The organism is Ruegeria sp. O6, from assembly GCF_056535045.1.
Window position 1 is genome coordinate 1 of record NZ_JBQERM010000016.1, and the last position, 86,719, is coordinate 86,719.

At 55.5% G+C, this 86,719-nt stretch carries 72 protein-coding genes, 1 tRNA gene and 1 pseudogene; 35 read left to right on the forward strand and 39 right to left on the reverse strand.

Annotated elements, in window-relative coordinates:
* The 5 genes and pseudogenes from ACR0DY_RS16950 to ACR0DY_RS16970 all read right to left on the reverse strand — a co-directional run.
* Positions 1-641 (reverse strand): annotated as a pseudogene (locus ACR0DY_RS16950) (helix-turn-helix domain-containing protein); the annotation flags it as partial.
* 328 nt (positions 642-969) lie between these two features.
* Positions 970-1,350 (reverse strand): hypothetical protein, encoded by a 381-nt coding sequence (locus ACR0DY_RS16955; protein WP_480546995.1) that lies wholly within the window; start codon positions 1,348-1,350, stop codon positions 970-972.
* Positions 1,351-1,464: 114 nt separating this feature from the next.
* A complete protein-coding gene (locus ACR0DY_RS16960) occupies positions 1,465-2,643 on the reverse strand; it encodes a carbohydrate porin (RefSeq protein WP_170337128.1) in 1,179 nt (392 codons plus the stop codon).
* The gene (locus ACR0DY_RS16965; protein WP_480488537.1) at positions 2,640-3,404 is read right to left on the reverse strand and encodes a DUF3299 domain-containing protein; all 765 of its coding nucleotides are present in this window, start codon (positions 3,402-3,404) and stop codon (positions 2,640-2,642) included. Before ACR0DY_RS16965 ends, ACR0DY_RS16960 begins: the two co-directional genes overlap by 4 nt.
* A 26-nt stretch (positions 3,405-3,430) precedes the next feature.
* Entirely contained in the window at positions 3,431-4,849 is a 1,419-nt protein-coding gene (locus ACR0DY_RS16970) for an amidohydrolase family protein (protein WP_480488539.1), read from the reverse strand.
* A gap of 112 nt (positions 4,850-4,961) precedes the next feature.
* Here ACR0DY_RS16970 and ACR0DY_RS16975 point away from each other — a divergent pair, with 112 nt between their 5' ends.
* Positions 4,962-5,969 carry an AraC family transcriptional regulator gene (locus ACR0DY_RS16975; RefSeq protein WP_480539667.1) on the forward strand — a complete coding sequence of 336 codons (1,008 nt, stop codon included), beginning with the start codon at positions 4,962-4,964 and terminating at the stop codon, positions 5,967-5,969.
* Between the two features lie 1,589 nt (positions 5,970-7,558).
* On the opposite strand, the gene ACR0DY_RS16980 is transcribed toward ACR0DY_RS16975, so the two are convergent.
* A tRNA-Leu gene (locus ACR0DY_RS16980) sits at positions 7,559-7,643 on the reverse strand.
* A gap of 834 nt (positions 7,644-8,477) precedes the next feature.
* Between ACR0DY_RS16980 and ACR0DY_RS16985 the strand changes: the two genes are divergently transcribed.
* The 13 genes from ACR0DY_RS16985 to ACR0DY_RS17045 all read left to right on the forward strand — a co-directional run bounded on the left by ACR0DY_RS16985 (position 8,478) and on the right by ACR0DY_RS17045 (position 25,578).
* Complete coding sequence (locus tag ACR0DY_RS16985; protein ID WP_209507691.1) at positions 8,478-8,900, forward strand: hypothetical protein; 423 nt, start codon at positions 8,478-8,480, stop codon at positions 8,898-8,900.
* Between the two features lie 2 nt (positions 8,901-8,902).
* Entirely contained in the window at positions 8,903-10,915 is a 2,013-nt protein-coding gene (locus tag ACR0DY_RS16990; protein WP_480487410.1) for a dynamin family protein, read from the forward strand.
* Between the two features lie 8 nt (positions 10,916-10,923).
* On the forward strand, positions 10,924-12,666 hold the full coding sequence (locus tag ACR0DY_RS16995) for a dynamin family protein (RefSeq protein ID WP_480898779.1): 1,743 nt from the start codon (positions 10,924-10,926) through the stop codon (positions 12,664-12,666).
* Positions 12,667-12,712: 46 nt separating this feature from the next.
* Positions 12,713-13,114, forward strand: coding sequence for a hypothetical protein (locus ACR0DY_RS17000; RefSeq protein ID WP_480898782.1), 402 nt, complete (start codon positions 12,713-12,715; stop codon positions 13,112-13,114).
* Positions 13,115-13,137: 23 nt separating this feature from the next.
* Positions 13,138-14,004: a hypothetical protein gene (locus ACR0DY_RS17005; protein ID WP_480898785.1), complete on the forward strand. Its 867-nt coding sequence runs from the start codon at positions 13,138-13,140 to the stop codon at positions 14,002-14,004.
* Positions 14,005-14,073: 69 nt separating this feature from the next.
* Positions 14,074-16,116, forward strand: coding sequence for a dynamin family protein (locus tag ACR0DY_RS17010; RefSeq protein WP_480483674.1), 2,043 nt, complete (start codon positions 14,074-14,076; stop codon positions 16,114-16,116).
* Entirely contained in the window at positions 16,113-17,399 is a 1,287-nt protein-coding gene (locus tag ACR0DY_RS17015; protein WP_480483673.1) for a dynamin family protein, read from the forward strand. Before ACR0DY_RS17010 ends, ACR0DY_RS17015 begins: the two co-directional genes overlap by 4 nt.
* 340 nt (positions 17,400-17,739) lie before the next feature.
* The gene (locus ACR0DY_RS17020) at positions 17,740-19,911 is read left to right on the forward strand and encodes a serine/threonine-protein kinase (RefSeq protein WP_480546993.1); all 2,172 of its coding nucleotides are present in this window, start codon (positions 17,740-17,742) and stop codon (positions 19,909-19,911) included.
* Between the two features lie 201 nt (positions 19,912-20,112).
* Positions 20,113-21,132, forward strand: coding sequence for an FHA domain-containing protein (locus ACR0DY_RS17025; protein ID WP_480483671.1), 1,020 nt, complete (start codon positions 20,113-20,115; stop codon positions 21,130-21,132).
* Positions 21,133-21,135: 3 nt separating this feature from the next.
* Positions 21,136-21,918: a PP2C family protein-serine/threonine phosphatase gene (locus tag ACR0DY_RS17030; protein ID WP_267366226.1), complete on the forward strand. Its 783-nt coding sequence runs from the start codon at positions 21,136-21,138 to the stop codon at positions 21,916-21,918.
* A 21-nt stretch (positions 21,919-21,939) separates the two neighbouring features.
* Positions 21,940-23,202, forward strand: coding sequence for a type 2 periplasmic-binding domain-containing protein (locus tag ACR0DY_RS17035; protein ID WP_480546991.1), 1,263 nt, complete (start codon positions 21,940-21,942; stop codon positions 23,200-23,202).
* 43 nt (positions 23,203-23,245) lie between these two features.
* Entirely contained in the window at positions 23,246-24,352 is a 1,107-nt protein-coding gene (locus ACR0DY_RS17040; RefSeq protein WP_267366224.1) for a transporter substrate-binding domain-containing protein, read from the forward strand.
* Between the two features lie 191 nt (positions 24,353-24,543).
* Positions 24,544-25,578 (forward strand): glycosyltransferase family 2 protein, encoded by a 1,035-nt coding sequence (locus ACR0DY_RS17045; RefSeq protein WP_480487404.1) that lies wholly within the window; start codon positions 24,544-24,546, stop codon positions 25,576-25,578.
* 390 nt (positions 25,579-25,968) lie between these two features.
* Here ACR0DY_RS17045 and ACR0DY_RS17050 read toward each other — a convergent pair whose 3' ends face one another.
* The 3 genes from ACR0DY_RS17050 to ACR0DY_RS17060 all read right to left on the reverse strand — a co-directional run bounded on the left by ACR0DY_RS17050 (position 25,969) and on the right by ACR0DY_RS17060 (position 30,287).
* Entirely contained in the window at positions 25,969-28,182 is a 2,214-nt protein-coding gene (locus ACR0DY_RS17050) for an NADP-dependent isocitrate dehydrogenase (protein ID WP_480546989.1), read from the reverse strand.
* A gap of 243 nt (positions 28,183-28,425) precedes the next feature.
* Entirely contained in the window at positions 28,426-29,484 is a 1,059-nt protein-coding gene (locus ACR0DY_RS17055; RefSeq protein WP_480546987.1) for an ABC transporter ATP-binding protein, read from the reverse strand.
* Positions 29,481-30,287 (reverse strand): IclR family transcriptional regulator, encoded by an 807-nt coding sequence (locus ACR0DY_RS17060; protein ID WP_480519836.1) that lies wholly within the window; start codon positions 30,285-30,287, stop codon positions 29,481-29,483. Before ACR0DY_RS17060 ends, ACR0DY_RS17055 begins: the two co-directional genes overlap by 4 nt.
* Before the next feature lie 140 nt (positions 30,288-30,427).
* Between ACR0DY_RS17060 and ACR0DY_RS17065 the strand changes: the two genes are divergently transcribed.
* The 10 genes from ACR0DY_RS17065 (at position 30,428) to ACR0DY_RS17110 (ending at position 41,692) form a co-directional block, all read left to right on the forward strand.
* The gene (locus tag ACR0DY_RS17065; RefSeq protein ID WP_480519834.1) at positions 30,428-31,687 is read left to right on the forward strand and encodes an ABC transporter substrate-binding protein; all 1,260 of its coding nucleotides are present in this window, start codon (positions 30,428-30,430) and stop codon (positions 31,685-31,687) included.
* Between the two features lie 91 nt (positions 31,688-31,778).
* On the forward strand, positions 31,779-32,705 hold the full coding sequence (locus ACR0DY_RS17070) for a carbohydrate ABC transporter permease (protein ID WP_480546985.1): 927 nt from the start codon (positions 31,779-31,781) through the stop codon (positions 32,703-32,705).
* Position 32,706: 1 nt separating this feature from the next.
* On the forward strand, positions 32,707-33,555 hold the full coding sequence (locus tag ACR0DY_RS17075) for a carbohydrate ABC transporter permease (RefSeq protein ID WP_480483663.1): 849 nt from the start codon (positions 32,707-32,709) through the stop codon (positions 33,553-33,555).
* The gene (gene melA / locus ACR0DY_RS17080) at positions 33,552-34,892 is read left to right on the forward strand and encodes an alpha-galactosidase (RefSeq protein ID WP_480483662.1); all 1,341 of its coding nucleotides are present in this window, start codon (positions 33,552-33,554) and stop codon (positions 34,890-34,892) included. The genes ACR0DY_RS17075 and melA overlap by 4 nt, the downstream gene beginning before the upstream one ends.
* Before the next feature lie 59 nt (positions 34,893-34,951).
* Complete coding sequence (locus ACR0DY_RS17085) at positions 34,952-36,658, forward strand: IlvD/Edd family dehydratase (protein ID WP_480483661.1); 1,707 nt, start codon at positions 34,952-34,954, stop codon at positions 36,656-36,658.
* Positions 36,658-37,422 carry an SDR family NAD(P)-dependent oxidoreductase gene (locus ACR0DY_RS17090; protein ID WP_480483660.1) on the forward strand — a complete coding sequence of 255 codons (765 nt, stop codon included), beginning with the start codon at positions 36,658-36,660 and terminating at the stop codon, positions 37,420-37,422. The genes ACR0DY_RS17085 and ACR0DY_RS17090 overlap by 1 nt, the downstream gene beginning before the upstream one ends.
* Before the next feature lie 4 nt (positions 37,423-37,426).
* Positions 37,427-38,320: a 2-dehydro-3-deoxygalactonokinase gene (locus ACR0DY_RS17095; RefSeq protein WP_480483659.1), complete on the forward strand. Its 894-nt coding sequence runs from the start codon at positions 37,427-37,429 to the stop codon at positions 38,318-38,320.
* Complete coding sequence (locus tag ACR0DY_RS17100) at positions 38,317-38,922, forward strand: 2-dehydro-3-deoxy-6-phosphogalactonate aldolase (RefSeq protein WP_480487396.1); 606 nt, start codon at positions 38,317-38,319, stop codon at positions 38,920-38,922. The genes ACR0DY_RS17095 and ACR0DY_RS17100 overlap by 4 nt, the downstream gene beginning before the upstream one ends.
* A complete protein-coding gene (locus ACR0DY_RS17105) occupies positions 38,919-39,779 on the forward strand; it encodes an SMP-30/gluconolactonase/LRE family protein (protein ID WP_480483657.1) in 861 nt (286 codons plus the stop codon). The genes ACR0DY_RS17100 and ACR0DY_RS17105 overlap by 4 nt, the downstream gene beginning before the upstream one ends.
* Positions 39,776-41,692, forward strand: a complete 1,917-nt coding sequence (locus ACR0DY_RS17110) for a beta-galactosidase (protein ID WP_480483656.1) — start codon at positions 39,776-39,778, stop codon at positions 41,690-41,692. Before ACR0DY_RS17105 ends, ACR0DY_RS17110 begins: the two co-directional genes overlap by 4 nt.
* A gap of 42 nt (positions 41,693-41,734) precedes the next feature.
* On the opposite strand, the gene ACR0DY_RS17115 is transcribed toward ACR0DY_RS17110, so the two are convergent.
* The 9 genes from ACR0DY_RS17115 to ACR0DY_RS17155 form a co-directional block, all read right to left on the reverse strand.
* Positions 41,735-43,003 (reverse strand): ABC transporter permease, encoded by a 1,269-nt coding sequence (locus ACR0DY_RS17115; RefSeq protein WP_480898790.1) that lies wholly within the window; start codon positions 43,001-43,003, stop codon positions 41,735-41,737.
* On the reverse strand, positions 43,000-43,920 hold the full coding sequence (locus ACR0DY_RS17120; protein ID WP_209597330.1) for an ABC transporter permease: 921 nt from the start codon (positions 43,918-43,920) through the stop codon (positions 43,000-43,002). Before ACR0DY_RS17120 ends, ACR0DY_RS17115 begins: the two co-directional genes overlap by 4 nt.
* Positions 43,921-43,932: 12 nt before the next feature.
* Positions 43,933-45,045: an ABC transporter ATP-binding protein gene (locus ACR0DY_RS17125; protein WP_480487392.1), complete on the reverse strand. Its 1,113-nt coding sequence runs from the start codon at positions 45,043-45,045 to the stop codon at positions 43,933-43,935.
* A 116-nt stretch (positions 45,046-45,161) separates the two neighbouring features.
* A complete protein-coding gene (locus tag ACR0DY_RS17130; RefSeq protein ID WP_209507630.1) occupies positions 45,162-46,286 on the reverse strand; it encodes an extracellular solute-binding protein in 1,125 nt (374 codons plus the stop codon).
* A gap of 124 nt (positions 46,287-46,410) precedes the next feature.
* Positions 46,411-48,396: a beta-galactosidase gene (locus tag ACR0DY_RS17135; protein WP_480483653.1), complete on the reverse strand. Its 1,986-nt coding sequence runs from the start codon at positions 48,394-48,396 to the stop codon at positions 46,411-46,413.
* Entirely contained in the window at positions 48,393-50,039 is a 1,647-nt protein-coding gene (locus ACR0DY_RS17140) for an amino acid ABC transporter permease (RefSeq protein ID WP_480483652.1), read from the reverse strand. The genes ACR0DY_RS17135 and ACR0DY_RS17140 overlap by 4 nt, the downstream gene beginning before the upstream one ends.
* Before the next feature lie 66 nt (positions 50,040-50,105).
* Positions 50,106-50,855, reverse strand: coding sequence for a basic amino acid ABC transporter substrate-binding protein (locus ACR0DY_RS17145; protein WP_480483651.1), 750 nt, complete (start codon positions 50,853-50,855; stop codon positions 50,106-50,108).
* A gap of 22 nt (positions 50,856-50,877) precedes the next feature.
* Complete coding sequence (locus tag ACR0DY_RS17150) at positions 50,878-51,924, reverse strand: LacI family transcriptional regulator (protein WP_480483650.1); 1,047 nt, start codon at positions 51,922-51,924, stop codon at positions 50,878-50,880.
* Positions 51,924-52,673, reverse strand: a complete 750-nt coding sequence (locus tag ACR0DY_RS17155) for a sugar phosphate isomerase/epimerase family protein (RefSeq protein WP_480483649.1) — start codon at positions 52,671-52,673, stop codon at positions 51,924-51,926. The genes ACR0DY_RS17150 and ACR0DY_RS17155 overlap by 1 nt, the downstream gene beginning before the upstream one ends.
* A 219-nt stretch (positions 52,674-52,892) precedes the next feature.
* On the opposite strand from ACR0DY_RS17155, the gene ACR0DY_RS17160 reads away from it, so the two are divergent.
* Genes ACR0DY_RS17160 through ACR0DY_RS17170 form a run of 3 tightly spaced genes read left to right on the forward strand, consistent with a single transcriptional unit; the run spans position 52,893 to position 55,128 of the window.
* Positions 52,893-53,081, forward strand: a complete 189-nt coding sequence (locus tag ACR0DY_RS17160; protein WP_480492735.1) for a family 1 glycosylhydrolase — start codon at positions 52,893-52,895, stop codon at positions 53,079-53,081.
* Entirely contained in the window at positions 53,065-54,162 is a 1,098-nt protein-coding gene (locus ACR0DY_RS17165) for a glucokinase (RefSeq protein WP_480483647.1), read from the forward strand. Before ACR0DY_RS17160 ends, ACR0DY_RS17165 begins: the two co-directional genes overlap by 17 nt.
* Before the next feature lie 39 nt (positions 54,163-54,201).
* Positions 54,202-55,128 (forward strand): carbohydrate kinase family protein, encoded by a 927-nt coding sequence (locus ACR0DY_RS17170; RefSeq protein ID WP_480546978.1) that lies wholly within the window; start codon positions 54,202-54,204, stop codon positions 55,126-55,128.
* Between the two features lie 124 nt (positions 55,129-55,252).
* Here the strand turns inward: ACR0DY_RS17170 and ACR0DY_RS17175 are convergent, their stop codons facing one another.
* From ACR0DY_RS17175 to hutI, 13 genes are all read right to left on the reverse strand, one after another.
* Entirely contained in the window at positions 55,253-56,008 is a 756-nt protein-coding gene (locus ACR0DY_RS17175; protein ID WP_480487374.1) for a methyltransferase domain-containing protein, read from the reverse strand.
* Positions 56,005-56,625: a pimeloyl-ACP methyl esterase BioG family protein gene (locus tag ACR0DY_RS17180; RefSeq protein ID WP_480546974.1), complete on the reverse strand. Its 621-nt coding sequence runs from the start codon at positions 56,623-56,625 to the stop codon at positions 56,005-56,007. The genes ACR0DY_RS17175 and ACR0DY_RS17180 overlap by 4 nt, the downstream gene beginning before the upstream one ends.
* Positions 56,622-57,908 carry an adenosylmethionine--8-amino-7-oxononanoate transaminase gene (gene bioA, locus ACR0DY_RS17185; protein ID WP_480546971.1) on the reverse strand — a complete coding sequence of 429 codons (1,287 nt, stop codon included), beginning with the start codon at positions 57,906-57,908 and terminating at the stop codon, positions 56,622-56,624. The genes ACR0DY_RS17180 and bioA overlap by 4 nt, the downstream gene beginning before the upstream one ends.
* A complete protein-coding gene (gene bioD, locus ACR0DY_RS17190; RefSeq protein WP_480546969.1) occupies positions 57,905-58,525 on the reverse strand; it encodes a dethiobiotin synthase in 621 nt (206 codons plus the stop codon). The genes bioA and bioD overlap by 4 nt, the downstream gene beginning before the upstream one ends.
* Positions 58,522-59,655, reverse strand: coding sequence for an 8-amino-7-oxononanoate synthase (locus ACR0DY_RS17195; RefSeq protein WP_480539100.1), 1,134 nt, complete (start codon positions 59,653-59,655; stop codon positions 58,522-58,524). The genes bioD and ACR0DY_RS17195 overlap by 4 nt, the downstream gene beginning before the upstream one ends.
* On the reverse strand, positions 59,652-60,632 hold the full coding sequence (gene bioB / locus ACR0DY_RS17200; RefSeq protein ID WP_480546967.1) for a biotin synthase BioB: 981 nt from the start codon (positions 60,630-60,632) through the stop codon (positions 59,652-59,654). The genes ACR0DY_RS17195 and bioB overlap by 4 nt, the downstream gene beginning before the upstream one ends.
* A gap of 114 nt (positions 60,633-60,746) precedes the next feature.
* Positions 60,747-61,595, reverse strand: coding sequence for a carboxylating nicotinate-nucleotide diphosphorylase (gene nadC, locus ACR0DY_RS17205; protein WP_480546965.1), 849 nt, complete (start codon positions 61,593-61,595; stop codon positions 60,747-60,749).
* Positions 61,592-63,160, reverse strand: a complete 1,569-nt coding sequence (locus ACR0DY_RS17210; protein ID WP_480546963.1) for an L-aspartate oxidase — start codon at positions 63,158-63,160, stop codon at positions 61,592-61,594. Before ACR0DY_RS17210 ends, nadC begins: the two co-directional genes overlap by 4 nt.
* A gap of 6 nt (positions 63,161-63,166) precedes the next feature.
* Complete coding sequence (gene nadA, locus ACR0DY_RS17215) at positions 63,167-64,216, reverse strand: quinolinate synthase NadA (RefSeq protein WP_480483638.1); 1,050 nt, start codon at positions 64,214-64,216, stop codon at positions 63,167-63,169.
* Between the two features lie 142 nt (positions 64,217-64,358).
* Positions 64,359-66,041 (reverse strand): urocanate hydratase, encoded by a 1,683-nt coding sequence (gene hutU, locus ACR0DY_RS17220; RefSeq protein WP_480546961.1) that lies wholly within the window; start codon positions 66,039-66,041, stop codon positions 64,359-64,361.
* On the reverse strand, positions 66,038-66,832 hold the full coding sequence (gene hutG / locus ACR0DY_RS17225; RefSeq protein WP_480898798.1) for an N-formylglutamate deformylase: 795 nt from the start codon (positions 66,830-66,832) through the stop codon (positions 66,038-66,040). Before hutG ends, hutU begins: the two co-directional genes overlap by 4 nt.
* Positions 66,829-68,367, reverse strand: a complete 1,539-nt coding sequence (gene hutH, locus ACR0DY_RS17230; protein WP_480483635.1) for a histidine ammonia-lyase — start codon at positions 68,365-68,367, stop codon at positions 66,829-66,831. The genes hutG and hutH overlap by 4 nt, the downstream gene beginning before the upstream one ends.
* Positions 68,364-69,572, reverse strand: a complete 1,209-nt coding sequence (gene hutI, locus ACR0DY_RS17235) for an imidazolonepropionase (RefSeq protein ID WP_480483634.1) — start codon at positions 69,570-69,572, stop codon at positions 68,364-68,366. The genes hutH and hutI overlap by 4 nt, the downstream gene beginning before the upstream one ends.
* A gap of 82 nt (positions 69,573-69,654) precedes the next feature.
* On the opposite strand from hutI, the gene ACR0DY_RS17240 reads away from it, so the two are divergent.
* Positions 69,655-71,019: a formimidoylglutamate deiminase gene (locus ACR0DY_RS17240; RefSeq protein ID WP_480483633.1), complete on the forward strand. Its 1,365-nt coding sequence runs from the start codon at positions 69,655-69,657 to the stop codon at positions 71,017-71,019.
* Here the strand turns inward: ACR0DY_RS17240 and ACR0DY_RS17245 are convergent.
* Positions 71,016-71,561 carry a HutD/Ves family protein gene (locus tag ACR0DY_RS17245; protein WP_480483632.1) on the reverse strand — a complete coding sequence of 182 codons (546 nt, stop codon included), beginning with the start codon at positions 71,559-71,561 and terminating at the stop codon, positions 71,016-71,018. The genes ACR0DY_RS17240 and ACR0DY_RS17245 overlap by 4 nt on opposite strands.
* A 66-nt stretch (positions 71,562-71,627) precedes the next feature.
* Between ACR0DY_RS17245 and ACR0DY_RS17250 the strand changes: the two genes are divergently transcribed.
* On the forward strand, positions 71,628-72,329 hold the full coding sequence (locus ACR0DY_RS17250; protein ID WP_480483631.1) for a GntR family transcriptional regulator: 702 nt from the start codon (positions 71,628-71,630) through the stop codon (positions 72,327-72,329).
* 72 nt (positions 72,330-72,401) lie between these two features.
* On the opposite strand, the gene ACR0DY_RS17255 is transcribed toward ACR0DY_RS17250, so the two are convergent.
* From ACR0DY_RS17255 to ACR0DY_RS17270, 4 genes are read right to left on the reverse strand one after another with little or no spacing between them, the layout of a single operon-like run.
* The gene (locus ACR0DY_RS17255; RefSeq protein WP_480483630.1) at positions 72,402-72,728 is read right to left on the reverse strand and encodes a cytochrome o ubiquinol oxidase subunit IV; all 327 of its coding nucleotides are present in this window, start codon (positions 72,726-72,728) and stop codon (positions 72,402-72,404) included.
* The gene (locus ACR0DY_RS17260) at positions 72,721-73,353 is read right to left on the reverse strand and encodes a cytochrome c oxidase subunit 3 (protein ID WP_480483629.1); all 633 of its coding nucleotides are present in this window, start codon (positions 73,351-73,353) and stop codon (positions 72,721-72,723) included. Before ACR0DY_RS17260 ends, ACR0DY_RS17255 begins: the two co-directional genes overlap by 8 nt.
* A complete protein-coding gene (locus ACR0DY_RS17265; protein ID WP_480483628.1) occupies positions 73,350-75,440 on the reverse strand; it encodes a cbb3-type cytochrome c oxidase subunit I in 2,091 nt (696 codons plus the stop codon). Before ACR0DY_RS17265 ends, ACR0DY_RS17260 begins: the two co-directional genes overlap by 4 nt.
* Positions 75,437-76,396, reverse strand: a complete 960-nt coding sequence (locus ACR0DY_RS17270; RefSeq protein ID WP_480483627.1) for a cytochrome ubiquinol oxidase subunit II — start codon at positions 76,394-76,396, stop codon at positions 75,437-75,439. Before ACR0DY_RS17270 ends, ACR0DY_RS17265 begins: the two co-directional genes overlap by 4 nt.
* A 186-nt stretch (positions 76,397-76,582) precedes the next feature.
* On the opposite strand from ACR0DY_RS17270, the gene ACR0DY_RS17275 reads away from it, so the two are divergent.
* The 5 genes from ACR0DY_RS17275 (at position 76,583) to ACR0DY_RS17295 (ending at position 83,790) form a co-directional block, all read left to right on the forward strand.
* Positions 76,583-77,818 (forward strand): lytic murein transglycosylase, encoded by a 1,236-nt coding sequence (locus tag ACR0DY_RS17275; RefSeq protein WP_480483626.1) that lies wholly within the window; start codon positions 76,583-76,585, stop codon positions 77,816-77,818.
* A gap of 642 nt (positions 77,819-78,460) precedes the next feature.
* Positions 78,461-79,354 carry a UTP--glucose-1-phosphate uridylyltransferase gene (locus ACR0DY_RS17280; protein ID WP_480483625.1) on the forward strand — a complete coding sequence of 298 codons (894 nt, stop codon included), beginning with the start codon at positions 78,461-78,463 and terminating at the stop codon, positions 79,352-79,354.
* Between the two features lie 71 nt (positions 79,355-79,425).
* Complete coding sequence (locus ACR0DY_RS17285; RefSeq protein WP_480483624.1) at positions 79,426-80,865, forward strand: mannose-1-phosphate guanylyltransferase/mannose-6-phosphate isomerase; 1,440 nt, start codon at positions 79,426-79,428, stop codon at positions 80,863-80,865.
* Positions 80,866-81,039: 174 nt separating this feature from the next.
* A complete protein-coding gene (locus ACR0DY_RS17290; protein WP_480483623.1) occupies positions 81,040-82,104 on the forward strand; it encodes a DUF2793 domain-containing protein in 1,065 nt (354 codons plus the stop codon).
* 381 nt (positions 82,105-82,485) lie between these two features.
* Positions 82,486-83,790: a UDP-glucose dehydrogenase family protein gene (locus tag ACR0DY_RS17295; RefSeq protein WP_480483622.1), complete on the forward strand. Its 1,305-nt coding sequence runs from the start codon at positions 82,486-82,488 to the stop codon at positions 83,788-83,790.
* A gap of 42 nt (positions 83,791-83,832) precedes the next feature.
* Here ACR0DY_RS17295 and ACR0DY_RS17300 read toward each other — a convergent pair whose 3' ends face one another.
* The 3 genes from ACR0DY_RS17300 to ACR0DY_RS17310 form a co-directional block, all read right to left on the reverse strand.
* The gene (locus ACR0DY_RS17300; protein ID WP_480483621.1) at positions 83,833-84,891 is read right to left on the reverse strand and encodes a helix-turn-helix domain-containing protein; all 1,059 of its coding nucleotides are present in this window, start codon (positions 84,889-84,891) and stop codon (positions 83,833-83,835) included.
* A 64-nt stretch (positions 84,892-84,955) separates the two neighbouring features.
* Positions 84,956-85,693 carry an anti-sigma factor gene (locus ACR0DY_RS17305; protein WP_480546951.1) on the reverse strand — a complete coding sequence of 246 codons (738 nt, stop codon included), beginning with the start codon at positions 85,691-85,693 and terminating at the stop codon, positions 84,956-84,958.
* Complete coding sequence (locus ACR0DY_RS17310; protein ID WP_245220757.1) at positions 85,690-86,214, reverse strand: RNA polymerase sigma factor; 525 nt, start codon at positions 86,212-86,214, stop codon at positions 85,690-85,692. The genes ACR0DY_RS17305 and ACR0DY_RS17310 overlap by 4 nt, the downstream gene beginning before the upstream one ends.
* A gap of 323 nt (positions 86,215-86,537) precedes the next feature.
* Here ACR0DY_RS17310 and ACR0DY_RS17315 point away from each other — a divergent pair.
* The coding region (locus tag ACR0DY_RS17315; RefSeq protein WP_480898800.1) for a hypothetical protein at positions 86,538-86,719 on the forward strand (182 nt) is incomplete at its 3' end.

The window sequence follows — 86,719 nt, forward strand, 5'->3', positions numbered from 1 at the left end:
CACCGCAAGCTCGCGGGGCGATAACTCGGGTTCTTCCAGAGCCAGTTCCACGATCTGCTTGCGCACCTTGTCGGGGATGCGGTTCCAAACCCTACCTGGCCGGGAATGGCGATCCTCAAGCCCGGCCTCGCCGAAAGACAGATACCTGTCGTACCAGCGGTAGAAGGTCGTTCTGGGAATGCCGAGCTTTTCCAGTGTGCGTTTGATCGGCAGGTGCGAACCGTCAACCAGCCGGATGATCTCAAGCTTTTCGGATGCGGGATATCTCATTCGTCGTCTCCCCCATCCTCGAACATGCTTTTTTTGAGCAGCCGGTTCTCAAGGGTCAGGTCGGCGACTACCTCTTTCAGCGCCGACGATTCCGCTCTCAAATCCTTCACCTCAGAGCTGGTAGCCTGGCGTGCGGTATCGCCAGCCAACCGCTTCTTACCGGCCTCAAGGAACTCTTTCGACCAGCTGTAATACAGGCTCGTAGCTATTCCTTCACGGCGACACAGCTCCGCTATGCTGTCTTCACCACGAAGCCCATCCAACACAATACGGATCTTCTCCTCTGCCGAATGCTGGCGCCGTGTCTTCCTGCGGATGTCTTTGACAACTCTCTCTGCTGACGCTTTCTGTTTCCCGGATTTCATTCTCATCTCCACTCTCTGATGGTTACGATGAGCCTGAAATCCTCCGCTACGCAATCAACCTAGTCTGTTCCATGGGTGCTGATGGCGGACAGCGACTGGGCTATACATAGCCCTCAAAGCGTATTGTTTGCGGGACTTCAGTTGCACCGTTTTCCTGAGCGAGTAGGGCGCGTGCTGACGAAAAGGTAGCAAGCGCAAAAAGAACAAGAAGGGCCTTTATCATCGTAGCGCCTCGGATTCGGGTTTTGAACTTGGGCCGGGGTTCACAAATGATCGCCCCGGCCAGCGTCAGGGCAAACGAGGTAGTTCTTGCCCTGAAACATCGTACTTTCGCCTAATTTAGAAGATCACCGACGATGCCGACGGCATCGACCACGGTAGACAGGTCATTCGTAACTTCGAGGACTTCGTCATCGACCAGAATGTAGCGGTTTCCTTTGCCCGGCTCCCCAAGCTTCCATTTGGAAAGGTCCCCAATATCCTCGAACTCCAGGTCAGATGGGAGCTTGGCACCGCGCGTGTAGCGCTTGATCTGTCCAGGTGGTACAGCTTTTGGGCCTTTGCCGGGTTTGTCTTCTATCTGAATGCTGACATCACCGTTCTTGCCCCCCTTGTTCGGCTTTTTACCCTTGTTGTCTTTGGCATAGGCATCGCTGCCTCCAAGGATGAAAAACACAACTGCTAAGGCTGCAAGAATTCCGTATGCAATCTTCATAGATTGTTCCTTTGCTTCCCAACTTCATTCGACCGGCGTTGAAAATTCCGGCACGCGCTTGATCTCTTTTAGTTGCCCTTTGGCACACCCCTTAGTGACTGCCTTCACCCCGCATTAGAAAACGATCCGGGTTCTTAGACCGAACAGGGTAATCCGGTCCTGATCGGGATTTAGAAGCGGGTCGGAAATGAATTGTACCGATGGCGTGATCTGCAATCCGGGTGAGATTGAAAAGCGGTAGAAAGCTTCAAGCGTGAACTGATCGCCATCTATGCCTCTTGCTTCGGCCCAGTTTAGGCCCAGACCGGCCAAATCGGTGTTGCGACCATAGTAACCGAGACCGGCAGAAATCGACCGTTCATAAAGCGCTGCGGTTCCCTTCGAGGCCCCTGCACGGAAGAACGGCATCCATTTATTGTCAACAAACCATGCGGCGGAAAACGCTGCGCCGTAATCTTCTGCTCGACTGCCATCGTCAGCCGCATCCGCATGCCAGAGGGTCAGATGGATATTGTCGAAGTAGATGCGATCAAAGCCGGACGTGTACCCAAGTTCGAGCGACTTGAAGAGATTGCCGTCGCTAAACACATCAAAGTTTGGATCGGACGGGTCGGCGTTTGCGTCTGATACGCTGGCAACGGCGTAGAGGTTCTCGCTCAGCTTTACCCCACCGGCAATACCAAGGCCTTGGTTGGGCGTGTTGATTGTCGGGTTGGTATTGAAAGACAGGTTTTGAAAACCACTGTAGGGGCTTACCAACCCGTAGATATCCACAAAGTCCGTTACATCAATCTGGCCGACTTGCAGCGCCCACGACCCATTCTCAGCCCTTTGGGTCCAGAACAAATTGGTCAGAAGCAAACCGTTGTCATTGAAGGCTGTTCCCGTGATTGAAAGGGCTCCGCCATCCAGCCCGAGAAATTGCGGAGCAACGTCAGTATAACTGTGCCTGTCTTCGATCTTGAATGTCAGAGACCCCCGTTCAGTTGCCTGCCAACTGCCGTAGAACCGCGCAATTCCGCTGGCTGCTTCGCCGGTTCCCAGATCAGCATCCGTGGTTTGGCCCAATGCCAGGTAGTCAATGTTGAACCGAAAACCACCCTCAGCCAGTCGGTCTTTCCACTGAAACCAACCCGGTGCGATGTTGCGTGGAAAATCGGAACGATATTGCGGATCGGTGAGCCCGTCTCCGGGCGCAAGATCGGCTTCGACTGAAGATGGCCCGGATAGTCCCTGAGCCGACGCTGCGCCAGCAAATGCAATGCTCAATGCGGCAACCAGAAGTCTTATCATTTTGACGCCTGTGCCCCACCGGTCTTGCGATTTCCTGCCGCGCGGATGCGATCAGCAGCACGCTGCTTCCATTCCAACCTGTCTGCCTCGGTTTCCAGAGTTTCGACACGTTCTGTCTCTAGCTGGAAAGTCGCATTCATAGGCATGAGACCATCCACAACCATCATATTCTGAACAGAAGGATCGATAGTCAGCATGCCCGTCAGCCGAACGGGTTCATGGAAATAGCGGGGCGCCCAGTCCCCGTTCAACCGCACACGGATCATCTGGTTGGGCGGAGGTGGAGGCATATGACTGCACATCCCTCGTTCGGGCACCAAATACGCGACAGGCCTCCCGTCCGGATCATTCGGAGCAGGAATGGCAAAGCCCGTCAGTGTGATTGTTTGACCGTCGAATTCCGGATTTCCGTTTGTGCCAGCCTTTCTTCGCCGTTCCGTCACGACCTCTCGCTGATCGAGTAGCCAGTCGACATCAATTCCATCAGCTGCCAAAGCATCCTCAGTCTCGGTCAGAAGCATTTGCCACTTTTGCCGCTCGTCTTCACTACCACCATCCTGCTGCAACCTGCCGCGTATACGCACAACGAAAAGAACATCGTCGAACTGTTCGGGGCTGAGATCACGATAGGGGTCATCAAAGACCTGCGCAGACGGATCTGGCAGGTCTGCCCAGTCCAACGCGGTTCCAGGCGTCGCCGCAGCATCATAACCGCACAAAACCAACCCTGCGAATACTGCGGAGCAAAACCAATTTCGCATGAATGCTCTCCGGCTGCTTTATCTGGTCAATCCAGTGTGTTTTTGTAGATCACACCGTCCTTCATGATCAGGCGGATTGTTTCTGGGCTTTCAGGCCTCGGGTCGGCCCCAAACCATTGATCACCCGTACCAACCACCGAGAAATCTTCGAGCGGATTGCCGTCGATCAGCAGGATATCCGCATAGGCGCCTTCCTCGATCACACCGAGCTTGCCAGATGTGTAAGGGTTCGAGAAATCGCCTGACAATGCTACGACCTCACCGCCGATTGACGTAAGTGTCACCATCGACTGGTACGGTCCGAAGAACTCGTTATTGAGATGTTTTTCATAAGCAATCTGGATGTTGCATGCTTCCACTGATCCCACGCAATCGGTCTGAAAGCCGCGTTTTACCGGGCATTCCTTCATATTCGGAATGTAGTTCGCGAAAGTCGCGGACGCCGATATCGCTTTCGCGAGGCTCTTGGGCTCGTTCTTGACCGATGGGATATCCAACAAACCCGGATCAAAAGCCGTGAGGTTAGTCGTTATGTAAGCCCCTTTCTCGTTCATAATCTCGGCAATCTCGCAATCGAAGGAGAAGCCGTGTTCAATGGACATTACACCGGCCTCAAGGGCGTTCATGATTGCTTCCTTGCGGTAAGAATGCGCCATGACATAGGTGCCGTATTCGTTGGCAACCTGAACGGCAGCTTCGATTTCTTCCTTGGAGCCGGCGAGCAACTGCCATGGGTCAAACGCCGAGATCACCCCACCCGACTGCATGAATTTCAGCTGTGTCGCCCCCATGCGCATGTTATTACGACCATACAGGTAGACATCATCGACACCGCTGACTTGTTGCGCCATGTTCAGATTACCGAAGTTGGTCTGTCCGCCCGGCGGCGAGGTGAAGGATGCGAAGTCAGCGTGGCCGCCGCGTGTCCCGAGGAACGCGCCTGACGCATAGTGACGTGGACCGACGATCTGTCCGGCGTCGATGGCCCTCCGCAGACCGCCGTTGGCGCCGCCAGCATCTCTTACAGTCGTAAATCCTTGCATCAGGTACATCTCGGCCATCCTGGTTCCATGGATGCCAAAATCCTCCCAGGTCGAGTTCGTTTCCATGGAAGCGATAGACGGTCCCATGAGCATGAGGTGTGCGTGAAGCTCGATGAAGCCCGGTGTGAGTGTCCTACCGCCGCCATCGATCACCTCCGCATTGGGGGCATCGATCGCATCAGTTGAGACGACCTTGATAAGGTTGCCCTCAACCAGAACACTGGCATTCTCAATGCGTTGCTCATTCACACCGTCGAAGATATGCACGTTGGTAAACAGCGTTTGTGGTTCTTCTTGATCCTGAGCCTGCGCGGTCGTCGAAAAAGAAAAAACTGCCGCGACAATTGCCGTCGAGCAAAGAGACATTCGTAAGCCGGACATAAGTACCCCCTTCATATTCATGTTTTGCCAACTATAGTCTGGAATTCACCGACGCGGTTGCCCCTTTTTAATTAGGATGTACGAATATGATGATTAAAATGGCCACTTCTTAAAACTAATCCAAACAAGGGTTATGAGCTTGCCTTTCAACTCCGCCTCCCGAGAGCATAGCGAGGGCTTTGTTCGCCTCTCTTTAGCTGCTCCGTTTCTGCAATATCTCACCGAACGTAAGATCAATCCGCAACCAGCATTGGATCAGGTCGGCTTGAAAGCCGAACTGTTGACTAACCCATCCGTGTTCGTTCACTCCGAGCTGGTTTACGGCTTGGTAAATGCTTTCTCAGAAGTGTCAGGGGATCGATACCTTGGACTAAATGTAGGGGAGTCGTTTGACCTGCAAGGATGGCCTCCGTTCGCTCAAGCCTTGCAATCGACAACGAGTCTGTTCGAGTTTTTTACCCGCTTTGTTGGGCTCGTACCTCAGGAGTCCAATTCTGTGCGGCACAGCCTTATCATTGAAGCGGACAAAGCGACTTATCGTATCGATAGACAACAGGAACCAACTGTCCCACCCGTTCAGGTAACAGGTTTTGGTGCTGCAATCTATGTACGCCTGTTGCAGACCGTCGTCGGCGAATCCTGGGACCCTTCGCGCGTGCGGTGGGAAAGCAGATACATCAATGGTTTGCCTCTCAACTACAAAGGGATCGAGGTTGGCCTTGGAACCGATCCCGGAATGCAAATCAGTTTTCCTGTGGAATGGTTGTTTTTGCATCATGTCTCTGAGGGCTCTGCCAAACCCATAGCCTCGCCTCGCCAAGATCAAGAGGTATCCGTGGTGGCAGCTTTGCGCTCTGTCTTGCGCGGCAAACTGGATGAATCCGATTTGGGGCCGGAGATGGTGGCCGGGTTTCTGGGAATACAGCGGGAACGGTTCCTGAAAGCGCTTCAAAAACAAGGCACAACGTTACCGCGCGAAATCAAACGGCTGCGTATCGATGTCGCCAAGGAGCACCTCAAAGAAGACCAGATGACAATTGCGGAGATTGGTCTGATGCTAGGCTATTCTGACAAGTCCCATTTCACTCGCTTTTTCCGAAGTCAAACCGGAATGACACCGACCAAGTTCCGAAGCAAGTAAATGTGGTCGAGCCAAATGAACGCTTCGAAGATTAGGTCCTCGTGGGATCAGTTCGGAGAAGTTGTAGTGCCACGTTGAACAGGTTAGTCGACGACATGAATGGTTGGTTGCCACCGCCGATACAACCTCTGCAACTGGCCGTTTCGTTGTGTATTTCGGAGTTAGCAAAGCTTGGTTGCGAAGGTCCGCTTCGGGGCTGACTGCGGTCCTTTGGATTAAAAATGCGGAAGGCCGCAAAGTCCCGCGTCTTGTTTGCCGGTTCCAGCCGCGGCGAAAGTGCGTTTCGGAATCCGCTCAAATTTGTGCCGCTCAATGACCGCTCTCACGGCGCCTGCTGCTTCACAGAGAAAATCCCTCCGCGCCCGCGAGTGCTTTCTGCGTCAGCAAAAGCAGCATCGGCAAAAGGCGGGTTTGTCCGCATTGTGTGAATTCAGCCAGCCGATGAATTTGCGCTTGCAGCGAACGGCAGGTTCGGCGGGCCGCGTCACAGCACCAGTTGCCGACGGTTAATGGCCGGTTAGGGCCATTGGAACTTCCGGATGAATACAAGGTTGGAAAAAACGCACCGGTTTCAGTAGCAATCAGTGATCGTTAAAACCGAAAGGATTTGAGTTTTTGTAATGAAATCAATGTGCGGTTTCTACGAACGCGAAGCGAACGTACTTCCATCAAGACATAGACAAAGAACAAGAAAAAGAAATTGATAAAGAGCACTCCATCCGCTTGTGTTACGCAAATCACGGTCGCTGTGTTTGCTGCACGAAGGACGCTTAATCAGAAAGCGGCAACCAGATTGTTTTGCCGGTCCTTCTGTCTCGACCAGCTTCGCGTTCCTTTTGTCCGTCACGGATCCGGGTGCGGGGATTTTCAATCGGGTCTAGGCTGTTCAGATAGGGTGTCAGGCAATAGAAATCTTGCGGATGCTTACGCGATGGTTTCCAGGTGATCATCGCCCACATCCGCTTTAACATTTTAGCACCTGAACGTTTGTATTAGCTGGGTTTTTCACCTGAATAGCATTGCATGGATTGGGTTGTAGCGACCAGCGATTTCTCTGGGAATTGGGTATTCACCGAAAAACCTCATCTCCTTATTGTGACCTTTAGCTGTAATGTGCCAGCTGCCTACTTTTTTGCTGCAGCCAACGCTCCTTATGCCCGCAACCCGACCCCTTTGTTGTGCAACTCGATCACTGTAGCGACACAAGTGATTAATCGGTGTGGGAGAAATTGTAGCGGTTAAAGTAAAGCTCTGATTTTGGATGCTCAATATAGCACCACCTACATTTTTTCAGAATGCTTAGGTTTCGGACGAAAGTGAGAATTAAAGGAAAGTCCTTTAGCTTGAGGTATCGAACCCCGTGAATCAGATTACTTTTCAGTCAGTTAAGGCCTGCCAATTCTGAGGTGGAAGTGTCGCAAGGCTTCGAGAAAACCAATTTCGTATACCACAGTTGGCACTCGCGCCGATTTTTCGGATAGCAAACAAGGAAGTTGAGAATGGTATTTTCAAAAGGTGGGCCAAGGGGTGGGCTGTAAATAGAATCAAAAACACAACGCATTGATAATTAGATGAATTTTTTGGGGATATGGTGCGGGTGGAGGGACTTGAACCCCCACGCCTTGCGGCGCCAGAACCTAAATCTGGTGCGTCTACCAATTTCGCCACACCCGCAACTCAGCGCCGCAGCGCTGGATTGAAGCGGTCAATAACAAAGCTTGCTTCCGAGCGCGAGGGGTAAAATACATGTATCGCCAAGTTTGTAGATCCTCTGATGAGATATGGGGCAACCACGCTATCTTATGAAGATGTATAGCCCCAAGAGGCTTGTCAGTGGAAAGTTGATGGGAACATCAGTGGCCGTGAAACCCGATATCCTGCGGGACAATGTCCACGCTATTTTGGAAGAGCTCTTCATTCGTGCCGAAGTTAAAATTTGACCCAGCTAGCCTGCGAAATATCGCTCTTACGTTGACCAAAGTCCTAGAAAAAGCCGACAGCTTGTTGTCAGATCACCACTGGCGAACATGGAAATCCTACTTCATTGCCCTTGCGCGTTCATAGTTGAATCCATGGGAGGAGGCGCGGGATTACTCGCCACGACACCCCAGAAAACGCATCTGCGACCCTTTCCAACTCAGAGAGCAACTTCAGGTTTCTGAAACAACAAGAATAACTTATCCGACTAAAGTGCCCTTCAGGGCCACACAGATTATTGAATAACCCGCACCGTCAGGTTCAGGCAATTGTGTTCCGCCGGTCTCCGCTCGGTTTCATACAGTAGGTGCGGAATGGCTCTTGCGTCATAGGCATTCCCGCGCAGGTTGAGGCATTCTCAAGAGAACTCCACCACAAAGCTGCCACATTTCAAACGCCAAAAAATCTTATTCACGTCAAAATAAGACCGCCTTGAAGGGTCTTGTTGTTTAGCAGGAGTTAATGAGTCTTTTTTGCCACTTTGGCGCCGGTACGAGTTTCCTGCTCAACTCCAGTACAAGGTTTACTGCTGTGACCGATCTGAATCCCTCCGCTACTGCCGAGCAAGAGGCTGTCTTCTTTGCTCGCGAAAGCTTTCTTGGCGAACTCAAGATCCTGAACCGGGACCACCCGAACACGGGCTTTGGGATATCGCTCCGAACCCATTCCGGAGACCACTACCTGCTGGCCAATGCGCGTATGCCATTGCCCGCGGTCAAATCCGAGGGTTTCCCGACCGGACGCCGCGTTGCGTGCCTTGAAAACGGCGATCGCTTCAGCTCGATCGAAGTGCTGGCTGACGCCAAGGCTTACGAAACCATCAGCCCGCGCGCCGAGGCTGACATTCTGGGCAACGCTTTGGACCTGATCGCACGTATCGACACGCTGACAGGAATTCCAACGGGCCGTCCTTCGCATGAACCCCGCATCGCAGCTACGGGAACCGGAGGTTAAGCATGGCGCGCAATGATCACCTGTTGTCTGTAGGCAACGAAGCTCTGGCGCCAATGACTTCGGCAATGTCATCACTGACGGCGCAGATTGATCAATTGACTGAGGTGGCTGATGCGCGCTCCTCGGCACGTCTGGCAACACTCAAGACCCGGATGGAAAACTTCACCGCCAGCATCACTATGGTCGGTCAGGTAAAAGCGGGCAAATCATCGATTGTAAACATTCTTGCGGGGCGCCCATCTTTGCTTCCGTCGGATGTGAACCCGTGGACGTCGGTCGTCACAACCCTGAATATCAACACGCGTCCACCGGGCGATACCAAGGCCAAGTTCACCTTCTTTGAGCAGGAAGAATGGGACAATCTGATGGTCGGGGGCGGCCGGTTGGGCGAACTGGCCAACCGAGCCGGTGCAGATGACGAGATGGAGGACATTCGCCGTCAGATCGGCGAGATGAAAGCAAAGTCGGAAGAGCGTCTTGGAAAGCACTTCGATCTGATACTTGGCCAAAGCCACCAATACGATCACTTCGATGAAGAACTGATCCAAAGATATGTCTGCCTGGGCGATGAGGACGACCCGGATATCAATCCAAAAACAGGCCGGTTCGCAGATGTGACCAAGTCGGCCGAGTTGTACATGGATATCCCTCAGTACCCGATTGCGCTGAAGCTTTGTGATACGCCGGGTGTCAACGATACCTTCATGGTGCGTGAACAGATTACCCTGCGCAGCCTGCGCGGGTCCGAAGTCTGTGTTGTGGTGCTTGCCGCAAGCCAAGCCCTGACCACCATGGACATGGCCTTGATGCGGATCATCGCCCAATTTGAGAACCGCCAGATTGTCCTGTTTGTGAACCGGATTGACGAGTTGTCAGACCCGGTCAATCAAGTCCCCGAAATCCGCGACCGGATTCTGGATACTCTGAAACAGAACAACATCGACGCAAAGACAAGTGTCGTGTTCGGCAGTGCCTTGTGGGCCGAGGCAGCGCTGACCGGGAACCCCGAAATTCTGAACGAGGAATCCCGCGAAGCACTCAATACATTTTACCTCGCTGCCGGGTTCGGTGATCAGGCCCCCTCGCTGGATAAAATCTGGGCATTGTCCGGTTTGCCTGACCTGCTGCTGGCGATAAACGAGCGTATTGCAGAAGGTGCCGGAACAAGGCTGATGGATCGGGTTCGCCATCGTGCCCGCAACATCGCCAGCCAGATTCGTGCCACCGCCGTGGCAAAGACTCTGTCAGAGGGTGAAGGCGTTGCGCGTGATCTTGACGGTGTTTCTCCGGAAGATGCAATTGCGAAAGTTTCTGCGGAATATGAAAAGAAAGCAGCCGAACTGACCAATGCATTACGCGACAAAGTATTGGAGCGCCTGAACTCAGCCGAGGCGAATTTTGTGAAGCGCGCCACGGATTCTCTGATCGCGCACCTTGAGAAGAATGGCGAGCAAGGCACGTGGCAATACGACCCTGCTGGATTGAGGACTTTGCAAAAAGCCGCTTATTTCAGTTTTGCCCGCGCAATGCGTAAGGATGCTGGCGCGCTCTACTCAACTGCGGCTGCGGATGTCGAAGCGCTGTATCACAAAATTCTTGGCAACCACCTGGGCGAATTCAGCATCGAAGCACCTATCGTGCCGCGCGTTCCACCACCATTGGGGATCGGCCGGACGATCGCTCTGGACTTGCAAAGTACCTGGTGGCGGCGCTGGTGGCAAAAGCGCAAAGGTTTTGAAGCATACGCTGCCGATTACACACGCCTGATCGCGTCCGAGGCGAATTCGATCACCAAGGATATCGAGGAAAACCAGATTGCGGCCGTGTTGGAAAACGTCCGCGCTATTCTGGCGGATTTCATGCGGGAACAGAAGGAAACGTTGCTGAGCATCTCATCATCAGCAGACAAAAACTCCAGCCAGACCTCGGCAGCGATGGCGGGCCTGCAACCTCAGAAATCGCGAGACGAGATTCTGGGTGACATCCTGAAAGACCTAAGCAACGAAGCGGCATAAGTAGAAAAATGGCAAAAGATTCACAAACACGCTTTGTTTCACCGAAAGCATGGGAACGTATCGAGCAGTGGTCCCGCCGCAAACCGGTTTTCGCTTTGATGGGTGAATTCAGCGCTGGCAAATCCACACTGATGAACTTTTTACTGCGAACGCAAACCTTGCCAACGCAGGTTACTGCAACCCAGTTACCACCGGTCTGGTTTAGCTGGGGCAGTGAAAAACCATATATCAAGCGGCATGACGGAAGCGTCGAACCAATCGAGCTGGATCAGCTTGAGACTGTTGGCGTCAATGACGCGCAGTTCATTCGTATCTTCCTTGAAGCCGATATTCTGGAAGCCGTCGATCTGATCGACACCCCCGGCATCTCGGACCCCAAAATTTCGACAGATGTCTGGCAGCGCGCAGTCGGGCAGGCAAACGGCGTCATTTGGTGCACCCATGCGACACAAGCCTGGCGCGAAACCGAACGTGCAACGTGGGTTTCGCTGCCGGACCGCTTGCAACACAACTCGCTGCTGTTGGTGACGCGGGCGGATGCACTAAACCTTAAAGACCGTCAAAAGGTTCTGCGACGTGTCAATCGCGAAGCCGGACATCTGTTCAACCGGTCCATTTTGTTTTCCGCCCGGGATGCGATCAATGCCCGCGACAAGACTGGCGACGCCGAAATGTGGTCGCGCAGCGGTGGCGGCAAGATGATCGACAGTTTTCTGGAAATCACAGAACAGATCATGGACAATCGCGCCGATCAGCTGGCGCGGTACCAGATCGACAAAAGCCAGTCCGGCGCATTCAAGGTTCAACCACTGCGCCCCGCCCGCAAACCAGACGACCGAGAGGCACTGGCGGACGGCATCGAAGCTACTCCTTTGCGGCTGGTCAATCCGCTGGAAAACGAACAGCAACCAGAAGCCGACGATCATAATGTCGTAACAAGCTTCCCCATCCGGCCAGCCCGTGTAGAGCGACGCGTTGACGAAGGCGAACGGGTTCGGATCAACCCGGAAGACGCTGAACGGCTGCGGGCAGAAATGGTATCAGACACCGAGCAGATGCCTGAGGAAACCGATACCAGCGACGAGTTGCGTGCCTTCTTCAAGGACACCTCGAGCGATCCTCTTGAGTTGAAGAATGTCGCCGGTCTGGAAGAAGACGTGGACGAGTTCGACCTGTCCGGTGAATTCGGTGCTGCCGATAATGCTGACGACCTGCTGGGTGACGCTCCAGATGCTGAAACGGGCGACAAGTCCGTTGATGACGTGCTGACCTCGTTGAACACGACTCTGCGTGAAGCCGCGGCCGAAGCGGACGAAGTCGAAGTTTTCACGCCGGAAGTTGAATCGCGTGATGATCGGGGTATCGAAGTCTCGGTATCCTCCATTGCGGCTCTGATGGCGGCTCAGCCCGAGAACAACGCCGAGGATTACGAACCTGAGCCTGAGACAAACGGCTTGATAGAAGTCGTAGCCTCAGTCGAGGAAGACGCCCGCGATATCCGCCACGATGCGCACATCGATCTTCCAGAATCCGCAGCCGGGTCGCCGCTTAGCGCGTCGGATATGTGGCGGGAAATTACAATCAAGGAGGACCTGCCAAAGGACGCAGTCGGGCTTCAGAATGTATTCAAAGCCTTTCTTGCCGAATTTGACCAGATCGCAGTTGAATATAGTGCGAAACAGTCCAGACACGCCCCGCAAGCCATTCCAAAAACGAAAGAAAACAGCAATGCAGAATGGCATGTTTTATAAGGATGCCTTAATCAAGGCGCTGAAAAGAAGGACGATAAAGAGTTAAATGTCCATTCAGGATGCATTGAACACCGCGATTGAAACGATACCCGACTGCATTGCAGCCGGGTATATCGACATGGAGACCGGCATGCTTTTGGGCAGCAGTGTCTCTGATTCTGATTGCGCTGAATCGCTGGAGACTTTGGCAATAGCAGTGGCCAATCTGTTTCAGGGGCGGGGTGTCGCTGCATTTGAAGCGCTCTTGCACGAGGCCGGAAACACTGATGAGGAAAACGCCGGGTTTGGGGAAATCGCGGTGTTTTCAAAAGACCGGTTGAACATCTTTTTGCGGACCAAGGAATATCCTGATCATGTGGTCTGCTATATCTGCCGGAACAGCACGAATGTAGGGCTGGCGCTCACGAAATCGCATCTCAGTCTCAAGCCGGTTGCGGCCGCAGTCTGAACGGGACCAGAGGGGGTCACGGTATGATGGACACAGACATTCTCGACATGCTCGAAGATATCGGGCGGTCTTCGGTTGCCCGCCTGTCTCCGACGGTTATTGTCCCCGGTGAAACTGCTACAGCCCGTCGGGCGGCTGTGTTGCGTTTCATTCGCGGAACGATATTGCCCAGACGACTCGAGCTGACCGCGGCCAACGGAAGCTGCCTGAAAATCGAAGTAAACAGCTCCCGGATCACGGATGTGTTTCAGGTGCCGTCCGGGCAGATCCCCGATTTCGAAACGGAATCACGTACCGCGCTGGTCGACAAACTGGCCCAACTGATTTCTGACATTTCAGCCGCCCCTGCCCCACTGGAACTGATGTCTGGAAAGCCCGCCTCGACGCTGGAGGCTGATGATGTTGGTATTACGCTGAGTGAGATCGAGAACGCCTGCGCCGGAATTGAGCTTTCCTCTGAGCCCATTGTGTCTGTCGTTCCGGACGTTGAAAAACCTTCAGACAACAGCCCTGCCCCGGCAGCAGGGTCGGGCAATTCGTTGGCGCAACAGTTTTTTGACGGGGCTGCACGCTTTGCCACAGGTCGTGTTCTTGTGGACAGTATGGAAAACACTGCACTGGTTTGCGAAGGAACCTGTAAACCTTCCGAGGGAATGCACGCCAATCAAGAGATTTTGACACGTTTTGTTTCAGATCTTGCTGGTTGGAACAACGACACCCGGGACGAATTCGAAGGCCCACATCTGATCGTCATGCGGCCATCGGGTGGTAAGGGTGCGGGCATGGCTGTTCTGGGCGACAACGAACAGATTGCTGTGGCCATTCATGATGCCCGCAAACTTGGTGCGGTAATCAATCTTTGGAAATCTTTGGAGGAGGCTGAGGAATGACCGCCCCCAAAGCATTCAAATTTTCGACTAATTCAATGCGTTGTTTTTTTGTAGTCAGGGTAAAGAGTAATGAGTGAAACACATCGCCGCGAGCTTATTCGCATCGCAGAAGACATGAACGGGACAAGCAATGACGAAACACGTCAGTTCATATCGCGCATCATTGGTGATCTGGGAAAACTGAAACCGTCAGTTGCCTTTGTCGGGCAGATCAAGGCAGGAAAGTCGCGCTTGATCAACGGCTTCACCGGTCAGGCAGAATACCTGCCGTCGGACGTGAACCCGTGGACAACCGTGATCACCGACATGCATTTCGGGCACCCGAACGGTCGAACCGAAGGGGCCGAGTTCCATTTCTTCGACAACTATCAGTGGCAATCACTGATCGCCGAAGGCGAAGAGTTGCGCAACATGTTCCCGGATGACGAGGACAGCTACAAGCGCGAGATGATCGAAGAGCAGGTCGAAGCCATGAAGACCCGGGCGCGTCGGCGACTGGGGGACAGTTATGAACAGCTGTTGGGTCAACATCACGATCTGGATCAACTGACATCCGATGATCTGGCGCGTTACGTGTGCGCCGGGGACGACCCCGCGGAAGACGGGACAGTTGACCCCGGCAGTGATCGGGGACTTTACAGCGACATCACGCGCAAGGCCGAGGTCTATTTCGACATCGGGCATTTCCCGTTCCCTCTGACCGTCACTGATACGCCCGGAGTAAATGACCCCCTGCTGATCCGTGAGGAGATTTCGCGTCAGTATCTCAAAGAATCCGATTTCTTTGTGGTGGTTCTGTCAGCGCATCAGGCGTTGTCGCGTGCGGACCTGAAACTGTTCAGGCTGATGCAGGCATTGGAACTTGGACAGATCGTTGTCTTCATCAACCGAGTCGATGAATTGGGCGGCGGGGCCGATGATGCGGCAAAGGTGCGTCTGGATGTTGTAGACGGGCTCGAAAAAGCGTTAGGCACGTCGAATATCGATGTACTGATGGGAAGCGCACAATGGGCGCATTATGCACTGACCGGCGATGAAACCGGTGTGAACCACGATCATATTCTGGCTTGGTTGCGGGCGCACCCGGAACAGATGCAACAGTACCTGAACGGCGTGGCCGAGATCAAACAAGGCCCGGGACCCATCAGCCGCGAGGCTGTACTACGGTTTGCCGCGATGATCGCGTCGGGCTTGCCCGACTTGCGCCGCCATGTCACTCAGGCGTTGGCGGACGGGCCGATAAACGAACAGCTGAGGATGGCGTGGCAGCATCTCGACAGCTTCGCGCGTGGCGATTTGGAGCGGTCACAGGTACATCTTCGTGCGCTGCAAGACGAAGGCAGCGCGGGGGCGCACAGCCCGGATGACAGCGACAAGACGCTTGGTGATCTGCGCAAATTGATTGCGGACAAATCGCAAGACATCGTCAAGGACATGGACGATGTTCTGTCAAACCTGCGTGGGGTCATGGATGACACAGTCTCTGAATCCGTCTTTGTTGTGGTGCGCGGACCTGAAGGACAATCCCCATTGCTTGCCAAAGGCGGCGCGACCGAATTGAATTTCACTCCTTTGCGCGAACAAATGCGCGAGTTGGTGCAGGGCGCGTCGCAAGTGGTGCGGCAACGCATGTTGAGCGAACTTTACGCGATCGACATGCAATGCAACGCCGCTTTGCGGGCACTGCCAGGGTGGCAGGAACCAGTCGACAATCGCATGAACACAAGTGCAGTGCGTTGGTTCCGTCCGGACACCACCGCCTTGACCCGTGGCATTACCGTTGAGCTGCGTGTAAACTGGTTGTCGCGTCTGATATCGCGCAACAGCGTTGTGGCGCGGGCCGAGCGCATGATCGTGCAGGAATTCGAACTGATTGGCGATGACCTGATCGACACAACGCGTGAAAATCTTCTGGAACGGTTGAAAACTGTTCTGGATCATTACTTGGCCCTGTTGGCAGGCCATCTTGAGCACCGTTCCGGAGCGGGTGAGTTGAATGCTCAGGCGGAAGCACAAGCTGCGTTCGAACGGGCGCGCCGTATTGCTGACGAGTTGGATAGTGTCTTTGGAACAAGCAACGTGGACGAACGACAAGCAGAGGCTGCGGAATGATTGAGTTTCCCGGAACCGAACAGGAAGTGCGCCAGCTGGAGCGTTTTCTGACATCGACAGAAAAACTGTCGTCGGACCCGAAATTGGAAGATATGCGCGCACGGGCTCTGGCCCACGCCGAACGCCTCTCCAACGCGGTCAACATCGGTTTCGCCGGAGAGTTCGGGGCGGGCAAGTCAAGCCTTGCAAACATGCTGGCAGGGGCGGATATTCTTCCAACCGGTCCGCAGCACCTGAAGCTGCCACTTGTCATCGTTGCCTACGCGGATACGCCAGAGACGACAGTCGGCTGGTGGAACAAGGAGCCAAAGACATATTCTGGTATAGCACTGGAAAAGGCCGCTGCGGATGAGCCTGACTTTATTTCGGTTGGATTGAACACACCTGCTCTCAAAGAGATATCACTGTTCGATCTTCCCGGCTCTGGCGCATTGGATGATACATACAAACAGACACTGGACCTGCTGAAATTCGTCGACTGTGCCATCTGGTGTACCAACGGCACAAGCGCATGGCGTGAAACAGAACGGCATTTGTGGGCGCAGGTGCCGCCCGAGCTAAGAGCCAACAGCCTGCTGGCAGTTACACATGCTGATTTGCCCCCGGTGCAGGCCGCTCTGGATCGGGTACTGGCTCGATTGAACAAAGAAAAAGAAGGACTGTTTCGCGCTGTGGTCCCAATTGGCACGCCCGTCGCGGTGCGCGCCATGGCACAAGAGCCGGAACCAGATTTTGATCTTTGGGAAAACTGTGGCGGCCAGGAACTCGCGGAAAAGGTCCTTGATGCGGCGTCTGACCGGCGGCGCAGTGACCTTGACGCTGCCCGGAAGGATCTGAAGCACGAGTTTCTGCCATTCCTGGAAACATTGAATGGGCCAGAGCCGGAACCTTCCGTCAACGATGCTGCGTCAATGCAGTCAACGCTGGGGTCTGCCCTTCCGCCACTGAACAACCCAATTCTTGAAGACTGGTTGGCTGCCATTGCCAGCATTTATGAAGATCTGCGTGACACCGCCGCCATTGAACCCGCAGCGTTTTTGCAAAGCTGCCAGGAAATCGTCGAAGATTTCGCGGAACGGCTGGACCAAGGTGGCGAGATCGATCCGGATGCTGACTGGATTCCGGCCGAGTTCGAAAAAGCGACTGACTTGTTGTTGTTGCTTCAGTTTGAAAGCGGAGATGCGCCTTTGAAAGACGCAATCAGCATACTTGTACAGCTTGGTGACAACCTTGCCTGGGCTGGCAGTACCGTTGCCGCAGCACAATCCAAAACCGGTACCTAGCACATTCCATCAGGATTGAAGCGCTGTTCAGCGATTCGAAGGGCCGAAGAATCGGGACTTTATTGTTTCGAATTCGTAGACCAAGAGACCGATTTGGGGTCGTCAGTTTTCATTTATTCCACCCCGTTAATCAATATATTGTGCTATTGCTTCGAACTAACGCCATATATGCCATAATCAAAAAAACGATCCTTAGTGAAGCCATCAGGCGGCCCCATTAAAGTCAAATTTGAAACGTCTAACCGTTCTCAAGTGTCCTGCGGTTGTTTTTGGTTGTGAGTTCGTGGGCTGCCGGCCCTGTTTAATTAAGCCGCAAAATGAGTAGAACGGGCGGATTAAAATGAGCCACAACCAGGCTGTCGGTGCAACGCACGACGAACCAAAAATTGAAGGACTGCAACCGGGCGCAAAGCTGTTGCGCGGGCAGTATGAGATCCTCCGATATCTCAGCAACGGCGGATTTGGGATCACCTATTTAGCACGCGACAGCCTGGAGCGTGATGTCGTGATCAAGGAATGTTTCCCCGGTGCGTTGTGCCGTCGCAACGGGGACTTGGTTGAGCCGAACGACCCGTCCTACAAGGATGATTTGCGCGCCATTATCGACCTGTTTATTCAGGAAGCCCGCAATCATGCGCGTCTGGTGCATCCGAACATCGTCGACGTTCATCAGGTGTTCGAAGACAACGACACAGCTTATATCGCTATGGATCTGATCCGTGGTTGCGACCTGCTGGACTATGTTGAGAATCCGGAAAACGACGGTGGTCCTGACTTTATCGTGCAAGTCACGGAAAAGATGCTGTCCGCGGTGTCGTTCATCCACCAAAGCGGGATGCTGCACCGTGACATTTCACCCGATAACATCCTGATTGACGAAAACGGAAACCCGGTCCTGATCGACTTCGGTGCCGCGCGTGAGCAAGCCGCAAACAAGTCGGCCGCATTGTTGACCCTGCGCGTTATAAAAGACGGATATTCGCCGCACGAGTTTTACGTCCGTGGTGCCGAACAAGGGCCCAGCAGTGACCTCTATGTCTTGGCCGCGACTCTGTATCACGCAATCAGTGGCGAACGCCCGGTAGACGGCCAGAGCCGCCTGAATGCCTTCAACAACGGGCAGGACGACCCTTATACCCCATTGGCAGGCCGCTTTGACGGATACCCCGATGGATTCCTCGAAGCAATCGACAAGGCAATGGAAGTACACGCAACGGACCGGTTGCAGACAGCCCTGGATTGGCTGCGCATGTTCCGCGGCCCTGGCGTGATGTTTGATACCTTCGCCTATCGCCCGGTTTCCGTGATTGTCGGCATGGATCGCAAGGACAAGGAAGAAGAAAAGGCGCGGATCAAGGCCGAAAGTGAAAATGCCGAAGCGGTTGTGACGGCTCTGCTCGCCGGGAACTCGGACATTGTTCGCGAAACCGAAAAAAAGAATGAACCCGAGATGGCAAAGATTTCTGCAAAAGCGGAAACACCGGTCGCAGTTGATACCGTGGTTCAGAGCGGATCCGGTGGCAGCGGCAAGATGATCGCTGGTGCAGCAGTGCTTGTGGCAGCGTTGGCTGCAGGCGGTTTCTTCGTGATGTCCGGCGACAAAGGTGAAGAACAAGCTGAGGTTACGACGACGCTGCCTGAAGCAACCACACAAACTGCCGAAGCAGACCCGCCCGCGGTGGAAGAACCCGTGGCCGAAACACCTGAACCCGACGTCACGGTCGCTTCAGAGCAACAACCTGAACCAGAAGAGCCTGTCGAGCAGGCGCAAGTTGAACCTGCGGAACCAACCGCTACAGAAACAGCGTCCGAAGCTACCGAGACTGCCGGTGCCCAGGAACAACCTGCAGAACAAGAGGTTGCGGCCGTTGTGGACGAACCCAAAACCGATGCCGCTTCCGGCACTCCGGTCGAACAACAGGTATCTTTCCACCATTGGGATGTTGAAATCCCCTTCCAGACGTCCCGCCGCCGCACCGCAACAGGTGCAACAATTGCGGTAACCGGTGTGGACGCCAAACAGGACATGAGCGTTATCGGCGAATGGGTGGAACCCGGAGTTGTGATCTTTACTCTGAACGGCAACCCGGTTCGTCAGGACATCTCTTTCGCGGCGCAAGTCCTGGACAAGCTAAGCGTCGACCCAGACGGCTTTACACGGGTTGCAGCCCGCTACCGGCCGCTTGGAAAGACCCGCGCGCAGAATGGCCTGCTGGCACTGCCTGTTCTGCGCTCGGTCGGATTGGAGAACGGTTACTCGTTCACAGTCAGCAGCTCGGGAGGTGAAGGGTGGCAAACAAAAGTAAGCTCGGTTCCAGCCGAGGCGACAGGCAGCTTGCAAAAAGGCGATGTTCTGTTGAGCGAAAGCCAGACCAACATGACATTGAATACGTCCGAAAGCCTTGATGGCATGCTGGCTGCGCTGGTTTCCGACAGTCAGCCAGAGGCAAGGCTGACCGTATTGCGCAACGGTGCTGAGGTAGCTGCGACCATGCAGTTAGCGCAGGAGTGATCTGACCGGTTCAATTTTGATCTGCCAGTGTGTGTTTACTGAGGGTGGCTTTAAGTTTGCCGCCCGGCGGGAACCGGCCCGCCGCAGAGAGTACCAGTTTCCATGTTTTCAATTGAGTGTCTCTGCGTTGTTCCACGCAGGGTTAGGTAGCAGCCCCATGGCACAAAAGGTCCGTGCCAACAATTCGAAGGTGTCGACACCATGTTCAAATACAAAAGCCCTCTGAGCCGGCTTCTCGAAGGTGCCGGCAAATCCAAAGAAGATGATGTTGCTGAAAACGCTCATGCAGCTGACAGCGCGGCACCTGAAACCGAAAAGCAGGAGCCTATCGCAGACTTCAACGCGCTGCGTGCCGCACTGGCCGGTGGAAACATGACGTCTGAATCCTATGAGGAAACAGACGAGCTTATCCCTGAAGAGAAAATGCCGGAATTCGACGAAGTTGCGGCGGAGAACACGGAAGAGCCGGTTGAAGTGTCCATCTTCGTTGAAGATGCAACTGACGAGGACGACCAAGATACCAAGAACTTGATGGCCGACCCCGACGATGACGAGGATATCTCGGACGATCAAATCATCACTTTGCATGTAGCAGACGAGCTTGCCGAAACACCGGATGAAGTTGCGCCGCCTCTGGATGTAGCTGAAATGAGCGCGCCGGAAACGGTGGAAGCTGAGGTTGCAGCCCCGTCCGTGCAAGAACCGGCAGTGGTGGAAGAGGGTGCCGTACAGGCTCAACCCACGCCTGCCGCCCCAGCCGAGGACCGTCGCTCGCGGGTCAAAACAACGTTCCTTGGGTTTGAGCGTGCGGACACGCATGTTCAGGAATTGATCGAAACATCAGAACCTGTCTCAAAAACCGAAGCCGCTCAGGAAACATTCCCGGTTGGCTGGCTGGTGGTGACGGCAGGTCCCGGACGGGGCGCAAGCATCACCCTGACCGAAGGCCTGATGCAAATCGGCCGAAACGATGATCAAGCGATCCAACTGGATTTCGGCGACACGGGCATTTCACGTTCGAACCACGCTGTTATTGCTTATGACCCGGAAGATCGGAAATGCTATCTGGGGCATGGCGGTAAGGCCAACCTTGTTCGCCTGAATGGTAAACCCGTTCTGAGCACAATCGCACTCTCCAGCGGTGATCTGATCCGCATCAGTGAAACATCAATCCGATTTATGGCCTTCTGCGATGAAGGTTTTGATTGGCGGGATTCCTGATAGATGCTGGCTACTCCGGCATATGATGTTGCGCTGATCCTGAACCAGGGTCAGCGGGAAACGCAGGAAGACGCGATTGCTGCGCGCATGTTCGACGCATCGGACGCGGGCTATATCGCGATTGCTGACGGTATGGGTGGCCACGAGGCGGGCGAAGTGGCTTCGGAAATGGTGATTGCCGCTTGGCGGAACGCGCTGGATACCGAGCTAGAAGCCGATACCTTGAATGAAGGCGCCGCAATTGACGCGCTGCCATTGGCAGCCATGCAAGCCAATGCAGCGATATCCGACCATAACGAGGCACAGGGCCAGGGTTTCAACATGGGCTCCACCTTGTTGGGTGTCCTCTTTCTGGGTCAGCGTGTGTTCAGGATTTCGATCGGAGACAGCCCCCTTTACCTGTTCCGCGAAGGCAAGTTGACACAGGTGAACGAAGACCACTCGATGGCCCCCGTGATCGACGCAAAACTGGCCGCTGGTGAGCTTTCGGAAGCTGAAGCACGGGGATTGGACAGGAACCAACTGACGTCGGTGATCATGGGGGGTGCTATTCCAAAAGTGGATTGCCCTGAAGACCCGCTGATCGTGTCTCCGGCTGATATTCTGATCCTTGGCAGCGACGGGCTTCAGTATCTTAGCGACGCTGAGATTCAGGATGTTCTGCGCCTGCATCAGCAGGAGCTAGCACAGGAAATCGCCGAAGCCTTGCAACTGGCAGTGCAGGCCAAGGGCGACCCCGATCAGGACAATCTGTCGATCGCAGTCGCAAAACTTACGAGAAAATAACCAGGCAAAGCAACAGGACCCATGAGAAAACACCTATTCATATCAAGCCTTGCCCTTGCCGCCGCCACAGGCGCGGCGTCAGCGCAAGAGGCATGTTCAAGCTACGAGATTCAGCGTGGCGATAGTCTGCGGGAATTGGCAATCCGAGTTTACGCGACCGAAGATTATCGGCCAATCTACGATGCGAACAGGGATGTTATCGGCACAAATCCCAATATCATTCGTGTCGGCGATGTTTTGAAATTGCCTTGCCTGGAAGATGTCGGGCGCGCGCCCGAGTTGCCCGACACCGAAGCAGGACGCCTCGCGGCTGAAATGGCCTCAGAACTGGTAAAAGCGGCAGAAGAACGCGCGGAGAAAGCCGTGGCCGAAGCGGAAGCCCGTGTCGCGGCGGCAGAGGCTGAGGCAAAGAAGGCAAGTGAAGATGCAGTCGTCGCTGCACGGGCCGCTGCCAAAGAAGAGATTGAGGCAGCCCGCTCGGAAGCCGCCGCACTGATCAGAAATGCTAACGCTGAAACGCGCCCGGAAATTCGTGATCGTCAGTTGCTGTTGATTACCGGTGGGAACTACGCTCCGTTTACGGACGAAGCATTGCCCAACCGGGGGCTTTACACGCATCTGGTTGAGACAGCGATGCTGCGTGCCGCGCCGGAACAAGCGTATAAAATTCAGTTCGTGAACGATTGGTCGTCGCACCTGGATCTCTTGATGCCAACACTTGCATTTGACGGCACCTTCCCCTGGTCACGCCCAAATTGCGAAGATGCAGCAGCGTTGTCGGAAAGTGACCGCAATCGTTGTGAGACCTACGATTTCTCAAACCCGTTCTATGAAGTCGTGGATACATTCTTTGCGCGCGATGGATCGGGGTACGAGCAGACGCTGACCTATGCCGACTTTGCCGGGACAACAATTTGCCGCCCGGAAGGCTGGTCGCTTTCACATATGGACGCGGTAAGTCTTTACGAACCCGTCATCAAGCTGATGCGGCCAACATCGCCTGATGATTGCTTTCATGCTGTGATGGACGGAACTGCCGATATCGTGGCAATCGAAGCGCATCTGGCAGAGGAAGCCATCGCACGGCTTGGCTATAAACACCGGATTATCGAAAACCCCAACCTGGCGGCGATCAAGTCGCTTAATGTCATGACCCATAAAGATAATCCTGATGGGGAAGCGATCTTAGAGACGCTGAATCAGGGTCTGGCAATCATGCAGCAGTCAGGCGAATGGCGCGATATCGTGTCGACCGCCCTGCGTCACCAAATGGAAAATGGATAAGGCCCCGTCTGGCCTGACAAACAAAAGTCTGGAGGAAGTGGAAATGTTTAACGAGAAAATTAAGAAACTGGCGCTGTCGGCAACTGCCATCACAGCTCTGAGTGCGGGAGCCGCCGCTGCACAGGAAGCGTGCACGAACTACACCGTGCAAGATGGTGACACATTGGCAACCATCGCCATCGCCGCCTATGGCACCTCGAACTACCAGCCGATCTTCAACGCGAACAGGAACGCGATCACAAACCCGGGGGCTCTTAATCCTGGGCTGGTGCTGGCCCTGCCCTGTGAAGACGGTAGCTTGCCGAACGGCCAAAGCGCGCAGGAAATCATCGCTGCTGAAGAACAGCGCGCCGCCAGCGTAAAGCGGTCGAATGTCTATGCGCCGCCGATCAAAATGGTGGCTGGTAACGGTTGGGAACCGTTCACAACCGAAACACTGAATGGCGGGGGCATCATGACTCGTCTGGCAACGACCAGCCTTCAGCGGGCAGGAAACAGCCGTGAGTATTCAGTCAGCTTTGTCGACGACTGGAGTTCGCATCTGGATACACTGTTGCCGCTTGGTGCCTTTGATATTTCAATTGCATGGACCGTTCCTGATTGTACCAACCGTACATACGAATGGTCCCCTGAAACCGAAGCTCGCTGCACTCAATTCGTAGCTTCGGTCCCGGTTTATGATATCGTCGGCGGCTTCTTCACACTGCCGGAAAGCGAATACGCAAGCGCGACCAGTTTCAAGGACCTGGAAGGCTCGACCATTTGCCGTATGGCAGGCTGGAGTATGGTTGTTCTGGAAGAACAGGGACTGAACCGCGAGAACACGACTGTGGTTCAGCCCAGCTCGGCCCGTGATTGTCTTGACGCTGTATTGACCGGAACCGCAGATGTTGCGGCATTCGAAGTTGATCTGTTCGCATCGACAATGAAAGACATGGGTTTGACTTCGGCTGACATCGTTGAGAACCCCTATGTGTCCACACTGTCGTCGATGAGCTTCCTTGCGCACCGCACCAACCCGTTCGCGCGCGAATACATCGCTATGATGAACAAGGGTCTGATCGAAATGCGTCAATCCGGTGAATGGTACGCGATCATCTCGGATACGCTGCGTGAGCAAAACGCAAAGTTGAACGCAGCTTCGAACTGATCCCTCGGTTCAGCTGAAACTTTGGGGCCGGTTCTTGAACCGGCCCCCTTTTGCTGAATTATCGGCGCGATTCAATCGGATGCCAAAATTCGGCCATTTATCTGCTTCAGAAATACCTCATACGCGCAGCATCTTGGGAACAAAGTGCAATCATCCCTCAAGTGACACGTCCGAGCGAGCAAGAGTGACATATGATACAGTGTGCCTTGAATATCCAAAGTGGATCTCTGACACGGGCGTCGTGGCCGGGTTTGGAAATTGCTGTTATCTTGCCCTGTTACAATGAAGCCGTTGCCATTGGTGAAACAGTCAAGCAGTTCCGCGCCGCCCTGCCGGAGGCGGTAATTTACGTATTCGACAACAATTCCACGGACGGCTCGGCGAGAGTGGCGCAAGAAGCTGGCGCGCTGGTCTACTCTGAAACATATCAGGGCAAAGGTAACGTTGTCCGCAGGATGTTTGCTGACGTGGATGCGGATGTCTACGTCATGGCAGACGGGGATGCGACCTACGACAGTATGGCAGCACCTGAAATGATCAATCTGCTGGTCTCGCAAAACCTTGATATGGTCAATGGCGCACGGGTGAACGACGACATTCAAGCCTATCGACGGGGTCATAAGTTTGGAAACGCCTTGTTCAGCGGGCTGGTGAAATTCTTCTTTAACAGCAAAATCAACGACCTGCTGTCCGGTTATCGTGTTTTCAGCAGACGCTTTGTCAAAAGCTTTCCGGCGGTTTCCAACGGGTTCGAGATTGAAACTGAACTTACAGTGCACGCGATGCAGATGCGCATGCCGATTGGAGAAGTTGAGACAAAATACGTCTCACGGCTTCCGGATTCGAACTCAAAACTGGCCACCTATTCAGATGGGTGGCGAATTCTCAAGATGATTGGCCTTTTGATCAAAGACGAAAAGCCAATCGCGTTCTTCCTGTCTTTGGCATTGTTGATATTCTTACCTTCGCTGTCCGTATTCGTATCGGTTTTCCGCGAGTTTTTGGAAACTGGCTTGGTTGACCGAATTCCGTCCTTGGTTGTCGCGGTATCCGGTTTTGTCGGAACCATGCTGTCAATCGTGTGCGCGCTGATCCTGGAATCTCTGGCACTTGCCCGGCGTGAGGCGCGTCGCCTGTCTTATCTGCGACACAAAGGTGTTGCAGCGTACGGAACGAAAAGAACACAGACGCCGATTGCCAACCCAGAACCCCGGCGCGTTGGCTAAGACCCAATCTCCAGTATAATTGTGAGCACTCGATATAGTGTTCGTGTTCAACCATGGTTGAACTGCTTGGCTGCCCAGCAAATTCTGAGAACCAAAATGAAATGACCAGCACCCCAAATGCTGGTCATTCTCTGAGTGAGTGATAAGGCCCTGAGGCATCACCAGTGAAATTCTGTGTTATCCAAGGTTTAAAACAGTCAGAGCTGCCGTGCTATTAGGGGAATCCCGTAAGTACAAACAAATTCATTATAAAGCATTGTAAATGAATAATACTTTTCTCGACCCACTTTCCGTGACAGTGTCGACGATACAAAAAAGGGACCGCACAACTGTGCCGGTCCCTTTCCGTGTTTTGAACAGGCAAAGGATCACCTGTTTTGCCGTTAGCGATTAGCCGATGATTGCGTTCAACGTTGTGCTGGGCCGCATAACCGCTGCCGTTTTGGCCGGATCGGTGTGATAGTAACCGCCCAAATCCGCAGCTTGACATTGCGCTGCGGCCAACTCCGACAGGATTTGCCCTTCGTTGACGGCCAGATCCTTGGCCAGCGATGCAAACTCGGCAGCCAGTTCCGTATCTTCGGACTGGGCGGCCAAAGCCTCAGCCCAGTAGCGTGCAAACCAATAGTGGCTGTCGCGATTGTCCGGCTGACCAACTTTGCGGCTGGGTGAGCGGTTGTTGTCCAGAATACCCTGCGTCGCTGCTTCGGCCGCCGCACCCAGAATGCCCGCTTTCTCGTTGCCTTTGCTGTCAGCAAGGAAGTTCAGCGATTCACCCAACGCACAGAACTCACCCATCGAGTCCCAGCGCAGGTGATTTTCTTCGACCAACTGCTGCACATGTTTGGGCGCCGAACCACCGGCTCCAGTTTCGAACAAACCGCCACCGTTCATCAATTTGACGATGGAGAGCATTTTGGCCGAGGTACCCAGTTCCAGGATTGGAAACAGGTCAGTCAAATAATCCCGCAGCACGTTGCCGGTGATGGCAATCGAGTCATTACCTGCTGTGATCGTCTCCAACGACTGACGGGTCGCTTCGCGCGGGGCCATGATCAGGAACTTGTCGGCCACCCCAGCGGCCTCAAGCGCCGGTTTGACATATTTGATAAGCTCTGCGTCATGGGCCCGGTTTGCGTCCAACCAGAAAATCGCCTCGGAACCCGTCAGACGCTGACGGTCCATGGCCAACTGAATCCAGTTCTCGATTGGCGCCTTTTTGACGGTGCAGGCGCGCCAAATATCGCCGGCCTCAACACCGTGGCTGTGCAACGTTTCACCATTGGCCAGAACGATGCGGATTGTACCATCCGCCGGTGCCTCGAAAGTTGTCGGGTGCGAACCGTATTCCTCGGCTTTCTGAGCCATCAGGCCCACGTTCGCCACGGCTCCGGCAGTGGACGGGTTCAACGCGCCATTGGCTTTGAAGAACTTAATGGCCTCATCATAGACGGTCGCGTAGCAGCGATCAGGGATCACACAGTTGGTGTCACCTTTGGCACCCGTCTCATCCCAGCCCTTACCCCCGGCGCGGATCACTGCAGGCATTGAGGCATCAATGATTACATCCGATGGGACATGCAGGTTCGTGATTCCGCGGTCCGAATCCACCATATACATGGACGGGCGGTCCGCCTTGATCGCGTCGATGGCCGTCATGATGTCGGCGTGACCCTGTACGCGCTCCAGCAGCGCCCCCAAACCGGAATTTGGGTTCACACCCAACGCATCCAGTTCCGCGCCGAACTTTTCGAACACGGGGGCCAGCCAGGCTTTGACCGCATATCCAAAGATGATCGGGTCTGAAACCTTCATCATCGTGGCTTTCATATGCAGCGAGAACATGGTCCCGTCTTTTTTGGTGTCCTCAATGGCATCTGAAAGGAACGCAGACAGTGCCTTGACCGACATGAAAGTCGCGTCGGCTATGGTTCCTTCTTCCAGCGACCAGCCGTCTTTCAGAACGGTGACGTCACCATCTTTACCTACAAACTCGATTTTTGCATCGCCTGCTTGTGCTGCGGTGATGGTGGCCGAAATCTCGTTTGCATAGAAATCATTGGCTGGCATGGACGAAACTTTGGTCTTGCTGTCCGACGCCCATTCGCCCATCGAATGCGGGTTGTTCTGAGCATAGTTTTTCACCGCACGCGCCGCACGGCGGTCGCTGTTCCCTTCGCGCAGAACCGGGTTAACAGCAGAACCTTTGATCGCGTCATAACGGGCGCGGATCGCCTTTTCCTCATCCGTTGCAGGTTCTGCAGGGTAGGTCGGAATGTCGTAACCCTGCGATTGCAGCTCTTCGACGGCCGCAACCAACTGTGGAACCGAGGCAGAGATATTTGGCAGCTTGATGACATTGGCATCAGGTGTCTTCACCAGATCGCCCAAATCAGCCAGATCGTCGCTTACACGCTGATCGTCGGTAAGGTTCTCGGGGAATGCTGCCAGAATACGTCCCGCCAGAGAAATATCTTTGGTGCCAACGCGGACGCCAGCAGCAGATGCGAACTTGCGGATGATGGGCAGGAACGAAGCGCTGGCCAGCTCTGGCGCTTCGTCTACAATGGTATACAATATGTCGAAGTTCGATTTATCTGCCATATTCTTTTACCTTTTTTAAGCCTTTCGGGGCGTGCGATCCAAGAGTTGCAACCACAATTGCGTGGCGTGAGAGGGGCTAAACCACGATACAGCCCCTGGGTGACTCTGTTTTGACAGGGCTTCCATTAAATCACGTTTGACTTGGAATCAATCGCATCTGCCCGCGCGTTTTGCCACGGGTCAGATAAAGTGTCGTGTAACTCTTGGGACGGGTAAGCCTGCCCGTGGGCTGGAAGGTCGTGGCTAACGATACCGTTGCCCGGTCTCTGGATCAAAAAACATCACACGATCTGGCTGTATGGCGATGCCGATCCGATCCCCGGTTCTGCTTCGTTGGTCGTCCCGTTCCTCAATGATCAGCTTATCACCATTTGGCGTCCGTAGATATGAATAGGAAACACCGCCCAAGGCTTCGGTCAGGTCCACGGTGCAAGTATCGGCCGAACGGTCAATCTGAATATGTTCGGGCCGCATGCCCAATGTCACCTTGGTCCGACCGGAGGGGATAGTCGCAGAAACGGGCAACGGCTTGCCTAGCGCGGGATGGGAGACATGGCCATCCCCATAGTCACATTCCAGAAAGTTCATTGCAGGCGAACCGATGAAGCCTGCGACAAACCGGTTGTCGGGATCACGGTACAAATCCATCGGAGCCCCAACTTGTTCAATGCGACCATCCCGCAGCACGACGATCTTGTCGGCCATGGTCATGGCTTCGACCTGATCATGGGTCACGTAAATCATTGTCGCGCCGATTTCCTGATGAAGGCGCGCGATCTCAACACGCATTTCCACGCGCAACTCGGCGTCCAGATTGGACAAGGGTTCGTCAAACAGGAAAACGTCGGGGCCGCGAACGATGGCACGGCCAATCGCAACCCGCTGCCGTTGACCACCCGACAGAGCCTTGGGTTTGCGTTTGAGATACTGGTCAAGCTTCAGAATGTTCGAGGCTTCCTGCACTTTTCTGGTGATCTCGGCCTTTGGGACACCGTTCATGCGAAGCCCAAAGCCCATATTTTCCGCCACGGTCATATGCGGATAAAGCGCATAGGTCTGGAACACCATCGCCACACCACGTTTGGCCGGGTCCATGTGGGTTACGTCTCGCACCCCAATGTGAATCTCGCCTTCCGACGTTTCTTCCAAACCCGCGATCATCCGAAGCAATGTGGATTTGCCACATCCCGAAGGGCCAACGAAAACACAGAACTCACCATCTTCGATCTGCAAGTCGATGCCGTGAATGACTTGCGTCTGGCCGTACCGCTTGATTGCCTGATTCAGGGTTACACCTGTCATGTCGCTTGCATCCTGTCATTGCCGAGGTCTGGTCGCGTTTCAGGGAAACGCCATGCCTGCGCCTCGGTGCTGATTTGTTCAGCCACCCGCCGCACACGAGGCACCCATGCCTCGAGTTGTTCAAAATCCATTCGCTGGGTCGAGCCGGTTACTGAGATTGCGCCCAGGACACGGCCGTTTGTTGTAAGAACAGGGCAGGCGACGCAAATAATTCCGGGTTCATGTTCTTCGTCATCAACGGCAAAACCCTTGCTGCGAATTCGATCAAGATCCGTGCGCAGGTCATTGTCGGACGTCAGGGTCTTGTCGGTAAAGCGATGAAAACTCTGCTGCGAAATTGCCCGGTTAAGGTCACTTTCATTCAGAAAGGCAAGCATCGCCTTGCCGACACCCGTGCAGTAGGCAGGGCCCACCTTACCCGCCTGAGAATACATCTCAATCGGTTGCGCTGCGTTGCGTTTGTCTACGTATAGAACCTGACCAGCATCGAGCTGCGCCAAATGCACAGTCTCTCCAGTTTCCTGGCTTAGAATATCGAGGAACGGACGTGCGATAGGGGCCAGTGAGCTTTGGGTCCAGGCTGCATGCGCAAGCCGTACCAAACGCATACCCGGCGCGTAGGTTTGGCGCTCGGGGTCGTAACATAGCATTCCCTGATTGGTTAATGATTGCAAAAACCGATACAATGTTGCTTTCGGAAAATCGCTGCCGTCCAGCAACTCCGAAAATCGCACAGGGCGCTGAAATGCGGCGACCTGATCCAGCACGTCACATGCTTTGCCAATAGTTCCGTCACCTGACACGGGCGTCCGTTCTCCTCCGCTTGCCCATCGCAGTTCGCACGAGGGTCTTGACAAGACTAACCGAGTCGATGTGTAGTTTTCAATATATAAAACATTGTTTCATTATTTGGAACTTTTGTGGAAACAACAGGGAGGAAACCATGTATTCCACTTTCAAGCGCACAACCGCTGCGCTGGCACTTGGCGTTGCTATGGCGGCACCGGTGGCTGCTGACCTAAATGGAGAGCTTCGGATATTCCTGGACACGTCTAACCCGGCCCCGCGCGCAACGATGGAAGCGATGATCGAGCGGTTTGCAGCGCAGCACCCCGGCCTAGAGATCGAAACCACGGTTATCGACCGCGAAGCGTATAAGACCCAGATCCGCAACTTTCTGACGGCTGACACACCTGACGTGGCCACTTGGTACGCCGCCAACCGTATGAAACCATATGTTGAGGCCGGTCTGTTCGAAGACGTCTCGGATCTTTGGGCGGAACCTGAAATTGCTGAAAACCTGGCATCAACCAAAGGCGCGATGACCATCGATGGCAAACAATGGGGCGTCCCCTACACTTACTACCAGTGGGGCGTTTACTATCGTAAAGATATCTTTGACGAATTAGGCCTCAGCGAACCGACTACCTGGGAAGAAGAGCTGGCAAATTGCCAGAAGATCGTCGATTCAGGCCGTGCTTGCTATACCATCGGGACCAAGTTCCTGTGGACCGCTGGCGGTTGGTTTGACTACCTGAACATGCGCACCAACGGGTTCGACTTCCACAATCAACTGGCCAATGGTGAAATCAGCTGGGAAGATGACCGGGTCAAGCAGACCTTTGCAAACTGGAAGCAGTTGATCGACATGGGGGCTTTCATTGACAACCATCAGACCTACAGCTGGCAGGAGGCTTTGCCGTTCATGGTCAATGGAGAAGCCGCTGCGTATCTGATGGGAAATTTTGCAGTCGCGCCTTTGCGTGAAGCAGGGCTGACAGATGATCAGTTGGATTTCTACCAATTCGTGTCAATCAACCCTGATGTCGAATTGGCTGAAGACGCACCGACCGATACGTTCCACATCCCGGCGAACGCCTCGAACAAAGAAGCCGCACGAGAGTTCCTGCGCTTTGTTGTCTCGTCGGATGAACAGACCGAGATCAACAACGGATCGAACCTCGGTCAGTTGCCGGTGAACGCGCAATCCTCAGTAGACGATGACAAATTCCTGCAGCAGGGCTTTTCGATGCTCTCGACCAACAGCCCCGGCGGAGTGGCTCAGTTCTGGGACCGCGACGCACCGGCTGAAATGGCCAAAGTGTCAATGGAAGGTTTCCAGGAATTCATGGTTAAACCAGACAATGCTGACCGTATTCTGGCCAAGCTGGAACGCGCGCGAGAGCGTATCTACGACAACTAATCAGGCTTGGGCCGGGCTCGGGCCCGGCCTACCTCGCCACAGAATGTAAGGTGGTTTCAACCCGCCTTACCCAAACAAACCCAGGACACCCATGACCACTGCCGCTGACGCCCCTGATCAGGAGAACTGGTTCCACAGAAACCAACAACGCATCGCCCCGTGGCTATTCCTTGCTCCGGGCCTGCTGTTCTTCATGGTCTATGTGATCATTCCGGTCTTCCAGTCCTTCAACCTGTCACTGTACGAGTGGGATGGGTTGGGTGCCGCCGAATATGTCGGCATGCGTAACTATGAAGATTTGTATTGGGAATGGGTTGACCGGGACGCATTCTATATCTCGCTCAAGAACAACCTGATCTGGCTGATCCTGTATCTTCTGGCCATTCCGGCGGGCCTTTTCATCGCTTTGTTTCTGAACCAGACGGTCTGGGGTATCCGCCTTTACAAATCGCTGTTTTTCTTTCCATTTGTCATCTCTCAGGTTGTTGTTGGCCTTGTATTCACGTGGTTTTATGACCCGACATTTGGTCTTCTGAATGAGTTTCTCGGCTTTCTCGGAATGGGTCCATTGAACGTGCTGGGCGACGAGCGTTTGGTTACCTACGGCATCATCGTCGCGGGCCTTTGGCCGCAAACCGCCTATTGCATGATCCTCTACCTCACCGGTCTGAATGCCGTCGACCCCGAACAGATCGAAGCCGGACGCCTGGACGGTGCCAAAGGCTTGAGAATGCTGTGGCACATCATTCTGCCACAGTTGCGCCCGGCGACTTTCATTGCATTCGTCGTGACAATCATCGGAGCGCTGCGCAGTTTCGACCTGATCTCAATCATGACACAGGGCGGGCCGTTCGGATCCTCCCGCGTGCTGGCCTATTACATGTTCGAAGTCGCCCTATCTGAATATGGCTTCCGCATGGGGTATGGCGCGGCAATCGCTGTGGTGCTTTTCCTGATTATGCTCTGCTTCATCGCCTATTTCCTCTGGTCGATGTATCGCGAAGAAAGGGGGCACTGAGATGTTTCCCAAACCCATCGAAAAACAACCTCGCGCCGCGCAGATCACCTATCAGGCGATGCTGCCACTTGCATTGTTGCTGTGGCTGGGGCCCCTGCTGGCGGTGGCTCTGTTTTCGGTCAAACCAGCGGCGGATTTCACCAACGCCAACTATTGGGGCTTGCCATCCAGTTTTGAAGGTGCAGTCAATTACGGGCTGGTGTTCTTCAACTCGGACATGCCGCGATATTTGCTGAACTCTTTCATGATCACCATTCCTACGGTAATCGGTGCCGTTGCTCTCAGTTCCATGACCGGCTTTGCACTAGGCATCTACAAATTCAAATCGAACCTATGGATTTTCTTTATGTTCGTAGCCGGCAATTTCGTGCCATTCCAGATCCTGATGGTGCCTGTGCGCGACCTGACACTGGATTTAGGCCTCTACAACACAAAAACCGGCCTCGTCTTGTTCCACATCGCCTTCCAGACCGGCTTTTGCACATTGTTCATGCGCAACTTTATCCGGGCCCTGCCCTTTGAATTAATCGAGGCCGCGCGAGTCGAGGGTATCAGCGAATGGCGCATCTTCTGGTACGTGGTGCTGCCGTTGATGAAACCCGCAATAGCCGCACTCAGCGTGCTGATCTTTACCTTCATCTGGAACGATTACTTTTGGGCGGTCGTCCTGACACAGGGCGCGGAAAGCCAACCTGTCACGGCAGGCATCACCAGTTTCAACGCCCAGTTCCGCGCCGCCTACCAATTAATGAGCGCGGGCTCGATCGTAGCAGCGCTGCCGCCGGTTGCCATGTTCTTCCTGATGCAAAAGCACTTTATCGCGGGCCTGACCCTCGGAGCTGTAAAATGACAAAGATAACTTTTATCGGAGCAGGTTCCACGATCTTTATGCAGAACATCGTGGGGGATGTTCTGTTAACGCCTGCTCTGGCGGACAGTCATTTTGCGCTGATGGATATCGACCCCGTACGCTTGACGGAAAGCGAATCTGTAGCCCGCGCCATGGTCCGTTCGGTCCGGTCAAACGCGACAGTATCCACACATGCGGATCGACGCGCGGCACTTGATGGTGCCGATTTCGTTATCACTGCCTTTCAGATTGGCGGGTACCAGCCTTGTACCGTCACTGATTTTGAGATCCCCAAACAATACGGGCTGCGCCAGACCATCGCCGATACGCTGGGCGTGGGTGGCATCATGCGGGGGCTGCGCACTGTGCCGGTCTTGTGGGACGTAGCGCATGACATGATGCAGCTATGCCCTGATGCGACACTACTACAATACGTCAATCCGATGGCCATCAACACCTGGGCACTGGCCGAGAGATACCCGTCATTGAAGCAGGTCGGCCTGTGCCACTCGGTTCAGAACACGGTGGCGGAACTGGCACATGATTTGGACCTGTCAAAAGACGACATTCGCTACAAGGTCGCGGGCGTCAATCACGTCGCCTTCTTCCTGCGGCTTGAGCATCAGGGCCATGATTTATACCCCGCCCTTCGGCAAGGTTATGTCAGCGGCAGGATCCCCAAGGCACCGCTGCTGATGCCGCGCTGCCCCAACAAGGTGCGCTACGAAGTGATGGATCACCTTGGCTTTTTCTGCACCGAAAGTTCTGAGCATTTGGCAGAATACGTGCCATGGTTCATCAAAGACGGGCGGGCGGACCTGATCGAGAAATTCTCAATCCCACTCGATGAATACCCGACCCGCTGTGTGGAACAGATGAGCAACTGGAAAGAGCAGGCCAAAACCGTGACTGACGGGCGCGACATAGCCGTCACTCGCAGCCATGAGTTTGCGGCAGACATAATGAACGCAATCATCTCTGACACCGCCTACGTGGCCTATGGCAATCTGCCAAACACCGGCCAGATACCTCAGCTGCCTATGGGGGCTGCTGTCGAAACACCGTGTCTGGTTGATGCAAATGGCATTCAGCCTTCTGTCATCACAGACGTCCCAGCGCAGCTGATCGCCCTTATGCGTACCCAGATCAACGTTCAGGAACTCACAGTCAGGGCATTGGTCGACCAGAACCCCGAGCATATCTATCATGCAGCCATGATGGACCCGCACACCGCCGCCGAACTGGACCTGCGCCAAATTCGAAATCTGGTGAACGACCTTCTGTCTGCCCATGCCGACTGGCTGCCAGATTGGTGCCGCCCATCTCGCGCCGCTTGAATTTCACCTTTTTACAAATACTCAAATCCACCCAGACCTAAAAAAAGCATCACAGAACAATGTCAAAACGCCGCTCACAGCATTGGTACGGGAAACTCGACAAGGATGGGTTCATCCATCGATCCTGGATGAAAAATCAGGGTTTTCCTAATCACGCCTTCGATGGGCGGCCAATCATCGGAATCTGCAACACATGGTCGGAGCTGACCCCTTGCAATTCCGGCCTGCGTGATCTGGCCGAAGGGGTAAAGCGCGGTGTGTGGGAGGCCGGGGGCTTTCCCGTCGAATTCCCGGTCATGTCGCTGGGCGAGACCCAGATGAAACCCACAGCCATGCTGTTTCGCAATCTGCTGGCCATGGATGTCGAAGAGTCGATCCGCGCATATGGCATTGACGGTGTGGTTCTGCTGGGCGGGTGCGACAAGACCACGCCGGGCCAATTGATGGGCGCGGCCTCGGTCGATCTGCCGTCGATCGTTGTCAGCTCCGGCCCTATGCTGAATGGAAAATATCGCGGTCAGGATATTGGCTCAGGAACCGATGTGTGGAAGTTCTCCGAGGCCGTGCGTGCTGGAGAGATGACCCTTCAGGATTTTATGAACGCGGAATCCGGGATGTCCCGCAGTGCCGGGGTTTGCATGACCATGGGGACAGCCAGCACCATGGCGTCTCTGGTCGAAGCGATGGGCATGAGCCTGCCCACCAATGCCGCCCTGCCCGCCGTTGACGCCCGCCGCATGGCCCTAGCCCATTTGACCGGCAAGCGGATTGTCGAAATGGTCGACGAAGACCTGAAACCATCGGACATTTTGACCAGGGAAGCCTTCGAGAATGCAATCCTCGCCAATGCAGCCGTTGGGGGATCGACCAATGCCGTTGTGCATCTACTGGCACTCGCAGGTCGCGTGGGCGTTGACCTGACGCTCAAGGACTTTGAAATCGGATCAGAGATTCCCCTTCTGGTGAACTGCATGCCCTCGGGCACATACCTGATGGAAGATTTCTGTTACGCTGGCGGTGTTCCGGCTGTGTTGAGCGAACTCAAACCTTTCCTGCGCCCGGCCAGAACGGTTCTCAACAAGGACATCTCGGCCCATTTCGAAGGTGCCGAATGTTTCAACCGCGACGTCATCCGCCCCTTCAACGATCCGGTGAAGCCCGCTGCTGGCCTTCGTGTTTTGCGCGGCAATCTTGCGCCCAACGGAGCCATCGTCAAACCTTCTGCCGCAACAGATGCCCTTCTTGAAACCGAGGGTGAGGCGTTCGTTTTCGAAAACATCGAAGACCTGAAAGCCAATATCGACCGGGATGATCTGCCGGTCACACCCAAAAGCATTCTGGTGCTCAAGGGATGTGGACCCAAGGGTTATCCCGGGATGCCCGAGGTAGGAAACATGCCGATTCCGGCCAGATTGGTGAAGGAAGGCGTTCGCGACATGATCCGTATCTCGGATGCCCGCATGTCCGGCACCGCCTATGGCACCGTCATCCTGCATGTCAGCCCTGAGGCACAGGCGGGTGGCACGCTGGCGCTGGTGAAAACCGGCGACCGCATCCGCGTATCTGCCAGCGCCGGCAAGCTTGAACTGTTGGTGGACGAAAAAGAATTGGACGCGCGCCGAGCTCAATGGAAACCAGACAAGCCGCATTATTCCCGCGGGTATGCCAAACTTTACGTCGATCATGTGCTGCAGGCCGATCAAGGTGCCGATCTGGATTTCCTTGTCGGCAAAGACACCCGCCTTGTGACCAGAGAGAGCCACTGATGACCCAACCAGCAACATTTCATGACTTGAACGGGTCATCCGTCTATATCACCGGCGGAGGCTCGGGCGTGGGCGCAGCATTGACGGATGGGTTTCTGGCTCAGGGGGCCAATGTGGCTTTTATCGGCAGATCGGACGCCAGCGGTTTTGTCGAAGAGATGCGCGACAAACACGGCCGCGCACCTCTGTTCATGCAGGGTGACATGACCGACACCCAGCTTCTTCACACGACAATGGCCAAAGCCGCCAAAGCCCACGGCCCCCTGAACGTTTTGGTTAACAACGCGGCCAATGACCAACGCCATACACTTGAGGAAACCACGACCGAGTTCTGGGACTGGATGATCGAGGTAAACCTGAAAGCCTATTATTTCGCCTGTCAGGAAGCGGCCCGGCAAATGAAAGAAGGCGGCGTTATCATCAACTTCAGCTCGATCAGCTACATGATGGGCAATGCAGGCTATCCGATCTATACGACGTCAAATGCGGGCATTACAGGGATGAGTCGGTCTTTGGCCCGCGAACTGGGACCAAAAAACATACGTGTGAATGCGCTGGCTCCCGGTTGGGTCTTGACGCAAAAACAACTGGATATGTGGGCGACGCCCGAAGATTTGGCCGCGCATTTGGATCGACAATGCCTGAAAGAACATTTGACGCCCGAAGACATGGTTGCACCGACATTGTTCCTGGCATCCAACGCCAGCCGGGCGATGACCGGTCAGTGTATGGCGGTTGATGGCGGCGTCGTGGTTTCAGGGTGACACAATGAATACTGAATGGATCGCCGCCGATTGGGGCACATCTCACCTGCGGGTCTGGGCCATGCAGGGGGCCACGGTGCTGGACTGCGCGCAGTCCGACAAAGGTATGGCACGTATCGAAGCCGACAGTTTCCAGCCCGCTCTGTTGGACCTTGTTGAAAACTGGCTGAAGGATGGCCCCATCGATGTGATCGCCTGCGGTATGGTCGGTGCACGCCAAGGCTGGGTCGAAGCACCTTATTCTACCGTTCCGTCGCAGCCCTTGCCGCAAGTACCGGTCCGTGTTCCCAGCACAGACCCGCGCATCCGGGCCTTCGTCATACCCGGATTAAAGCAATTGACCCCACCGGATGTGATGCGGGGCGAAGAAACACAAATCGCGGGATTTTTGGGAACTCGCCAGAACTGGGATGGTGTCCTCTGCCTTCCAGGAACCCATACGAAATGGGTTCAGGTCAGCGCAGGTGAAATCGTGAGCTTTCGGACGCTCATGACTGGAGAGCTTTTTGATTTGTTAAGTGCGCAATCTGTTCTGCGGCATTCTATAGGTGAAGGATGGGATGAAGATGCCTTTGCAGATGCTGTGGCGGATACATTGTCCAAACCCGAACAGTTGGCTGCGCGCCTGTTCGGCTTGCGGGCTGCAGACCTGCTGCACGATCAGGACAAAGACATCGCGCGCGCACGGCTGTCCGGACTGCTTATCGGTGCTGAATTGGCCGCCACTCGTCCATATTGGCTGGGCCAACAACTGGCTATCATCGGCGCAGATGCCGTATCGCGGGTCTATGCGGCAGCGCTGAGACAACAGGGCGCTTTTGTTGAGACTGCAAACGCCACCGAAACAACCCTGGCCGGGTTGGCGCTGGCGCGCAACATGACAAGGCAAATCGCATGAGCCGCCCCATCATCGCCATTCTGCGTGGTCTGCAACCACAGGAAGCCGAGGCGGTTGGCAGAGTTATCATCGATGCAGGGATCGACCGGATCGAAGTTCCACTCAATTCGCCTGATCCGCTCGACAGCATTTCCATTCTGGCCGAAGCTTTCGAAGATCGCGCCCTGATTGGCGCTGGTACTGTACTAACGGTTGATCAGGTGGACGCAGTTCGGAATGCCGGCGGCAAGCTGATCGTGTCACCCAATTATGATACTGATGTGATCAAACGGTCTGTGGCGTTGGGGATGCAAAGCTGGCCGGGCGTTTACACGCCGACCGAAGCGTTTGCCGCTCTCAAAGCAGGGGCCACAGGATTAAAGCTGTTTCCTGGCGTCATGGCAGGCCCCGCAGGGTTGGCTGCACTCCGACCCGTATTACCCAAGGAAACACGCGTCTTTGCCGTCGGCGGTGCCGGGCCCGAAAATTTCGACCAATGGATCAAAGCCGGTGCCGATGGATTCGGGATTGGATCAGCGCTGTACAAACCCGGCATGGACACAGTCGAAGTCGCAGAACGCGCGGGGCAAATCGTGGCAGCCTTTGACAAGGCGGCAGGATGAGTACGGTCTTTGACGACCGCCCATGCGCGTTGGGCGAAGGTCCGCTATGGCACCCCGCTCGGCAACAGCTTTTCTGGTTCGACATTCTCAACAAACGCATGATGACGCGCGAAGGCGAACATCAGATAAGCTGGGATTTCGATGAACATGTGTCTGCCGCAGGCTGGGTGGATCGTGACACATTGCTTTTGGCGTCAGAAACGGGTCTTTGGCAGTTTGACTTGAAGTCCGGGCATCGAGCGCTGGTCACGCCGCTTGAGGCAGACAACCTAATCACCCGCTCGAATGACGGTCGCGCTGATCCTTGGGGCGGTTTCTGGATCGGCACGATGGGCAAACAGGCTGAATCCGGGGCCGGATCAATCTATCGGTTCTGGAAAGGTACACTCAGATGTCTCGTGCCGGGTGTGACGATTTCTAATGCAATCTGTTTTGCACCGGATCGATCCGTGGCCTATTTCTGTGACACGACGGTCAGGCAGGTCAGGCGCTGGAGCTTGAATGCAGAAAGCGGATGGCCCGAAGGGAAAAGCACGGTATTTCTGGACCTTCGCAAAGAAGGCCTGAACCCGGACGGTGCGGTGGTTGATGCCGACGGCAACATCTGGATCGCGCAATGGGGGATTGGACGTGTCGCGGCCTACACGCCCGAAGGTCAATTCCTGAAGGCCATTTCCTTCGACGCGTCACATACGTCCTGCCCGGCCTTTGGTGGCGACGGCTTGGGCACGCTGTTCTGCACCTCGGCACGGCAGGGGTTGAGCAACGCGGATATTGAATCCCAACCCACCAACGGCATGACCTTTGCAATGCCAAACGCGGGGCGAGGGCAGGCAGAACACAGGATCATATTATGAAGCCGGAACTTGGTGTGTGTTACTACCCTGAACACTGGCCCGAGGCGATGTGGGCGGAAGATGCCGCGCGCATGGTGGACACCGGCATCTCGTGGGTACGCATAGGAGAGTTCGCCTGGAGCCGGCTGGAGCCCCACCCCGGAACCCTGCAATTCGAATGGCTGGACCATGCGGTTGAAACACTTGGCGAGGCGGGATTGAAAGTCGTGCTTGGCACACCAACAGCAACGCCACCGCGTTGGATGCTGGACAAACATCCGGACATGCTGGCCGTGGATGCACATGGAAACGTGCGCAAATTCGGGTCACGGCGACATTATTGCTTTAGCCACCAGGGTTATGTCGATGAATGTGTCCGTATCGCAAGGGTCCTGGGGAAGCGCTATGGTCACAACCCGTATGTGGCGGCATGGCAGATCGATAATGAGTATGGGTGTCACGACACAACCGTCAGCTATAGCACCCCGGCTCTGAACGCATTCAGGCGCTGGCTGGCTGTTCAATACAGTTCCATAGAACAGCTGAACAAGGCCTGGGGAAACGTGTTCTGGTCGATGGAGTACCGTAGCTTCGATGAGGTTGATTTACCCAATCAAACTGTAACCGAGCCTAACCCCGCTCATGTACTGGCGTTCCGTCGGTTCAGTTCAGATCAGGTTGTGGCATTCAACAAAGCTCAGGTCGATGTATTGCGACCTTTGACCGATGCGCCGCTGTTGCACAACTACATGGGCCGTATTCTGGATTTCGACCATTTCGAGGTTGGCGCAGATATGGATATTGCGACTTGGGACAGTTATCCGATCGGATTTCTATCGGACCGATTGGAAGATGACGAAGCCCACAAGACCGCCTTTCTTCAGCAAGGCGATCCGGACATGCAGGCGTTTCACCATGATCTTTACCGGGCAGTAGGCCGTGGCCGATGGTGGGTGATGGAACAACAACCCGGTCCGGTGAATTGGGCGCCCTATAACCCGGCACCCCTGCCCGGAATGGTACGGTTGTGGTCGCTTGAGGCTGTCGCCCACGGTGCTGAGGTTGTGAGCTACTTTCGATGGCGCCAAGCCCCCTTTGCACAGGAACAGATGCACGCGGGTTTGCTAACACCGGACAATCGCCCTGCCCCTGCCTTGCACGAGGCCCGTCAGACAGCGGATGAGCTATCCACATTGGGCGAGGTGCATCAGGCGCAATCCAAAGTTGCCATATTGTTTGATTACCCCTCGGACTGGGCCTGGACATCGCTACCGCAAGGAGCAGGCTTTGATTATTTCCGGTTGGTCTTCTCATCTTATCGTGCATTGCGCCGTGCGGGGTTGTCGATTGATTTCGTTTCGTCCAATGACCTGTCCGCGCATTATGCACTGATCCTTGCCCCCGGACTGGCAACGATTGACCCGGATTTGGAGCGTAGGTTAACGGACAACTCGGATCTGGCAATCCTCGGCCCGCGCAGCGGCGCAATTACTCGTGATTTCCAGATCCCCGTCGTCGGTCGACCTGGCCTGAAAGGGTTGGATTGCAACGTGGATTTGGTCGAAACACTGCCCCCCGCAAACAACCGGACTGTCCGAGGTGGCGGCGCGGTACAACATTGGATTGATCGCCTTTCAGGATCAGCCGAAGAAATTCTGAGTTTTGACGACGGAGCGCCTGCGCTTATGGCAGGGGACGGGCTCTGGTATCTTGCAGGCTTCCCAAACGAAATATTATGGGATCGCGTCATCGGCCTGGCTGCGGAAGAAACGGGATTAAGCCTGAAGCCAATGCCGCCAGGACTGCGACTGCGTGAGACAGCCGATCACGTGTTCCTGATCAACTATAACGCTGAACCGGTGGTCTGGAACGGGTCGACCATCGGCGGTTGTGATGTAAAAATCCTGAAGCGCAATCTGCCCGGACAGATTTGAATCCTGTCCGGGCAGTTGCGTTGGTTGCCGCTTAGCACAGCATTAGTCGCTTTTCAGGCTGTTGGGGTCAAACACCCCTCCGAAACCACTGTTGTTGGATGGCTCACTCTCGGATTCAGAAGTACCTTCGTTGCTTTCATTCTCGCTACCATCCAGCGAGTTCGGAGCGAAGACATTACCAAAACCGCTGTTATTTGACGGCTTTGGCGCGGTTTGGGCATCACCCTGCCCGGCTTTTTCCGCCTCCTGCTGTTTGCGGCGTTCCTCACGCTGCTTGCGAAGTTCCTGAATGCGTTGTTCCGCTTCCAGCTGTTTTTGCTCGCGAACATCGGCAATGCATTGCGCCGGATTGTAGGTCGCCGCTGTGCCTATAACGGTGATCGTTACAACCGCAAATGCGACCAGCAACACGGCGGCCATATTACCGGCAAAGAAACTCGGCAGCTTGATCTTGCCAGCCAGTTCCTCGACCGTTGCGTTTTTACGCGCCGCGGCTACCAGTTCCTGGCGTTTCAGCTTGGCTTCGTTCAGCAGAGCGAAGAAAACCGTCAGCGCAACGATGATGAATGCCAGCGCCGAGATCGCAGGCGTGATGCCGTAGCGAACCTTCTGAGCCAGCTCAATCGTCAGCGTCGGGTATTCGCCAAAAGTGAAAGTGGTGGTGTTGTAGTTCTCGAAAGAAGCGAGGAATGCCAAAACCGCCGCCGAGGCAATCGCCGGGCGCATGAACGGCAGCAGGATTTTGCGGAAAGCCTGAGCGTGGCTGGCCCCAAGGTCCAGTGCCGCCTCAGTCAGGGCGACATCATAACGCTGCAACCGCGCCACCAGCACCAGCATACAGTAACTGGCAATAAAGGTGGACTGGCCGATCACCGTCAGGAAGATGCCGTTTGACAGGAAACTGTCGGCCCCCAGCCCCAGCATCCGGTTGATCCGGTCCCAGAAGACCAGCGTCGAGATACCAAGAACCACACCGGGGATCAGGATCGGTGCGATAATGACCGTATAGTAGGTCGCGCGAAGCTTCGGCCAGATCTGGGTCAGCATCAGCGCGCCTGCCAAACCCATCGCCACGGACAGGATGACCGTGCCGATTCCGATGATCAGCGAGTTCTTGATACCGTTCAGGATACGCTGATCCTGAAACAGTTCGCCAAACCATTGGAATGTCAGACATTCCCATGGGCTCATTCGGGGGAACCCGGGCGAGTTGAACGCGGTGACGGACATGATCACCAGCGGGCCCAGCAAATACAGGAAGAAGATCGCCAGATAGACCCAGATGCTTATGCGGAGGAAGGAATTGTTCATTTCCCTATATCCCCCATGTTCACTTTGAACAGGCGCATCATGGCCAGCACGAACAGAATACAAGTGACCAACAGAACGATTGCGTAGGCGGCGCCCTGTGGCCAGTCGTTGTTGTCATTGAATTGCTGATAGATCAGTTGGGTGAACCACAAACTGGACGGCCCGCCCAGAATTTGCGGCGCAGCCAACGCACCGGCGGACAACATGAAGACCATGGTACAGCCCGAGCTGATCCCCGGCTTGGCATAAGGAATGACCACACGCCAATGAATCCGCCACCAGGGCGCACCAAGGTCGCGTGCTGCTTCGATCTGGTTTTTGTCCAGACTTTCAATCACGTTATACATCGGGAAAATCATCAGCAGAATGTACGCGTATCCCAGACCCGCATAGAGCGCGATGTCATTGCGAATGAAGTCGAACGGCGTATCCCAGATGCCCAACCCCGTGAACAACGTGTTCAACACACCTGTTTCCCCAAAGATGATGCGTAGCGCAAAGGCGCGCAGGATTTCGTTGATCCAGTAAGGGATGATCAGCATGATCGCAAAGATACGAATATGGCTACCTTCGGCCTGACCCAGGTAATAGGCAATCGGATAGCAGATGATCAGGTTGAAAACCGTCACAAAAACCGCAGCCACAAGAGTTCGGAAAAACACCCTCAGATCAACGGTGTTGTAGTCCTGACTGCCGCCTTCGGGGCCATAAATCAGATATTTGTAGTTCTCCAGCGTATATACGTCTTTGGGTCCGCCGATCTCTGGCGGCGGCAGGTTCGGACGGAACGAGAAGTCCAACATCGACAGCTGCGGAAGGATGATCAGGCCGATGGTCCAGAACAGAACCAGACCCAGGATCGCCACTCCCATGCCGGTGCCGTTGCGATTGAAGAAGTCTTTCAGAAACTGGGGCATGAGTTTTTCCCCTTATTCTGCAGCCAGTTCACCCGCAGGAACGATGACGGCATTATGCGTCTTGTATTCCAACGTGATGTTCTGTCCGGTGTGGTCCTCGAAGGATTGTCCATGGTTCGGGATCGACACCTTGATCTCTTTTCCACCTTCACCTTCGGTAAAGATGTTGAAGACGTTGCCTTCGAATTCTTCGTGGTTGACCCGCGCGGTAACAAAATGGTCACCCGAAGCCCCCTCGGGCGCAATGGCGAAGGCTTCGGGACGAATGAACATCATCGCACTATCGCCTTCTTTCATCTTGCCTTGGTTGGCGGTCGATATCCGTGCAACCAGGTCGCCCGAGCGGTTGGTCGAGATCAGCGCCTCGTTGCCCATGACCTGTTTGATCTTGCCACGGAAAACGTTGTTTTCGCCGACAAATGAGGCCGCGAAAGCCGTGTTGGGATCGTTGTAGATGGTTTTACCGTCGGCAATCTGGTCAATCACACCTGCACGCATGACGGCGATATTGTCTGACATGGTCAGTGCCTCGCCCTGGTCGTGTGTGATGTAGATAAAGGTAATGCCCACCCGCTGCTGTATCTCACGCAGTTCCGTTCGCATGTGCTGGCGCAGTTTGAGGTCAAGTGCCGACAAAGGTTCATCAAGAAGCAGAACATCCGGCTCGGCGCAAAGGGCGCGAGCGATGGCCACTCGCTGACGCTGACCCCCAGACAATTCGCTGGGAAGTTTGTCGCCTTGCCCCGGCAGCGCGATCATGTCCAAAAGCTCATCAGCGCGCTTGCGCCGTTCGGCGCTGCTGGCACCTTTGATTTCCATCGAGAACGTGATGTTCTCCCAGACCTTCATCAAGGGAAACAACGCCAGGTTCTGAAAGATCAGAGCAGTGGGGCGTTTGTTAGGTCCGATGCCCCGCATGTTCTTGCCGCCGATCAGGACATTGCCTTCGCTAGGCTCGAGAAAGCCGGAAACAGCCCTTAAGATCGTTGTTTTTCCGCAACCCGAGGGCCCGAGGAACGAAAAGAAATCGCCCCCGTTTATATTGACGTTTGCATCGCGCACGGCGACGAAGTCACCGAAGCGGATCCACAGGTTTTCCAGATCGACTCCGACCCCTGCACTCATTTTTGGTATCTCCCTGAGGTGCGTGCTGTCACCACACCACATAGCTTTCCGTTACGCCGGAGCGGCGCACAGATTGTTGCCCCCCGCAGAACGCGAGGGGCATGGTTTCAGATCGCTTATGCGCTCTTGAACTTGTTGACGAACTCGGTCCGCGTTTCAGCATACCACGGTGCTTCGGCCGGCCACGGGTTGAGGTTGGCCAGCGAGTCGCCCGGATAGGCCTCGGCAAAGTTCTTCTTGTAAGTGTCGCCAGAATACTGGTCAGCCCCCAGAACAGGAGAGTTGTACCCGTGGCTGTCGATGGCAACACCGGCAGGTTTGGCCTGATAGGCGAAGTCGATGAAGGCATAGATCTGGTCGATATTCGCCGCGCCGGATGGAATCGACATCCCGTCAACCCATGCCATCGCCCCTTCGATAGGCGCCTGATAGTGCACCGGTTCACCAGCCGATTTCAGTGCCAGTGGTGGGCCGTCCCAGGTTTGACCGACAACAACACCTTCGTTCAGAAGGCCGTTCTTCTGCGTGTCGGCGTCGTTCCAGATCAGCTTGATGCGATCCTTACGTGCAATGCACCAGTCGGTGATCTGACCCCAGACCTTGCGCATGGTTTCTTCATCGCCATATGCGGCCCAGACCGAACCCGGTTCCATCTCGCCGGAACGCTCCATGTAGAGACCAGCGCCAAGCATCATCGAATGCGCGCGGCCCATGGTCTTGCCTGCGTTTTCTTCCGACCAGACGTCGCCATAGGATGGTGCGTCCCCAGCTGGCAGCCACAAGTCGGTGCGGTATGCAATACCTTCGGTGCCCCAGATATGCGGCAACCAGTGGACCCCGGCGCCGCCAAAGTTCCAAGCATCCGTACCGATTTTGGCCATGGCAGGGTTCACCAAGTCGACCGGAACCTTGTTCATGTCAAAGGGCTGCAACAGCTCCAGAGGCTCCCACTGCAACGAGCGGTTGTTGGTCGGCGAGACGATGTCAAAGCCCTGACCTTTGGTTGCCTTCATCTTGTTGATGATTTCTTCGTTTGAGCCGATCCCGGTGTAGTTCACCTTGATGCCGGTAAGGGTCTCAAACTCTTCGATAAAGCTGGGCGGCAGGTAATCCGACCACATCAGGATGTTGATTTCACCGGACGACGCCAGTGCGCTCTTGCTGTAAAGAGGCGCGGCAAGTGCAGCGGCACCTGCTCCTTTCAAAACAGTGCGTCTGGAAAGTGATGATTTGGTAACCATAGTGTTCTCCCGTTGTTGGACTCGATTTTTTTGTTTTCTATTCATAGGACTTTCTGCGCCCATCCGTCAGTCCAAAAGTGACAGTTTGCGAAAATCTTATGTCCAGTTTCGCGATTTGACACGTCTAAGCTGAATTATGAGGCGCCGCATTCTCCTGCCAAACGGTAATGTCCTTTGGATTGACCGGATCTGAACCAAGCAAAATTTGACGTGCAAGGCCAACAGGCAAAGGCTTTGAAACGTCACTGAAGTTGAACGCGTAGTAGGTCGAGCCGCGTTGGGTTATGCGCAAATCGGGATCGCAAGGCGTTGCATTTATCCCAGCCCAGTTCAGTACCTCACCGACAATCGCTTGCAAAAGCTCATTACGCGGAACCATTGCCAGATAGGTCGTGCGGTCAGAACGGATGACCGCCGGGCTGGCATCGCAATAAGCGCTCTTGAAGCGGGCCAAAACGTGCTCTTTGGTTTCGACGATTTCACGCCAGCCCGTGAATTCGAGTTGCTGACCATCGGGAAGAATCACAGCCTCCTGCGCAAGTGAAGGGAGTGATTCGACGCGCGTGACACGGATACCTGTTAACTTTGCCAGTTCGCCCGGAGCCAGATTGGAAGGAGTGTTCATCCCGGATGTCTTGCTGCCCGAACGGGCACCTATCAGTATCTTGGCTCCCGAAGCGTCAAGCTTGTCTGCAAGGTCAGCCGTCACGATCATGCTTTGCGGTAATACGATGAGGGCATAGCCGCTCAGTTCATCTTCAGGGCCAACAAAATCAAGATCGACCCCAAAACCACGAATAGCAGTGTGCCACTCGCGAAAAATCTGGACATTGGGGAAATCCCTGTCATGCGGCAGGATATCCGCCGCCCAGATCGAGGTATAATCCAGCAGCATTGCAACCCGCGCTTTTGCCCGCCTCTCGGGTGGCAAAATGGCGCGATCCTTTACGATCTCAGCCAATTCAATAGCAGCCTGATCCAGGCTGCCATCTGACCGCAATATCGCTGTATGGTATTGTTCTTGAGCAGATTTTGCCTGTCGCCAGCGAAAGAACATCACGGCTTGCGCGCCGTGTGCATAGGCCGCCCAAGTCCAAAGCCGAACCATCCCCTCTGCCGGAGACGGATTCTTATCGGCCCAATCTACCGGACCCGGCTGCTGTTCCAACACCCACATCCGACCGCGCCCCTGACTGCGATATAAATCACAATGAAAACCCTGATAATCCGGTGCGCCGGTGCGCAAATAACGGCGCTTTTCTTCATCCGAAAGGGTAGAGCCCAAAAGGTTCCCCAGTGGGTAGCTGTCGAACCCGATAATATCCAGATCAGCAGCCACGGCGTGGTGATCGAATTCGAAACTGCTTGCCATGAAGTTATGGGTGATATCCCGCCCCGGCGCATATTTGCGCAGAACATCCACCTGCGTTTTGTTGAACAGACGAACCCGTTCTGAAGAATAGCGCGCAAAATCCAGCGCGTGGGCTGGGTTGGGCGTGGCGACCAGCCCGTTGGGCAGTTCGACCTGACCAAACCGTGAGTAAAGCGACCCCCAGAAAACGGTTCCCCACGCGTCGTTCAATACGTCGATTGCACCATATCGTTCCTCCAACCAGTTCTGAAAACCAGTCCGCGCGGCATCGGAATAGCTGAGAACTGTATCGTGGTCGTTATACTCATTGTCGATCTGCCACGCTTGTACATACGAATTCTGACCATATCTGCGAGCGTATTCGGTTGCGATCCTTTGCGCCTCGGCCAGATAAACCTCACTGGAAAAACAATAATGCCTGCGTGAACCGAACCCTCTGACCCGACCATCCGGCCCAACGGGCAGGATTTCGGGATACTCATCGATCAACCATTTGGGGGGGGCGGCCGTTGGGGTGGACATCATGACCCGTAGTCCAACCTGCCCCAATATCTCGATCACCTCATCCAGCCAGTCCCAGTGAAACTGACCGCGCACGGGTTCGATCAGGCCCCAGGTGAATTCAGCAATCCGCACCCAATCCAGCCCCATGTCCGCCATTCGGGCGGCATCGTCTCGCCATTGCGAAGGGTTCCACTGTTCGGGGTAGTAACAAACCCCAAGTTCTAGCGCGCTCATCGTGTGTCCTTTGCTGTGCGTCGTTCGATCCACTTCAGGAAACTGGCGCAGCCGAGTGTGAGGACAACATACAGGATTGCCGCCGTGTTGAAGGGAGCAAAGGGCAGAAAGCTGGCCGCCTGAAATTCTCGCATCCTCTGGGTCATGTCGCGGACGGACAGGATTGACAGCAATGACGTGTCCTTGATCATCGCGATAAACTCATTGCCAAGCGGTGGAGTTACAATCCGCAGGGCTTGCGGCAGAACGATAAGCCGCGCCGTATGCCATCGCGACAAACCCAGAGAGCTGCCCGCTTCCAATTGGCCTTTTGGTATCGCCTCGATCCCGGACCGGAAAATTTCGGCCATATAGGCGGAATAACCAACCGAGATCGCGATGATCCCCCGTGTCATATTGGTCATATCGATACCGCCGCCGGTAACATCCTTGACTGCGCCCGCCAGCGGCAAACCGATATAAAGAATGATCACCAGCATCGGAATGCCACGTATCGTATCCACGAAAAACTCAGCCCCGACCGCAAGCGGATGCAGCTTATGCTGAGCCCCGCCGATGGTCAGTGTCAGCAACAAAAACCCGAGCACGGCAAATGCCAGGGCTGGATTGCGGTACTTGTCGGGTAGAAATCTTGTTTGCCACAGGACCGGATAACCTTGCGAATGCGCCTCCTCCGGGACAAAAGCGCCCGAGACACTGTCGACCGTTTCGATTTGTTCAAGCGCGGCAGTGGCATCGGTTGCGCTGCGAATGCGATATTGCTGACCGCCGGCCCCCTCGAACTCGCCAAACCGGATAATGTCAGCCTGCGCCTGCGGCGTGCCGCGCACAACCGCGATACGCCCCTCGGTGCTGCCCACCAGAACAAAGCTGACCTGCGGCTGCATGAAGAAAAAGGCCGAGGCTGCCAGCAATGCCAAACTGATCGAACCATAGACGACCGTAGTACGCGCCTTTGGTTTAAACGATTGCAACCCGACCCAGACCAAACCAAGAATGGCCGCGAAGATATAGGCAAAGATGGCCGCGCGGAATGTAATGGCCACCCCGGTCGCGAACTGCCAATGAGCCATGAACATGAGATAAAACAGAACCGCGCCTGTGAGACTCTCCAACCCCAACAAGACGCGCCCGCGCCAGGGCGGCTGCAAACGTGCCGACAGTAGGCAAAGCGCGACTACAGCTGCGTAAACCGCCAGGATAACCTGTAATCCCGTCTGAACCCTGGCGATCACGTCCGGAAACAGTACCCAGGTCTGATTGGACCGATCGATGAGGGGCGAGGTGTTTTCGCTGAGCGCATGAAAGAAGACAGACTCGGCAAATGGCATCAGAAGCTGCGGAGAAACAAAGCTGATGACCAAAAGCGCCGCAGCCGCCGGTAACGCGGCAAGCGCGCTGAACCTCAACCAGCCGGGGGAGTTTGGTGAAAACCGCGCGTAGCGGGCGCAAAGATATCCAAGGATCGCAACGGTCGCAATCAGCAGAAATCCTACAAAAATGGGCCCCGCGTCGATGCCGATCCCCAGAATTGCAACCAACGACCGCAAGTATTTTGAGGATGTAGCGAACAGGTAGATAATAAAGGGCGCTGCAGCGAGCAACACCATGTTACTCGGGCGGATCGTGCTGAGGCGCGACATGGAAATTCTCCGCTAAAACAAGGCCCGGCGGTGCTGACCGCCGGACCAAAAAAGGGCGCTAATGGATCAGTTGGTGCCCCAGTATTTGGCCGTCAGCTCGTCCAGTGTTCCGTCCTCCTGTATGGCTTTCAGACCAGCGTTAATTGCATCCACTGTCGGATCGCCTTCCTGAAACACGATACCCAACGGGTCGGATTGCAGGCCTGTAATGCCAACAGTCAATTCGCCCGCAAATTCCTGTTCATAGGCCGCCGCCGAAGTGCCATCGATGATCACGCCCTGAACGTCCGCGTTCTGAAGCGCCAGAATGGCGGCCGAGAAGTTGTCGTAAAGGCTGACATTCTCGCGCCCGACAAGCTCTTCAGCCAATTGTGCGTTGGTCGTCGCGGTTTGCGCGGCCAGTTTCTGGCCACCGGCTTTGAAGTCCTCAAGTGTCATGTCAGCATTATCGACCTGCAACAGAATGGCTTGGCTGACAACGATGTAAGGCTCGGAAAAGTCCATGGTTTCTTCGCGTTCCGGTGTGATCGACACGCCCGAGATAACCAGATCGAACTCACCTTGCTGAAGGGCCGCAAAGATACCGTCCCAGGCGGTGTTTACGAAATTGGGGACGCAATTGACCTTCGCGCAGATTGCATTCATCACATCGACGTCAAAGCCCACGATCTCACCGGTTGTTTCATCCACGGTTTCCATCGGTGGGTATGTCGCATCGGTTCCGATTTTCAGAACACGACCTTCCAGGTCGGCAGCAAAGGCCGCTGGAGCCATCAGTGTTGTGAGTGTTGCAGCGGCAAGTAGGTTTTTAAACATTTTCAGGTACTCCTTTGTTGGATCAGGTGGTTTGCGCCGCATCCGGCGCCGGGGTGTCAGGTTGCCGCTCGATCAATGAGGCCCTGATCTTTTTCTGAATCTCGGACGGATCGACCCCGTCCAAAGCTTTCAACATGAACTCACCCAGCAGACGGCTTGTTTCAGCAATCGGCAAGTAATAAGTGCTGGGTGGCGGTACAAAATACTGGCTGAGCTTCAAGTCGTCGTTCGAGATGACCACAACGTCCCTTCCAACCTGCACTCCGGCTTTATCGGCAGCTGACAGCGCCCCAAGGGTTATGGCCTCATTAGCGCAGATGATGGCGCTCGGCGGTTTCGGCAACTCCATAAGCGTAGCAAATTTCTGCTGACCGGATTCCGCGGTGGTCGGGCCGGTGGAAACCAGTGTCGGGTCGAACTCCACACCGCATTCTGACAGCGCTTCAGCATAACCCCTGCGGCGTTGCTGCGCATAGATCAGGTCATCCGGCGGGTTTATCAAAGCGATGCGGCGATGCCCCAGCCCAAGCAGCCTGGCGGTGGCATCATAAGCCGCTGCCTGACTGTCGAGATCCACATAAGGATGCGGTTGGGGGCTGTCGCTCATGCCGTATGTGACAAAAGGAAAGCCCTGCCCCTGCAGATACGCGACGCGTTCATCATGAACACGTGTGCCGGAAAAGATCACGCCATCAGCCTGCCCTTCCTGCACGATGGACTTCAACGTCTGCACCGCAGCCTCGCCATCACATGTGCTGAATACGCTCAACTGATAGCGTGTTCCTATTAGCGCATTGGATATACCGGCTAGAATACGCGTAAACTCTACACCTTCCCACTCTTCCGCAGCATCGTTCGAAACACTGACCATGACCCCGATTCTATAGGATTTATTGGTGCGTAGCTTCAGGCCATCCAGATTCACCCGGTATCCCAGATCCGACGCAACTTTTTGAATCTCTTCCCGGGTTTCCCGTTTCACCGATACGGAATCCCGCAAAGCATTCGAGACTGTGCCAACGGAATACCCAGTACTTCTGGCAATCGATTTGATCGTCGCCCGCGCCATCACCCAAACCCTGCCAATTGTTCCGTCAAAAATGACCGACCCGTTTGCAGGGTGCGCACGTGATCATCGGTTTCGTCATGTTCGACAAACAGGTCCGTGCAGTTGGTCGAGGCAAGTGCACGCAGGGTTGCGTTCCAGTCAACTACGCCTTCGCCCAAATCGCGCCAGCGCGCGTCACCTGTTCCGCCTGCTGGGTCGATATCCTTTGCATGCACGGACAGGATTCGATTGGCGTGGCGGCGGATCGCGTCCGCCGGATCCAGACCAGCCGCAACCAGCCAACCGATATCTGGTTGCCAAAAGACATCTCCGCCGGCAAGGATCAGGTCAAGAGGTGTGTCACCAGCCTCACCGATAAGATCAAAATCATGATTGTGATACGCCAGGCTGATATCATGATCTGTCAGCTGATTTGCCCATTTGGACAACTGGCCCGACACCGCCCTCCATCCCTCGGCAGTGTCGGGCCGCACCTGGGGCGCCAGCCAAGGCATGACAGCCACCCGGCATTCCATTAGGTTTAATACTTCGACGATATCCGAAAATCGCCCTTCGAACTCTTCCCAATCAAAATGTGCAGACCGAACATTAAGGCCTGACCCGTAAATAGTGCCCGCCATCTGAGCTGGGGTCAGGCCGTGCAAGCCAGTGGTTTCGACATCTGAAAAACCGCAGGCCGCAACCAATTGCAGCTGATCTGCAAGATCACCGCATTGCCGCACTGTGTAGAGTTGGGCAGAAACTCGCATCCCTCACCTTTGAAACGTTTCAAATATGGTGAATTACGAGCTGTATCCTTGTCAAGCGCCGTATTGATTCGATCCGTACGCCAGCTTTGAATAAGGCTCCGAGCCTTTGCCTAAAACCCAGATGGGGTGGGAAATCGAGCCATTTCCCGCAACCGATTTCTGATCCGAACAATGAAGGGCTATACGAGCGAGCCACCAATCTGTATCACCAAAAACGGTATGGCGCGCGCAGAACGTCTTCAGAATGATAATCGCATGGATTATCTCGACCGACACCTGGCTGCCGTAAGGGACGCTTTTGCACAAAATGTTCCGGTAAAGGGCTGTTTTGTTTGGTCACTACTGCGACAAATGCGAATGGGCCTTCGAATGTGGAAAAAGGTTTGGACTGGTGAACGTGAATTTTGAAACGCTTGAGAGAACACCCAAAGCGTCTTTCATGGCGCTAAAGTCTGCCCATTCCGGGGGTCAGAACGTCTCTCAGCCGTTAGCGCAACCATTCGGTGCGGTGCATGAGCATTGGAATCTGGTTGCTGACATAGGGGGCACCAACACGCGGCTGGGCGTGGTTACGAACGGAGAGCTGACAGCCCTACGCAAGCGCCCAACGGGGACACTGGAAGATCTGCTGGAAGCGTTTCACGCGCTTCGGGATGAAATCGGAACAAATCCACAGGCGGTCGTGGCGGCGGGTGCAGGCCCTGTCCGGAATGGCACGATTCGGCTGACAAATGCCAATCTGGACCTGTCCGAGGCCGAATTGGCAAAAGCCACCGGCGCCAGTCATACGTTTGTAATCAATGATTTCACCGCTGCCGCGTGGTCGGTGGCAGAAGTAACCCAGAAAGATGTTGCCGTCTTGCAAGGTCACGCGACACCGCCCGCAGGCACGCGATTGGTGGTGGGTCCTGGCACCGGGCTTGGCGTGGGAGCGTTGCTGTTTTCCGAGGGCCACTATCACACAGTCTCCGGAGAAGGTGGTCATGTGGGTCTGTATCCGCGTCACCGCGACGAAGTTGACATCTTTGAAGCAGCCCGCAGCATTGCGCCTGAGTGTTTTTTTGGTGACAGCCTCGCACTGGAAGCTGAGATGTTCCTGAGCGGTACGGGCTTGCCTATCCTATATCAGGCGATCGGGCTGGCGGCAGGCCATATACAGACACCAACGCGCTCGGCGAAAGACATTCTGCTCGATGCCCGCGACCGTTCTGACCCCATCGCGGTACAAGCCGCTCGGATGTTCAACACCCATCTGGGGGCTTTGATGGGCGACATGGCTGTCACACTGATGCCTTCGGGCGGAGTGTTTCTTGTTGGCGGCGTCGCGGAAAAGAATCGCTGGTTATTCGGCGAAGAGTTCCGGGAAGCGTTCAACGGCGGTGGCCGTTTCAGCGAGCTGCGCCGCTCGTTGAACCTGTATGTCTCCGAGCAAGCAGAGTTCGGCATCATCGGGGCGAACAATTTCTGCAAGAACGCTTTGATGCGATAACAAGTCTCCCTGACAAAATACTCTGAAAAGGACTACGAAATGATCCTGTGCTGTGGTGAAGCCCTGATCGACATGATTTCCGAGCCGACAGTGTCGGGCGAACAAGGATTTGTACCGCGCACAGGTGGGGCGATATTGAACACGGCGGTCGCAGTCGGTCGTCTAGGTGTTTCCGTCGGAATGCTGACCGGCGTGTCGTCTGACATGTTTGGCCAACAAATTACAAAGGCGCTGAATTCAAGCCATGTTGACACGTCACATGTGATTGTCTCTGACCGCCCCACGACCCTTGCCTTTGTACAGCTTAAAGACGGTCACGCCACTTACAGCTTTGTTGATGAAAACACCGCCGGACGAATGCTGCAACCCGAGGACATGCCAGACCAGCTTACAGCCGTGTCCGCCTTATATCTTGGGGGTATCAGTCTGGCATGTGAACCCTGCGCGGATGCCTATGCCTCACTTCTGAATCGCCACGGAGCGGATCGCGCAGTGATGTTGGATCCGAATATCCGACCGGGCTTCATCAAGGATCAGACCCGGTATCGAACCCGTCTGAACCGCATGATTGCGAAGTCCGATATTGTGAAGGTTTCAGACGAAGATCTTGACTGGATCATCCCGGGAGCCGAACCCGAGGCCGCCAAAGCGTCTCTTTTGTTGCAGACCGGTCCGTCAGCCCTCATCGTGACCAGGGGTGGCGACGGGGCGAATGGGTACCTGGCCGACGGATCCAAGGTTTCGGTTCCTGTGAAACCTGTTCAGGTTGTCGACACAATCGGCGCGGGCGACACGTTTAACGCTGGTGTTCTGACTGAACTCAGCCGCGCAGGGCATTTGACAAAGCAGGGGCTGCGCAATCTGACCTCTGAAAGCTTGCGGGCGGCCATGGCGTTGGGCGCAACTGTTGCCGCCGTAACAGTATCACGCGCCGGGGCAGAACCGCCCTGGGCACATGAGATTTGATTGCCTGCAACAACCCGAAAAAATGAACTGGTGACAATCGCTTCAAGGCCGAGGGCCGTGGCTGCGGAGATTGCGACCGTCTGGCAGGCTCACAAATCACGTTAGGCCACGGCAGAATAAGCACCTATCGCTTCCGGGCAATGATCCACACGGGATGATATGTCAGTGAGACTCCGCGATCCGTGCCGAACTCCTTAGCGTATTCGTTTTCGAACCGAGCCAGCGTGGACTTGGTCCATGTCCCTTGCGCCCTGCCGTTTACACCTGTTCTTCGCAAATACCTAAGTACCTCGCGGGGCGTATCGAAATAGGTTTGCCTCAGGCTTTCACCAACGGCCAATATCTGCATCGGGCCGTCGACAGCCGCGGCAAGAGCAGCCGGAGTAGTAAGTCCCGGTGCACGGGCAGTTGATCCAATCTGACTAAGCTCTTGATATTGCTGAGGGCCAAAACCCGAAACCGCCAACCACCCGCCGGGCTCCAGCGCGTCCATCGCTTTGTGAAGCAATTGCAACGGGCTTTCCATCCATTGGATCATCGAAGCCGAGGCGATCAGATCAATCCGGGAAGGCCAGTGAACTTCACGTGCATCACCGGCAATGAACTTGGCCTGTTCCGCATCAGCCGTTGCCTGAGCCTGCGGCGCGATGTCGTTCAATATGAGGTTTGGCAGGTGAAATTTTTGTCGCATCAGACGGGTCAGATGCCCTGTGCCACATCCCAGCTCGAAGACAGTTTCAAAGCGGTCCGGGGCTCCGGCACGACGCAGTTCGGACACCAGCTTGCCTGCGACCCAGGCTTGCTGATTTGCCGTGTCGTGGTAGGTTTGAAAGCTTCGGCTAAAGCTCCGCTGCACCCTTTCTGCCAGTTGCGCTGTCATGATACCCAACTCGCCCAACTTTGCCCCCGTAGGAATGGTACGTGCGGCCCCGCCACATGCTCGACTCGGGCCGAGGTTGAGGCCCATGCCGTTTCTTGGGCCGATGTCGGAATGATCCGGTCGTTTGTGGGTATCCACACCCTGTCAAAACCCGGATCAGGGGCAGACCCACGTTGGATCACGGCAAATAGCTCCTGTTGTGCAGCTGCGATGTCCAGTTCCGGGGGCTCGCCTGGCAACCCCGCACGGCGGCAGAACTTGGCGAAGCTGCGCTCGGAAAGCTGAGCCGCTGTTGCCTTGGTCATGTCAGGCGCAATGCCACGCTCCGGGCACGCCGGGTGCAAAGTGCCGCTGATGGCGATCAAACGGTCGGGACGAAACCCCGAGCACGCCAGCCAATGCGCAGCCGACGCGACACCAAAGGAAAAGGCCAGCATGTCTATGTGATCGAAACGGGAGAGATCGGGCAGGGAATCATCGAGGCTAGTGTAGCCTTCCGCCAAAAGAATATTCCCGCCCCCCGTAAGACCCCGGAATGGAGCATCGCCCAATGCCCATCCACCGAACACAAGGGTTAGAGTATTGTCACCTGATTGCGCCAGCCAACGGCTTTTCATTTCTGCCCCCCAGCCAGAGCCAGCATCGCGGACGTTACCCTGCTCAGTTCGTCCGGCGAAATAACATAGGGAGGCATGCAATAAATATTTCGAGCAAACGGGCGCAGCCAAACACCGGTTTCCGCAGCCAATCCATGTGCGATGGAGGGGTCGACCCGCTCATCCATCTCGATGACGCCGATTGCGCCAAGCACGCGCACATCCGCTACACCGGATAGATTGCGCGCGGGGGCGAGTTCGGCCTTCATCTGCTGCGAGAGTGATGCAACTTCCTGCTTCCAGTTTCGCTGTTGCAACTGGTCAAGGCTCGCCACCCCTGCCGAACAAGCCAAAGGGTTGGCCATGTAGGTGGGACCGTGCATCAAAACTCCGGCCTCACTTTCCCCGATCCCGCGAGCGACGGCCTCGGTCGCGATGGTGGCGGCCAAGGTGATATGCCCACCTGTCAATGCCTTGCCAAGACATAGGATATCCGGAACCACTCCGACGTGGTCCATTGCAAACATTTCGCCGCTGCGTCCGAAACCGGTCGCGATCTCATCAAAGATCAGCAAAACGTCATGCGCATCACACAAGGCGCGCGCCCCGCGCAACCATGCAGGGTGATAGAAATACATCCCACCCGCGCCCTGCACCACCGGCTCAAGGATCAGCGCGGCGATCCTGTTGCCTTTGTAGTTCAGCAACGCCTCCAGCGGCTCCAACCCGTTCTCGGAAGGGTCGTCGAGCCACTCATCACCGAACTGGATGTGAGGGCGTGGCAGAAAGTGCTGGATCGACAACGCACCGCGAAACAGACCATGCATCCCGTTGACGGGATCACAAACGCTCATCGCTTTCCATGTGTCGCCATGATAGCCACCCCGGATCGTGGCAAATTCAGACCGTTCGCCCCGGCCTTTGGCAATCTGGTACTGGACTGCCATCTTCAACGCGACTTCAATCGCGACCGAGCCGCTGTCGCTGTAGAAAATGCGATCCAGGCCATCTGGCAGAAGGTCGACCAACCTGCGCCCGAGTTCCACGGCGGGTTCGTGGGTCAGACCACCAAACATCACATGCGGCAGTGTATTCAGCTGCTTTTGCATCGCATCGATGATGGCCGGGTGCCTGTGGCCATGCACCGTACACCACCAGGACGACATTGCGTCGATCATTCTGATGCCATCTGCACGCGTCAGCCAGACACCTTCTGCCCCGGTAATCAGGTGCATCGGGCCGGGTTCAAGCACATGTGTATAAGGGTGCCACAGATGGCGCGCATCAAATTCCAACGGGGTCACAGGAACCTCCGAATGGTCGCCACATCGATTGCCGAAAATGCGCTGTTCAGGCACTGCGGTGTCAGGTCGCTCAGAAATGGCAGGCGTCCCAAATGATGCACTTTACACATCTCGACGATGGTTTGCTCTACGTCCGGCACGGGGTCACCCACGAATGCGACGCCGACAACCTCGCAGCCAGCAGCCCGAAGCGCCATTAGAGACAATGTGGTGTGGTTGATCGTTCCCAAGGCGGTGCGCGCAACAAGAACAACCGGAGCCTGCCATCCGGCAATCACGTCCAGAAAGAACGACTGGCGGTTCAGCGGCACCATGAGGCCCCCTGCCCCTTCGACAACCAGAGGCCCGTCCACTTTCGGAATTTCAAGACGCGAGAGGTCAATCTCAACGCCCATGTCTTCGGCAGACAGATGCGGTGAGGCGGGCATGTTCAGCCGGTACGCTTCGGGCAGGACCTCGGCACCGCTCAGCGCGCTGACGGTTTCAGTGTCTGTAGCATCCTCAAGACCAGACTGAACAGGTTTCCAGTACCGGGCCTGCAACGCTGCCGCCAGACCAGCCGAAAACACGGTTTTTCCAACACCTGTGTCGGTTCCGGTAACGATCAGCGCGCTCATGCGGCCTCCGACTGACAGATTGAGATAGTGGTGAACAAGGCCGTGATATCCTGAAGGGTGACATTTCCGGTAATCGAGACGCGCAAACGGGATGTGCCTTTTGGGACAGTGGGCGGGCGGATGCCCCGAACGTCAAAACCCTGCTGCTGCAAAGTGGCCGCCATCGCCATTGTGCGCTCGTCATCTCCCAGTACAACCGGGATGATCTGGCTGTTCAACGCGGCTGCGGGCAACCCCAGTTCCCGTGCGGTGTCATGGGCATGGCGCATACGTTCATGCGCGCCTTCAACCAGACTGACATCCTCGGCCAGTTCCCGTAGCGCAGCACGAACCAGAGCAGCGTTCAAAGGCGACGGAGCGGTCGCAAAGATGAAGGGACGAGCACGGTTGATCAGGGTATCTATCATCACGCGCGGACCGCAGATCAGCCCGCCTGAAACACCAAGCCCTTTACCACAGGTATGCAATGTTAGCAGATCAGCGTTCAGGTCATGCGCAAGACCCCGGCCTCGCTCTCCGAAAACGCCGGTGGCGTGGGCCTCATCAACAACCAAAACTGCATCAGCTTCGCGCGCAAGTACGGACAGGTCTTCCAGCGGCGGCAGGTCACCTTCCATGGAATACACGCTTTCGACCGCAATCCAGACCTGACCCGAACCGCCTGTAGATTGCCAGTCGCGCAATACGTTGCGTGCATCCGCAACATCATTGTGACGGAAGGCACGCAGATCCGCGCGGCTGGACCGCATACCTTCATGGGCGCTCGCGTGGACCAGCGCGTCATAAAGGACCAAATCCTCAGCCGCAGGCAACGTGGAGAAGATTGCCTGATTAGCCTGGAACCCGCCTCCCATGAACAGCGCGGCCTCAGCTCCAAAGAATGCGGCCGCTTCCTTTTCCAGTGCTTCATGTTCAGGGTGGTTGCCCCGCAACAGACGTGAACCTCCCGAACCTACAGGCACACCCCGCGACAGCGCATCATGTGCCGCGCGCTGTAACACTTGAGAACCGGCAAGACCCAGATAGTCATTCGACGCGAAATCCAGCCCTTGCGTCGGGATCAAGGCTCGGCGGCGGTGCCGGGCTTGAAGCGCATCAAGCATCGATTCCAGTCGGTTGACTGCTTTCATTCGGCAGCTTCCGTGCAGTTTCGCGTTTCGGCTTTTTCAGCTTGCAGGCCAAGTTTGGCAAACAGGACCGCGTCGGTGTCTTCTTCGGGGTTTTCTGCTGTCAGTAGCGTTTCGCCAACAAAGATCGAGTTGGCACCGGCGAAAAAGCACATCGCCTGCATCTCGTCACTCATGTCGCTGCGTCCGGCCGAAAGCCGCACATAGGACTTGGGCATCAGAATGCGGGCCGTTGCAATGATCCGCACAAAGTCGATCGGATCGATCGGCTCGGCGTCGGCAAGCGGGGTATCGGCCTGCGGCATCAACATATTGATCGGCACCGAGTCAGGTGGAGGCGTCATGTTGGCCAATGTCAGCAACATGTCGATACGGTCGCCAGTATGTTCACCCATCCCCAGAATGCCGCCCGAGCAAACCTTGATCCCGGCTTCCTGCACCCGGTTCATCGTATCGATCCGATCCGCAAAAGTACGGGTGGTGATGACTTCGGAGTAATAACGTTCCGAGGTGTCGATGTTGTGATTGTAATAGTCCAAACCGGCATCGCGCAGCTGCACCACCTGGATGTCGTCGAGCATACCCAGCGTCATGCAGGTTTCCATACCCAGTTCCTTGACGCCCTCGACCATCGCGACCAGCGCATCCATATCGCGCGCCTTTGGCTCGCGCCACGCCGCCCCCATGCAAAACCGGGTCGCGCCGCCATCGCGGGCTTTTTTGGCCTCGGTCAGAACGCGCTGAACCTCGATCAGCTTCGACGCGGGCAAGGTTGATCCATTGCGGGCTGATTGCGAGCAATAGGCGCAATCCTCGGCGCAGCCACCAGTCTTGATCGACAATAGCTTCGAGGTCTGGATCTGGTTCGGATCAAAGTTTTCGCGATGCACGGTCTGCGCACGAAACAAAAGATCCATCAACGGAAGATCGTGAATAGCTTGCGCAGTTTTACGGGTCCAGCCGGAGTGTGGGATGATCATTTTATCTATAAAACTTTCTGCAGCTTGCGTTGCTGTGGATTTATTATCGATAAAACTTGAATACGCAACTGTGTTGGCGCAAACGATCATAAATCAAGCGGAAATGCCGCGCCTTCAGAAATCGAGCCCCAGATCGACGGTGCGGGCGGAATGCGTCAAGGCACCGGACGAGATGTAATCCACCCCTGTCGCCGCAATTGATGCGACCCGTTCCAACGTCACATTGCCGCTGGCTTCGGTCTTCAACCGCCCGCCCACCATGGCAACCGCTTCGCGCAGCATGTCATTGTCCATGTTGTCCAGCAAAACCACTGAAGCACCGCCAACGTCCAGCACTTCGGCAAGCTGGTCCAGTCGATCAACTTCAATCTCGACCGCCATCATGTGACTGGCCTGCGCCTTGGCGGCTTCAAGAACCTGACGGATACCGCCTGCCGCAGCAATGTGGTTGTCCTTGATCAGGATCGCATCTGATAAGGAATAGCGGTGGTTGAAACCGCCACCGTGCAGCACGGCCTGTTTTTCCACGATGCGCAGGCCTGGCGTGGTTTTGCGCGTGCAGGTCATGCGGGCCATAGTGCCGTTGGTCTGCTCCACAAATGCGGCTGTCATTGTGGCAATACCCGTCAGGCGTCCGGCAAAGTTCAGAGCGACGCGTTCGCCGGACAGGATCGATGCGGCAGAGCCCTTGATGGTCATCAGTGTATCACCGCGTACGCAACGCGAACCATCCTTGATCCGCACGTCAACCTCAAGCGACGGGTCCACAAGCCGGAACGCGATTGCGGCGACCTGCATCCCCGACACGACGGCGTTTTCGCGCGCGTTCAGTCTGGCTGTATAGGTTGTTTCCTGCGGAATAACCGCGCGGGTTGTCACATCACCGTAGCTTCCCAGATCCTCCATCAACGCAGCGCGGACCATGGGTTCCAGGATCAGATCTGGCAGGATCGCATATGTCATGACAGTTCCTCGCAGGCTTTGGCCCGAATGCTCATTGCTTCGGACAAATACATCCGGGACCGCTCTCCGGGCCCATCATTGGCTTTTGGAAAATCGGATCGCTTGTGTGCACCGCGGCTTTCTTCACGGTGCAAAGCAGCAGCAGCGATCAGGGTCGCGGTGGCACACATGTTGCAAAATGACGGGCAGGCATCGTGCTGCGCCTCCAACTGCGCAATAGTTTGCAGAGCACGGATTAGGCCCGTCCGGTCCCGGACAACACCAACGTCGCGCGTCATGGTTTCGCGCAACTCCTGGATAGCCCTTGTCGTGTCTGGAGTCACCACATGGACAAACTGCAATGTAACGGGGTCGGCATTTGACACCACCGGAACGGAAGCCCCGATGCTTTCGGCGCAGATGCGCGCAAAGACAAGCGCCTCAAGCAGCCCGTTCGAGGCCAGCCGGTTGGCGCCGTGAAGGCCGGTCGAAGATGCCTCGCCGCAGACCCAAAGCCCGTCAAGTGTCGCGCGACCGTCAGTGTCGGTGGCAATACCACCCATGTGATAATGCGCTGCCGGTGCGACCGGGATCGGTTCGTTGACCGGGTCGATACCGTTGCGCGCGCAGTATTCGGCAACTGCCGGGAACAGGTCCGTTATCTTCGAGCCTAATGCGGTACGGGTGTCCAGCATGGGCCGGTTACCCGCCTGCACTTCGGCAAAAATTGCACGCGCAACGACGTCTCGCGGGGCGAGTTCTGCGTCCGGGTGAACGGATAACATGAACCGGTCACCCTTATTGTTGATCAGCGTTGCCCCTTCGCCGCGCAACGCCTCGGTTGCCAGCGGAGCCGGATCTTCACCAACATCCATTGCCGTCGGATGAAACTGAACGAATTCGGCGTCAGCAATAAGCGCACCAGCACGTGCGGCCATCCCGATGACCTGCCCGCGAATGCGTGCCGGATTGGTCGTCAAGGCATACAACCCGCCAGAGCCACCCCCGGCAAGCAATACGGCAGGCCCGCAGATCGTAACGGGCTCGGACCCTGTTTCTGATGCGTCCTGAACCGTGACACCTGTCACCCGACCGTTTGATACGTCCAGCGCCGTGGCAAGGACACCTTCCAACACCTGAACCGAGGGTGTTTCATGCACCCGTTCGATCAGGGCAGCCATGATTTCACTACCTGCCTGATCCCCTTTCACCCGTACGACACGTGCGAAGCTATGCGCCGCTTCGCGTGACAACACATAACTGCCATCCTTGGTGCGATCAAATGGTGTGCCCAATGTCGTCAGGTCAAGGATATATTGCCGAGCCTCGCGCGTGACCAGATCGGCAACGGCCGGAACGACTATTCCCGCGCCAGCCTTGACGGTGTCCAGGCTGTGGCTTTCCGGGCTATCCGACAAATCCATTGCCGCGGCCACACCGCCTTGCGCCCATGAGGAACTTGCACCTTCGCCCAAAACATCGGGTGAGATTACAACCACTGGCCGCGGCGCGAGCTTCAATGCTGCATAAAGCGCGCCGATGCCAGCCCCCACAATAATGACGCGATCCGTGGTGACTTTGGTCATTTCAGATCAAATGCCGAGCTTGCGGGACAGATCAATCATCGCCTGAACGGATTTTCGCGCCTTTTCAGCCACATCTTCGGCGACCTCGACCTGCCCTTCCATCGTGTGCAGGGCGAAGAGGATCTTTTCAAGCGTGATTTTCTTCATATACGGGCACATGTTGCATGGCCCTACAAATTCGACCTCGGGCAATTCATCGGCAATGTTGGATGCCATCGAACACTCGGTGATCAGCATCGCCTTTTTCGGCTTTTCATCATGCACGTATTTGATGATGCCGCTGGTCGAGCCGGAATAGTCTGCCTCGGCCACCACATCCGGCGGGCATTCAGGATGCGCGATCAGCCGTGTTCCCGGGTTCCATTCGCGGAAGTCGCGCAGGTCCTGTGCCGTATATTGTTCGTGTACAATGCAAGAGCCGGGCCAATACACCACGTTCTTGTGGCTTTGATTGGCAACATTTTGCGCCAGGTACTGATCCGGCGTCATGATGACCGTATCACTTTCCATGGCGTTGACGATCTGAAGCGCGTTCGAAGAGGTGCAGCAGATATCCGAAGCTGCTTTGACCTCGGCAGTGGTGTTTACATAGGACACAACCGGCGCGCCGGGGTATTTGGCGCGCATTTCATCGATTCCCTCAGCGGTGATCGATTCTGCCAATGAACAACCGGCTTCCATGTCGGGCATCAGCACAGTCTTCTGAGGGCTGAGGATTTTCGATGTCTCGGCCATGAAATGAACACCGGCCTGAACGATCACATCTTCTTCGACTTCACTGGCCTTGATCGCAAGCTGCAAACTGTCCCCAACGAAATCGGACACACCGTGAAAAATCTCGGGCGTCATGTAATTGTGCCCAAGGATCACGGCATTACGCTCTTTCTTGAGCGTATTGATGGCTCGCACGTAAGGCGCGTAGATTGCCCAATCTGGTGGGCTGACCACGCGATCCATGCGGGCAAACGTTTCTTTCATCTCATTGGCCAGAGTGGCCGATGGGGCAAGGTCATAAACGTCCGAAATCACCGAGCGGACATGTGCAATATCGAGCAACGGGTAGCCACCTTTGTCAGTTGCCTTCAACCCCACGGGGTTGTTGAACGGCTTAGCCCTAGCCGAAACAGCACCGGTTCGAAACCGGAAAATGTGACGTTAGCGCTAAGGCAAACCGACAAAACAAAGGTTGGCGTGGTAATCAGCCCAAAATGCCCGGCAATCGCAGCCCATGTTCACGAGCGCAGGCTTTCGCGTCCTCGTACCCGGCGTCCGCGTGACGCCAAACCCCCGACGCGGGGTCATTCCAGAGCACCCTCTCCAATCGCTTGGCTGCGGCATCGGTTCCGTCTGCGCAGATGACGACGCCTGCATGCTGGCTGAAGCCCATACCAACCCCGCCGCCGTGATGCAGCGAAACCCAGGTCGCACCCGAGGCCGTATTGACAAGCGCGTTCAGCAGCGGCCAGTCCGAAACAGCGTCCGAACCGTCCTTCATCGCCTCGGTCTCGCGGTTAGGTGAGGCGACAGAACCACTGTCAAGATGATCTCGGCCGATGACGACCGGAGCTTTCAATTCGCCGTTTCTAACCATCTCGTTGAACGCCAGCCCGGCCTTGTGGCGATCTCCTAGCCCAATCCAACAGATCCGCGCCGGCAGGCCCTGAAACGCAATACGCTCCTGCGCCATGTCCAACCAGTTGTGCAGATGGGTATTGTCGGGGAACAGTTCCTTCATCTTGGCGTCTGTCTTGTAGATATCTTCAGGGTCACCGGACAACGCGCACCAGCGGAAGGGTCCGATACCCCGACAAAACAGCGGGCGAATATAGGCGGGTACGAAGCCGGGGAAGGCAAAAGCGTTCTCCAACCCCTCATCCTGAGCCACCTGTCGGATGTTGTTGCCGTAATCCAACGTCGGCACGCCCGCGTTCCAGAAGTCCACCATTGCAGCGACGTGCTGCTTCATCGAAGCACGTGCAGCCTTTTCGACCGCCTTCGGGTCACTTTCGCGCTTGTCTTTCCATTGCGCCATGGTCCAACCAAGCGGCAGGTAGCCATTTACCGGATCGTGGGCGCTGGTCTGATCCGTGACAATATCGGGGCGCATCCCGCCAGCTTGCATCCGGGCGTAGATTTCCGGGAAGATTTCAGCGGCATTTCCCAACAAACCAACGGATTTCGCTTCGCCCGCCCTAGTCCAGCGATCAATCATTGCCAGCGCTTCGTCCAGCGTCTCGGCTTTTTCGTCCAGGTATTTTGTACGCAAGCGAAAGTCGATGCTGTCCGGGTTGCATTCCACGGCCAGACAACAAGCCCCTGCAAAGACAGCGGCCAGAGGCTGCGCGCCGCCCATTCCACCCAGTCCCCCGGTCAGGATCCACTTACCTGTCAGGTCGCCGCCATAATGCTGACGCCCGGCCTCGGCAAATGTTTCATAAGTGCCCTGCACGATGCCCTGTGTACCGATATAGATCCACGAGCCAGCGGTCATCTGGCCGTACATCATCAGACCTTTCTTATCGAGCTCGTTGAAGTGGTTCCAATTGGCCCAGTGCGGCACAAGGTTCGAGTTTGCGATCAATACGCGGGGGGCATCGCTATGGGTGCGAACAATGGCAACCGGCTTGCCGGACTGGACGATCAGCGTTTCATCCTCTTCCAGATCCTTCAGGCTGGCAACGATGGTGTCAAAATCCTTCCACGTCCGCGCCGCGCGGCCAATCCCGCCATAGACCACCAGCTCATGCGGGTTTTCGGCCACGTCCGGATGCAGGTTGTTCATCATCATCCGCAATGGCGCCTCGGTCATCCAGCTTTTGGCGTTCAGTTCAGCTCCGGTGGGCGGAAAGATGTCACGGGTGTTTTTGCGAGGATCGGTCATCGGGCAAGCTCCAATGCTGTGTCATTGAGGGCGTCTAGAACGTCTTTCAACCAACGGCGGAGACGGTTGGCTTTGGCGGTGTCAAAAGTCCAGGGCGGCATTTCTGAGGTCAGGTAGGTCGACTGCGCCAGCTCCATCTGGATCGCGTGAATACTGTTATCCGGATGTCCGTAGTGGCGTGTCGTCCACCCACCTTTGAAGCGCCCGTTCAAAACGGTGCTGTAAGGGGATGAAGCGGCGAACTCATGTGCAATTGTTTCGATTTCCAATGCACAGGTCATCCCGTTATTTGTGCCAATGTTCATGTCGGGCAATACGCCGTCGAACAGAAAAGGAATGCGGCTGCGGATTGAGTGGCAATCATACAGCACAGCGATGCCATGGATCGCCTTCACCCTCTCCAGTTCGGCCAGCAAAGCGGCGTGATATGGCGCATGAAATGCGTCACGCCGTTCAATGATATCTTTTTCAGTTGGAGGGATGTCCCAGATGTCCTGCCCGTCGAAATCCGTCAGCGGCACCAGGGTCGTCGTGTTCTGGCCAGGGTAAAGGGAAGTACCGCTCGGGTCACGGTTGGCGTCGATCACATAGCGATGAAAGGTGGCCCGGACCGTGGTAGCACCGGGCAAAAGCCCGTCGTAAAGCATGTGGATGTGCCAATCCGTATCTGCCAGCGCCCGACCCTGTGCATTCAGTTTGGCATCAATCGCCGCAGGCACATAGGTGCCCGTGTGAGGCAGCCCCAAAACAACTGGACTATCGCCCTGAACTACTTCGACTGGATCAGTCATGCGCCAAGCTCCGGCATGGCGACACCAGCGCCATCGGAAATCTCACCGCTTGCAATAAGGGCCGAGGCTGCTTCGATGTCATTTGCCATGTACCTGTCATCTTCCAACGCCGGTACAACAGAACGCAGACGCGCCATGACACCTTGAAGGCTTTCACTGGTTGGCAGCGGCGCGCGATATTCAACCCCTTGCGTTGCGCACAGCAACTCGACCCCCAGGATACGTTCCAGATTGGTCACCATTTGCCCCAGCCGCCGTGCGCCATGGGCGGCCATTGACACGTGATCTTCCTGATTGGCCGAAGTCGGTGTTGAATCCGTGACGCAAGGATTGGCCAGATGCTTGTTTTCGCTCATCAGTGCGGCTGTCGTGACTTCGGCAATCATCAGGCCAGAGTTCAAACCGGGGTTGGGTGTCAAAAACGGAGGCAAATCAAAGCTGAGCACCGGATCGACGATCAGCGCGATGCGTCGCTGCGCAATCGCCCCGATCTCGGCCACTGCCAGAGCAATCATGTCGGCGGCAAACCCGACCGGTTCTGCATGAAAGTTTCCGCCTGATACGATCAACCCGGCCTCGGCCAGAACCAGAGGGTTATCGGTGGCGGCGTTGGCTTCGGTTTCCAGTGTCACCGAAGCCTGACGCAGCACATCCATCGCGGCACCAACAACCTGCGGCTGGCAGCGGATGCAGTACGGGTCCTGAACCCGCGTATCACCGTCCCGATGGCTTTCGCGAATGACCGACCCAGCCAGTAGCGCGCGCATGGTTGCGCCCGCTTCGATCTGGCCCCGGTGACCACGCAAGGCGTGAATTTCGGGCTGCAAAGGCGCGGTAGACCCCATAATCGCATCAGTTGTCAGGGCTGAAGTGACCAAAGCGCTTTGCGCCGCCCGCCAAGCGCCGAAAAGCCCCGCCAGCGCAAACGCCGTAGAAAACTGAGTGCCGTTGATCAGCGCCAGACCTTCCTTGGGGCCAAGTTCGACCGGGGTCAAACCTGCCGCTGCCAGCGCGTCGCCGCCAGACATGAGGGTGCCGCCAAACTCGGCCTCACCCTCGCCCATCATGACGGCTGCCATGTGCGACAGCGGTGCCAGATCGCCCGAAGCACCAACAGACCCCTGTGCCGGGATTACCGGTGTCACCCCTGCGCCAAGCATCGCTTCCAGCAGGTCAATCAGTTCCAGCCGCACACCCGACGCGCCACGTCCGAGGCTGAGCAGTTTGAGTGCCATCATGAGCCGCGCAACAGCACGCGGGATCGCTGGTCCGACGCCACAGCAATGGGACAGGATCAGGTTGCGTTGCAGCGTCGCGGTATCCTCGGCCGCGATCTTGACGCTTGCCAGTTTTCCAAAGCCCGTATTGACCCCGTAAACGGCGGCTTCGCCAGTCGCCGCCTCAATGATGCGAGCGTGTGCCGCGGCTATCGCAGGCCTGCAATCCGGGTCCAGCCGAACGGCGCATTCCTGGCGGAATACCTGTTCCAGCTGCGCCAGAGAGACAGCGCCGGGAGTTAACGTCAGAGTGGTCAAAATGCGCCTCCGAATATGCGGGCGTGAAGGGGATTAAAACCGATGCGGTAGGCAAGCTCGGCCGGGTGAGTGACATTCCAGACAGCCAGATCCGCCCGCAGGCCCTGAACGATCCTGCCGCAGTCTCTCAGGCCCAGTGCACGCGCGGCATTCACAGTGACACCTTTCAACGCTTCCTCGGGGGTCATTCGAAACAAGGTGCATCCCATGTTCATCGCAAGCAAAAGTGATGTCATCGGAGCCGAGCCCGGATTGCAGTCGGTCGCAAGGGCCATTGGCACGTCGTACTTGCGTAGCAAATCAATTGGCGGTTGTTGCGTCTCGCGCAGGGTGTAGAAAGCCCCGGGCAGTATCACGGCCACCGTGCCTGCCACTTCCATGGCTTTGACACCGCTTTCGTCCAGATACTCGATATGGTCGGCAGACAGCGCACCAAAGCTTGCAGCAAGTTTCGCACCACCCAGGTTGGACAGTTGTTCGGCATGCAATTTGACCGGCAGTCCTAGTTCCTTGGCAACGTCAAACAGTGGCACCAGTTGGTCGGGCAGGAAGGCAATCCCTTCGCAAAATGCGTCCACTGCATCAACCAAACCCTCGGCATGAGCCGCGCGGAGGGTCGGAATGCAAATCTCTGCAATGTACGCCTCGGGCCGGTCTTTATACTCGGCGGGCACAGCATGAGCGCCCAGAAAGCTAGTTATAATGCGCACCGGGCGGCTTTCCTGCAGGGCCCGCGCGGCGCGCAGCATGGTCAGCTCAGTTTCACGATCAAGCCCATAGCCCGATTTGACCTCGATCACCGAGACCCCTTCGGCGATCATCGCGTCCACGCGCGGCAGGGCCTGCGCAATCAAATCCTCTTTACTGGCCGCACGCGTGGCTTTCACGGTCGAAATAATCCCACCACCCGCGCGGGCCACCTCTTCATAGCTGGCACCGTTAAGGCGCATCTCAAACTCAGCCGCGCGGTGGCCGCCATGCACTACATGGGTATGGCAATCGATCAGAGCCGGCGTCACCAGCCGCCCGTCCAGCGAAGTTTGAGAGAATGTCGCGTATTCTTCCGGCAACTGCGTCTTCGGACCGACCCACGCGATCCGGTCCCCACGCACGACAATCGCCGCGTCTTCGATCAATCCGTATGCATCCGCACCAACCATGGTCGCGGCGTGCAGATCTGTGAACAGATGATCGTGGGTTTGCATTCGAATCCCTCTTCGGTGCAATTCTCTCTTTTCTGGTACAGGTCTTTATGTCATATGTCTATTCATAAAACCGGAGGTAGGGATGACGGTCATTTTCGCAAAACGGGCCTATCTGGCAGCCGGCTGGGCAGAGAATCTACGACTCGAGATCAAAAATGGTCGTATTGCCCGTCTGACACCCGACGCGGTCGCGCAACTCGGCGACACCTGCGTTGACACTCTACTGCCCGCTTTGGCCAACCTTCACAGCCATGCCTTTCAGCGTGCCATGGCGGGAATGACCGAATATCGGCAGGCTGGCCGTGACAGTTTCTGGACTTGGCGTGATCTGATGTATCGCTTCACAGCCCGCCTGAACCCCGAACACATTCAGGCCATCGCTGCGCAAGTCTATGTCGAGATGCAGGAGGCCGGGTACGCCTCGGTCGGGGAATTCCATTATCTGCACCACCAACCGAACGGGCAATCCTATGACAGGCTTTGCGAACTCAGCGACCGGATCATGGCCGCTGCTGCTGAGACCGGAATTGGCCTGACCCATCTGCCCGTGCTCTACAGCTATGCAGGAGTTGGGGAAAAACCACTGGAGGCGGGGCAGCGACGCTTTGGCAATGATGTGGACCGTTTTTGCGAACTTGTCGCGCAGGCGCGGGGTGCGCTCGGCAATCTTCCTGACGACTGTCGCGTCGGCATCGCGCCACATTCCCTACGCGCCACCTGTCCGCGCGATCTGGCGCAGGTGGTGGCATCACAAAGTTCCGGTCCAATCCATATTCACATTGCCGAACAACCCAGAGAGGTTGAGGAAGTGCAGGCTGGCCTTGGCGCGCGTCCGGTCGAATGGCTGCTGGATAATGCCCCGGTTGAGTCCAACTGGTGCCTGATCCACGCAACCCATATGACCGACGAAGAGACTTGCGCAATGGCCCGCAGCAAAGCGGTTGCCGGTCTGTGCCCGGTGACAGAAGCCAACCTGGGCGACGGGCCTTTCAACGGCCCTGTCTATCTGAATGCAGGCGGCGCTTTTGGCGTGGGATCGGACTCCAACGTGTTGATTTCCATGACCGAAGAGCTCCGCACACTCGAATACTCGCAACGACTGCGCGACCTGTCACGTAACGTGCTGGTGGTTGGCGAAGGCTCGGCAGGACAAACCCTTTATCGCGGCGCAGCTATTGGCGGTGCGCAGGCGCTAGGCCGCAACGCGGGGCAAATTACCGAAGGAATGCTGGCCGATCTCGTCGCCATCGACAGTCAGGCCCCTGCCCTTTGCGCACTACAACCTCACCAACTGCTGGATGGTCTAGTCTTTGCCGCCAAAGATAATGTCGTAACTGATCTTTGGTCCGCAGGCAGACACCAGGTTCAAAACGGACATCACGTCCTGCGGGACAAGGTCACGCGTAACTACAAAGGGGCAATAAGTGAGCTTCTGGCTGAGCTTTAGCTAGGGATCTTATTGAAACACACGCGAAGGATCTTAGCGCCTGCAGCCGGACTGACCGTAACAGCGGCGTTCAGCGTCATTGCGTCTCCGGCAACCAGCGGCGTGTTGTCTGACATGTGGGCCATTCCCGAGGCGACAAAGACAAACTCGCCCGCTGTCGCTTCAAATTCCTGATCATTTGCAAAAACGTTCACCACAACAACGACCTTTGAATCGTAGATCACATTGAATGCACGACACGGCCCGCCCAACAGCCGCGCATTCAGCGCGAGCGCCCCGTCGAACGAAACCGGCAGGAATGGCCGCGCTGGTAAAACACCACTATCACCGAGCAAATCAAGCCCGGTCCCTTCGATGATCGTGTGTACGCGCGACATCCCCGGAAATCGGGAAAATGGCCCATCCTGATCGATCCGGGCCACACTGATACGCCAGACGACATGTTTACCGACCCGCTTCGCGGCAAGTTCGGTTGTTACCCCGCCACCATTGGCCCATGGCGTAACCGCGCAATCCTGCAATCTGATAAGGTTCTGGGTCAAATTCTTTGCATCTCACCGTTAACCTAGACATAATATGAATAAGTTCGAAAATATAGTGAGCACAATGTGAACGAGCAAAAAAACGTCGGCTTCCAGGATATCCGCGATGAAGTTCTAAATCGCATCCAGACCAGAATTTGGCCGCAAGGCAGCCTGCTGCCCACCGAACTGGAGCTTGCCGCCGAGTTCGGCTGCGCCCGCGCGACTGTCAATCGAGCTCTGCGTGAACTTTCTGATCAGGGCATTGTAACACGCAAACGCAAAGGCGGCACACGTGTGGTTACAACACCGGTCAAACAGGCCAGATTGCCGATTGCGGTAGTCCGTCAAACCATTGAAGATATGAATGCAGAATACCGGTATGCGTTGGTCAGCCGTACACTTATTGATTGCCCGGCATGGCTACAAGCCAAACTCGGGCTGCCCGAGGGTACGCAAATTCTGCATTTGCGCTGTATGCACCATGCAGACAATCGCCCCTTCCAGTACGAGGAACGATGGATCAATACAGCCGCGGTACCGCACGTCATGGATGAAGACTTTCTGACCACCGGTCCAAACGAATGGTTGCTGGCCGAGGTTCCTTTTTCGAACGCGGAAATTGCATTCTCAGCTGTTCCGGCAACCGGTCCGCTTCAGGACTTTCTTTCTGTTCCGCCCGGAACACCTTTGTTCCAGTTGGAGCGGACAACGTGGTTTCGCAATACCCCAGTCACTTTCGTACGAATGACCTTTCATCAGGGTTATCAAATGCGGACTACGTACTGAGGCTTTTCCGCTATTGGTGGTCCTGCCGAAAGCCAAATCTCGACCCGCTACTCCGCTTGTCTCAAATAGGCACTACATCAAGTGCATGTGCATTCGGGTGGCCAAATTGCCAAGAACCCAGACGGTGCCAAGGATCATTATCATCAGAACCAGTGTCGAAAACAGAACTAGGTGCAGATCTTCACGGCTGCTGCGCCGACGGTCGATATGCAGGAAGTAGACAAGCTGCAGCACAAGCTGTGCCAATCCAAGCAACCCGATGGTCAGGTAAACACCAACCGTTTCAATCCCATAAACCTGTGCCACGCCAAACATTGCCAAGGTCAGCAACAGCGAGCCACCGTACCCGATCACATAGCGCCGACGCTCGCGACGATGCATTTCAGAGCGCTTATCCATAGGTCAGACCTCCGAAAAACACGATGGTAATGATCCCAATCCAGATCAGATCGAGAAAATGCCAGAACAACGCCAGCCGCACAACGCGCGAGATAACCACATCCGTCATGCCCTTGACGCGCAGCTGGATACCCAAAACGATCAGCCAAAGGCATCCAGTCGCAACGTGCAGACCATGAAGCGGGACCAACCCAAAAAAGGCTGACAGAAAACCGCTGCGCTGCGGAATGCCACCTTCTTCCGCCATGGCCATGAAGTCACGCACTTCCAGCACCAGAAAACTAAGGCCCAGAACAAGCGTGACGCCAAACCATAAGACAATGCGACCGCGCGGCAGATTGTACTTCAGCGCCAGCATCGCAAGACCGACTGTCAGGCTGCTGGTCAGCAGTATCAGGGTTTGCGCAAAGACACTTTTCAGATCAAACAGCTCGTGCGGGCCGGGGCCACCTGCCTGCGCATCGATCATCGTTATGTAAATCGCAAACATCAGGCCGAAATAGACCAGATCGCTCATCAAGAAGACCCAGAACCCAAAGGTGACAACCTCGGCCGCCTTGTGGGCGCTGGCGTGATGTTCCCCTAGATTGATACCGGGATAGCTGTGTGTCGGCGCGCGCTTCATGTCGCCACCTCCAGATCCGGGCGGGCAAGGCCGCGGTTTTCCGAAGAAGTTTCAGAGTCACGATCAACTGCGGCTTCGCTGTGGACCAACGCCAGCCAGGCTTCGTGATCCCTTCGCACCTCTTCCGCGGGGATGGTGAGTTCTGTGCTGTCATCAAATGTCCAGATGATCACCGCAAGGATCATCAAAACCGTCATTATCGCGGCAAGCCACCAGATCCACCAGACCAGCGCAAATATCCATATGCCGCTGAGAACACACAGGACAAAGCCAATTCCCGTGTTTCGGGGCAGTTCGATATCTTCATAAGCGTCTGGTGTTGGATAGGCCGTTCCTTTTGCCTTCTGTGCCGTGAATTCATCCCGATCCGTAACCTTGGGGATGATCGCAAAGTTGTACGCGGGAGGCGGTGAAGGGATAGTCCATTCCAATGTGCGACCATCCCAGGGATCCCCAACAGGAACGCGGGTTTGGTCGCGGTCACGAATGCTGACCCATAGCTGGATCAGTACCGAGAACAATCCACAGGTAATAACTATTGCTCCGATGATGGCCACAATCATGAAAGGGTGGAAAGACGGATCGCTATAGCTGAAAGAGCGGCGTGGCATGCCCAATAGCCCGACGAAATAGAGCGGCATGAATGTCAGCAAAAACCCCCCGGTCCAGCAAAAGACAGAAACCCGGCCCCAGAATTCGTTCAGTCGGAATCCAAAGGCCTTGGGGAACCAGTAATTGTATGCCGCCAACAATCCGAACAACACGCCAGGCAATAACGCGTTGTGGAAATGAGCTACCAAAAACAGCGTATTGTGAACCTGGTAATCTACGGTTGGGTTTGCCAGGATCACACCGCTCAGCCCACCGATGGCAAACAGCATCAAAAATGACAGCCCATAGAGCATCGGCACCGAAAACCGAATGCGCCCCCGCCACAGCGTCGCCATCCAGTCATAGACTTTCACGCCGGTTGGGATGGCAATCAGCATGGTCGCAATACCAAACACCGCGTTGATCAGCGCGCTTTGACCCATGGTAAAAAAGTGGTGCAGCCAGACCGTGAACGACAACACTGCGATCGACATGGTCGCAATAACAAGCGAGTTGTAGCCATAAAGCCGTTTGGCCGAGAAGGTCGCAAACACCTCGGAATAGATGCCATAAGCAGGCAAAACCAGCAGGTAAACCTCGGGGTGGCCGAACAACCAAAACAGATTGGCATAGTTCATCATGTTGCCACCGAGGTCGTTTGTGAAAAAGTGGAAATCAAGATAGCGATCAGCGGCAAGCATCAGCGCGGCGACACCCAAAGGCGGCATAGCAAAGACGATCAGGATCGAACTGCAAATGATTGTCCAGCAATACATCGGCAGCCGCATGAACGTCATGCCCGGCGCGCGCAACTTGTAGATCGTAACGGCAAAATTGATACCCGTCAGCGAGGTGCCAATGCCCGAAACAACGATGGCCCAGATCCAGTAATCCGGTCCAACACCGGGATTGAACGCTGCGCCGGTATACGGTGGATAGGCTGTCCAGCCGCCGGTCGAAAACTCTCCAATCACCAGCGACACCATCAGCATCATGCCTGACGAAACCGTAAGGCCCAGACCAATCTGGTTTAGTCGCGGGAACGCCACATCGCGCGCGCCGATCATCAGCGGGACAATGTAATTCGCAACACCAAAGACAAAGGGAACGGCAACAAAGAAGACCATGATTGTGCCGTGAGTGCTGAAAAGCTCGGCAAAATGTTCGGCTTCGAGGAAACCGTCGCCGGGCCCGGAAGCCTGCTGCGCGCGCATGACAACGCCTTCAAGCACACCGCGCGCCAGCATCACGATGGCAAAGACGATATACATGATACCGATCTTTTTGTGATCGACGCTGGTCAGCCAATCGCGCCACAGGGGTGTCCACAGACGAAACCAGCTCAGCAATCCTACGACAACAACAACGCCAATAATCACAACAGCTGCGGCTGTATTGGCCACAATCTCATTAGTATTTGGGTTCTGGATCAACCCGGCAATCGGAAAAGCGTCCCAACTCAGACGCCCGAAGAAACCTGTCTCGGTCGGCGTCATTTTTGCGCCTCCTGCCCAAATGATGCAGTTCCAGGCTGTAGATCGATGGGCAGCGGCTGACCGCTGTGGTAGCGGCTCAGGATATTCCGGAACAGATCGTCTTTTATTGTGAAGTAGAGCGCATCATCCGGCATCCGAGATGTTCCCAAAGCGGCCTGAACTTCATCCCTGTCGGTCCGCATGGCCAGTTTCCGATACGTTGCCACATCTAGTTGGATGCTGTTGTTACGCACTTTTTCGACCCAAGCGTCGAAATCCTCATCACTCATTGCGATGGTGCGGAACTTCTGCTTGGTAAAGCCCCGTCCGTTGTACTGAGTGTTTTCACCCTGCATCACTTCCGGCGCATCCGCGACAAGATGTAACTGGGTGGTCATGCCCGGCATCGCATAAATCTGTCCGGCCAGCGCGGGTATCATAAACGACTGCATCACGGTATCGGTTGTCAGCGTCAATGCAACTTGCCGCTTTGTCGGAATTCCGAACTCTCCTACAGTGGCGACCCCAAGATCGGGGTACAGAAACAGCCACTTCCAATCCAGACCGACAACCTGAACCCGCAGCGCCGGATCTTCACCAAACGGTGCCGAATACGGGTCAAGCCGATGCGTCGCCTTCCAAAGGTAAAAAGACAGCAAGGCCACGATTATGACAGGCACACCCCACATTACAAATTCCAGCTTTGCCGAGAAATCCCAATCCGGCGCGTAGGGCGCAATGCGGTTGCTCCGGCGGCGATACCGAAACGCTATTATCGGGACCAGCACCAATACCGGGATAACGGCCAGCAGGATCAATACGGTCGCCCGAAGCAAATGCGTTTTCTGAACTGCCGCTATTGGGCCTTCCGGGTCCATAAAGCTGTCGCTGGCCAAAGCTGGTTGCGCCGAAACGATCAACAGGAGCACAACGACAAGCCTGAGCAAGGATGGATTGGACGAAATGACTTGTGCCACAGCTGACTGTCCTCTCCTCATCTCAATCCCATCCAACTATCGGCAAGCGGGTGAATTTTCTCAAGAGTTTTTCCGAACCGGGGATTGCCATCCTCAATTTTCTTTCAACTTTGGGTGTAAACGGCGACGGGTCGCGCGGCATCTTCCCGTTGACTTGCAAGGCCAGTCGGGACAGATAAATCGTCAATGCGTATTTTGCTGTTCACTCTAGGATTGATCATTCTGTCCCAGACCGCACTGGCACAGGATCGTGCAGCAATTGAACGCCAGTTTCAGTCGTGGTTGTTGGAGACGATCTGGCCGCAGGCGCAGGCCAAAGGTGTTTCGCGCAACACACTGCAACAGGCGTTTTCTGGTGTTACTCTGAACTGGGACCTGCCTGATCTGGTTCCCCCCGGACATAAACGCAAAACGCCCAAGGCGCAAAAACAAGCCGAGTTTGGATCGCCCAGCCGGTATTTCAATCCGGGGTCAATTCAGGGCGCAACGTCTATCGGGCGCAGGATGGCGAGGCAACACTCTGCGATTCTTGCCAAAGTCGAACGTCAAACGGGCGTTCCTGCTCGTATCATTCTGGCAATCTGGGGCAGAGAGAGCGGCTATGGGCAGGTGCCGATCCGCCATGATGCGTTCAGGGTTTTGTCGACCAAGGCATTCATGAGCACGCGCGCGGACTACTTCACGGCCGAGCTTATCGCGGCTCTGCAAATCGCGGAAGCAGGACCTCTGCCAGCCCGGCAATTGAAAAGCAGTTGGGCGGGCGCGTTAGGACAACCCCAATTCATGCCATCAAGCTATTTGGCTTACGCCGCAGATGGCAACGGCGACGGACAGGTCGATATCTGGGGGTCATCCGATGATACAATCACATCGATTGGCAACTACCTGAAACAGCACGGCTGGATCGCCGGGCGTGACTGGGGTTTCGAAGTGTCTGTGCCAGCAACCGTTTCATGTGCATTGGAAGGACCTGATCAAGGGCAGTCAATCCAGCAATGGGAAGCGATGGGCATAAACCGGGTCTCGGGCAAACCTTTTCCAGCCCACGAGTTGAAGGGGGCAGGTTACCTGATGATGCCGGCAGGACGATTTGGTCCTGCTTTTCTGGTCACTCCGAATTTTTACGTTTTGAAGGAATACAACAAAAGCGATCTGTATGCTTTGTTCGTCGGCCACGTCGGTGACAGAATCCAGTTTGGAAGCGGCGATTTTAAAGGGCAATGGCGCAAGGTCGGCGGCTTGTACCGTTCTGATATAGCAAAAATGCAGGGCGCGCTGGAAAGCTTGGGGTACGATGTTGGAGGCGTTGACGGCTTGCCAGGTTTCAAAACCCGCCGATCCATAGGCAGATGGCAGGAAACGAAGGGTGTTGCACCCACCTGTTTTCCCGAAACCTCGATGACAACGAAACTGGTCCGATAAGGCGCCAAGCATGCGTTGAACGGTACCACGCGACTTGCTTGAGCATCTTATCGCCGGTCGCAACAGACCGCCGTTATCACCAATCTTTGCGGTTCCGATCATATTGTTGCCCATTCGAAAACGGACTAGATGCGTCAGATCATGTATTTCCAAGAAGCTCGGATGTTTGCCGACGGGATACTTGTGTACATAAGACACGTTACTTGACGCAGCTTGCGACTAAGTGAGCCGTGTTAATTTCAGTTGCACAGTCCCTGCCATCCAAATTCTTTTCGGCCGCGCAGTCCTAAACTACTCGTCATAACAAGGCGCTATGCCCATCCAAAGAAAATATACAGGACTCCGTCCGGGAGTTTTTCAAGACAACCGACGCCGCTCCAAACATATCAACTTTCCGTGAACGACAAATCGTCGTCAGATTTTGGCACAGAGTTATAGCGGAAGGGTCTCTGGGAACTGTGGTTCAGGCCTTGTATACAGGAAACACCGGAGTCGGCTTTTGACTCATCTGGACCGAGGTGGCACGATTTGGTCAATAACGGCCGGCACACCGGGCATGATTGATTGACGCGGTTTTGAAGACTAAGAGGACATTCCGGATGTTTTCTGCTTTTCCGGCCAAGTTTTGTTTTGAGAGGCACCATGACACGCAAAGTCACCAAAGCAGTTTTTCCAGTGGCGGGAATGGGAACCCGGTTTTTGCCGGCAACCAAATCTGTTCCGAAAGAGATCATGACGTTGGTGGATCGCCCGCTGGTGCAATATGCAATCGATGAAGCGCGCGCCGCTGGTATCAAAGAGTTCATCTTTGTGACGTCTCGCGGGAAATCCGCGCTTGAAGATTACTTTGACCACAACCTTGTCCTCGAACAGGAGTTAATGGCCAAGGGCAAAAACAAGCTTCTCGATATCCTAAACAAGACCAATATGGAAAGCGGCGCGATTGCCTATATCCGCCAACACAAAGCCCTGGGGTTGGGGCATGCTGTATGGTGTGCACGCCGTTTGATAGGCGATGAACCCTTTGCTGTAATGCTGCCTGACGATGTGATTGCTGCAGATAAACCATGTCTGCAACAAATGGTTGAAGCCTATGAGGAAACGGGCGGCAACATGGTGGCAACGATGGAAGTTTCACCAGAAAAGACCAGTTCGTACGGCGTTCTGGATGTCGTCGACAGTATCGGCCCGGTCATTCCGGCCAAGGGTATGGTTGAAAAACCCGAACCCTCAAAAGCGCCATCCAATCTGGCGGTTATCGGGCGCTATATTCTTCGACCTTCCGTATTGAACAACCTGAACGCAATGAAAACCGGAAGCGGCGGTGAAATCCAACTGACTGATGCGATCGCCGAGGATATCGCATCCGGCGTGCCCGTTTTTGGCTACAAGTTCGACGGGCAGCGTTTCGATTGCGGTTCAAAATCCGGTTTTCTGCAAGCGACAGTTTCCTTTGCCCTTGCCCGTGACGACCTGCGCGATGATCTGAGCCAATATCTGAATGACATCGTTGCAACTGGAAAAGCGGCCCAGTAGCCACGGGATCTCCCATTCCACAAAAAGAATTGAACAATATCGTTGGTCATCAGCAATTCAGGGGCACGTGTATGAACAGAACGGTCTATCCAGTCATCCTGTGTGGTGGTTCAGGAACGCGTTTGTGGCCCCTGTCGCGCAAAAGCTATCCCAAGCAATTCGTTCCACTTGTCGGAAAAACCAGTCTGTTACAGGATTGTGCCGACCGGATGCTTGGACCCTCGCATACGCCCTATGCCAAACCAATGGTTCTCACCAACGAAGCCTTTCGGTTTATTGTACCTGAACAGCTGACCGCTATTGGGATCGACCCCGGTCCGATTCTGATTGAGCCTGAAGGGCGAAACACGGCCCCTGCCGTACTGGCGGCTGCGTTGTACCTTGCCTCACGTGATCCGGATGCCATCATGCTGGTCGCGCCTTCAGATCATGTGCTTCCAAACAAGGCGGCTTTTCATCAGGCCGTCGCCACAGGCGTGCGCGCAATTGCCGAACGAAGCGATCTGGTGACATTTGGCATCACGCCCACTCGGCCCGAAACCGGGTATGGCTACTTAAAGCTGAACGACGCCCCAGACGCGTCCGGGGGTGCAGTTCGCCTGGATCGGTTCGTGGAGAAGCCGGATTTGGAAGCCGCGCAGGCGATGGTGAAAGATGGCAGTTACCTGTGGAATTCCGGCATCTTCCTGTTTGCGGTACGTGACATCGTTGCAGCATATAAAAAATACGCAAGCACCCTTGTTGCACCTGTCCAAAAGGCCGTCGACAGCGCAAAGGCAGATTTGGGGTTCCTGAGATTGGACCCTTCGGCTTGGGCTGACGTCGATGACGTCTCGATCGACTATGCGGTCATGGAAAAAGCCCCCAACCTTAGCGTGGTTCCGTATTCCGCAGGTTGGTCGGATGTTGGAAGTTGGACGGCTGTTCAAGAATTGTCAAACCCTGATGAAAACGGCACCGCGACAAATGGGGAAGTAACCACAATCGACTGCTGCAACGTTCTGATACGATCAGAATCGCCAGCTCAGGAAGTGGTGGCAATGGGGCTTGAGAACATTATCGCAGTTGCGATGCCGGATGCTGTGCTGGTTGCTAGCATGGACAAAGCCCAGGACGTCAAGCAGGCTGTCGCTGCCTTAAAGGCTAAGGGGGCCAAACAGGCAGATACGCTTCCGGTCGATCACCGCCCCTGGGGCTGGTTTGAGAGCCTCGTGATCGGTGACAGATTTCAGGTCAAACGAATCCATGTACATCCTGGCGCTTCACTCAGCCTGCAGTCCCATCACCATCGGTCCGAGCATTGGATTGTGGTTGAGGGCACCGCCAAGGTCACAATCGATGATCAGGAACGGTTGGTTAGCGAAAATCAGTCCGTCTATATCCCGCTGGGTGCCGTGCACCGGATGGAGAACCCTGGCAAAGTGCCCATGGTTTTGATCGAAGTGCAGACCGGCACCTATTTAGGCGAAGATGACATCATTCGATATGAAGACATTTATGCCCGGGACTAAGCGGCGACATAGTTCTCTATAGGCCATACTCGGGTCGGCTTGTCCCCGGAGATACTTAGGTTAACAGATTATTTCCTGTGCGGTCGGCCAGGTCAGACGGGATTGACGCGCCTTACGGCAGAGTGGCGCGCGACCGACTTTCGGACCGACAGCCACAGGAGGACCCTCGTGTCAATGACCTCACCCAGATTGCGCCTGCCTTTTCTACAACCTTCGCAGGCTCAAAAACACGTTACTCACAATGAAGCACTGCGGCAGCTTGATCTGGTCGTACAGCTGACAGTGCGAACGACCAATTCCAGCACTCCGCCCGTAGTCCCCGAGCAGGGCGATGTCTATGCTCTAGGCGTCACCCCCACCGGGGACTGGGCCGGACATGCAGGAGAGCTTGCCGCATGGCTGGACGACGCCTGGCATTTCTTGACCCCGTATGCGGGCTGGCGCGCCTGGGACGAGGCCACTGGTGAACTGAAGTTCTGGAATGGGTCTGACTGGCTGCCCTTGCCCGTCAATACTCAGAACCTGAATGGTGTTGGGGTGGCAACAAGTTCGGACGCTACGAATCGCTTGTCTGTCCGAAGCCCGGCAACGCTTCTGAGCCATGAGGGCGGCGGGCATCAGCTAAAGATCAACAAGGCGGGTGCCAGCGATACAGCATCGCTGGTGTTTCAGTCGAACTGGACCGGTCACGCTGAAATGGGGTTATCCGGAAGTACGTGGTTTTCAATCAAAGTGTCCCCTGACGGAGGTACCTGGACGGAAGCTCTGACTTTTGACCCCGCGACCGGAACAGCGGCTGGTGCAGCTGTTCAGGGCAATGCGACGGATACCACTCCGGGTCGCCTGATGCGTGCCGACTACGGTTATGGGCCGGGTAACCTTCTGGGGTCGGTATCAGAAGTTGGCGGTATACCAACCGGTGCGGTCATAGAGCGCGGAAGTAACACCAATGGCGAATTTACACGTTTTGCCGATGGAACCCTGATCTGCACCGCCGCGTTGCTTCCTGTCGCATGCACGGCCGCGGAAGGCGTATTGTTCGCAAGCGCTGCAATGACGTGGAACTACCCAGCTCCATTTTCCTCTGCGCCAAGCGTTAGTGGCAGCGCTGGAGCCAATAATCGTTTCATCGGGTTTGATGTGCCCGGAAACACTCAAGCCACGTGCAAAGCCCTCTCTGTAACTTCGGATACAGCGGCTTTTTCACCAAGTGTCATCGCCATAGGGCGCTGGTTCTGAGCACAGCTGCCGCCTGAACTGTGGTTCGGGCGGTTTTTTTGCGTCGTCGGTCTATTTCTATAGCAATCGCCAATTCCATTGGACCCGCTACAGGCGCCTTGCTCCGGGCGAAAAGTGGGCGGCGCAACACCGCCCGCTTACTGGCTGTTTATTACTGGTCCATGCCCAGAATTGTATCTTTTCAGCTGACAATGGACGTGATTCAACAAGTTCTGCGCAGCACGACGGATTGTAAAAACTCTGTTCCCGCGCATATTGCCTCAAAAACAACAAGAAAACATGGGAACTCAGCAACCATACCTGTAAATCATTGAAACCGGCGCTGGATTCTTCGATTTTGCCCGCGCCGTTGATAGTAATTGGTATAAAAGGATTAGGCAGATGCGCATTGCAATGATCGGCACCGGGTATGTGGGCCTTGTTTCCGGTGTGTGTTTCTCGGACTTCGGTCATGATGTGATTTGCGTTGATAAGGCTGAGCAGAAGATCGATATGCTCAAAGCCGGACAGGTGCCTATTTATGAACCAGGTCTGGACGTGCTGATGGCGCGAAACGTCGCGGCTGGCCGCCTGAGCTTCACAACCGATCTTGCAGCCGCAGTGGACGGCGCGGATGCTATCTTTATTGCAGTTGGAACGCCAACCCGGCGTGGAGACGGCCATGCGGATCTGACCTATGTGATGGCAGCGGCGGAAGAAATCGCTCAGGCTGTCACCGGGTATACCGTTATCGTCACAAAATCGACTGTGCCCGTCGGAACAAACCGAAAAGTGCAGGAAACAGTCAAGGCCGCTAACCCCCTGGCCGAATTTGACGTGGCTTCGAACCCTGAATTCCTTCGCGAAGGCGCGGCAATAGACGATTTCATGCGCCCGGACCGCGTTGTGGTCGGCGTCGAAAATGACCGCGCTGCCGAGGTGATGGCAGAAATTTACCGCCCTCTTTACCTGCGCGACTTCCCGATCCTGACCACCGATCTGGAAAGCGCCGAGATGATAAAATACGCCGCCAACGCGTTTCTAGCGACCAAAATTACCTTCATCAATGAAATCGCCGGGCTATGCGAAAAAGTTGGTGCGGATGTCAAAGAAGTATCGCGTGGCATTGGCCTTGACGGGCGGATTGGCAACAAATTCCTGCATGCAGGACCTGGCTACGGTGGTTCATGTTTTCCAAAAGACACGGCCGCGTTGGCCCGGATCGGGCAGGACCACGCGCATCCGATGCAAATCACCGAGACCGTCATCCGCGTGAATGACGAAATCAAGAAACGGATGATCGAGAAAATTCGTGACGCATGTGACGATCATTTCAACGGCAAGACCGTGACGGTTCTGGGTGTCACGTTCAAACCCAATACGGACGATATGCGCGACGCGCCATCACTGTCCATCGTCCCCGCCCTGATAGGCGGAGGCGCAAAGGTGCGTGTTGTTGACCCACAGGGAAAATCTGAAGGAGAGGCGCTTTTGCCGGGCGTCGAATGGTGCGACGATCCGTACATCGCCGCGCGGGGCGCGGATGTTGTTGTGCTGCTGACGGAATGGAATGAATTCCGCGCGCTGAACCTTTCCGAAATTGCGGCGTCAATGAAATCAGCCAGGATGGTCGACCTGCGCAACATCTACTCGAAAACTACAGCGCTGAAATCGGGGTTCGAAACCTACGTCGGCGTTGGACGCTGAAAGCACCCGTCCAATCATACCGTTTCGCAAGTAGTTGACGGATCATAGTGCGGCTGTCCAAACCCGGTAGCGGCCTTGTCCGGTGACTTCGCGCACCAGACCTCTCCGGGTGAACAGGTCAAAATTCCGTTGAACCGCCGCGCGGGAAGAATTGGTAAGTTCTTCTGCAAGTGGGGCCGAGACCATCGGCCACGCCGCCAGAGCATCAATCAGACGCGGGGGGGTGCGACCGCTCAGATCCTGCGTCGCGTCGCGGGCCTTACCCTCCCAGACACTGATCCTGTCGAGGTGCAGCAAAGCCGCAAGAACAGCTTGCCCGGCGCCCTGTATCCAAGACCCTAACTTTTCCGTCGGCCCACCTGTTCCGCGCAACGCACCCGGACCAGACAACGCCAGTGGCATGAACATTGCGCCGCCCCGCCCCATCGAAGCCGCGTGCCGCGCTGCGATGATTGCCGCCTCGGTGTCTTGTCCGACCCCCTGCGAAACCGCTCGCCATGCATGAAACGCGATGGCCGATTGTGTCACCGGGTGCAGCCTTTCAGCATTCCGCATGACTTCGGCCAGATCAACGATCGCTTCAGGCGTCGCATCGGCCCCCTGAGCCAGACGGTCGAGAAACGCGGTCAACCCGCTTTCCCACCCGCCTGTCGCAGGGCCCGCGCCAGAGCTCAGACGGCGCACGGCCCAACCTGCCCGGAACAGCGCCTGCACGTCATCGTGGGTCGCGCCGATCCTCAGACCCGTCCACAAAGCCAGGCGGTCCACGCTGACCCGATCCCCTGTCCACCACCCCAGATCGGACGTTTCCATAAGTGCCAAACGATGCGTCCACCCCTCAGGCCCCGAACGCAGCCGCTCATCCAGAGCGCCAAAGGTCAGGGCAAGATCAGCAAGCTCTGCCGACAATTCTGATTGTGCCGAATACCAATCGCGCGGATCGAACAATGGGCGCTGATCCGATCGGGGACCAGGCAAAAAGAAACCTTCCTCCACGTCCTGGTCCGGGGGCAAAAACCAAGGGTCGTCTTCTTCTGCCGGATCACCGTCATAGATGCTGGCTGGGCCAAGATCATCGACCTCGTCTTCTGGAAGGGGCATGGTTTTCTTCGACGTCATACCCGGCATTCTTCGGGCATTTGCAACAGTTCACAAGGTTTTTCCATCAGCCCGAGAATGTACGGGTCAACACTTCCAGTTCGTTGCTTAAATCCGTCTGCGGGGAACTGCCCAACAGCATAAATCCATAACCGCCCTGCTCCCATTTTGCAGTTGCCAAACCGCTCAACACCGTTTGTTGAACTTCGGTATCTGCGGCATTCGGTCCCTGGCGAATGACACAGAAGGCAAGTGGTTGACCCTGATCGTCGGCAAAAACCACTTGGATCAAGGGCTTGCCTTTGAATGAAAGAACCTGCGCCCGCTTCAGCTCCAACCCTGGCAACGCTTCCAGTGTTTCCTTATTCAGCGATCGTCCCAGCTCGGCTTCGGCCATTGCAAATTGTTTGGTCAGCGACGCGTCCGAACTGTCCAGCGATGCAATCGTTTCCGGCACGTAAAGTGATTGATAGATCGCGGCCTGCTGGGCCCAGCTTAAGTCTGCTGGCCGGGTGGCCCAGAATGTTACGGCGACGGCTGCAAACGCCGCGCTGGCAGCCACCGCAACAAGACGCAGAAACCCGTTATTGGCGGGCCGCGTCGTTTTTTCTGGAAGGTCCACCTTCGGCGCTTCAGCGGGCAGGTTCTCAAAAACATCCCGAACAACAGGCGCAATCGGATCCAGCGCCATCAGACGATGTTCCAACGTAGCGTCATCTTCAACCGCAACATCAATAGCGCGGGTCTGAGCCTCATCCAGGCTGCCTTCCAGATACGCTAATAGCGTCTCGTCGGAAAACGTCATTTGCCACTCCGTCGCGCGGTGTCCGCTGCATCAACCTGCATCACAGTTTTAAGTTTCTGCCGGGCATTCGAAAGCCGGCTCATGATCGTGCCAATTGGAACCTCCAACAAAGCGGCGGCTTCGCGGTAACTGTACCCCTCAACGAAGACGAGCATAACCGTTTCGCGCTGTGCCTCTGGCAACTGCATCACTTGAGTAAACACTTCAGCCGCAAAAATATTCGTTTCCGTGTCCGGTCCCGTTGCAACCAGATCCGCTTCGGGGGTCACCGACAGCGCCTGCGCGCGCCGAACCGACCGCGAACGCAGCTCATTCAGCCAAATCGACCGGCAGATTGTCATCAACCAGCTGTCCAGACGGTTGTGCGACGTCACCTGATGATGTCGTTCAAGCGCGCGCAAACATGTGGCCTGTAACAAATCATCGGCTACATCCGAGGCACCCGATAATGCCAGCGCAAACCGCCAGACACGCTTCGAATGCGTCTGAACCGCATCGCGGACGGCTTGTTCAGAAGTCATCTCAGCTCTCATCGAATGATCGCGACCTGCTTGTGTTTCTCAATCGCGGATCGGACCCGCAAGGGCAGAATTGCCATATTTAGCAGTGAAATGAAACGAAACTCCTGTTCCAAGCAGTCACGTTTGCGTCTGTAATTGTTGCAGCGCCTGTTTCTGCAACCAACTGGGTGTTGGATACTGGCCATTTGCGGCAGTTGTATTGGTTTCGACCAAAGGCATGGTGTTCCAAAGCACATAAGCCGTTCGATTGCGGTTATGGATTGCTTGAGTTTTTTTGGTATTGGTTGCGGGTTTGAGGGTTAGGTCTTATTTAGCGTGTTTGGATGTTGGGATGGGTTGGTCTGCCGCAGGGTTGCATCTGTCCTTTAGGCGCGACGGGATATGGGGTATCTGAGCGTGCGCACCGTTTCACGGATTTGGAGAACGCAATGATGAAGCGCGCCTGGAACAAGTGGCGATCGGGCTATATGGGCCGGCTTGTCGGTGAGAGCTTTTATGCGCAGGG

Bases quoted from the DNA above. Each gene is read 5' to 3' on its own strand.
- ACR0DY_RS16955 (WP_480546995.1), bottom strand. From the start codon at position 1,350: ATGAAGATTGCATACGGAATTCTTGCAGCCTTAGCAGTTGTGTTTTTC.
- ACR0DY_RS16960 (WP_170337128.1), bottom strand. From the start codon at position 2,643: ATGATAAGACTTCTGGTTGCCGCATTGAGCATTGCATTTGCTGGCGCA.
- ACR0DY_RS16965 (WP_480488537.1), bottom strand. From the start codon at position 3,404: ATGCGAAATTGGTTTTGCTCCGCAGTATTCGCAGGGTTGGTTTTGTGC.
- ACR0DY_RS16970 (WP_480488539.1), bottom strand. From the start codon at position 4,849: ATGAATATGAAGGGGGTACTTATGTCCGGCTTACGAATGTCTCTTTGC.
- ACR0DY_RS16975 (WP_480539667.1), top strand. From the start codon at position 4,962: ATGAGCTTGCCTTTCAACTCCGCCTCCCGAGAGCATAGCGAGGGCTTT.
- ACR0DY_RS16990 (WP_480487410.1), top strand. From the start codon at position 8,903: ATGGCGCGCAATGATCACCTGTTGTCTGTAGGCAACGAAGCTCTGGCG.
- ACR0DY_RS16995 (WP_480898779.1), top strand. From the start codon at position 10,924: ATGGCAAAAGATTCACAAACACGCTTTGTTTCACCGAAAGCATGGGAA.
- ACR0DY_RS17000 (WP_480898782.1), top strand. From the start codon at position 12,713: ATGTCCATTCAGGATGCATTGAACACCGCGATTGAAACGATACCCGAC.
- ACR0DY_RS17005 (WP_480898785.1), top strand. From the start codon at position 13,138: ATGATGGACACAGACATTCTCGACATGCTCGAAGATATCGGGCGGTCT.
- ACR0DY_RS17010 (WP_480483674.1), top strand. From the start codon at position 14,074: ATGAGTGAAACACATCGCCGCGAGCTTATTCGCATCGCAGAAGACATG.
- ACR0DY_RS17015 (WP_480483673.1), top strand. From the start codon at position 16,113: ATGATTGAGTTTCCCGGAACCGAACAGGAAGTGCGCCAGCTGGAGCGT.
- ACR0DY_RS17020 (WP_480546993.1), top strand. From the start codon at position 17,740: ATGAGCCACAACCAGGCTGTCGGTGCAACGCACGACGAACCAAAAATT.
- ACR0DY_RS17025 (WP_480483671.1), top strand. From the start codon at position 20,113: ATGTTCAAATACAAAAGCCCTCTGAGCCGGCTTCTCGAAGGTGCCGGC.
- ACR0DY_RS17030 (WP_267366226.1), top strand. From the start codon at position 21,136: ATGCTGGCTACTCCGGCATATGATGTTGCGCTGATCCTGAACCAGGGT.
- ACR0DY_RS17035 (WP_480546991.1), top strand. From the start codon at position 21,940: ATGAGAAAACACCTATTCATATCAAGCCTTGCCCTTGCCGCCGCCACA.
- ACR0DY_RS17040 (WP_267366224.1), top strand. From the start codon at position 23,246: ATGTTTAACGAGAAAATTAAGAAACTGGCGCTGTCGGCAACTGCCATC.
- ACR0DY_RS17045 (WP_480487404.1), top strand. From the start codon at position 24,544: ATGATACAGTGTGCCTTGAATATCCAAAGTGGATCTCTGACACGGGCG.
- ACR0DY_RS17050 (WP_480546989.1), bottom strand. From the start codon at position 28,182: ATGGCAGATAAATCGAACTTCGACATATTGTATACCATTGTAGACGAA.
- ACR0DY_RS17055 (WP_480546987.1), bottom strand. From the start codon at position 29,484: ATGACAGGTGTAACCCTGAATCAGGCAATCAAGCGGTACGGCCAGACG.
- ACR0DY_RS17065 (WP_480519834.1), top strand. From the start codon at position 30,428: ATGTATTCCACTTTCAAGCGCACAACCGCTGCGCTGGCACTTGGCGTT.
- ACR0DY_RS17070 (WP_480546985.1), top strand. From the start codon at position 31,779: ATGACCACTGCCGCTGACGCCCCTGATCAGGAGAACTGGTTCCACAGA.
- ACR0DY_RS17075 (WP_480483663.1), top strand. From the start codon at position 32,707: ATGTTTCCCAAACCCATCGAAAAACAACCTCGCGCCGCGCAGATCACC.
- melA (WP_480483662.1), top strand. From the start codon at position 33,552: ATGACAAAGATAACTTTTATCGGAGCAGGTTCCACGATCTTTATGCAG.
- ACR0DY_RS17085 (WP_480483661.1), top strand. From the start codon at position 34,952: ATGTCAAAACGCCGCTCACAGCATTGGTACGGGAAACTCGACAAGGAT.
- ACR0DY_RS17090 (WP_480483660.1), top strand. From the start codon at position 36,658: ATGACCCAACCAGCAACATTTCATGACTTGAACGGGTCATCCGTCTAT.
- ACR0DY_RS17095 (WP_480483659.1), top strand. From the start codon at position 37,427: ATGAATACTGAATGGATCGCCGCCGATTGGGGCACATCTCACCTGCGG.
- ACR0DY_RS17100 (WP_480487396.1), top strand. From the start codon at position 38,317: ATGAGCCGCCCCATCATCGCCATTCTGCGTGGTCTGCAACCACAGGAA.
- ACR0DY_RS17105 (WP_480483657.1), top strand. From the start codon at position 38,919: ATGAGTACGGTCTTTGACGACCGCCCATGCGCGTTGGGCGAAGGTCCG.
- ACR0DY_RS17110 (WP_480483656.1), top strand. From the start codon at position 39,776: ATGAAGCCGGAACTTGGTGTGTGTTACTACCCTGAACACTGGCCCGAG.
- ACR0DY_RS17115 (WP_480898790.1), bottom strand. From the start codon at position 43,003: ATGAACAATTCCTTCCTCCGCATAAGCATCTGGGTCTATCTGGCGATC.
- ACR0DY_RS17120 (WP_209597330.1), bottom strand. From the start codon at position 43,920: ATGCCCCAGTTTCTGAAAGACTTCTTCAATCGCAACGGCACCGGCATG.
- ACR0DY_RS17125 (WP_480487392.1), bottom strand. From the start codon at position 45,045: ATGAGTGCAGGGGTCGGAGTCGATCTGGAAAACCTGTGGATCCGCTTC.
- ACR0DY_RS17130 (WP_209507630.1), bottom strand. From the start codon at position 46,286: ATGGTTACCAAATCATCACTTTCCAGACGCACTGTTTTGAAAGGAGCA.
- ACR0DY_RS17135 (WP_480483653.1), bottom strand. From the start codon at position 48,396: ATGAGCGCGCTAGAACTTGGGGTTTGTTACTACCCCGAACAGTGGAAC.
- ACR0DY_RS17140 (WP_480483652.1), bottom strand. From the start codon at position 50,039: ATGTCGCGCCTCAGCACGATCCGCCCGAGTAACATGGTGTTGCTCGCT.
- ACR0DY_RS17145 (WP_480483651.1), bottom strand. From the start codon at position 50,855: ATGTTTAAAAACCTACTTGCCGCTGCAACACTCACAACACTGATGGCT.
- ACR0DY_RS17150 (WP_480483650.1), bottom strand. From the start codon at position 51,924: ATGGCGCGGGCGACGATCAAATCGATTGCCAGAAGTACTGGGTATTCC.
- ACR0DY_RS17155 (WP_480483649.1), bottom strand. From the start codon at position 52,673: ATGCGAGTTTCTGCCCAACTCTACACAGTGCGGCAATGCGGTGATCTT.
- ACR0DY_RS17160 (WP_480492735.1), top strand. From the start codon at position 52,893: ATGGCGCGCGCAGAACGTCTTCAGAATGATAATCGCATGGATTATCTC.
- ACR0DY_RS17170 (WP_480546978.1), top strand. From the start codon at position 54,202: ATGATCCTGTGCTGTGGTGAAGCCCTGATCGACATGATTTCCGAGCCG.
- ACR0DY_RS17175 (WP_480487374.1), bottom strand. From the start codon at position 56,008: ATGACAGCGCAACTGGCAGAAAGGGTGCAGCGGAGCTTTAGCCGAAGC.
- ACR0DY_RS17180 (WP_480546974.1), bottom strand. From the start codon at position 56,625: ATGAAAAGCCGTTGGCTGGCGCAATCAGGTGACAATACTCTAACCCTT.
- bioD (WP_480546969.1), bottom strand. From the start codon at position 58,525: ATGAGCGCGCTGATCGTTACCGGAACCGACACAGGTGTTGGAAAAACC.
- ACR0DY_RS17195 (WP_480539100.1), bottom strand. From the start codon at position 59,655: ATGAAAGCAGTCAACCGACTGGAATCGATGCTTGATGCGCTTCAAGCC.
- bioB (WP_480546967.1), bottom strand. From the start codon at position 60,632: ATGATCATCCCACACTCCGGCTGGACCCGTAAAACTGCGCAAGCTATT.
- nadC (WP_480546965.1), bottom strand. From the start codon at position 61,595: ATGACATATGCGATCCTGCCAGATCTGATCCTGGAACCCATGGTCCGC.
- ACR0DY_RS17210 (WP_480546963.1), bottom strand. From the start codon at position 63,160: ATGACCAAAGTCACCACGGATCGCGTCATTATTGTGGGGGCTGGCATC.
- hutU (WP_480546961.1), bottom strand. From the start codon at position 66,041: ATGACCGATCCTCGCAAAAACACCCGTGACATCTTTCCGCCCACCGGA.
- hutG (WP_480898798.1), bottom strand. From the start codon at position 66,832: ATGACTGATCCAGTCGAAGTAGTTCAGGGCGATAGTCCAGTTGTTTTG.
- hutI (WP_480483634.1), bottom strand. From the start codon at position 69,572: ATGCAAACCCACGATCATCTGTTCACAGATCTGCACGCCGCGACCATG.
- ACR0DY_RS17240 (WP_480483633.1), top strand. From the start codon at position 69,655: ATGACGGTCATTTTCGCAAAACGGGCCTATCTGGCAGCCGGCTGGGCA.
- ACR0DY_RS17255 (WP_480483630.1), bottom strand. From the start codon at position 72,728: ATGGATAAGCGCTCTGAAATGCATCGTCGCGAGCGTCGGCGCTATGTG.
- ACR0DY_RS17260 (WP_480483629.1), bottom strand. From the start codon at position 73,353: ATGAAGCGCGCGCCGACACACAGCTATCCCGGTATCAATCTAGGGGAA.
- ACR0DY_RS17265 (WP_480483628.1), bottom strand. From the start codon at position 75,440: ATGACGCCGACCGAGACAGGTTTCTTCGGGCGTCTGAGTTGGGACGCT.
- ACR0DY_RS17275 (WP_480483626.1), top strand. From the start codon at position 76,583: ATGCGTATTTTGCTGTTCACTCTAGGATTGATCATTCTGTCCCAGACC.
- ACR0DY_RS17280 (WP_480483625.1), top strand. From the start codon at position 78,461: ATGACACGCAAAGTCACCAAAGCAGTTTTTCCAGTGGCGGGAATGGGA.
- ACR0DY_RS17285 (WP_480483624.1), top strand. From the start codon at position 79,426: ATGAACAGAACGGTCTATCCAGTCATCCTGTGTGGTGGTTCAGGAACG.
- ACR0DY_RS17290 (WP_480483623.1), top strand. From the start codon at position 81,040: ATGACCTCACCCAGATTGCGCCTGCCTTTTCTACAACCTTCGCAGGCT.
- ACR0DY_RS17295 (WP_480483622.1), top strand. From the start codon at position 82,486: ATGCGCATTGCAATGATCGGCACCGGGTATGTGGGCCTTGTTTCCGGT.
- ACR0DY_RS17300 (WP_480483621.1), bottom strand. From the start codon at position 84,891: ATGCCCCTTCCAGAAGACGAGGTCGATGATCTTGGCCCAGCCAGCATC.
- ACR0DY_RS17305 (WP_480546951.1), bottom strand. From the start codon at position 85,693: ATGACGTTTTCCGACGAGACGCTATTAGCGTATCTGGAAGGCAGCCTG.
- ACR0DY_RS17310 (WP_245220757.1), bottom strand. From the start codon at position 86,214: ATGACTTCTGAACAAGCCGTCCGCGATGCGGTTCAGACGCATTCGAAG.